Origin of the sequence: Pseudomonas sp. FP818, assembly GCF_030687335.1 — a bacterium.
GTDB classification, from domain to species: Bacteria; Pseudomonadota; Gammaproteobacteria; order Pseudomonadales; family Pseudomonadaceae; genus Aquipseudomonas; species Aquipseudomonas shahriarae.
This window is the reverse complement of record NZ_CP117427.1, coordinates 1367618-1480589: the sequence shown is the minus strand read 5'-3', so window position 1 is coordinate 1480589 and position 112972 is coordinate 1367618. Positions and strand designations below refer to the sequence as shown.

The 112972-nt window shown below is 61.1% G+C and carries 106 protein-coding genes, 2 tRNA genes and 8 pseudogenes (2 of these 116 cut by a window edge); 54 read left to right on the top strand and 62 right to left on the bottom strand.

The features are described 5' to 3' along the window. Window positions 1-431: the 5' portion of a YcgN family cysteine cluster protein gene (locus PSH80_RS06665; protein ID WP_029292333.1), read on the bottom strand. Its footprint begins 19 nt before the window's first position; the window shows 431 of its 450 coding nt (coding positions 1-431); it begins with the start codon at window positions 429-431; its stop codon lies beyond the left edge, outside the window. Window positions 432-584: 153 nt separating this feature from the next. On the opposite strand from PSH80_RS06665, the gene PSH80_RS06660 reads away from it, so the two are divergent. Continuing rightward, entirely contained in the window at window positions 585-1178 is a 594-nt protein-coding gene (locus PSH80_RS06660) for a nitroreductase family protein (protein ID WP_120732150.1), read from the top strand. A gap of 76 nt (window positions 1179-1254) precedes the next feature. Here the strand turns inward: PSH80_RS06660 and PSH80_RS06655 are convergent, their stop codons facing one another. The 7 genes from PSH80_RS06655 to cynR form a co-directional block, all read right to left on the bottom strand. After that, a complete protein-coding gene (locus tag PSH80_RS06655; protein ID WP_305419608.1) occupies window positions 1255-4698 on the bottom strand; it encodes a hypothetical protein in 3444 nt (1147 codons plus the stop codon). Window positions 4699-4787: 89 nt separating this feature from the next. Beyond that, complete coding sequence (locus tag PSH80_RS06650; RefSeq protein ID WP_057441285.1) at window positions 4788-5720, bottom strand: D-2-hydroxyacid dehydrogenase; 933 nt, start codon at window positions 5718-5720, stop codon at window positions 4788-4790. Window positions 5721-5833: 113 nt separating this feature from the next. Next, a complete protein-coding gene (locus PSH80_RS06645; protein WP_057441287.1) occupies window positions 5834-6127 on the bottom strand; it encodes a YcgL domain-containing protein in 294 nt (97 codons plus the stop codon). Further along, the gene (rnd, locus tag PSH80_RS06640; RefSeq protein WP_057958805.1) at window positions 6124-7257 is read right to left on the bottom strand and encodes a ribonuclease D; all 1134 of its coding nucleotides are present in this window, start codon (window positions 7255-7257) and stop codon (window positions 6124-6126) included. Before rnd ends, PSH80_RS06645 begins: the two co-directional genes overlap by 4 nt. Before the next feature lie 122 nt (window positions 7258-7379). Further along, entirely contained in the window at window positions 7380-8036 is a 657-nt protein-coding gene (locus tag PSH80_RS06635) for a class I SAM-dependent methyltransferase (RefSeq protein ID WP_057958804.1), read from the bottom strand. A gap of 98 nt (window positions 8037-8134) precedes the next feature. Next, a complete protein-coding gene (locus PSH80_RS06630; RefSeq protein ID WP_057958803.1) occupies window positions 8135-9508 on the bottom strand; it encodes a glutamine synthetase family protein in 1374 nt (457 codons plus the stop codon). Between the two features lie 286 nt (window positions 9509-9794). Then, the gene (gene cynR, locus PSH80_RS06625) at window positions 9795-10706 is read right to left on the bottom strand and encodes a transcriptional regulator CynR (RefSeq protein ID WP_057958802.1); all 912 of its coding nucleotides are present in this window, start codon (window positions 10704-10706) and stop codon (window positions 9795-9797) included. 112 nt (window positions 10707-10818) lie between these two features. On the opposite strand from cynR, the gene PSH80_RS06620 reads away from it, so the two are divergent. The 3 genes and pseudogenes from PSH80_RS06620 to PSH80_RS06610 all read left to right on the top strand — a co-directional run bounded on the left by PSH80_RS06620 (window position 10819) and on the right by PSH80_RS06610 (window position 12857). After that, window positions 10819-11460, top strand: coding sequence for a carbonic anhydrase (locus tag PSH80_RS06620; protein ID WP_057958801.1), 642 nt, complete (start codon window positions 10819-10821; stop codon window positions 11458-11460). 28 nt (window positions 11461-11488) lie between these two features. After that, a complete protein-coding gene (gene cynS, locus PSH80_RS06615) occupies window positions 11489-11959 on the top strand; it encodes a cyanase (RefSeq protein ID WP_057958800.1) in 471 nt (156 codons plus the stop codon). 54 nt (window positions 11960-12013) lie between these two features. Then, a pseudogene (locus tag PSH80_RS06610) lies at window positions 12014-12857 on the top strand (cache domain-containing protein). Window positions 12858-12912: 55 nt separating this feature from the next. On the opposite strand, the gene PSH80_RS06605 reads toward PSH80_RS06610, so the two are convergent. Further along, window positions 12913-14367, bottom strand: coding sequence for an MDR family MFS transporter (locus PSH80_RS06605; RefSeq protein ID WP_305420544.1), 1455 nt, complete (start codon window positions 14365-14367; stop codon window positions 12913-12915). A 117-nt stretch (window positions 14368-14484) separates the two neighbouring features. Then, window positions 14485-15669, bottom strand: a complete 1185-nt coding sequence (gene pobA / locus PSH80_RS06600) for a 4-hydroxybenzoate 3-monooxygenase (RefSeq protein ID WP_169989441.1) — start codon at window positions 15667-15669, stop codon at window positions 14485-14487. A 189-nt stretch (window positions 15670-15858) separates the two neighbouring features. Between pobA and PSH80_RS06595 the strand changes: the two genes are divergently transcribed. After that, a complete protein-coding gene (locus PSH80_RS06595) occupies window positions 15859-16734 on the top strand; it encodes a helix-turn-helix domain-containing protein (RefSeq protein ID WP_115127604.1) in 876 nt (291 codons plus the stop codon). Between the two features lie 206 nt (window positions 16735-16940). On the opposite strand, the gene PSH80_RS06590 is transcribed toward PSH80_RS06595, so the two are convergent. Both PSH80_RS06590 and PSH80_RS06585 read right to left on the bottom strand, forming a co-directional pair. After that, a complete protein-coding gene (locus PSH80_RS06590) occupies window positions 16941-17114 on the bottom strand; it encodes a hypothetical protein (protein ID WP_164844855.1) in 174 nt (57 codons plus the stop codon). Window positions 17115-17204: 90 nt separating this feature from the next. Next, window positions 17205-18119: a LysR family transcriptional regulator gene (locus PSH80_RS06585; RefSeq protein WP_057441299.1), complete on the bottom strand. Its 915-nt coding sequence runs from the start codon at window positions 18117-18119 to the stop codon at window positions 17205-17207. Window positions 18120-18232: 113 nt separating this feature from the next. On the opposite strand from PSH80_RS06585, the gene PSH80_RS06580 reads away from it, so the two are divergent. From PSH80_RS06580 to PSH80_RS06565, 4 genes are all read left to right on the top strand, one after another. Then, on the top strand, window positions 18233-19099 hold the full coding sequence (locus PSH80_RS06580) for an MBL fold metallo-hydrolase (protein WP_115127602.1): 867 nt from the start codon (window positions 18233-18235) through the stop codon (window positions 19097-19099). 33 nt (window positions 19100-19132) lie between these two features. Then, window positions 19133-19747: an NAD(P)-dependent oxidoreductase gene (locus PSH80_RS06575; RefSeq protein WP_128593600.1), complete on the top strand. Its 615-nt coding sequence runs from the start codon at window positions 19133-19135 to the stop codon at window positions 19745-19747. A 161-nt stretch (window positions 19748-19908) separates the two neighbouring features. Continuing rightward, window positions 19909-21096: a cyanate transporter gene (locus PSH80_RS06570; RefSeq protein ID WP_305419599.1), complete on the top strand. Its 1188-nt coding sequence runs from the start codon at window positions 19909-19911 to the stop codon at window positions 21094-21096. A 137-nt stretch (window positions 21097-21233) separates the two neighbouring features. Further along, entirely contained in the window at window positions 21234-22190 is a 957-nt protein-coding gene (locus tag PSH80_RS06565; RefSeq protein WP_057441306.1) for a LysR family transcriptional regulator, read from the top strand. A gap of 17 nt (window positions 22191-22207) precedes the next feature. Here the strand turns inward: PSH80_RS06565 and PSH80_RS06560 are convergent, their stop codons facing one another. Next, a complete protein-coding gene (locus tag PSH80_RS06560) occupies window positions 22208-23110 on the bottom strand; it encodes a LysR family transcriptional regulator (RefSeq protein WP_057958792.1) in 903 nt (300 codons plus the stop codon). A gap of 108 nt (window positions 23111-23218) precedes the next feature. Here PSH80_RS06560 and PSH80_RS06555 point away from each other — a divergent pair, with 108 nt between their 5' ends. Both PSH80_RS06555 and PSH80_RS06550 read left to right on the top strand, forming a co-directional pair. Then, a complete protein-coding gene (locus tag PSH80_RS06555) occupies window positions 23219-23416 on the top strand; it encodes a hypothetical protein (protein ID WP_057441308.1) in 198 nt (65 codons plus the stop codon). Window positions 23417-23483: 67 nt separating this feature from the next. Then, the gene (locus tag PSH80_RS06550; RefSeq protein WP_057441310.1) at window positions 23484-23876 is read left to right on the top strand and encodes a VOC family protein; all 393 of its coding nucleotides are present in this window, start codon (window positions 23484-23486) and stop codon (window positions 23874-23876) included. Window positions 23877-23906: 30 nt separating this feature from the next. Here PSH80_RS06550 and PSH80_RS06545 read toward each other — a convergent pair whose 3' ends face one another. The 7 genes from PSH80_RS06545 to dapA all read right to left on the bottom strand — a co-directional run bounded on the left by PSH80_RS06545 (window position 23907) and on the right by dapA (window position 28418). Then, window positions 23907-24053, bottom strand: coding sequence for a hypothetical protein (locus PSH80_RS06545; protein ID WP_162947713.1), 147 nt, complete (start codon window positions 24051-24053; stop codon window positions 23907-23909). A gap of 188 nt (window positions 24054-24241) precedes the next feature. Then, complete coding sequence (locus PSH80_RS06540) at window positions 24242-24496, bottom strand: hypothetical protein (protein WP_169989322.1); 255 nt, start codon at window positions 24494-24496, stop codon at window positions 24242-24244. Between the two features lie 232 nt (window positions 24497-24728). Then, window positions 24729-24818: transfer RNA gene (locus tag PSH80_RS06535), tRNA-Ser, on the bottom strand. 83 nt (window positions 24819-24901) lie between these two features. Further along, on the bottom strand, window positions 24902-25615 hold the full coding sequence (gene purC, locus PSH80_RS06530) for a phosphoribosylaminoimidazolesuccinocarboxamide synthase (RefSeq protein WP_003211975.1): 714 nt from the start codon (window positions 25613-25615) through the stop codon (window positions 24902-24904). A 28-nt stretch (window positions 25616-25643) separates the two neighbouring features. After that, a complete protein-coding gene (locus tag PSH80_RS06525) occupies window positions 25644-26402 on the bottom strand; it encodes an MBL fold metallo-hydrolase (protein WP_057958791.1) in 759 nt (252 codons plus the stop codon). A gap of 4 nt (window positions 26403-26406) precedes the next feature. Next, window positions 26407-27522 (bottom strand): outer membrane protein assembly factor BamC, encoded by a 1116-nt coding sequence (gene bamC / locus PSH80_RS06520; protein WP_057441316.1) that lies wholly within the window; start codon window positions 27520-27522, stop codon window positions 26407-26409. Window positions 27523-27539: 17 nt separating this feature from the next. Further along, a complete protein-coding gene (gene dapA, locus PSH80_RS06515) occupies window positions 27540-28418 on the bottom strand; it encodes a 4-hydroxy-tetrahydrodipicolinate synthase (RefSeq protein ID WP_057444335.1) in 879 nt (292 codons plus the stop codon). 260 nt (window positions 28419-28678) lie between these two features. Here dapA and PSH80_RS06510 point away from each other — a divergent pair, with 260 nt between their 5' ends. Together PSH80_RS06510 and PSH80_RS06505 are read left to right on the top strand one after the other, a co-directional pair. After that, the gene (locus PSH80_RS06510) at window positions 28679-29239 is read left to right on the top strand and encodes a glycine cleavage system protein R (RefSeq protein WP_029299075.1); all 561 of its coding nucleotides are present in this window, start codon (window positions 28679-28681) and stop codon (window positions 29237-29239) included. A gap of 11 nt (window positions 29240-29250) precedes the next feature. Further along, a complete protein-coding gene (locus PSH80_RS06505; RefSeq protein ID WP_057958790.1) occupies window positions 29251-29724 on the top strand; it encodes a peroxiredoxin in 474 nt (157 codons plus the stop codon). A gap of 117 nt (window positions 29725-29841) precedes the next feature. Here the strand turns inward: PSH80_RS06505 and PSH80_RS06500 are convergent, their stop codons facing one another. Next, window positions 29842-30081 carry a sulfurtransferase TusA family protein gene (locus PSH80_RS06500; protein WP_057958789.1) on the bottom strand — a complete coding sequence of 80 codons (240 nt, stop codon included), beginning with the start codon at window positions 30079-30081 and terminating at the stop codon, window positions 29842-29844. Between the two features lie 95 nt (window positions 30082-30176). On the opposite strand from PSH80_RS06500, the gene PSH80_RS06495 reads away from it, so the two are divergent. Beyond that, entirely contained in the window at window positions 30177-31610 is a 1434-nt protein-coding gene (locus PSH80_RS06495) for a M48 family metalloprotease (RefSeq protein ID WP_029299078.1), read from the top strand. A gap of 73 nt (window positions 31611-31683) precedes the next feature. On the opposite strand, the gene PSH80_RS06490 is transcribed toward PSH80_RS06495, so the two are convergent. The 4 genes from PSH80_RS06490 to rpoE all read right to left on the bottom strand — a co-directional run bounded on the left by PSH80_RS06490 (window position 31684) and on the right by rpoE (window position 35536). Beyond that, on the bottom strand, window positions 31684-33120 hold the full coding sequence (locus tag PSH80_RS06490; protein ID WP_057958788.1) for a DegQ family serine endoprotease: 1437 nt from the start codon (window positions 33118-33120) through the stop codon (window positions 31684-31686). Between the two features lie 241 nt (window positions 33121-33361). After that, entirely contained in the window at window positions 33362-34318 is a 957-nt protein-coding gene (locus tag PSH80_RS06485) for a MucB/RseB C-terminal domain-containing protein (protein ID WP_305419591.1), read from the bottom strand. A gap of 16 nt (window positions 34319-34334) precedes the next feature. After that, window positions 34335-34922 carry a sigma-E factor negative regulatory protein gene (locus PSH80_RS06480; RefSeq protein ID WP_057958786.1) on the bottom strand — a complete coding sequence of 196 codons (588 nt, stop codon included), beginning with the start codon at window positions 34920-34922 and terminating at the stop codon, window positions 34335-34337. 32 nt (window positions 34923-34954) lie between these two features. Beyond that, entirely contained in the window at window positions 34955-35536 is a 582-nt protein-coding gene (gene rpoE / locus PSH80_RS06475; protein ID WP_003172477.1) for an RNA polymerase sigma factor RpoE, read from the bottom strand. Window positions 35537-36004: 468 nt separating this feature from the next. Here rpoE and nadB point away from each other — a divergent pair. Both nadB and PSH80_RS27300 read left to right on the top strand, forming a co-directional pair. Further along, a pseudogene (gene nadB / locus PSH80_RS06470) lies at window positions 36005-37122 on the top strand (L-aspartate oxidase); the annotation flags it as partial. Then, window positions 37102-37623: an FAD-binding protein gene (locus tag PSH80_RS27300; protein ID WP_370693732.1), complete on the top strand. Its 522-nt coding sequence runs from the start codon at window positions 37102-37104 to the stop codon at window positions 37621-37623. The pseudogene nadB and the gene PSH80_RS27300, both read left to right, overlap by 21 nt. Here PSH80_RS27300 and PSH80_RS06465 read toward each other — a convergent pair. Beyond that, window positions 37592-38044 (bottom strand): hypothetical protein, encoded by a 453-nt coding sequence (locus PSH80_RS06465; RefSeq protein ID WP_057958784.1) that lies wholly within the window; start codon window positions 38042-38044, stop codon window positions 37592-37594. The genes PSH80_RS27300 and PSH80_RS06465 overlap by 32 nt on opposite strands. After that, a complete protein-coding gene (locus PSH80_RS06460; protein ID WP_017736358.1) occupies window positions 38028-38282 on the bottom strand; it encodes a succinate dehydrogenase assembly factor 2 in 255 nt (84 codons plus the stop codon). The genes PSH80_RS06465 and PSH80_RS06460 overlap by 17 nt, the downstream gene beginning before the upstream one ends. Window positions 38283-38419: 137 nt before the next feature. On the opposite strand from PSH80_RS06460, the gene PSH80_RS06455 reads away from it, so the two are divergent. Both PSH80_RS06455 and PSH80_RS06450 read left to right on the top strand, forming a co-directional pair. Further along, window positions 38420-39361 (top strand): folate-binding protein YgfZ, encoded by a 942-nt coding sequence (locus PSH80_RS06455; protein ID WP_057958783.1) that lies wholly within the window; start codon window positions 38420-38422, stop codon window positions 39359-39361. A 36-nt stretch (window positions 39362-39397) separates the two neighbouring features. Beyond that, window positions 39398-40219: an HDOD domain-containing protein gene (locus tag PSH80_RS06450; protein ID WP_057439740.1), complete on the top strand. Its 822-nt coding sequence runs from the start codon at window positions 39398-39400 to the stop codon at window positions 40217-40219. Between the two features lie 24 nt (window positions 40220-40243). Here the strand turns inward: PSH80_RS06450 and PSH80_RS06445 are convergent, their stop codons facing one another. Together PSH80_RS06445 and PSH80_RS06440 are read right to left on the bottom strand one after the other, a co-directional pair. Beyond that, window positions 40244-41629: a sensor histidine kinase gene (locus tag PSH80_RS06445; protein WP_057439741.1), complete on the bottom strand. Its 1386-nt coding sequence runs from the start codon at window positions 41627-41629 to the stop codon at window positions 40244-40246. After that, a complete protein-coding gene (locus tag PSH80_RS06440; protein WP_057958781.1) occupies window positions 41622-42293 on the bottom strand; it encodes a response regulator in 672 nt (223 codons plus the stop codon). Before PSH80_RS06440 ends, PSH80_RS06445 begins: the two co-directional genes overlap by 8 nt. A 247-nt stretch (window positions 42294-42540) precedes the next feature. Between PSH80_RS06440 and PSH80_RS06435 the strand changes: the two genes are divergently transcribed. The 5 genes from PSH80_RS06435 to PSH80_RS06415 are packed head-to-tail and all read left to right on the top strand — an operon-like array spanning window position 42541 to window position 47926. Further along, window positions 42541-43833: an OprD family porin gene (locus tag PSH80_RS06435; RefSeq protein WP_120732106.1), complete on the top strand. Its 1293-nt coding sequence runs from the start codon at window positions 42541-42543 to the stop codon at window positions 43831-43833. Between the two features lie 44 nt (window positions 43834-43877). After that, a complete protein-coding gene (locus tag PSH80_RS06430; protein ID WP_120732104.1) occupies window positions 43878-44861 on the top strand; it encodes a tripartite tricarboxylate transporter substrate binding protein in 984 nt (327 codons plus the stop codon). A 60-nt stretch (window positions 44862-44921) separates the two neighbouring features. Further along, complete coding sequence (locus PSH80_RS06425; RefSeq protein WP_057958778.1) at window positions 44922-45380, top strand: tripartite tricarboxylate transporter TctB family protein; 459 nt, start codon at window positions 44922-44924, stop codon at window positions 45378-45380. A 1-nt stretch (window position 45381) separates the two neighbouring features. Next, complete coding sequence (locus tag PSH80_RS06420; protein WP_169990281.1) at window positions 45382-46896, top strand: tripartite tricarboxylate transporter permease; 1515 nt, start codon at window positions 45382-45384, stop codon at window positions 46894-46896. Then, a complete protein-coding gene (locus PSH80_RS06415) occupies window positions 46889-47926 on the top strand; it encodes an AbrB family transcriptional regulator (RefSeq protein ID WP_057958777.1) in 1038 nt (345 codons plus the stop codon). Before PSH80_RS06420 ends, PSH80_RS06415 begins: the two co-directional genes overlap by 8 nt. A gap of 98 nt (window positions 47927-48024) precedes the next feature. On the opposite strand, the gene ung is transcribed toward PSH80_RS06415, so the two are convergent. Beyond that, window positions 48025-48717 carry a uracil-DNA glycosylase gene (gene ung, locus PSH80_RS06410; RefSeq protein ID WP_057958776.1) on the bottom strand — a complete coding sequence of 231 codons (693 nt, stop codon included), beginning with the start codon at window positions 48715-48717 and terminating at the stop codon, window positions 48025-48027. Between the two features lie 134 nt (window positions 48718-48851). Here ung and PSH80_RS06405 point away from each other — a divergent pair, with 134 nt between their 5' ends. Beyond that, on the top strand, window positions 48852-49964 hold the full coding sequence (locus tag PSH80_RS06405) for an enoyl-CoA hydratase/isomerase family protein (protein ID WP_169990279.1): 1113 nt from the start codon (window positions 48852-48854) through the stop codon (window positions 49962-49964). Window positions 49965-49986: 22 nt separating this feature from the next. On the opposite strand, the gene PSH80_RS06400 is transcribed toward PSH80_RS06405, so the two are convergent. Both PSH80_RS06400 and PSH80_RS06395 read right to left on the bottom strand, forming a co-directional pair. After that, a complete protein-coding gene (locus tag PSH80_RS06400; protein WP_169990278.1) occupies window positions 49987-50415 on the bottom strand; it encodes a DUF3757 domain-containing protein in 429 nt (142 codons plus the stop codon). A gap of 145 nt (window positions 50416-50560) precedes the next feature. Further along, on the bottom strand, window positions 50561-50920 hold the full coding sequence (locus PSH80_RS06395) for a hypothetical protein (protein ID WP_081044197.1): 360 nt from the start codon (window positions 50918-50920) through the stop codon (window positions 50561-50563). 217 nt (window positions 50921-51137) lie between these two features. Between PSH80_RS06395 and PSH80_RS06390 the strand changes: the two genes are divergently transcribed. The 7 genes from PSH80_RS06390 to PSH80_RS06360 all read left to right on the top strand — a co-directional run bounded on the left by PSH80_RS06390 (window position 51138) and on the right by PSH80_RS06360 (window position 54890). Further along, on the top strand, window positions 51138-51350 hold the full coding sequence (locus PSH80_RS06390; protein WP_057439751.1) for a cysteine-rich CWC family protein: 213 nt from the start codon (window positions 51138-51140) through the stop codon (window positions 51348-51350). Beyond that, the gene (locus tag PSH80_RS06385) at window positions 51350-52042 is read left to right on the top strand and encodes a 16S rRNA pseudouridine(516) synthase (protein WP_057439752.1); all 693 of its coding nucleotides are present in this window, start codon (window positions 51350-51352) and stop codon (window positions 52040-52042) included. Before PSH80_RS06390 ends, PSH80_RS06385 begins: the two co-directional genes overlap by 1 nt. Before the next feature lie 295 nt (window positions 52043-52337). Continuing rightward, window positions 52338-53222 (top strand): alpha/beta fold hydrolase, encoded by an 885-nt coding sequence (locus PSH80_RS06380; protein WP_120732097.1) that lies wholly within the window; start codon window positions 52338-52340, stop codon window positions 53220-53222. A gap of 141 nt (window positions 53223-53363) precedes the next feature. Beyond that, window positions 53364-53437 (top strand) — tRNA-Gly (locus tag PSH80_RS06375). A gap of 240 nt (window positions 53438-53677) precedes the next feature. Continuing rightward, complete coding sequence (locus PSH80_RS06370; RefSeq protein WP_115127579.1) at window positions 53678-53860, top strand: type II toxin-antitoxin system HicA family toxin; 183 nt, start codon at window positions 53678-53680, stop codon at window positions 53858-53860. Window positions 53861-53882: 22 nt separating this feature from the next. Further along, entirely contained in the window at window positions 53883-54293 is a 411-nt protein-coding gene (locus PSH80_RS06365; RefSeq protein WP_057439755.1) for a type II toxin-antitoxin system HicB family antitoxin, read from the top strand. Window positions 54294-54389: 96 nt separating this feature from the next. Further along, a complete protein-coding gene (locus PSH80_RS06360; RefSeq protein WP_057958770.1) occupies window positions 54390-54890 on the top strand; it encodes a methylated-DNA--[protein]-cysteine S-methyltransferase in 501 nt (166 codons plus the stop codon). 13 nt (window positions 54891-54903) lie between these two features. Here the strand turns inward: PSH80_RS06360 and PSH80_RS06355 are convergent, their stop codons facing one another. From PSH80_RS06355 to PSH80_RS06340, 4 genes are all read right to left on the bottom strand, one after another. Next, on the bottom strand, window positions 54904-55050 hold the full coding sequence (locus PSH80_RS06355) for a hypothetical protein (protein WP_164844853.1): 147 nt from the start codon (window positions 55048-55050) through the stop codon (window positions 54904-54906). A gap of 385 nt (window positions 55051-55435) precedes the next feature. Next, window positions 55436-55963 carry a DUF4142 domain-containing protein gene (locus PSH80_RS06350; protein ID WP_057439756.1) on the bottom strand — a complete coding sequence of 176 codons (528 nt, stop codon included), beginning with the start codon at window positions 55961-55963 and terminating at the stop codon, window positions 55436-55438. Window positions 55964-56081: 118 nt separating this feature from the next. Then, a complete protein-coding gene (locus tag PSH80_RS06345; RefSeq protein ID WP_057439757.1) occupies window positions 56082-56723 on the bottom strand; it encodes a LysE family translocator in 642 nt (213 codons plus the stop codon). Window positions 56724-56786: 63 nt separating this feature from the next. Continuing rightward, window positions 56787-57713 (bottom strand): LysR family transcriptional regulator, encoded by a 927-nt coding sequence (locus PSH80_RS06340; RefSeq protein ID WP_186625232.1) that lies wholly within the window; start codon window positions 57711-57713, stop codon window positions 56787-56789. A gap of 68 nt (window positions 57714-57781) precedes the next feature. Here PSH80_RS06340 and PSH80_RS06335 point away from each other — a divergent pair, with 68 nt between their 5' ends. Further along, window positions 57782-58270, top strand: coding sequence for a DMT family transporter (locus tag PSH80_RS06335; protein WP_186625230.1), 489 nt, complete (start codon window positions 57782-57784; stop codon window positions 58268-58270). A gap of 4 nt (window positions 58271-58274) precedes the next feature. Here the strand turns inward: PSH80_RS06335 and PSH80_RS27295 are convergent, their stop codons facing one another. The 3 genes and pseudogenes from PSH80_RS27295 to PSH80_RS06325 form a co-directional block, all read right to left on the bottom strand. Then, entirely contained in the window at window positions 58275-58475 is a 201-nt protein-coding gene (locus tag PSH80_RS27295; RefSeq protein ID WP_233096830.1) for a hypothetical protein, read from the bottom strand. After that, window positions 58454-58750, bottom strand: a pseudogene (locus PSH80_RS27290) (MFS transporter); the annotation flags it as partial. The gene PSH80_RS27295 and the pseudogene PSH80_RS27290, both read right to left, overlap by 22 nt. A gap of 22 nt (window positions 58751-58772) precedes the next feature. Next, window positions 58773-59447, bottom strand: a complete 675-nt coding sequence (locus tag PSH80_RS06325; protein WP_057958766.1) for an NAD(P)H-binding protein — start codon at window positions 59445-59447, stop codon at window positions 58773-58775. A 99-nt stretch (window positions 59448-59546) separates the two neighbouring features. On the opposite strand from PSH80_RS06325, the gene PSH80_RS06320 reads away from it, so the two are divergent. Continuing rightward, complete coding sequence (locus PSH80_RS06320; RefSeq protein WP_057439761.1) at window positions 59547-60704, top strand: MFS transporter; 1158 nt, start codon at window positions 59547-59549, stop codon at window positions 60702-60704. Here PSH80_RS06320 and yiaY read toward each other — a convergent pair. Continuing rightward, window positions 60701-61849, bottom strand: coding sequence for an L-threonine dehydrogenase (gene yiaY, locus PSH80_RS06315; RefSeq protein WP_057439762.1), 1149 nt, complete (start codon window positions 61847-61849; stop codon window positions 60701-60703). The genes PSH80_RS06320 and yiaY overlap by 4 nt on opposite strands. A 126-nt stretch (window positions 61850-61975) precedes the next feature. Between yiaY and PSH80_RS06310 the strand changes: the two genes are divergently transcribed. Continuing rightward, the gene (locus PSH80_RS06310; protein WP_057958765.1) at window positions 61976-62992 is read left to right on the top strand and encodes a DUF4917 family protein; all 1017 of its coding nucleotides are present in this window, start codon (window positions 61976-61978) and stop codon (window positions 62990-62992) included. A 122-nt stretch (window positions 62993-63114) separates the two neighbouring features. Here the strand turns inward: PSH80_RS06310 and PSH80_RS06305 are convergent, their stop codons facing one another. Beyond that, a complete protein-coding gene (locus PSH80_RS06305) occupies window positions 63115-63642 on the bottom strand; it encodes a helix-turn-helix domain-containing protein (protein ID WP_057439764.1) in 528 nt (175 codons plus the stop codon). Window positions 63643-63799: 157 nt separating this feature from the next. On the opposite strand from PSH80_RS06305, the gene PSH80_RS06300 reads away from it, so the two are divergent. From PSH80_RS06300 to PSH80_RS06275, 6 genes and pseudogenes are all read left to right on the top strand, one after another. Then, window positions 63800-64582: an aldolase gene (locus PSH80_RS06300; RefSeq protein WP_057439765.1), complete on the top strand. Its 783-nt coding sequence runs from the start codon at window positions 63800-63802 to the stop codon at window positions 64580-64582. Between the two features lie 25 nt (window positions 64583-64607). Next, entirely contained in the window at window positions 64608-65495 is an 888-nt protein-coding gene (locus PSH80_RS06295; RefSeq protein WP_186625228.1) for a dihydrodipicolinate synthase family protein, read from the top strand. A 180-nt stretch (window positions 65496-65675) separates the two neighbouring features. Then, window positions 65676-66214: pseudogene (locus PSH80_RS06290) on the top strand (RNA polymerase sigma factor). Next, window positions 66211-67179, top strand: a complete 969-nt coding sequence (locus PSH80_RS06285; RefSeq protein ID WP_305419572.1) for a FecR domain-containing protein — start codon at window positions 66211-66213, stop codon at window positions 67177-67179. The pseudogene PSH80_RS06290 and the gene PSH80_RS06285 overlap by 4 nt, the downstream one beginning before the upstream one ends. Window positions 67180-67297: 118 nt before the next feature. After that, window positions 67298-69865, top strand: a complete 2568-nt coding sequence (locus tag PSH80_RS06280; protein WP_057958762.1) for a TonB-dependent receptor — start codon at window positions 67298-67300, stop codon at window positions 69863-69865. A 118-nt stretch (window positions 69866-69983) separates the two neighbouring features. Further along, window positions 69984-70883 carry a DMT family transporter gene (locus PSH80_RS06275; protein WP_057958761.1) on the top strand — a complete coding sequence of 300 codons (900 nt, stop codon included), beginning with the start codon at window positions 69984-69986 and terminating at the stop codon, window positions 70881-70883. 108 nt (window positions 70884-70991) lie between these two features. Here the strand turns inward: PSH80_RS06275 and PSH80_RS06270 are convergent, their stop codons facing one another. From PSH80_RS06270 to PSH80_RS06255, 4 genes are all read right to left on the bottom strand, one after another. Then, complete coding sequence (locus PSH80_RS06270; protein ID WP_305419569.1) at window positions 70992-72209, bottom strand: SAM-dependent methyltransferase; 1218 nt, start codon at window positions 72207-72209, stop codon at window positions 70992-70994. Between the two features lie 144 nt (window positions 72210-72353). Continuing rightward, complete coding sequence (locus tag PSH80_RS06265; RefSeq protein WP_198818355.1) at window positions 72354-72971, bottom strand: TPM domain-containing protein; 618 nt, start codon at window positions 72969-72971, stop codon at window positions 72354-72356. A gap of 28 nt (window positions 72972-72999) precedes the next feature. Beyond that, window positions 73000-73722, bottom strand: coding sequence for a YgcG family protein (locus tag PSH80_RS06260; RefSeq protein WP_169990275.1), 723 nt, complete (start codon window positions 73720-73722; stop codon window positions 73000-73002). Next, window positions 73722-74330 (bottom strand): LemA family protein, encoded by a 609-nt coding sequence (locus PSH80_RS06255; RefSeq protein ID WP_029297013.1) that lies wholly within the window; start codon window positions 74328-74330, stop codon window positions 73722-73724. The genes PSH80_RS06260 and PSH80_RS06255 overlap by 1 nt, the downstream gene beginning before the upstream one ends. Window positions 74331-74585: 255 nt before the next feature. Here PSH80_RS06255 and bglX point away from each other — a divergent pair, with 255 nt between their 5' ends. After that, the gene (gene bglX / locus PSH80_RS06250) at window positions 74586-76877 is read left to right on the top strand and encodes a beta-glucosidase BglX (RefSeq protein WP_057958758.1); all 2292 of its coding nucleotides are present in this window, start codon (window positions 74586-74588) and stop codon (window positions 76875-76877) included. A gap of 129 nt (window positions 76878-77006) precedes the next feature. On the opposite strand, the gene PSH80_RS06245 is transcribed toward bglX, so the two are convergent. From PSH80_RS06245 to PSH80_RS06210, 8 genes are all read right to left on the bottom strand, one after another. Next, a complete protein-coding gene (locus tag PSH80_RS06245; protein WP_057958757.1) occupies window positions 77007-78164 on the bottom strand; it encodes a phosphatidylserine/phosphatidylglycerophosphate/cardiolipin synthase family protein in 1158 nt (385 codons plus the stop codon). A 1-nt stretch (window position 78165) separates the two neighbouring features. Continuing rightward, window positions 78166-78756 carry a YceI family protein gene (locus PSH80_RS06240; RefSeq protein WP_120732003.1) on the bottom strand — a complete coding sequence of 197 codons (591 nt, stop codon included), beginning with the start codon at window positions 78754-78756 and terminating at the stop codon, window positions 78166-78168. 89 nt (window positions 78757-78845) lie between these two features. Next, the gene (locus PSH80_RS06235; RefSeq protein WP_057439776.1) at window positions 78846-79616 is read right to left on the bottom strand and encodes an IclR family transcriptional regulator; all 771 of its coding nucleotides are present in this window, start codon (window positions 79614-79616) and stop codon (window positions 78846-78848) included. A 63-nt stretch (window positions 79617-79679) separates the two neighbouring features. After that, window positions 79680-81122, bottom strand: a complete 1443-nt coding sequence (locus PSH80_RS06230; RefSeq protein WP_120732001.1) for an amidase — start codon at window positions 81120-81122, stop codon at window positions 79680-79682. Beyond that, entirely contained in the window at window positions 81119-82429 is a 1311-nt protein-coding gene (locus PSH80_RS06225) for a citrate-proton symporter (protein ID WP_128593592.1), read from the bottom strand. The genes PSH80_RS06230 and PSH80_RS06225 overlap by 4 nt, the downstream gene beginning before the upstream one ends. 58 nt (window positions 82430-82487) lie before the next feature. Beyond that, window positions 82488-83663 carry a M20 aminoacylase family protein gene (locus PSH80_RS06220; protein WP_057958754.1) on the bottom strand — a complete coding sequence of 392 codons (1176 nt, stop codon included), beginning with the start codon at window positions 83661-83663 and terminating at the stop codon, window positions 82488-82490. A gap of 108 nt (window positions 83664-83771) precedes the next feature. Continuing rightward, a complete protein-coding gene (locus PSH80_RS06215) occupies window positions 83772-84086 on the bottom strand; it encodes a hypothetical protein (protein WP_057439782.1) in 315 nt (104 codons plus the stop codon). Continuing rightward, on the bottom strand, window positions 84083-85165 hold the full coding sequence (locus tag PSH80_RS06210) for a serine hydrolase (protein ID WP_305419562.1): 1083 nt from the start codon (window positions 85163-85165) through the stop codon (window positions 84083-84085). Before PSH80_RS06210 ends, PSH80_RS06215 begins: the two co-directional genes overlap by 4 nt. 342 nt (window positions 85166-85507) lie before the next feature. Between PSH80_RS06210 and PSH80_RS27285 the strand changes: the two are divergent. Next, window positions 85508-86681: pseudogene (locus PSH80_RS27285) on the top strand (integrase core domain-containing protein). A gap of 668 nt (window positions 86682-87349) precedes the next feature. On the opposite strand, the pseudogene PSH80_RS06195 reads toward PSH80_RS27285, so the two are convergent. From PSH80_RS06195 to PSH80_RS06185, 3 genes and pseudogenes are all read right to left on the bottom strand, one after another. Next, a pseudogene (locus PSH80_RS06195) lies at window positions 87350-88877 on the bottom strand (IS3 family transposase). Between the two features lie 127 nt (window positions 88878-89004). Then, window positions 89005-90368, bottom strand: a pseudogene (locus PSH80_RS06190) (IS3 family transposase). Between the two features lie 222 nt (window positions 90369-90590). Further along, window positions 90591-91469: an acyl-CoA dehydrogenase family protein gene (locus PSH80_RS06185; protein ID WP_186626211.1), complete on the bottom strand. Its 879-nt coding sequence runs from the start codon at window positions 91467-91469 to the stop codon at window positions 90591-90593. Window positions 91470-91599: 130 nt separating this feature from the next. Between PSH80_RS06185 and olsB the strand changes: the two genes are divergently transcribed. Together olsB and PSH80_RS06175 are read left to right on the top strand one after the other, a co-directional pair. Beyond that, entirely contained in the window at window positions 91600-92355 is a 756-nt protein-coding gene (gene olsB, locus PSH80_RS06180; RefSeq protein ID WP_057439788.1) for an L-ornithine N(alpha)-acyltransferase, read from the top strand. Further along, window positions 92355-93146 carry a lysophospholipid acyltransferase family protein gene (locus tag PSH80_RS06175; protein ID WP_057958751.1) on the top strand — a complete coding sequence of 264 codons (792 nt, stop codon included), beginning with the start codon at window positions 92355-92357 and terminating at the stop codon, window positions 93144-93146. The genes olsB and PSH80_RS06175 overlap by 1 nt, the downstream gene beginning before the upstream one ends. Before the next feature lie 39 nt (window positions 93147-93185). Here PSH80_RS06175 and PSH80_RS06170 read toward each other — a convergent pair whose 3' ends face one another. Next, on the bottom strand, window positions 93186-93770 hold the full coding sequence (locus PSH80_RS06170; RefSeq protein WP_057958750.1) for an ACP phosphodiesterase: 585 nt from the start codon (window positions 93768-93770) through the stop codon (window positions 93186-93188). 154 nt (window positions 93771-93924) lie between these two features. On the opposite strand from PSH80_RS06170, the gene PSH80_RS06165 reads away from it, so the two are divergent. The 3 genes from PSH80_RS06165 to PSH80_RS06155 are packed head-to-tail and all read left to right on the top strand — an operon-like array spanning window position 93925 to window position 96498. Next, window positions 93925-94239, top strand: coding sequence for a helix-turn-helix transcriptional regulator (locus tag PSH80_RS06165; RefSeq protein ID WP_029297039.1), 315 nt, complete (start codon window positions 93925-93927; stop codon window positions 94237-94239). 10 nt (window positions 94240-94249) lie between these two features. Continuing rightward, window positions 94250-95416, top strand: a complete 1167-nt coding sequence (locus tag PSH80_RS06160) for an MFS transporter (RefSeq protein WP_057958749.1) — start codon at window positions 94250-94252, stop codon at window positions 95414-95416. A gap of 26 nt (window positions 95417-95442) precedes the next feature. Beyond that, window positions 95443-96498 carry an alkene reductase gene (locus PSH80_RS06155; RefSeq protein ID WP_198800264.1) on the top strand — a complete coding sequence of 352 codons (1056 nt, stop codon included), beginning with the start codon at window positions 95443-95445 and terminating at the stop codon, window positions 96496-96498. Between the two features lie 257 nt (window positions 96499-96755). Here PSH80_RS06155 and PSH80_RS06150 read toward each other — a convergent pair whose 3' ends face one another. Further along, entirely contained in the window at window positions 96756-97388 is a 633-nt protein-coding gene (locus PSH80_RS06150) for a TetR family transcriptional regulator (RefSeq protein ID WP_057439796.1), read from the bottom strand. A gap of 265 nt (window positions 97389-97653) precedes the next feature. Here PSH80_RS06150 and PSH80_RS06145 point away from each other — a divergent pair, with 265 nt between their 5' ends. From PSH80_RS06145 to PSH80_RS06115, 7 genes and pseudogenes are all read left to right on the top strand, one after another. Continuing rightward, window positions 97654-98796, top strand: coding sequence for an efflux RND transporter periplasmic adaptor subunit (locus tag PSH80_RS06145; protein WP_057439798.1), 1143 nt, complete (start codon window positions 97654-97656; stop codon window positions 98794-98796). A 3-nt stretch (window positions 98797-98799) separates the two neighbouring features. Further along, window positions 98800-101971 (top strand): annotated as a pseudogene (locus tag PSH80_RS06140) (efflux RND transporter permease subunit). Beyond that, a complete protein-coding gene (adeC, locus tag PSH80_RS06135; protein WP_057958747.1) occupies window positions 101971-103428 on the top strand; it encodes an AdeC/AdeK/OprM family multidrug efflux complex outer membrane factor in 1458 nt (485 codons plus the stop codon). Before PSH80_RS06140 ends, adeC begins: the two are co-directional and overlap by 1 nt. 166 nt (window positions 103429-103594) lie before the next feature. After that, complete coding sequence (locus tag PSH80_RS06130) at window positions 103595-104845, top strand: OprD family porin (RefSeq protein ID WP_305419550.1); 1251 nt, start codon at window positions 103595-103597, stop codon at window positions 104843-104845. Between the two features lie 332 nt (window positions 104846-105177). Continuing rightward, window positions 105178-106077: a polysaccharide deacetylase family protein gene (locus PSH80_RS06125; RefSeq protein ID WP_057958745.1), complete on the top strand. Its 900-nt coding sequence runs from the start codon at window positions 105178-105180 to the stop codon at window positions 106075-106077. Window positions 106078-106260: 183 nt separating this feature from the next. Beyond that, the gene (locus tag PSH80_RS06120) at window positions 106261-107802 is read left to right on the top strand and encodes a M91 family zinc metallopeptidase (protein ID WP_305419547.1); all 1542 of its coding nucleotides are present in this window, start codon (window positions 106261-106263) and stop codon (window positions 107800-107802) included. 37 nt (window positions 107803-107839) lie between these two features. Next, a complete protein-coding gene (locus tag PSH80_RS06115; RefSeq protein WP_305419545.1) occupies window positions 107840-109522 on the top strand; it encodes a M91 family zinc metallopeptidase in 1683 nt (560 codons plus the stop codon). 27 nt (window positions 109523-109549) lie between these two features. Here the strand turns inward: PSH80_RS06115 and pcaC are convergent, their stop codons facing one another. The 4 genes from pcaC to PSH80_RS06095 all read right to left on the bottom strand — a co-directional run. Beyond that, window positions 109550-109942, bottom strand: coding sequence for a 4-carboxymuconolactone decarboxylase (pcaC, locus tag PSH80_RS06110; protein ID WP_057958742.1), 393 nt, complete (start codon window positions 109940-109942; stop codon window positions 109550-109552). Window positions 109943-110003: 61 nt separating this feature from the next. Then, on the bottom strand, window positions 110004-110795 hold the full coding sequence (gene pcaD, locus PSH80_RS06105; RefSeq protein ID WP_057958741.1) for a 3-oxoadipate enol-lactonase: 792 nt from the start codon (window positions 110793-110795) through the stop codon (window positions 110004-110006). 10 nt (window positions 110796-110805) lie between these two features. Beyond that, window positions 110806-112170 (bottom strand): 3-carboxy-cis,cis-muconate cycloisomerase, encoded by a 1365-nt coding sequence (locus PSH80_RS06100; RefSeq protein WP_057958740.1) that lies wholly within the window; start codon window positions 112168-112170, stop codon window positions 110806-110808. 10 nt (window positions 112171-112180) lie between these two features. Next, window positions 112181-112972 carry the 3' portion of an MFS family transporter gene (locus PSH80_RS06095; protein WP_057444387.1) on the bottom strand. The gene runs 504 nt beyond the window's last position, so 792 of the gene's 1296 nt are visible here — the last part of the coding sequence; its start codon lies off the right edge, out of view; it ends in the stop codon at window positions 112181-112183.

Below are 112972 nucleotides of genomic sequence, written 5' to 3'. Positions count from 1 at the left end.
AGGTAATCCTCCCAATCGTCCTCGGGCACGCTGCCTTCGCTGAGCATGCGGCCGGACTGGGAAATGCGTTCGTGGTGCACCGCATCGCGGTCACCGCAGACCAGGTGGTGCCAGAGCGGCAAATCCTTGCGCTCACTGACCAGGCGATAACCACAGGTCGGCGGCAGCCACTTGAACTGGTCGGCCTGGCCCGGGGTGAGCTGGATGCAATCGGGCACCGAGTCCCGGCGGTTAGGGTAGTCGGTGCACTGGCAGGTTTTCAGGTCCAGCAGTTTGCAGGCGATACGCGTGTAATAGACGCTGTTGTCGTCTTCGTCTTCAAGCTTTTGCAGGCAGCACAGGCCACAGCCGTCGCACAGCGACTCCCACTCCTCCTGGTCGAGGTGCTCAAGGGTTTTGCGTATCCAGAAAGGTTCGACTTTAGCGGCCATGGCTCTACATCAGTATCGGTAGGTGAAAAGGTCGCCAGTCTAGTGCCCAAGCCCCCTGGGGCCAAGCGCTTACGACTGCCGGTAAGGCGAGACTTGTCAGACGTGCAGCGGCGACGTAGTTTTGAAGGCCGTTTTTTTCATCAGGATGCGCTTATGAGCTCTGAGCCACGCGTTGCCGATTATCCGATTCATCCGCAGTTCACCGACCGTTGGTCGCCGCGTGCGTTTACCGGCGAGAGCATTGCGGTGGAAACCCTGCTGAGCTTCTTCGAAGCCGCACGCTGGGCACCTTCGGCTTATAACTCGCAGCCCTGGCGCTTTTTGTACGCGCGGCGCGATACGCCGGATTGGCAACGGTATCTGGGCCTGCTGAACGAGTTCAACCGTGGCTGGGCACAACATGCGTCGGCATTGGTGATCGTGATCTCGAAAACCGACTTTGCGGTACCCGGCGCCAGTGAAGAAACCCCGGCACTGTGGCACACCTTTGACACCGGCTCGGCCTGGGGCCACCTGGCGCTGCAGGCCAGCCTCAGCGGCTGGCACACCCACGGCATGGCCGGTTTCGATCAGGAGCTGACCCGCAAGGAACTGAAGATCCCCGAGGGCTATGCGCTGCACGCGGCCGTCGCCGTGGGCAAGCTCGGTGACAAATCGACTCTGGCGGACTACCTGCAGGCCCGGGAGGCTCCCAGCCCGCGCCGGCCTTTGACCGAGTTGGTGGCTGAAGGGGATTTCAACCTTTAAGCACGGGATCCGCCTGTGGCCAGGGCAGTCGTCGCCCCCCTGCCGTTAAACACCGGCAGGGGGCATCGCAAGTTGCTCAAGGGGCTTTAGCGACAAGGTTGGCAAACGCCCTGCGCAGTTCCTCCTTCTGTCGCTTATAAGCCGCCATCACCACCGGCACCATAAACTCCGCGCCCTGCGAATCCATATCCACCGGATAAATCTTCTGGTCTTTGGCCGAATACATAAAGTTCTTTAATTGCAGATCATTGTGATAGATATCCTTGGCCTCCATCTGCGCCAATACATCATCCATTAATGATCGCGCTTCTGGCGGCAAACTGTTTCTCTCAAACTTACTGAGATCCACGCCATCGACTTTGCCCATCTTTATATATTTACGACCGTCCTCGATGATCACACTTGCAAACCCCTCACCATAATATTTATTCAGCGATATCGCCTCCATGCTGACGTATTCAGCGGGAGGTTTGATTGCGGTAGGGCCAAGATCCTTGTAGACACTTTTCCCGTCGCGACTTGCGTAGATAACCCCCTCGCCGCCAAGTCCAATCACCTCCCCCAGATCGTCTGCCACCGATTGCGGAGCGGCGCCGGGCAAACGCAGGCGCTGCCACTGATCGCCCTGTACATGCTGGACCAGCAGCGGCGTCTGCCGACCGTTGTGATAGATCCGAGCCTGCACCACCCCATCCTCGGTACGGGTGACTTGGCGGACTTCATAGACCGCAGTCTTACCAGCGCTGTCGGTGTGGCGGATATGGGACAGGTGGCCATCAGCCGCGACGTAGACCCCCTGACTATTGCGCGAAAGCCCGGCAATGCTTGCGGGTGCAACGCTGTACTCGAGCAGCATCCGATTGCTCAGCTCACTGCCCGGCGCAATACGCGCCACGGCAAGCGTGCCGCCCATCGCCTTGGTTTCTGCGGTGAACCCTTCAAGGGGCCCGCCATAAGGCCGCATCTTGTCGGCGTCGAAGGCATACCATTTGCCGCCCTGGAGCACCGCACCGCCCTCGACACGCTGCCCTGCGACCCTGAACGTGCCCGTGGCCGCGGTGCCATAGTCCTTACTGACCGCCTTCAACAAGTCATAGCTGCCGGAAGCCCCCCTGAGCCGGTTAACCGCCTCAATCCCTTTGGAAACGCCTTTGCCGACCAACCTCGCACCGCCGACCGCCAACTCGCCCCACCCGCCAAGGGGGTTCAATGCACTGATCGTGGCAGCCCCAATGATCTTTGCGCCCTGTAAAACCTTCGCCGCTGCGGATAACGCAGTCCCACCCAATCGGCCCAATTTCCCGGCGCTTGCAGCGCCAGCGCTGAGCAAGCCAAAGATATCCAGCGCAAGGTCAGTAGCCCCTTCGCCATAATTACCCTGCTGGAAATTGCCAATCGCCGAATAAAACGGAACAAGGCTCAACAGATACGCTTCAGCCACTGCTGCCCTGCCCCGCTGTTTGTCCAACGTGGTCTGCCCCCGTGCGTGTTCCTTTATGTCGGGATCATCGAGATCAAGGTGTTCAACAAATGCATCGGCGATGTACCGAGTGCGATCCGAAGCAAAGCTATCCAGTAACGCGTTGTTTACCGGAACGCTTTGTTTGTTCTGCTGCACTGCGTCATTGCGCGGTATGAACTCTCGGGTCTCGCGGACAAGATTGGCCTTTCTTGAGCTGCGTACATCCGCTCGCCAGAGGTCAGTCGATCGAATAACACCTTGGGCAAAGTTGATTTCGTATGCTGCAGGCTCACCCTCCCCTCCAATTTTCAACAGCAGTTCCTGCCCCTTGGGATGATCGGTTTTATCCGTAAATCCAAGGCCTAGCGTGTGGGACAGGTTTTGATAGAAGGTGATTTTTCCATATTCGAATTTCTTCCGATCCGCCAATGGAAGCTGTGCGATCAGGTGTTTGATGGCGACAGCGATCGCAGCCTTTTTACTCCGGATCGTGTCATTGAACTGCTGGTTGAATGCCTCGGTTATGCCAAATCGGTGATTGGCATTCAATTCGGCCAGGGGAATGCGACTGTCCGCCGAATAGAACACCGCCGGCGACGGCAGGTCCATCATGGCGATATCCAACAGCGAATGATGGCCGACCAATGTGGTTGCCGGTGTTCCGGGACCGCCACGGGGATGACGGGTGGTGTTGATCAACGGCTCTTCAAAAAGCCCGCCCAGCTCGCCAAACCGTTGCTTGAGCGCCTCCAGGGCCATCGCTTTGCGACTGGGAATGTCCTTATCCAATGACTGGCTGGCAGTGATCATTTGCCGCTGGCGGGTGTTGAAGGTGGTTTGCAGCAGGTTCAGCTCTGCGTCGGTGTAGCGCTCATCCTCCTTGCGTTCGAGCAGGCCATTGACCACGCCCCAGTCCACCAGGGCCGCCCGCTGCACATCGCGGGTAAGACCAGGATCGGCCGCGCCCGCACTTTCTGCCTGCTGCATGACCTGGGCGAAGGTCATGTTCGGCACTTTCCCCGGCGACTGGGCCTCGATGGTCGCCGCAGCAATTGCCAGGCTGACCCAGGCCGGGCTGCCATAGGTCACCCGGTCCGGGATGTCCTTGACCAGAAATTCAGGCGCCTTGCGGGCCAGCAACCCATAGGCGCCTACCCCGGCCATCTGCGGGCTGGTCTTGCCACTGCTGCTCAGGTGCCTGCTCAACCTGTCCACCACGAAGGAGGCAGGTTTGCCCCAGTGCGCATCGCTGGCCAGGTCGAAACCCGCCACCTTGTTGCGATGAGGCGCGGCGATGGACTGCGGATCCAACTGCACCGCGATGGCGGCCAGCAGATAGTCGTTGACGCTGCGGTCGGTGGCTATCCCGCCCATTTGCTCTTGCAGGTGCTTTCCCAGCCGCTGCCCTTCAGCGGAGCTCACCAGGGATTCCAGGGCCTTGACGGGGTTGCTCGGTACCGGTGTGGCAACGGGCTGGCGCTGGTTCAGAAAATCCAGCAGCCCCTGGCCTTGTGCGACCTGCGGCTGCTCTGCGAGGTGGCTCTGGGCGAGCGCAGCCAGCCTGCGTTGCTCATCCGGGCTCATGGGCACCGGCCACGACAACCCTCCGCCAAAATCCCCAAGCGGATGCTCCAGGGCTCTTGCAGTGACTGCATCGGCGAGGCTGGTGAGATGAAAGTGGCTGAGGGGCAGGAATAGGCTGAGGTGCCTGATGACGCTCGCCAAAGTGGCGCTCTTGCCGTCTGCCAGGGGATAGGAGGAGCCGGCGTCTATGTCCAGGGGGGTATGCGCCAACGCGGCCTGCACTGCCTGGGGTGTGGCGTTTACCCCCAGCCGGGTGGCGACTTCGTAGAGCTTTTGCCCCAGTACCTTGAGGTTCTGCCTGTCGCCCAGTGCAGCCTCAAGGCCTGGCTTCTCCTCGACCTGGCTGATCCGGACCTCTTCGCCGCCAGCTGCCAGGTTGGATTCCGTCGGTGGGGGGCTGACGGGATCAGCCAACGATACGGGCAGCATGGCCCCCAGAGACGGTTGCGAAGCAACAGCGCGCGATTCAAGCATGGAGAGGCCTCCCTTCTTAAGGTCAGTGAGCCTCCCACGTTGCCGCCAGCGATAAAATCAGATGCGCGCTACTCGCGATGTGGGGTGTTTCAGTATCCCCGCTCGAAACTCACCTCGCCACGCAGCGAATCCTTGGCCTGGTACGCCCGCAGATTTTCGACAAACAGTGCCACCATGCGCCGCGGGCAGGTCGGCGCCGAGCTGTGGCCGGTCAGCAACAAGCCCCAGGCGGTCCAGAACGGATGGCGCTGTGGCAGTGGTTCCTGGCGACAAACGTCGATGACCGCACCGGCCAGGTGCCCTTCTTTCAGAGCCTCGACCAGATCGGCATCCACCACCGCCACACCCCGGCCGACGTTGATAAACAGGCCGGTGGGCTTGAACTGCTTAAACAGCGCCGCATCGTACAGATCGTGGGTATTGGGGGTGTTGGGCAGCAGGTTGACCACATAGTCCACCTCGCCCACCAGACGGCCCAGTTGATCCGGCCCGGCTACCTCGATAAACGGGGCCTGCTCCCGGGCTTGGCTGGCAATGCCGTACAACTCCACACCAAAGGGCAGCAGGAATTGCGCCACGCTCTGGCCGATATCACCGGTGCCGACAATCAGCACCTTGCGCCCCGCCAGGCTCTGGCCCATGCGGTTGTCCCACTTGCGCTCGACCTGGCTGACCAGGCGCGCCAGCACCTCACGCTCGTGACCGAGCATGTAGGTGAGCACGTACTCGGCCATCACCTGGCCAAAAATGCCGACCGCGCGGGTCAGGCGATAATCCCGAGGCAAGCCATCGGCCAGCAGCGGCGTGATGCCAGCCCAGGTCGATTGCAGCCATTGCGGGTGATGGCCCTGGCGCAGCAGGGTTGCCAGCAGGTCCGGCTGGCCCAGCCATACCGGGCAATCGGCGGCATGGCGCGACAATTGGGCCGAGTCGCCACTGGTCAGGACTTCAAGATCCGGCGCCGCTTCGCGCAGCAGTCGGGCGTACAGCGGGTGGTCCTGTTCTGCTATCAGAACGCGCATGGTTCAAACCTTTCAAAAACAGTGCAGGCGGCCACCGACAGCAAACTGACTGCAGGGCTCGGGGCTCGCCAGGTCATTCGATTCAAACGTGTCCCGAGCGGGACACGGGTCGATCACATCGGGTCGTTACGGCGCAGCAGTTCTTCGGGCAAGTGCTCGATGTATTCGTCATCCGGCGGTGGCATTTGCAGGTGGTAGCCCTGCTTTTGCAGGTTGTCCAGGACCGCGACGATATCTTCCTGCTGCAGTTTGCGTTCCGGCGTCAGCACCAGGTTGAACGCGTGTACCGGCTTGCCGAACACGGTCAGCAGGCCCTCGGGCACGCGTTCCAGGGCATCGCTTTTGAGCACATAGAGGTACATGCCAGCGCGTTTCGGGCTGCGGTAGATGGAACAAATATGTTTCAAGGCTGTTCTCCGGCAGTGGCCAGGCTGTCGAGCAGCGCCTGGCCCATCAACTCGCGGCGCCAGCCACGCAGCGAGTCAGGCAATTGGTAAGGCCCATCGGGGTAGCCACTCTTGACCAGTGCCTCGAGGGTTTTCTTGCGCAGCATCAGCTCCGGGGCCATGTCCAGGCGTTCGGCGAAGGTCTGGCCGAGGGCGCGCAGTTGCTTGATCAGCACAGCGGCATCCACCGGCAACGGCTCAGGCACGGCCGGCGGCCATTGGTCCATCGGCACACTGGCGGCACGCTTGATCAGGCCCAGCAGGAATTCGCCGTCCTGGCGCACGGTACGCGGGTGCATGTCTTCGATTTTGCCCAAGGCCGCGAGGTTATCCGGCTGCGACTTGGCCAGGGGCCATAGCGAGTGTTCGCGGACGATGCGGTTGCGTGGCAGGTCGCGGGCACGGGCTTGCTGCTCGCGCCAGGCGCACAGTTCGCGCAGGACGGCGAGCTGGGCACGGGACAGTTTCCAGGCCAGCTTGGCGTCGCGGTACACCTCGTAAGGGTCGATTTCCCGGCGCAGGTTGGCCACCAGCTCGGCGCCGTCTTCCAGAACCCAGGCGTATTTTTCGTCCGACAGTCGCGGACGCAGCCGTGTATAGACTTCCGCCAGGTGCACCGCGTCTTCGGCGGCGTAACTGACCTGGGTCTCGGACAATGGCCGCTGCAGCCAGTCCGAACGGGTCTCGCCCTTGGGCAACTCGATGTCCAGCACCGCTTGCACCAGGCGCGAGTAGCCCATGGAGAAACCGAGGTTCAAGTAGGCGGCTGCCAGTTGGGTGTCGAACAATGGCACCGGCAGGCTGCCGGTCAGGCGCAGCAGCACTTCCAGGTCTTCACTGCAGGCATGCACCACCTTGATCACCGCCGGGTTTTCCAGCAAGGCGGCCAGGGGTTGCCAGTTATCAATGGTCAGGGGATCGATCAGATAAGCGCGTACACCATCCCCGATCTGGATCAACCCGGCGATGGGATAGAAGGTGTCGACCCGCATGAATTCGGTGTCGAGGGCGACGAATGGCAACTGCTGCCATTCGGCGCAATGCTGGCCGAGGCTATCGTTGTCGCAGATCCAGTGAATATCGATGGCCACACGGCTCTCCCTTGAAGAATGGCGCGCAGTATATATCGCCAGCGGGACTTTCGAGCACCCGCAGTGTGCCAGCCATCATGAAAACTCTGACAGGAGACGAAGAATAGCCCGACAGTTGAGGGTTATCCTCTTTTGCGCAGCACATAAACCCGCCACAGGGCCGAGCCGGGCATGAACTCTTGCTGGTTCAGCACCGTAAAGCCCGCCTGGCGAAACTCCGCTTCCACCTCCACACGATGGGACAACAAGGGTTGCCCTGTGCCCGGCGGGTGGAGCTGACGATGGCGGCTGTCGCTGTCCACCGCGACAATCACCGTGTCGCGGCTGACCCGGTGAAACTCGCGCAACAGCGTCAGTCGCGCCTCGACACTGGAGACGTGGCGAAACAGTTCCAGGCAAAAAATACAGTCCACCGCGTTGGCCGACAGGCCGATGGAAAATGCCGAACCCTGGAACGTCTTGATCCGCCGCAGAAAGGCCGCGCCATAGTGGCTCTGGGCATGATCAAGCATGGTCTGGGAAAAGTCCGAGGCCAGGATCACGCGATTGCTGTGCTCGGCCAGCACCGGCCAGAAGCGTCCCGCCCCACAGGCCAGGTCCAGCAACAGGCCGGGCTCCCCCGCGACTTTCAGAGCCTGGCGCACCAGGCGCTCGTCGCGCCATAACCACAGGCGCCGCAACAAGCCTGGCGGCCGTGGGTCAGCACAGACGCGAGCGTGGTCACGGTCACAGCGCGCGGCGAATTCAGCCTCGATGGACGATGGGGGTTGCGACGACATCACGGTACTCATGTAGATGAACCGGTCTCTACGGACACTGGACTTTCAGCTTAATCACCCCCGCGTGAAAAAAAGGTCGAAAGACTCAGGGTTCATCATCACGCCTGGTGCAGGTACCAGCGCCAGTCCTGCTCGCCCACCTCGCCCATGAACTGCCGGTACTCGGCCCGCTTGACCGCCAGGTACACGCCGAGAAATTCCTGGCCGAACGCTTCACGCGCCCAGGCCGAACCTTCCAAGGCACGCAAAGTGGTGAGCCAGTCGGTGGGCAGCAGCTCCTTGGCCTGGGCATAACCGTTGCCCGTCACCGGCGCGCCGGGATCGCGCTGCTCGCGAATGCCACGGTGGATCCCCGCAAGGATGGCCGCCGCCGCCAGGTACGGGTTGGCATCGGCGCCACAGATGCGGTGTTCGATATGCCGCGAAAACGCCGGCCCACCCGGCACCCGCAGGCTGACGGTGCGGTTGTCGACACCCCAGGTGGCCGCCAGCGGCGCATAACTGTTGCTCTGGAAACGCCGGTAAGAGTTGGCGTTGGGACAGAACAGCAGCAAGGAATCGAGCAAGGTGCTGAGCATCCCGCCGACCGCCTGGCGCAGCAGCGGCGTACCGTCGGCTGCCTCGCTGGCAAACAGATTGTTGCCATCGGCGTCCGCCAGGCTGACGTGCATGTGCATGCCGGTGCCGGCCAGGTCGTCGAACGGCTTGGCCATGAAACAGGCGGTCATCCCGTGTTTGTGGGCCACGCCCTTGACCAGGCGCTTGTAACGCACCGCCTCGTCCATCGCCTGCAACGCATCGCTGCGATGCTCGAGGGTGATCTCCACCTGGCCGGGGGCGTATTCGGAAATCGCCGTGCGCGCGGGAATGCCTTGCAGCTTGCAGGCGCTGTACAGGTCGGCCAGAAACGGCTCGATCTGCTCCAGCTCGCGCAGGCCGTAGACCTGGGTCGAGCGCGGGCGACCGCCGTCCATATCCCGCGCCGGTTGTGGGCGGCCGTTACTGTCGGGCTTCTGGTCCAGCAGGTAGAACTCCAGTTCCGCCGCCATCACCGGGTAATAACCATCGGCCTTGAGCCCGTCGATGACCTTGGCCAGCAGGTGCCGGGGGTCGGCCACGGTCGCCGGCAAGCCTTCCTCCGGGTGCATGCTGACCTGCACCGCCGCCGTGGGAATCAACCGCCACGGCATGCGCTGCAAACTACCGCTGATCGGGTAGGCGCGGCAGTCGATATCCCCCACCTCCCACACCAGGCCGGAGTTTTCCACGTCATCGCCATTGAGCGTCAGGCCCAGGATGGTACTGGGCAGCGGCCGGCCGGTGGCGTAGACCGCCAGCAGTTCATCACGGTGCAGCAACTTGCCGCGGGGCACGCCGTTGCTGTCGAGGATGAACAGCTCGAACATCTCGATATCGGGGTTTTGGTCAAGAAAGGATTGGGCTTCGTGCAGGCTGGCAAAGACGGTACTCATGGCAACTCTCTTACGTTTGCGTCAGGCAGGCGCGCGCGACGGCGCACCCGTGATGGGGGCAATCAGCGTAAGGGAGCGGTATCCGGCGGGCGGGCATGGCGGCAGTGCCACAGTGCCCAAAAGGCCAGTTCAGAAGGCAGTGCATCAACGCCCAGCCGACACACCGGGCGGCTGGGCGCGGTGGCGCCAGGCGAGGCCTCGGGGTGAGTGTCGGGGGAACCGTCCATGCAGGGATCACAGTGAAGAGATGAGCGCCAGCCTCACACGCTGGGTTACGCCCTTAAATTCAGTCTTGGTGGAGTTCACTTTCAGGATGACTAAACATTCGCCACCCACTCACCACGTCGACAAACGCCCGGCATGCCGCGCTGCGATAAGCGCCCTTGCGACTGAGCAGGGCCACCGTGCGCTGCGGCAACGGCGGGCGCAGTTGCACCGCGTGCAAGCCCTGCTGGGCCATGGCCACCTCGCGGGGCAGGATCGTCGCCAGTTGGGTATGGCGAATAATTTCAATCACCGCACTGATCGAATTGGCCTGCATGGCAATCTGCGGCGTTATCTCCAGCGTCCGGCAATAGTCATCAATGTAACGTCGCGTCGCAAATCCGCTGTTCAACAGCACCAGGGGTTGCTGCTTGAAGTCAGCCAGCTTGAGCCACTGTTTGCGCTTCAAGGTTGGATGACTGGCGCTGGCCACTACGCTCAACTCCTCGACAAACACGCCTTGGCATTCGATGTCTGGCATGTGCTCGCCGCTGAAGCCAATGCCGATATCCAGCAGATCCTCGGTCAGCGCGCGCTCAAGACGGTCCTGGGGCATTTCCTCGACGCTGACGGTGATCCCCGGATACTGCCGATAAAACCGGGCCAGCAGCGGCCCGATCAGGTACGCGGTGAACGTCGGGGTCATGGCCAGGCGTAAATTGCCGCGGCTCAGGTCCTGCACGTCATGCATGGCCCGGGTGCCCGCCTGCAGATCCTGCAGCGCCAGGCGGGCAAACCGCACATAGGCCTGGCCCGCGTCGGTCAGGTTGACACTGCGCCCGGAACGATCCAGCAGCGGTGCCCCCAGGCTCTCTTCAAGTTGCTTGATCTGTTGCGACAATGTCGGCTGCGACACATGCAACGCTTCGGCAGCCCGCGTGAAGTTACGGTGTTCGGCGACGGCCAGCAGGTAGCGGATATGACGTAGCAGCATGCAAAACACTCCAGCTATAGGCATGACTTATAGAAACCATAATAAGCCGGTCTTGGACCCTATAACCAAAAACTTCCATCCTTGCCCCATCAGCGACGCAAGGAGAAACACCATGCAGCATCTCATCGACGGCTTGCGCAAGTTCCAGAGCGAAGCCTTCAGCCAGCGCAGTGACCTGTTCAAGCAACTGGCAACCACGCAACACCCCAGCACGCTGTTTATTTCCTGCTCCGACAGCCGTGTAGTCCCGGAGTTGTTGACCCAGCAGGAACCAGGCGATCTGTTTGTGATCCGCAATGCCGGCAATATCGTGCCGTCCTACGGCCCGGAGCCGGGCGGGGTCTCGGCCACGGTCGAATATGCGGTGGCCGTGCTGGGGGTCAGCGATATCGTGATTTGCGGCCATTCCGACTGCGGCGCCATGACGGCCATTTCCACCTGCAAATGCCTGGATCACTTGCCCGCCGTGGCCAACTGGCTACGCCATGCCGAGTCGGCCAAGGTGATCAACGCCGCACGTACCCATGCCTCGGATGCAGAGCGACTGAGCGCTCTGGTACGGGAAAACGTGGTCGCACAATTGGCCAACCTCAAGACTCATCCCAGCGTCGCCCTGGCGCTGGAACAGGGCCGGCTGAGCCTGCATGGCTGGGTCTACGATATCGAAAGCGGCTGCATCAACGCCCTGGATGGCCGCACCGCTCGCTTTGTATCCCTGCTGGACAATCCACAGACCCGCGCACACGCCGCCTGAACCTTATTTAACCGAAGAGGACGTCATCATGCTGCAATCCCAATTGTCCCAAACCCCACGCCTGGCCCTGGCCGACACCGTGATTGATATCAAGGCCCGCAAAAACCTGTCCTGGCAGGACCTCAGCGACGGCACCGGCCTGAGCCTGGCGTTCGTCACCGCGGCCCTGCTCGGGCAACACCCGCTGCCCAAGGACGCAGCCGATGTGGTGTGCGCCAAACTGGGCCTGGACGCGGACGCCAGCCGTCTGCTGCAAAGCGTGCCTCTGCGCGGCAGCATCCCCGGTGGCATTCCGACGGACCCGACCGTGTACCGTTTCTATGAAATGCTGCAGGTCTATGGTTCAACCCTCAAAGCCCTGGTCCACGAGCAGTTTGGCGATGGCATCATCAGCGCCATCAACTTCAAGCTGGACATCAAAAAGGTCGAAGACCCGGACGGCGGCTCCCGCGCGGTCATTACCCTGGACGGAAAATACCTGCCGACCCAGCCGTTCTAATCCCCGGGCAACCGTCTACGCTCTTGGGACATTCACAAGAACGAGGGACGGGTAATGAAGGGAATGCTCCACGCCACCTGGCTGCTACTGTTGCTGTGTTTCAGCCAGGCCCAGGCCGCAACCCCCAATGAACAGGACGCCCAGGCCGCCAAGGCGCTGCTGGAGAAGGCCCTGGCTTATTACCACGACAACGGTGACAAGGCCTTCGCCGCCTTCAGCCGCCAGGGCGAGTTTGTCGACAAGGACCGCTATGTGTTCGTGGTCGATACCAAGGGCGTGCTGCTGGCCAGTGGCGGTCCGTCATCGGCGCTGATCGGGCGCGACGTGTCCGAAGTGCTCGGGCCGGACCTGCGCCAGTCGTTCAAGGCGGCGCTGAAGATCCCGGAAGGCAATGGCATCCAGCAGGCCGAGTACCGCTGGCAGAACTGGAACGACGGCAAGGTGGAGCGCAAACATGTGTTCTACCAGCGCATCGGCCAGCGCATCCTCGCCGTCGGCTATTACCTGCCCCGGGCCACACCCGAACAGGCCAAGGCCCTGCGGGACAAGGCGGTCAGGGAACTGGAGAAAAACGAAGCCGGCGCGTTGAAAGCCATCAATGCGCTGCAAGGCGGCTTTTTGCAGGACGACCTGTATGTGTTTGTGGTCGACCTGGATACCGGGCGCTATGTGGCCCACGGCACAAACCTGCGCCTGATCAACACCGACTTCGCCAAGGTCAAGGACCCGGACGGCAAGCCCGTGGGCGAGCCGATCCTGCAACTGATGAAGGAAGCAGGATCAGGGGGAATATGAATACCGCTGGAAAAACCCGGTGACCGGCAAGGTGGAAAACAAGCATGCCTATCTGCGTAAGAGCGGGCATTTTCTGGTGGCGGTGGGTTACTACAGCCCGTAAGCGGGCGACGCGCACAGCTGCATTGCATGTAGGAGCCGGCTTGCCGGCGCCTACGCTATCGCGCCTTGTCTTCGCGCCCCCGCAACAGGTGGTTTGGCATCGCAATCGCCGCCGCCAACCCCAGCAACGACACCGCCGCACTGACCATCAGTAAATGCCGGAAGGTGCTCAGCAACTCTCCACGCAACGCATCCTGCGCCGGGCCAGGCGCCGCGTTGAGGCCATCGAGCAGCACATTGCCGGAGCTGCCTTCGGCCATCATCGAACCACTGGCCAGATGGGCAAAACTCGAATCCTGCAACAACGCCAACAGCAAGGCCGACATGCACGCCACCCCAACCGCGCCACCCAGTGAGCGGAACAGGTTGGTGGTGCTGGTGGCGACGCCAATGTCGTGTTGCGCCACCGAGTTTTGCGTGCCCACCAGGGAAGTCGGGAACTGCATGCCCGAGGCAATGCCGCTGAGCACCATGAACAGGCTGCTGAGCATCAGCGACTGGGGTGCGCTGAAGGCCATGCCGAGGATCGCAATCGGCGTGAGCAGCGCCCCGCCAAGGATCATCGGTTTATAGCGACCGGTCACCGAGGTCATGCGCCCGGCCAAGAACGCGCCCATCGGCAAGCCTATGGCCAGCGGCAGCAGATGCAAGGCGGCGCTGTCGGCACCGGCACCGGTGACGCTCTGGTAACGCAGGGGCATCAGCACGATCAGCGAGATGGCCTGGAAGCTGGTGAAGAAAATCGTGCACCAGCACAACACCGCGCTGCGGTTGGCGAACAGGTGCATGGGCAACAGGGGCTCCCGCGCCCGGCGCTCATGCCAGACAAATACGCTCAGCGCCACCAAGGCACACGCCAGCAGGCCCAGCACCTGATCATCACGCCAATGATGGCCCTGGCCGATTTCGGTGATGCCCAGCAACAACGCCGTCAAGCCAATGATCATCAGCAGCGTGCCGAGGTAATCAATGACCGGCTTGCGCTGCGGCACCGGCAGCCCTACCAGGGTGCGATGGGCCACCCACCAGGCGCCCGCGCCCAATGGCAGGTTGATCAAAAACACCCAGCGCCACGACAGGTACTCGGTCATATAGCCGCCCAACACCGGCCCGGCCACGCTGGCGACCGCGTACATGCTGCTGAAGTAACCCTGGTAACGCCCACGCTCACGGGGCGGGATAATGTCGCCGATGATCGCCTGGCTCACGGAAATCATCCCGCCTGCGCCAATGCCCTGGAGGATGCGCGCCAGCACCAGCTGTTCCATGCTTTGCGCCATGCCACAAAACAGCGAGGCGACGGTAAACAGGCCCATGCCGATCAGCATCATCGGCCGCCGCCCATACAGGTCGCCGAGCTTGCCGTAGATCGGCACGGCCACAGTCATCGCCACCATATAGCCGGAGATGACCCAGGCCAGCAGGTTGACGTCGTTGAACTGCGCAGAAATGGCCGGCATCGACACGGCGACGATGGTCTGGTCCAGCGCGCCGAGGAAAATCGCCAGCATCAGGGCGGCGAGGATACTGCGTACAGAAGGAGTGGGCGGGGTCACGACAGAACCTGTAGGCAAGGCCCACGGGAAAAGAGCCCCGTGGCAATGCCCGATAGCTTACTCGATAGCCGGCTACTCGATAGCCTCGTAAGGAAGTCCGACGTAATTTTCTGCAATGGTTTTGCGCCCCGCCTGCGACTCGACAAAGTACTCCAGCTCGCTCTGGGCAATACGTTGGCTGAAGCCATCCGCCTCGGGAAACTGGTGCAGCATCGAGGTCATCCACCAGGAAAACCGTTCAGCCTTCCAGATGCGCCGCAGGCAGATCTGTGAATATTTCTCCAGCAACTCCACGCGCCCTTCCCGGTACACCTTGCGCAAGATGCTGAACAAGGTGCTGACATCGCTGGCCGCCAGGTTCAGGCCCTTGGCGCCGGTGGGTGGCACGATATGGGCGGCGTCCCCCAGCAGGAACAGGCGCCCGTACTGCATCGGCTCCACCACGAAACTGCGCAGCGGGGCGATGCTCTTTTCGATCGACGGCCCGGTCACCAATTGCGCGGCCAACTCATCGGGCAGGCGCGCCTTGAGTTCATCCCAGAAGCGCTGGTCGGACCATGCCTCAAGCGACTCCTCGGCCGGCACCTGCAGGTAATAACGGCTGCGGCTGGGCGAACGCATGCTGCACAGGGCAAAGCCGCGTGGGTGCTTGGCGTAGACCAGTTCGGCGTGGACCGGCGGGGTGTCGGCAAGGATACCCAGCCAGCCGAACGGGTAGACCCGCTCGAAGGTCTGGAGCACATCGGCGGGGATCGACTGGCGTGCCACGCCGTGGAAGCCATCGCAGCCAGCGATGTAGTCGCAGTCCAGGCGCACGTGTTGGCCCTGGTGCTCGAAGGTCAGCCAGGGCCGTTCGCCCTTGAGGTCGTGGGGCTGAACATTGCGCGCTTCATACAGGGTGATCGCACCGGCTTGCTCGCGGGCCGCCATCAGGTCGCGGGTGACTTCGGTCTGGCCGTAGATCATCACGGTCTTGCCGCCGGTCAGGGATTTCAGGTCGATATGTTGCAAGCGCCCGTTCAGCGCCAGCTCGAAGCCTGCATGTACCAGGCCCTCGGCGTCCATTCGCTGGCTGACCCCGGCCTGGCGCAACAGGTCGACCATGCCCTGCTCCAGCACACCGGCGCGAATACGTCCGAGGACATAGTCGGGGGCCTGGCGCTCAAGAATCAGGGTTTCAATCCCCGCATTGTGCAGCAACTGGCCGAGCAGCAGCCCCGAAGGGCCGGCGCCGATAATGGCGACTTGGGTTTTCAGGGTTTTCATTATTTTTATGGCCCGCCTGCTTCCCCCGAACGTATTCAGTGAAAGCGTTGTCATTGGTTTTGGTGCTGGCATTTTTCCCTTGAGTGAGCCCCATAAGAAGGTGAAAACTGAGCCAAAGCCTGCGCTTTTCGCCAATTGGGGCGATTACCGAACCACTGTCCTGAGTATCGGATTGAAACCATGACCAAAAATGCCAGTCCCGCCGTTCCAGTGTTCAAACTCTATGGGGAAAGCCAACAGTGGCCGACCCCGGATTTGTTGCACTGTGAAACCATCTCCCGGCGCAGCCGTGAGTACCAGTGGGAGATCCAGCCCCACCGACATGCGGACCTGTGCCAGTTGCTCTACGTGTACAAAGGCCAGGCGCAGTTGGAGATCGAGGGCCAGCGCACGACGCTGACGGAATCGACCCTGCAAGTGCTGCCGCCGTTATGCGTGCATGGGTTTCGGTTTGCCGAGGATGTGCAAGGGTTTGTGGTGACGCTGGCTGCGCCGCTGGTGGCGCATCTGCAAGGCCAACTGGGCTCGGCGGTAGATGGCTTGAGCGCCCTGGGCAGTTATCCGGCGGGCCAGGACAGTGACTACCTCAATAGCCTGTTTGCCCGGTTGCAGGATGAATACAACGACAACTTCCCGGCCCGGGACATGATGATGCACGCCCTGGTCAGCGTGCTGCTGGTGTGGATCAGCCGCCAGGCCATCCAGCGCTGCCATACCCGGGTGCCACGCAGCCTTGAGTATTTTCGGCGCTTCACCCAGTTGGTGGAGCAGCACTACCGCGAACACCCGAAGATCGAAGACCTGGCGCACAAGCTGGGGATCTCGGTGTCGCACCTCAACGGCACCTGCCGCGAACTGGGCGGGCAGCCGGCCTTGCAGATCATGCACGACCGCCAATTGCTGGAGGCCAAGCGCCTGCTGACCTACACCAGCATGACCATCAATGAAATGTCCGACGTACTGGGGTTCTCTGATCCGACGAACTTTTCTCGACTGTTTCGCCGGCGCGTCGGGTTTTCACCCAAGGTGTTTCGCGAACAGTTGAATGCAGAGTGATCGTCCGCCCACATTCTGTAGGCCGATTTACTGTGGTGAGAAGGTTTATTGTGCTGAGGGGGCTTGTTGTGGCGAGGGGGCTTGCCCCCGTTGGGGCGCGAAGCGGCCCTGAAATGGGACTGCTGCGCAGTCCAACGGGAGCAAGCTCCCTCGCCACAAGAGCCATAGAAGCCCCTGGAGCTCCATTGCCTCCACAGCCCTCCGGCTTAGCGCAACGCGCTCAGGGTCGCCGAGTAGGTACATTGTCCGTGGTTGCAGGTTGCGGCCATGCCGGGTTGCATGCGGGCCTGTTCGGCGCGGTAGACGGCGGTGCCATAGAGGGCCGTGGCCAGGGCGCAGAGGGTAAAAATCATCAGGTACTTTCTGGTTTTGATCGTCATGGCGGTGACCTCCGGACAAATCAAGAAGGTGCTGTGGTAAGCATAGGTCAGCCAGGGCGAGTTGCCAGTATTGAGGGGTATTCAGGCGCCTTATCGCACGTCCAGCCCTGCATCCCATTGCGGCTGCGGCGGGAACCTCAACACCAGGAAATCCAGAAGGCTGCGCAACGCCTGGGGCATGTGCTTGCGCGAGGCATACACCGCGTACATGTTCATCTGCCGTGGCTCGGCATGGGGCAGCAGGCGGATCAACTGGCCGCTGCGGATGTAGTCGCCGGCCTGGTAGGTCGGCAGCATCGCCACCCCCGCCCCGGCCAGGGTCACGCGTAGCAAGGTGCTGGCTTCATTGGCGCTGATGTTGCCGTGCACCGGCACCGACACCGGCTCGCCATCTTCCTCGAAATGCCACAGGCTTTTGCCGAAGTAGGAATGGGTCAGGCAATTGTGCCCCGCCAGCTCTTCTACCCGCTGCGGTTGCGGATGTTCCAGCAGATAGGCCGGCGACGCGCAGATCACCGAGCGGCATACCGTCAGGTGCCGCGCAATCAGGTTGGGGTCCAGGTCGTTGCTGGTGCGAATCGCCAGGTCGATGCGCTCATCCACCAGGTTCACCGTGCGGTCGAGCATTTGCAGATCAATGGTCACCTGCGGGTAGCGCTTGACGTACTCGGCCATCGCCTCCGCCAGTTGCGCCTGGCCAAACGAGGTGCTGACACTCAGGCGCACCAGGCCACGAGGGGTGTCGTCCGGTTCGCTGACGGCGGCCTGCATGTCGCAGGACAATTCCAGCATCTGCCGGCAACGCGGCAGGGTTTCGCTGCCGGCGGCGGTCAGGCTGAGCTTGCGCGTGGTGCGGTGCATCAGGCGCGCGCCCACCCAGTCCTCCAGCTCTGCCAGGTAGCGCGACACGACTGGGCGCGACAGGTCCAGATGATCGGCGGCCGCAGACTGGCTGCCCAAGTCGACCACCGTGACAAACACGCGCATTGCTTGAAGACGATCCATGATTTGCCCGGTTTTAGAAACAAACTATGTTCCAGCATCGCATTTTTTGCTGCGTTAAGTGCAACTAAGCTCTGTCCATCGCCTGCCAAGGCACCTCTGACCTGGACCTGAACATGCTCACCACCCTCAAGCGCTTTGTATTGGCCACCACCGTACTCGGCTTTGCCGCTCACGCAGCTGCCGCCGACCTTACTCTCGACGTGTATAACCCCGGTGAATCGGCGATCTTCCCCGTCAGCTCGGTGCTGGTCAGCGGCGAGAAAGACGCGATCCTGGTAGACGCGCAGTTCGGCAAGGGCCAGGCCGAGCAACTGGTGCAGAAGATCCGCGCCAGTGGCAAACAGCTGACCACCATCTATATCAGCCATGGCGACCCGGATTACTACTTCGGCCTCGACACCCTGGCCAGCGCTTTCCCACAGGCCAAGATCCTTGCACCGCAGCCGGTGGTCGACCATATCAAGGCCACCGTTGCCGGAAAAGTCGCCTACTGGGGCCCGAAAATGGGTGCCGACAAACCCGCCAAGACCATCATTCCTCAGGTCCTCGAAGGCCATAGCCTGACGCTCGAAGGGCAACCGCTGGAAGTCATCGGCCTGGACGGCCCGCAGCCGGATCGCAGTTTCGTCTGGATCCCATCAATCAAGGCCGTGATCGGCGGCGTGGTGGTCTCGGACAATATCCACTTGTGGATGGCCGACACCCAGGGTGCGCAATCCCATGCCGATTGGCTGGGCACCCTGCAACGTATCGAAAAACTCAAGCCGGTCACCGTGGTGCCGGGCCACTACCTGGGCACGCCTTCGGTCAAATCCGTCGCCTTCACGGCCGACTACATCAAGGCTTTCGATGTAGAAACCGCCAAGGCCAAGGATTCCGCCGCCCTGATCGCAGCCATGAAAAAACGCTACCCGAAGCTGGCCGATGAAAGCTCCCTGGAGCTGAGTGCCAAAGTCGCCAAGGGCGAAATGCAGTGGTGAATTGACCCAACCCTTACCGCACTGGAGAACGTCATGAGCAAGATCGCAATCATTGGTGCCACCGGCCGTGCCGGTAGCCAACTGCTGGAAGAAGCCCTGCGTCGCGGCCATACGGTCACGGCCATCGCACGCAACACTGGAGCTATCGCTGCGCGCCCGGGCTTGACCGTCAAACAGGCCGACGCCCTGGACGCTGCAGCCCTGCAACAGGCCATCAGCGGCAGCGACGTGGTGATCAGCGCTGCGCACTTCGCCACCCTGCCTGCGCCTGCGGTGATCGGGCCGGTAAAACAGGCGGGCGTGAAGCGTCTGCTGGTGGTGGGTGGCGCGGGCTCGCTGCTGTTGCCGGACGGCGGGCGGGTCATCGACAGCCAAGGTTTCCCTGCCGAATACAAGGCCGAGGCCAGTGCTGGCGTGGCATTCCTCGACACCTTGCGTCAGGAAAAGGGCCTGGACTGGACCTTCCTTTCGCCCTCGGCAGAGTTTGTCGAGACCGAGCGCACCGGCACCTTCCGCCTGGGCCAGGACGACCTGTTGGTGAGCAGCGCAGGCCGTAGTTGGATCAGCTTTGCCGACTTCGCCATTGCCCTGATTGACGAAGTGGAAACACCGAAGCATTCGCGCCAACGCTTTACCGTGGGTTACTGACACACCCTGCCGACGAAATCGCCCTGGCTTGTGTGGGAACTGTCTTACCCGGTTCCCACACAAGCCGGTGCCGGTTTTTTCAATAGTCCCTGCGACTTTCTGATTTGCCCACTGCCCTGCGCAGCCGCCTAATAGCAGCCTTGTCCATTCAAGGCCCGCCCATGGAAAACGTCCACGCCAAACCCACCACCGCTCTCTGGCTGATGATCAGTGTTGTGCTGGTGGCCCTCAACCTGCGCCCGTCCATGGCAGCAGTCGGTCCTTTGTTATCGTCGATCCGTGGCGATATGCCGCTGAATTTCAGCACCGCGTCGTTGTTGACCATGCTGCCGGTGATGGCGATGGGCTTGGCGATGTTCTTCGGCATGGGCCTGGGCAAACGCTTTGGCGAACATCGCAGCATCGTGCTGTCGCTGGTAGTGATTGGCCTCGCCACGCTGTCACGGCTATTTCTCGACTCCGCCGCCGAATTGATCCTCAGCGCCATCGCCGCCGGCGTGGGCATTGCGCTGATCCAGGCGTTGATGCCGGCGCTGATCAAGTCGCGCTTTCGTGACAATGTTTCACTGTTCATGGGCCTGTACGTCACCGCGATCATGGGCGGCGCGGCATTGGCGGCGTCATTCTCGCCGTTTATCCAGGTGCAGACCGGCAGTTGGCGGATCGGCCTGGCCATCTGGGCGGTGCTCGCCGTGCTGGCGCTGCTGTTCTGGTATGCCCAGCACGCGGCATTGCCTCCCCTGCCCCACGCCGCTACCGGTGCGCAGGCGTCGTTTTGGGGTAATCGCCGCGCGTGGGTGCTGGCGATATTCTTCGGCCTCGGGACCGCTTCCTACACCTGCGTGCTGGCATGGCTGGCGCCGTACTACGTCGAGCAGGGCTGGAGCGAACAGAGTGCCGGTTTGCTGCTGGGTTTCCTGACCGCCATGGAGGTAGTCTCCGGGCTGATCACCCCGGCCATCGCCAACCGGCGCCAGGACAAGCGCGCTGTGGTGGCCGTGTTGCTGGTGCTGATCATCGCCGGCTTCTGTGGCCTGATCCTCTCCCCACAGCACCTCACCCTCCTGTGGCCATGCCTGCTGGGCCTGGGCATTGGCGGGCTGTTCCCAATGAGCCTGATCCTGTCCCTGGACCACCTGGACAACCCGCGCCGTGCGGGTGGCCTGACAGCCTTCGTGCAGGGTATCGGCTACCTGATTGCTGGCGTGTCGCCACTGATCGCTGGGGTGATTCGCGACCAACTGGGCAGTTTCGAATGGGCCTGGTGGTCGCTCACGGCGGTGGTGGGGGTGATGCTGCTGATGGTCCTGCGCTTCGACCCGCGCCACTACGCACGGCATATTCGCTAGGGCGTCGTGTTCCAAACAGTATCTGTCCCACAACAGACATAGAAAGGTCCGACAGACCTTTCTATTGGCACGAGCGTTCCGTTAACATTTTGCCTTGTTTGCGCTGCGGTCGCGCAACAGGCTCACGGACGGAACGAATGCTAAACAGCAACTTGCTTAGAAAGCTCGATATGCAGGACCTGATGGTGTTTGTCGCTGTGTATGAGCAAAGCAGCGTCACCGATGTGTCCGAAACCCTGTTTGTCAGCCAGTCCACGGTCAGTTACAGCCTGAAGAAACTGCGCACCAGCTTCGAAGACGATCTGTTTATCAACACCCGTGCGGGCATGCGCCCGACCTACAAAGCCAGCAGCATGTACGGGCATGTGCAGAAAATCCTCGAAAGCATCAACCTCTGCCACGCGGGCGCCCAGACGTTCGACCCCACGCAAAAAGCCGTCACCTTCAACCTTTGCGCGCCCGAATACTTCGAGCAACTGATCCTGCCCAGGTTGCTGAAACACTTCGATCACGCCGACCTGCCAGTGATCGTCAATGTGCAGAAGCTGGAAACCGAGATTCCCGTCGAGGCCCTGCGCGACGGGCGCCTGGACCTGGTGATTTGCTTCGGCCCGCACTTTCACCGTGAGCACAAGGATCTCAGGACGCAGATGCTGCTGGAGGACGACCTGGTCTGCGTCTTCGATAAACGCGCCGCCCCGCGCGAGCCGGCGTTCAGCCTGCAGTCGTTTGTGGCCCGCCGCCATGTATTCCCGACACCCTGGACCTCGGACACCAACATGATCGACGGCTGGCTCGCCCGCCAGGCCCACAAGCGCCAGGTTATCGCCCGGGCCAACAGCTACAGCGCGGCGTTGAAGATGATTGCCGGCACCGACTTTATCGTCACCCTGCCCCGGCGTGTGCAACAGCTACTGGCCCTGGAGCCGCAGTTCGGCCACTGCGAAGCCCCCAACGGCCTGCCAGGGTTCACTCTGGATATGCAGTGGAACGACGTCAGCGAGCAGGAAACTGCCAACGCGTGGTTTCGCGAGCAGGTGGTCAAGGCAGTGGCAAGCGTCAAGCAGGATGCGGCAAGAGAAGCGCAGAGATGACGTGCCGCTTAGCGCTCTCAGCCCCCCATAAATGCTTCCAGCCGCGAGCGCATCCAGCGTTCGGCGGGGTCACTGTCAACGTGGCTGAGCCAGACCATGGACAAGTCCAGGGTCGGCGTATCGAACGGGAACGGCTCACAAAACAGATTGCCCGCTGCGGCCATGGCCTGGGCCGTGTAATCCGGCAGGCTGGCGATCATATCGGTGCCGGCCAGCAGTGCCGGCAAGGAACTGTATTGCGGCACAGATAACACCACATGCCGCTTGCGACCGATCTCCGCCAGCCACTCATCGGCAAACCCTGCGACGTTGGCGGTGTGGGACACCAGCACATGGGGTCGTGAGCAATATTCATCGAGGGTCAACGGCTGATCCGAGGCATCTGCGCGTAGCACGCTGGGGCGGATATGGCGCAACAACTTGCGCTTGGCATTGGCCGGCAGGCCACGGGTCTGGGTGATGCCGACGGTGATATCGCCAGAGGCCAGCAAGTCCGGGATCCGCCAGTAATCGACATGCTGCACCACAAACACCACCTGCGGCGCTTCGGTGCGCAGGGCCCGCAACAGCGGCGGCAACAGGCCGAACTCGACGTCATCGGACAGGCCGATGCGAAAGGTCATGGTACTGACAGACGGATCGAAATCATGGGTAAGGCTCAACGCCGCCGACAGCGAGTCCAGGGCCGGCGACAGATGCAAGATAAGCTCCTCGGCCCGCGCCGTGGGCTCCATACGATGGCCGACACGGATAAACAGCGGGTCGTTGAACAACGTGCGCAAGCGGTTGAGGGCCGAACTGACCGTGGGTTGGCCGAGAAACAGCTTCTCTGCCACACGCGTTACGTTGCGCTCGAGCATCAGCGTTTCAAAGACCACCATCAGGTTGATGTCGGCCTTGCGTAATTCATTGCGATTCATGGCAAACGCCCTACAGCCCAAGACTGCCGGCAGTTTAGGAACACTGCAGGGCCTGCGTCTATGCGTCGACTATCCAACCCACGTGTTTGAGACTATAAATCAGCTTCCATGACAACCGAGAACATCCCCGTGCTGGTCATTCTTGCCCTGGCCATCCTTATGGCCGGGCTGTGTATCTGGAGTATCAGACTCATCGCCCACCCAACCGCCAGGACGCTGCTGCGGGTGTTTGTCGGGCTGTGCCTGGCCGCCATCGTTGCGTATCTGGTCCTGGCGTCGGGGTTTCCCACGGCGCTGCTGGTATAGGCAGATTGACGAGCCCGGCGCCTCGCCCTCTAATTAGCCACTTTCTTCAAGCAAGGAGCGCTTAGCCATGAAATTCGCCTACACCATCGTCTACGTCCCGGACGTGGCCGCGTCACTGCAGTTTTTCGAAAAGGCCTTTGGCTTCAGCCGACGCTTCCTGCATGAATCAGGGACCTATGGCGAGTTGGAAACCGGGGGCACTACGTTGTCCTTCGCCGCCCATGAGCTGGGGGAGATGAACTTCAAGGGTGGGCACGTCGCCGCCCATACCTCGAAGCAACCGCTGGGCATGGAGCTGGGGTTTGTAACCGAAGACGTACCGGCGGCCCACGCCAAAGCGCTGGCCGCAGGTGCCAGCGAACTCTCGGCACCGAGCAGCAAGCCCTGGGGCCAGGTAGTGTCTTACGTGCGCTGCCCGGATGGCACGCTGGTAGAGCTGTGTACGCCGATAGCCGGATGAAAGCGCTGGGGGCGCTCTCATCGTCGGACGTCAGGGCTTAAGCGGGCGCTCCTGGTCGCGCTCGGACAATTCCGTCCCATCATCCGGGTGCTTCCAGGTCTGCGGTTTCTCTTCTTCGTGAAGCCGCCGAGCCCGCTCCTGCGCCGAGTCGTCGCGTGGCTTGGGTTCGTTATTCATACCCACCTCCCATCCATAAGAATTGGTCTTATGACCCAGCATAGAACTGGAGATAGCCATGGACAGCTTTTCTGATGGATGGTGGCAAGCCAAGCCTTTTCGTGAGAAATGGACAGCCTCAGGTAAGACAGCGCATTCCCCCATAACCTATGGAAACAACCACCGGCCTTATTCAGAAGGGTCGCCTCTCAGCTTCCTCGCTCTTTATTGGATTGGGAGAGCACAGAGGCGGCAAGCGCTCTCGTCTGCTCGCTGTACTGATCGCTCTGAAGCGTCTTTCCAGCTTTCTCCTCCATCTGCGCACTGGTCTGCTTATCCGTACCACTCTGAGCCAACGCCGAGGCAGCCAAGCTTCTGGCGATAGCTGAGGCGTTTGGATTATTCAGGGTTTCGGCTGCTAACGTGGCCATCTTGTCGGAGGTCTTTTTCGTGTTTTTACTCATCAGGCATTCCTTTGCAGTGTTGGGATGGGAGAACTATCTCGCACACGGCAAACGATATTGACTTACAGAGGGGCGCGCAACGCAGGCGCTGTGCGTAACGTTTTGGAAGCCTGCATGAAAGGTGGGAGTGTTGAGTAGTACGGGGAGTGAATCGTAGGAGGCGGTATTTTCAGCAAGTTTCGGAAACGAAAAAGCCCCGTAGTTTTTCAACTACGGGGCTTTTTCTGTGTAATGGCGGAGAGATAGGGATTCGAACCCTAGGTACCGGTGAAGGTACAACGGATTTCGAATCCGTCCCATTCGGCCACTCTGGCATCTCTCCAACGGCGCGCATCATAACAGTCTGTTTCGTGGAAGCAAAGCACCGAAGCAATTTTTTTCCGTGCTATCAGATGCTTGCGTCGATTACAGCGGTACGCCGAGACGGTTGGCGACTTCTTCGTAGGCTTCAATCACGTCACCGAGGCCCTGGCGGAAGCGGTCTTTGTCCATCTTCTTGCGGGTGTCTTTGTCCCACAGGCGGCAGCCGTCCGGGCTGAATTCGTCGCCCAGGACGATGGAGCCGTCGTGGAATACGCCGAATTCCAGTTTGAAGTCCACCAGCAGCAGGCCGGCGTCGTCGAACAGTTTGCTCAGGACGTCGTTGACCTTGAGGGACAACTCTTTCATGCGCGCCAGTTGCTCAGCGGTGCCCCAGCCGAATGCCACGACGTGGGATTCGTTGATGAACGGGTCGCCCTTGGCGTCGTCCTTGAGGAACAGTTCGAACGTGTAAGGGTTGAGCTTGAGGCCCTCTTCCACGCCCAGGCGCTTGACCAGGCTACCGGCAGCGTAGTTACGCACGACGCACTCGACCGGGATCATGTCGAGCTTTTTCACCAGGCATTCGTTGTCGCCCAGCAGTTTGTCGAATTGGGTCGGAATGCCGGCCGCTTCGAGCTTCTGCATGATGAAGGCGTTGAACTTGTTGTTCACCATGCCCTTGCGGTCGAGCTGTTCGATGCGCTTGCCGTCGAACGCCGAGGTGTCGTTGCGAAACAGCAGGATCAAGCGGTTGGCGTCGTCGGTCTTGTAAACCGACTTGGCTTTGCCGCGGTAGAGTTCTTCACGTTTTTCCATGATGGGCTCCGCTTGGTAAGTAGGTGGGCTAGGCGATATGTCGCCAGTCGAGCCCTGAATCTTGATCGGCCAGTTGCAGCCAGTCCGGGTCGCACCCGAGGGTGTCGACAAAACATTGCCGGGCAAGCTGCGGCAGGTTGTTCTTGCTGCTCAGGTGGGCCAGGACCAGGTGTTGCAGGTCTTGCCAGCCCAGCTCATACACCAGGTACGCCGCCTGGTGGTTGTTCAAATGTCCCAACTCGCCACCAACCCGTTGCTTGAGAAAGTACGGGTAGTGACCGCGCGCCAGCAGGTCCCGGCAATGGTTGGACTCGATCATCAATGCATCGAGGTCCCGATAGCCTTCCAGCACCTTGGCACAGTAGGAACCCAGGTCGGTAAGCAGGCCGAAGCGGCGCTCGCCGTCACTGAATACATATTGCGTAGGCTCATGGGCATCGTGGGCCACGGCAATCACGTCGATGCTCAAGGCACCCACCTGCAGTTGCTCGCCACCAGCCAGGAAACCTGCGGGTTCAACGGGTTTGCGCATCCCGCGCAAGGTGCCGCGACTCAGGTACACCGGAAGATTGTAGCGCCGAGACAGCAAACCCACGCCATGCACGTGGTCGGCATGTTCGTGGGTCACTAGAATCGCGCTCAACTGCGCCGGGTGAACCCCCAGGCGCAGCAGGCGTCGCTCGGTTTCCCGCAGGGAGAAACCACAATCCACCAGGACGTACGTGTCGTCGTGGGCTACAAGCGTGCCGTTCCCTTGGCTACCGCTGCCGAGAACAGCAAAACGCATCAGATCAGCCCAGGTTGTCCTGAATCACGCCCAACACTTTGCGCGCCGTTTCTGCTGGCGCCACGGTGTTGATGTTCTTCTCGACGGTGACTTGCACGTTGTCGCCAACCTTGCTCAAGCGCACTTGATAACGCTCGGCGCGGGTCTCGATCTCTTCCTTGGTCGGCTCGCTGCCGAACAACTTGCTGAAGAAACCACGCTCTTCGTCTTTCTTCTCGGCCTTTTCAGCCACGTTGATGTAGTACAGGCCCAGGCTGCGGTTGATGTCTTCGACGCGCCATGGGCCTTGCTCCAGGGCACGGCCGACGCTGGCCCAGGCACGATCCAGGTCTTCACCCAGGTTGAGCACGACGTTGCCGCTGCCATCTTCGGTGAGGCTGACACGGCTAGGTGTGTCGTAATCACGGGCAGCGAGCAGGGATACGGAACCACCCTTCTCGGAGATGCGGCTCATGCTGGCAAGCATCTCGTCGACCAGCGCAGCATCAACACCGCTGTTGACCGAACGGTTGGTGAACTCGACGTTGGCGGTGCTGCCGGCAGGACGCGCGGCGCTGACCACGTAGACTTCACTGGTATTGCGCTGCACGCCTGGCTCGATGCGCACGCGGATCCGGCTTTCGCCATCAGCGGCAACACCACCGGCCTGCAGGCGCTTGGCCATATTGGCCGACAGTTCGTTCGACTGCTGCCACGCGGTGGTGAACTCACCGGTTTGCGGGCGTTGTTCGTCGATACGGAAGCCATTGTCCTGGAAGAACTGCACCGCCACCGGCCAGACTTCGGCAGGTGGGCGCTGAGCCATGATCCAGCGCGAGTCGCCGCTTTTCTGCAGGCTGTAGTCGCTGGCATCGGCCATGGCCGAAATCGGCTGTGGACGCGGCACTTCGTACTCGCCCTTGACGGTGTCGTCGGCCACGTTGCGCGGGATCGGCAACAGCGGGTCAAGGCGCTTGGCGACATTGACGTCCGGCGGCAATTGCATCGGTGCGGTTTGTTGTGCTTCCAGGTAATCGCTGCCGCGGTCACGGAAGTAGCCTTCCGGGCCCCAGATCCAACCGCAGCCACTGGTGCTGGAGATAATCAAGGCAAGTGCGGAAAGTCCGGCCAATCGCTTCATGCGTAGTGCTTCCTCAATTAAACCAGGACGCCGGACTGGCGCAGGGCCTGTCGCAGCGGTTCGTGACAGGCGGGGCTGAGGGGGGTGAGCGGCAGACGGATACCGTCCGGCATCAGGCCCATCTCATGCAGCGCCCATTTCACGGGGATTGGATTGGATTCGATAAACAGGGTTTTGTTGAGCGGCATCAGTTGCTCATGAATCGCCCGGGCCTTGACGGCATCACCGGCGATTGCAGCGGCACACAGTTCGCTCATGGCACGCGGGGCCACATTGGCGGTCACCGAGATGTTGCCCTTGCCACCCAGCAGCATCAGTTCAACAGCCGTGGCGTCGTCACCGGAGTACAGCAGGAAGTCGCTGCTCACACCGGCCAGGATGTCCTTGGCGCGTTGCAGGTCGCCGGTGGCTTCCTTGATACCGATGATGTTCGGCACGGTGGACAGGCGGATCACGGTCGCGGCCTGCATGTCGCACGCTGTGCGACCTGGCACGTTGTACAGGATCTGCGGAATGTCGACGGCTTCGGCGATGGTCTTGAAGTGCTGGTACAAGCCTTCCTGGGTCGGCTTGTTGTAGTACGGCGTCACCAGCAGGCAGGCATCCGCACCGGCTTTCTTGGCGTTCTTGGTCAGTTCGATCGCTTCGCGCGTCGAGTTGGCGCCCGTACCGGCTATCACCGTAATACGCCCTGCCACGCGCTTGACCACAAACTCGATCACCTTGATGTGTTCTTCCACATCAAGCGTGGCCGATTCACCTGTGGTGCCGACGGCCACAATGGCGTTGGTGCCTTCTTGCAGGTGAAAGTCCACCAGTTTGCCCAGGCTGTCCCAGTCGAGATTACCTTGTGCATCCATGGGTGTGACCAGTGCCACCATACTGCCCGCAATCATGCAACCGCTCCTGCCGGAAAAAGAGAGCCGTAATGGTACTGGCGCCAAGATGCTTGCACAAGCGAAGTACCCTCTGAGGACGCGTTCTGGATCAACTTAGTTGCCAGCAACGCCATCATTGGGCCAAAGCACGGCCAGATGCCGCTGAATATGCAATGAAAACGCCACGTCCTAGCCCTTGGCGGCGCTTTTCGCTACCCTTGATCCTTTGATCGGTACCGCACGTTCGTATCGACCGCTCATCGCTTTAGGAATGCTGCATGTCCACCCCCACAGTCCGCGAACAATTCCTTGTTATCAGTGCCCTTGGCGCCAACCCCATGGAGCTGACTAACGTCCTGTGCCGCGCCAGCCATGAAAATCGCTGCGCCGTTGTGACTTCACGCCTGACTCGCCATGGCGAGTGCAGCGCGCTGGTCCTGCAGATTTCCGGGAGCTGGGACGCCCTGGCGCGCCTGGAAGCCGGCTTGCCGACCCTGGCCAAGAAGCACGACTTCACCGTCAATGTAGTACGCAGTGCAGCCTTGGAGAACCGTCCCCAGGCGCTGCCGTATGTGGCCTACGTCAGTTCGGCCTACCGTTCGGACATCGTCAATGAGCTGTGCCAGTTCTTTATCGACCATAACGTCGAACTGGAAAACCTGACCTTCGACACCTATCAGGCCCCCCAGACCGGCGGCACCATGCTCAACGCCACCTTTACCGTGACCCTGCCGGCAGGCGTGCAGATCAGTTGGCTGCGCGACCAGTTCCTGGATTTCGCCGATGCGCTGAACCTGGATGCACTGATCGAACCGTGGCGCCCACAGAATCCAATGTAAGGAAGTTTTTCATGGCGGTAGTCATCGACACACCAGTCGCCGATTTCGAGGCCCAGGCGACCAGCGGGCAGACGTTCAGCCTCGCCGGGCTCAAGGGCAAGCAAGTGGTCCTGTATTTCTACCCGAAGGACAGCACCCCGGGCTGCACCACTGAAGGCCAGGGGTTCCGCGACCAGCATGCTGCCTTCCAGGCTGCCAACACCGAGGTGTTCGGGGTGTCCCGGGACAGCCTGAAGTCCCATGAAAACTTCAAGGCCAAGCAAGCCTTCCCCTTCGAGCTGATCAGCGACAAGGATGAGGCGGTTTGCCAGCTGTTTGATGTGATCAAGCTGAAGAAGCTATACGGCAAGGAATACCTGGGCGTTGATCGCAGCACCTTCCTGATCGACAAGGAAGGCGTGCTGCGCCAGGAATGGCGCGGCGTGAAAGTGCCGGGGCATGTGGAGGCGGTATTGGCCGCGGCACAGGCACTGCACAAGGCTTGATGGGGCGAGTGGCAGTTAGATAGCTATCGCAGGCAAGCCAGCTCCCACATTGGATCGGTGCCAGGCAAGACAGCCCGGCCAGTGTGGGCGCCGAATCCGCCCCCCCTCCCCGCAGGCTCAGGCCTTGCGCAACCAGTAGCGATAGACGCCATTGTCGGCCTCTTCGTGCACCAGCACATGCCCCGCCAGCTTGGCAAACGTGCGGAAGTCCCGCTGCGACCCGGCATCCGTGGCAATCACCTTGAGCACCGCACCACTGGCCAGCCGATTGAGCTCCATCTTGGCCTTGAGCAGTGGCAACGGGCAATTGAGGCCACTGGCATCGAGCTCAGCGTCGTGGTTTACAGCAGCGGTCATGGTTTTGCTCCGGATGGCATCAGGGGATGCTTAGAATATCTGGTCCCAGGCTCAGTGTCCGGCTACAGTAAGGTCTTTGTCGAAAGGCTTTGTGCATGACTTTTTTGCGCCCTACCCTGCTGACGCTGGCTTGCCTGCTTGCCTCTCCAGGCTTCGCCGACGACCTGCCGTCACTTGGCGACGCCAGTTCTGCCATTGTCTCGCCACAACAGGAACACCAACTGGGCCGGGCATGGCTGGCGTTCCTGCGCGGCCAGGTCTCGGTCCTCAATGACCCGCAGCTCAAGGATTACGTCGAGACCAGCGTCTACAAGCTGGTAGAGACCAGCCAGGTCAATGACCGGCGCCTGGAGTTCATCCTGATCAACAGCCCGCAACTCAACGCGTTTGCCGCGCCGGGTGGGATTGTCGGGGTCAACGGCGGCCTGTTTCTCAATGCCCAGACCGAAGGCGAATACGCCTCGGTGATGGCCCACGAATTGGCGCACTTGTCCCAGCGCCACTTCGCCCGAGGCGTGGAAGCCCAACAACGGATGCAGATCCCGATGATGGCCGCGCTGCTCGGCGGGATTATCGCGGCCGCCGCCGGTGCCGGTGACGCCGGGATTGCCGCGATTGCCGGCAGCCAGGCTGCAGCGATTCAGGAGCAGCGGCGCTTCTCGCGGCAGAATGAACAAGAGGCCGACCGCATCGGCATCCTCAACATGGTCAAGGCCGGTTACGACCCGCGCTCGATGCCGACCATGTTCGAACGCTTGATGCGCCAGTACCGCTTCGATGCCAAACCTCCGGAATTCCTGCTGACGCACCCGGTCACCGAATCGCGGATCGCCGATACGCGCAACCGCGCCGAACAGGCCAAGACCGGCGGCACCGAAGACAGCCTGCGCTATCAACTGATTCGCGCCCGAGTTCAGCTGTATTACGAAGACACGCCCGGGCTGGCCGCCAAGCGCTTCCGTGCGCAACTGGATGAGAACCCGAAAAGCGATGTAGCACGTTATGGATTGGCCATAGCCCAGATCAAGGGCACCCAGCTCAACGAGGCGCGCGAGACCCTCAAGCCTTTGCTGGCCAAGGCACCCAACGACATCACCTACAACCTGGCGCAGATTGAGCTGGATATCACCAACAATCGCATGCCCGATGCGCAGCAACGTACCGACCGCATGCTGGCCCAGTACCCCAGCAACTACCCGCTGAACCAGGTGCGCGTGGACCTGCTGCTCAAGCAGAACCGCACCGCCGACGCGGAAAAAGCCCTGGAAGGCCTGCTCAAGTCGCGCTCCGACGATCCGGACGTGTGGTACCAGGTGGCCGAGACCCGCGGCCTGTCCGGCAATATCATTGGCCTGCATCAAGCCCGCGCCGAGTACTTCGCGCTGGTCGGCGACTTCCAGCAGGCCATCCAGCAACTGGACTTTGCCAAGCGCCGGGCCGGCAGCAACTTCCCGCTGTCGTCACGCATTGATGCGCGCCAGCGTGAGTTGATCGAACAGGAACGCATCGTCAAAGGCATGATGAGCTAAATCCAGCGCCCACAAAAAAGCCCCGCTCTCGACTATCGAGAGCGGGGCTTTTTATTGACCTACGGCTAGCGGCTTACTCGGCCAGCTTGAAGGTGATGAAGCTGGCACGCCCTTGACGCAGGACGCGCATCGACACCGAGCGATTCTTCGGCAGCGCCTTGGCGATGTCGGTGAATTCCTTGGTGGAGTTGATCGCCTGGTTGTTCAAGTGGGTGATCACATCACCCGGTTGCAGGCCGATCAGGGCGGCCGGGCCGTCCTGGACCTCCTTGATCACCACACCACTCTTGAGGTCGAAGCTCTTCTTCTGCTCGTCAGTCAACTCGACCACGGCGATGCCCAGGCGATTGCTGCTGCGCTCGGCACCTGATTTACCGCCCAGCGCGCCAAGCTCCTGACCTTCTTCAGGGATCGCGCCCACGGTCAGCTCGACGTTCTGGCGCTTGCCTTCGCGGATCACTTCCAGCTTGGCCTTGCTGCCCGCCTTGAGTGCGCCGACCAGGTGCGGCAGGTCGGCCGACATGACAATCGGCTGGCCGTTCATGGTCAGGATCACATCGCCAACCTGCAAGCCGCCTTTGGCCGCCGGGCCGTCGTCCTGAATCTGCGCGACCAGGGCGCCAGCAGGCTTGTCCAGGCCAAAGGACTCGGCCAGGTCTTTGTTCACTTCCTGGATCACTACGCCCAACCAGCCACGGCTGACCTTGCCACCGGCTTTGAGCTGGTTGGAAACATCCATGGCCACATCAATCGGGATGGCGAAGGAGACGCCCATGAAACCGCCGGAACGGGTGTAGATCTGCGAGTTGATCCCCACCACTTCGCCCGCCAGGTTGAACAGCGGGCCACCGGAGTTACCCGGGTTGATCGGCACGTCGGTCTGGATGAACGGCACGTAGTTCTCGTTCGGCAGGCTACGACCAATGGCACTGACGATGCCCTGGGTCACGGTGTGGTCAAAGCCAAACGGCGAACCGATGGCCACCACCCATTGCCCGGCTTTCAGATCCTGGGACTTACCCAGTTTCAGCACGGGCAGGTCCTTGCCTTCGATCTTCAGCAAGGCCACGTCGGAGCGTGGATCGGTGCCGACCAGCTTGGCCTTGAGTTCACTGCGATCTGCCAGGCGCACGAGGATTTCGTCGGCGTCGGCGATCACATGGTTATTGGTGAGGATGTAGCCATCAGGCGAAATGATAAAACCCGACCCCAGGGACTGGGCTTCACGCTGACCGCCACCGCCGCCACGGGGTGAACGCGGCTGAGGCATACCGCGCTCGAAGAACTCCCGCAGCATCGGCGGCAGGCCTTCAAGGTCAGGCATCTGCTGGTTCGAGACTTTACGCTCCGGCAGCTTCTGCGTGGTACTGATGTTCACCACGGCAGGCGAGGCTTGCTCTACCAGCTGGGTGAAGTCAGGCAGTTCCGCCGCTTGCGCGGTAACGGCCTGACCCAGCACCAGCACCGTGGCGACTATGGAAAGGTAAGACTTCAAACGTGGTATCGACAATACAGCTCCCGTTACGACGAGCAGGGTTGGGCGACAAGGTTCTTTAAACGCCGGAGACTACTACTACCGACGTCAACATTGCGTGAACAACACAAGGCCAGAACCGAGAAGTTCTGACCTATAAAAAACATAAGGAAATTTTGCAAGTGAAAATACTCTCCAGACATTTCATGTTCTGTGCAGCAGGGCAGGCACTTCCCGCATTACTGTGAACAATCTGGATGAGCATAGGATTAACAGCTCACGGTTTTTCGGGCGCCGTGCCACTGCGCACCGACAGCGCGATCCGTTCGGCGGTGCCGAGGGGGATCTCCCCGACCACCGTCACCATGATCTCGCCTTGAGGGGTATTCATGCGGCGCGATACGGCAACCGTTGGCCCCAGTTGCACCCGGCTCTCCGTCGCAGCCTCGCCACTGACGGGCTCCAGGAACACCGAAAAACGCGCCAACCCATCCTCGTACATCAAGCTGTTTACCACCACCTGGGTCCGGGAGTCCTTACGCGACGCACTACGGGCCAACTGGAAGCCAGGCGGCAGCCAGCTCGGATGCCAAGCCTGGGGGGCGACCACGTCCTCGGCCTTGCTGCTGGCGACCGACAATGGCTTGCAGTCCCTGCCGGGTTGCAAAGCGCTCTCATCCGGGGCTTTGGTGCTCAATTGAGTGAACTGGAAACGCTCCAGCAACTGCCCCTTGTCATTGATCAACAATGATTTGAGCGGCAGCGCGGTTTCACGATCCAGATGCATCTCAAAGCCATAGCGGTGCTGGTCGCGCGGGGTCAACGAGACGATCACCGCTTTACGACCAGCCACACGGGATGCGCCGATGGTGGCAAGCGTGTAGAAAGAATTGAGTTTTTGCGGATCAAGCACATGGGCGGAACCGCCCGGGGAGTTACCAAGACCCGCTACCAGGCTGCCGCTGACACATTGAGTGTGCCCATCGACACGTACGACTTCCTGAGCTGATCCATCGAGCTGCAATATCCGTTCGCGGACCTGACCATTCTGGACTAGATGCCAGATGTCATGGGTAGAGAAACTACCGTTACGCTCGTAGATAAATGTACCTTGGTAGCTTTGCTGCTGCTCTGCCCGCCCAAGACGCTTCAGCCAGTCTTGGGCTTCATCGGCATGGGCGGGAACTGCAAACCAGCCACTGAGCAAAAGCGCAAGGAGCGGTATGGCACGCATAAGGCTCCTTAACGGTTTAGCGGTTTTCCAGGCTTGCAGCGCGAGCGTATGGCAGCGCGCTTTCAGTGCCTTTTACAGCCGATTCCTGAGCGTGCTGGCGCAGATAGCCTGGCAGACGCTGATCCTGCCAGCCGGATTGCCCTTGAAGCACGCCATTGGCCATCGGACCCGTTGCGTCGGAGCTTTCCTTGTAGCCAGCCAGAACAGCTGGACCCTTGACCTGCGGACCGGCCATGACCGGCTGCTGGGTTTGCTGGGCCAGTTCGGCACCGGCGATCTCGTCCTGGTTGTACAGGCGCACACCAGCCAGTACGGCCACCGTCACGGAGGCAGCGACTGCCAGGCGACCCAGGCTACGCCAAGGACCACGAGCAGCTTTTGCCGGAACGGCTTCATCAGCCAGCGCAGCAGAAACGGCCGCAGCAATATCCAGACGAGGGATTAACAGATCTTTGTGCATCACCGCCCGAGCGACTTGGTAACGAGACCAGGTATCACGGGTTTCGGCATCATCAAATGCATTGAGCACTCGACGAAGTTCCAGTTCATCCGCTTCGTTATCCATCACTGCGGACAGCGATTCCTGCAGGGCATCACGACTCATGGCGGTTCCTCTCTTGGCTGTCGCCGCTGTCTTTAGTTTTCCTGCAACAACGGTTGCAAGGCTTTATCAATGGCTTCCCGAGCCCGGAAAATCCGGGAGCGTACGGTCCCCACCGGACATTGCATGACGCTCGCAATGTCCTCGTAACTCAGACCATCGAATTCACGTAAAGTTAATGCCGTACGCAAATCTTCTGGCAGTTGCTGAATAGTGCGATGGACAGTGCCTTCGATCTCGTCGCGCAGCAATGCACGCTCCGGCGACTCGAGATCCTTGAGGCCGTGATCACCATCGTAAAATTCTGCATCTTCCGAACTCACATCACTATCGGGTGGGCGGCGTCCGCGAGACACCAGATAGTTCTTCGCCGTGTTGATGGCGATGCGGTACAGCCACGTGTAGAACGCACTGTCACCGCGAAAATTACCGAGTGCACGGTAGGCCTTGATAAAGGCTTCCTGTGCAACGTCCTGCGCTTCATGGGTGTCGTGCACAAACCGCACGATCAACCCGAGAATTTTGTGCTGGTATTTCAGCACTAGCAGATCAAATGCACGCTTGTCACCGCGCTGAACGCGCTCGACCAGCTGCTGATCCTCTTCCTGGGTTAGCATGAACACTCCTCGTTGTACTTGAAGGAGGCTTGCATAACTAAACGATCAGGCTTGCAAACATAGACTAGGACTTTTCGCAAAAGTTCTCCCCCTTCAAGCAAGTTTCCGGTGGGCTCTGTTTTGGCACACACGAAAAACGCAGCGCGGGCATAGCCGGCTGCGTGAATAATCTTGTCGCCGGTTTTCTGACGCTCCCATGCTCCAGGCCAATCAGTAAAACCAACGTTTTCCCAGCTTTCGGGCATCCTGTTATGGAGTCGGAGTGGATACAAAAGTTCCCACCTCGACGCCGGACCGCCTCATCAAACCGTGCAGTTCGTTCACCGTAGTCTCACAATGCCACGAATGCCCGGCTATTGTGCCGATCCCCCCCTCTATATACTAGTGGGCCGTGTGACCCTTTGATTCGCCGATCCAGGCGTCCTGTTTGCGCCACCCCTACGGATCGCTTTTTGCGGAATCCCATAAATGAGCCAACAGTTTCAACACGATGTCCTGGTGATTGGTAGCGGCGCCGCAGGCCTGAGCCTTGCTCTGACTCTACCGAGCCATCTGCGCATAGCCGTCCTGAGCAAGGGCGACCTGGCTAACGGTTCGACATTCTGGGCCCAGGGCGGGGTTGCCGCCGTGCTGGATGACACCGACACGGTGCAATCCCACGTTGAAGACACCCTCAACGCCGGCGGCGGCCTGTGCAATGAAGACGCGGTGCGCTTCACCGTCGAGCACAGTCGCGAAGCCATTCAGTGGCTGATCGACCAGGGCGTACCCTTTACCCGCGATGAACATGCCGGCAGTGACGACGGCGGTTTCGAGTTTCACCTGACCCGTGAAGGCGGCCACAGCCACCGGCGCATCATCCATGCCGCCGACGCCACTGGCGCCGCAATCTTCAAGACCCTGCTCGCCCAGGCCCGGCAGCGGCCGAATATCGAACTGCTCGAGCAACGAGTCGCCGTCGACCTGATCACCGAGAAACGCCTGGGCCTGGCGGGTGAACGCTGCCTCGGCGCCTACGTGCTCAACCGCGCCAGCGGCGAAGTGGATACCTACGGCGCGCGCTTCACCATCCTGGCCTCAGGGGGGCGCCGCCAAAGTCTACCTCTACACCAGCAACCCCGATGGCGCCTGCGGGGACGGCATCGCCATGGCCTGGCGCTCGGGCTGCCGGGTGGCGAACCTGGAATTCAACCAGTTCCACCCCACCTGCCTATATCACCCCCAGGCCAAGAGCTTCCTCATCACCGAAGCCCTCAGGGGGGAAGGTGCGCACCTCAAACTGCCCAATGGCGAACGTTTCATGCAGCGCTTTGACCCACGGGCCGAACTGGCGCCACGGGACATCGTGGCTCGCGCCATCGACCACGAGATGAAGCGCCTGGGCATCGACTGCGTCTACCTGGACATCAGCCACAAGCCCGCCGACTTCATCAAGACCCATTTCCCGACGGTCTACGAGCGCTGCCTGGCCTTCAATATTGATATCACCCAAGGGCCGATCCCGGTGGTGCCGGCGGCGCACTACACCTGCGGCGGCGTGATGGTCGACCAGCAAGGCCGCACCGATGTCCCCCGGCCTGTACGCGATTGGCGAGACCAGTTTCACCGGCCTGCACGGCGCCAACCGCATGGCCAGCAACTCGTTGCTCGAATGCTTCGTCTACGCCCGTTCCGCCGCCGCCGATATCCTCGAACAACTGCCACGCATCCCGGTGCCGGCCGCCCTGCCCCGCTGGGATGCGAGCCAGGTCACCGACTCGGACGAAGACGTGATCATCGCCCACAACTGGGACGAGCTGCGGCGCTTTATGTGGGACTACGTGGGTATCGTGCGCACCAACAAGCGCTTGGCGCGGGCGCAGCATAGGGTGCGGTTGTTGCTGGATGAAATCGACGAGTTCTACAGCAACTACAAGGTCAGCCGCGACCTGATCGAGTTGCGCAACCTGGCCCAGGTCGCCGAACTGATGATCCGCTCGGCCATGGCGCGCAAGGAAAGCCGGGGGCTGCACTACACGCTGGATTATCCCGAGATGCTGCCAGAGGCCCTCGACACTATCCTGGTGCCAACCACCTACGGCGACTGAACTTCAAGCGCACGCGCAGGCGCCGATGCACATCGGCGGCCTGCGAACCGCGCGGTACGCACACCGAGCGTACTCGCCAGTCTCCCGGCAGTCGGTAGCGCAGCACCACGATCAGCGGCAACGCCAGGCTGTCGGGACGCAACTGCACCGCATGCCAACCCCGCGCTACGCTCCACAGTTGCCAGCCGTCAGCATTGCGCCGCAGGCCACGAACCGACGAACGGTGGGTCAAGCGAATATGGCGTGGCAGCGTCCACAGGGCGTGGCCCAGGCACGCGAGCACACCCAGTGCCGCGATCGAAAAAGGTATAGCCAGCAGACACAGCGCACCCAGTGCAAGCACCTGTGCGAGGAGATACGCCGCCAGCAACAGCCCGCAGGCCTGCCAGCGGCATTCGAAGCTATTACTTGGGCTGGACACGATCCAGGATCATCCGGACCATGCGCTGCAGCTCCGGATCTTCTGATTCGGCACGTTCCATGAACCAGCCGAACATGTCCTGGTCTTCGCAGGTCAGCAACCTGACGTAGAGGTCGCGGTCTACCTTATCGAGGGTCGCGTACACCTCTTTGGTGAACGGTACCAACAACACATCCAACTCCAGCATGCCGCGACGGCTGTGCCAGTACAGGCGATTGATTTCTACATCTTCGACCATGGAGCGCTCCTCAAATAGGGCGCAAGTATACAGGCCCACGCCCCTCGGAACAGTCGGCTTTGGTCGGGCTTATGAAACTACCCATTTGCCGGGCGCCCCTCTATGATGCACCCATGACTTTCCAACTGCGATGACCCATGGCTGACTCTGCTTTCTTCTGCTCCCTGTCCCACGAAGGTGTCCTGGCCGTTCGCGGCGCTGACGCGGCCAAGTTCCTCCAGGGGCAACTGACCTGCAACCTCAATTACCTCGACGACACCCACGCCAGCCTCGGCGCGCGCTGCACCCAAAAGGGGCGCATGCAGTCGAGCTTCCGGATCGTGCTGCAAGGTGACGGTGTACTGCTGGCCATGGCCAGCGAACTGCTGGAACCGCAACTGGCAGACCTGAAGAAATACGCTGTGTTTTCCAAGTCCAAGCTGACGGACGAAAGTGCTACCTGGGCCCGCTTCGGTCTGGTGAATGCCGATCAGGCTCTCGCCAGCCTGGGCCTGGATTTGCCGGCCGAGACCGACAGTGTGGCGCGCCATGAAGAACTGCTGGCCATTCGCGTCTCCCCGGGCCGGGCCGAACTCTGGGCGCCCGCCGCGCAAGCCGAGTCCCTGCGCAGCCAACTGGCCGCCACACTTGCCGAAGGCGATCTCAATGCCTGGCTGCTGGGGCAGGTTCGTGCCGGCATCGGCCAGGTCATGGCCCAGACCCGCGAGCTGTTCATCCCGCAGATGCTCAACCTGCAAGCGGTCGGCGGCGTAAGCTTCAAGAAAGGCTGCTACACCGGCCAGGAAATCGTCGCCCGCATGCAATACCTGGGCAAACTCAAGCGCCGCCTGTATCGCCTGAGCCTCGACAGCCATGCGCTGCCCGAGCCCGGCACGCCACTGTTTGCCCCCAGCCATAACAGCGCCATCGGTGAGGTAGTCATCGCTGCCCGGGCCGACGAAGGGATTGAACTTCTGGCAGTGCTGCAAGCCGAAGCAGCCGACAGTGGCAACGTGCATTTAGGCACGCTGGAAGGCCCAGGCCTCAAGTTACTTGACCTGCCTTACCAACTGGACCGTGATCGCGAGATCCAGCGCTAATCGCCGTACCCTTTTGCAGCACCCTAGAGAGCATGAATGAATAAACTGGCGGAAAAAGTCCAACAGGCGTTGGTGATGGCCATCGATAACGATGACCTGGTTCTGCCCACGTTACCGGAAGTGGCCCTGAAAATTCGTCAGGCCGCCGAAGACCCCGAAGTCAGCATCAGTCATTTGAGCAAAGTCATCAGCCGCGATACCGCCCTGACGGCGCGGCTGATCAAGGTCGTCAACAGCCCACTGTTGCGCGCCACCCAGGAGGTCACCGACCTGCACACCGCCATCACGCGCCTGGGCACCAACTACAGCAGCAACCTGTCGATTGGTCTGGTGATGGAGCAAATCTTCCATGCCCGCTCAGAAGTCGTCGAACAGAAGATGCGTGACGTATGGCGCCGCAGCCTGGAAGTCGCAGGCGTCTGCTACGCCCTGTGCCGCAACCACAGCCAACTCAAGCCGGACCAGGCAGCACTTGGCGGGCTGGTGCACCAGATCGGTGTGCTGCCGATCCTAACCTACGCCGAAGATCACTATGAACTGCTCTCCGACCCGGTCAGCCTCAACCATGTGATTGACAGCATCCACCCGCTGCTGGGGGACAAGCTGCTGAGGGGCTGGGACTTCCCGGAAATGCTGGTAAATGTGCCCGCACACTACCAGGACCTCGAGCGCGATTCGGCCAGCCTGGACTACGTCGACCTGGTGCAAGTGGCGGTGCTGTACTGCCACAAGAATACCGATCACCCGCTGGCCAACGCTGCGCTGTCGAGCTTGCCGGCATTCAGGAAGCTGCGCATCGACCCGCTCAACGAAGCGGTGCGCACCGAGCTGGACGAAGCGCGCTCGATGTTCTATTGACCGGTCGGTGTGGCAAGCACGGCCCTACCCAGCGATAAAACTCACCCGCACCTTAAGCCCTTTCAGCTCGCCATCATGCAGGCTGATCTGGGCCAGGTGTGCGCGGCAGATCTCCCCGACAATCGCCAACCCCAGGCCCGAACCCGCGCCCTGCTGGTTACGTCGATAGAATCGCTCGAACACCCGGTCCCGTTCGTCCTGCGGAATCCCAGGGCCATCGTCCTCCACTTCCAGCACTGCCGGCGCCGTCACCCGCAAGATCACATTGCCACCTGACGGCGTGTGGGCCAGGGCGTTATCCACCAGGTTGCTCAGCAGCTCGTTCAACAAGGTCGGCTCGCCCCGCAGCCACACCGGCTCATCCGCCTCCAACGCCAGCGCCACCCCACGGGCATGTGCCAGGGGCGCCATGGCCATACCCAACTCACGGGCCAATTGGCTGAGGTCGAGCAATTGCGCACCGCCTTCGGCAATCGCCCGCGCCCCGTTTTCGATGCGTGCCAGGGACAGCAACTGGTTGGCCAGGTGGGTCAAGCGATCCGTGCCTTGCGCCGCCGTTTCCAGGGTGCTGCGCCAGATCGCCGGCTCCTCGGCGCGCAGCCCCAGCTCCAGGCGGGCTTTGAGCGCGGCCAGCGGGGTGCGTAATTCGTGGGATGCGTCGGCAATAAACTGCGCCTGGCGCTCGAACTGCCCGCGCAGGCGTTCGGTGAAGTGGTTCAACGCCCGCACCAGCGGCCCGAGTTCGTGCTGCACTTCAACCAGCGGCAACGGCCGCAGATCATCCGGCTGGCGCTCCTCTACCGCCGTGCGCAAACGCTCCAGCGGGCGCAGCGCCGCACTCACGGTAAACCACACCAGCAGCAGGGCCCCGACGCCCAGCATGCCCAGGCGCAGCAGGGTATCGGCCATCAGGCTGCGGGCCATGCTGACCCGGGCTTCGTCGGTTTCTGCGACGCGGATTTCTGCCATGCCATTCATGTTCGGCTCCGACACCGCCTTGAGCAGGCTCACCACCCGCACATTCTGCCCCTGGTACTTGGCGTTATAGAACCGCGCCAGGGCCGGGTAATCGTCGGTGCGTGGCGTCCCGGGCGGCGGGCCTGGCAGGTGTTCGTAACCGGAAATCAGCTTCTGGTGAATATCATTGACCTGGTAGTAAATCCGCCCGGCACTGTCATAGGCGAAAGTGTCCAGCGCCACGTAGGGCACATCGGCACTCAGGGTGCCGTCACGCTGGGACAGCCCGGCGGCGATGGTCCGCGCCGAGGCCAGCAGGGTGCGGTCGTAGGCAGTGTCTGCGGCCTCGCGACCGTTCCAGTAGGCGCTCAGGCCGCTGGCCAGCATCAGCACCACCAACAGCAGCGCCAGGTTCCACAGCAGGCGCCAACGCAGGCTGCTGTGCTTACGCATCGCGAGCTTCCAGCAGGTAGCCAAGGCCACGGAAGGTGACGATGGCGACCGGCTGGCCATCGAGTTTCTTGCGCAAGCGGTGCACATAGATTTCGATGGCGTCGGGGCTGGCCTCCTCATCCAGGCCAAACACCTGGGACGCCAATTGCTCCTTGCTCATGACCCGGCCGGGACGGGCGATCAGCGCCTCGAGCACCGCCTGCTCGCGAGAGGTCAGGGTCAGCAGGTCACCGCCGAGGGTGAAGCGCCGGGTTTCCACGTCATACACCAGCACGCCACAGGTCTGCTGCCGCTCGCCACCCAGCACGCTGCGGCGCAACAGCGCCTTGACCCTGGCCTCCAGCTCGGTCAGCTCAAAGGGCTTGGCCAGGTAGTCATCGGCGCCCAGGTTAAGGCCATGCACCCGATCCTTTACATCACTGCGGGCGGTGAGCATCAGCACCGGAAGATTTTTCCCACGGGCCCGCAGGCGTGCCAACACCTCGAAACCATCCATGCGCGGCAGGCCCACGTCGAGAATCACTGCCGCGTATTCCTCGCTGCTCAAGGCCAGGTCCGCAGCCACGCCATCGTGCAGCACATCCACCGTCAAGCCCGTGCTCTTGAGCGCCTGGGCGACACTTTCGGCGAGCTGCAAATGGTCTTCGACGAGCAGGACACGCATGGATTTGTACCTCGTTAAGGGGCAGACGATGCCGCCCTCTGTTTACCGACTCGCGGCGCAGTTTACAGCCGCCGCCTGTGCTGTGAAGCCCGAAAACATTGAAAGACCGTTGAAAGGTTAGTGAAAGGTTCGCCCATTAGCATCCAGAAACGGACGGTTACACCTTCCGAGCTATTTCACCCATAGCGCCCGAAAAACGCCTCGAAGCGTTTTCGCCCTATAAGAACAATAAACGGAGTGCTCTACGATGCTGTCGACACAGCCCCAGGCTTGCCCGCCTGTTCGTTTTTCCCGCCTGACCCAGACCGCCCTCGCCAGTGCCGCTGCCCTTGCCGGCTTTTCGCCGCTTAGCCAGGCTGCCTTCTTCGAAGACAGTAGCGCGACCCTGGAAACCCGCAACATGTACTTCAACCGCGACTTTCGCGACGGTACCAGCGCCCAGCAATCCAAACGCGACGAATGGGCCCAGGGCTTCATGCTCAACCTGCAATCGGGCTACACCGACGGTACCGTCGGTTTTGGCGTGGATGCGCTGGGCATGCTCGGGGTCAAGCTCGACTCCAGCCCGGACCGCGCCGGCAGCGGCCTGCTGCCTACCCACGATGATGGCCGCGCCGCTGACGAGTACTCGAAACTGGGGCTGACCGGCAAAGTGAAAATCTCGGCTACCGAGCTGAAAATCGGCTCGCTGATTCCTGAGTTGCCAATCCTCAAGGCCAACGACGGACGCATCCTGCCGCAGACGTTCAACGGCGGCCTGCTGACCTCCAAGGAGTTCAAGCACCTGACGTTCACCGGCGGCCGCCTGGACAAGGCCAAGGACCGCGACGACAGCAACTACGAGGACATCGCCCTCAACAACAAGAACGGCCGCTTCGTCGGCGGAGCCACCGGCAAGCACTTCAACTTTGGTGGCGTGGACTACAAGTTTGCCGAGAAGGTCACCGGCAGCTATCACTTCGCCCAACTGGACGACGTGTACCGCCAGCACTTCCTCGGTGTGGTCGCCTCCACTCCGATGGGTCCCGGCACTTTCGGTACCGACCTGCGCCTGGCCATCAGTGATGACACCGGCAGCGCGCGGGGCGGCAGCATTGATAACAAATCCCTCAACGGCCTTTTCAGCTACGCCCTCAACGGCCATAAACTGAGCGCCGGCTACCAGCACATGTCCGGCGATAGCGCGTTCCCGTATGTGGATGGCAGCGACCCGTACCTGGTCAACTTTGTGCAGATCAACGACTTTGCCGGCGCCAAAGAACGCTCCTGGCAGGCTCGCTACGACTACGACTTCGCCAAGTTGGGGATTCCCGGCCTGAGCTTCATGAGCCGCTACCTGTCCGGTGACAATATCCAACTCAAGAACGGCGACACCGGCAAAGAGTGGGAACGCAACACCGAGATCAAATACGTGGTGCAAAGCGGCACCCTCAAGGATGTGGCCGTACGCCTGCGTAACGCCACTTACCGCTCCAACTATTCGGCACGGGACGCAGACGAAGTGCGCGTGCTGGTCAGTTACAGCGTCGCGCTGTGGTAACCCTGCAAGTCATATCCCCAATAACAACAATGACGGAGTTCCCCATGTCCTCATCCCTGCGTAAATTTGCCCTGGCCGCCGGCTGCATGCTGTTTGCCGGCCAACTGCTGGCAGCCGAAGAACCCAAGCGCCCGGAATGCATCGCACCGGCCTCCCCCGGCGGTGGTTTTGACCTGACCTGCAAGCTGGTGCAAAGCGCACTGGTCAACGAAAAGCTACTGAGCAAGCCGATGCGCGTGACCTACATGCCCGGCGGCGTGGGCGCGGTGGCCTACAACGCCGTCGTCGCCCAGCGCCCCGCCGATGCCGGCACGCTGGTGGCCTGGTCCAGCGGTTCGCTGCTGAACCTGGCCCAGGGCAAATTCGGTCGATTTGATGAAAGCGCAGTGAAATGGCTGGCCGCCGTCGGCACCAGCTATGGCGCGATTGCGGTGAAAGCCGATTCGCCCTACAAGAGCCTCGATGATCTGGTACAGGCCCTGAAGAAAGATCCGAGCAAAGTGGTAATTGGTTCCGGCGGCACAGTCGGCAGCCAGGACTGGATGCAGACCGCACTGATCGCCAAGGCTGCCGGGATCAACCCGCGTGACCTGCGTTACGTGGCCCTCGAAGGCGGCGGTGAAATCGCCACTGCCCTGCTCGGTGGTCACATCCAGGTAGGCAGTACCGATATCTCCGACTCCATGCCACACATCCTCAGCGGCGATATGCGCCTGCTGGCGGTGTTCTCCGAAGAGCGCCTGGACGAGCCGGAAATGAAGAATATTCCGACTGCCAAAGAGCAAGGCTACGACATCGTCTGGCCAGTGGTACGGGGCTTCTACCTCGGGCCAAAAGTCAGCGATGAAGACTACGCCTGGTGGAAGGCTGCGTTCGACAAGCTGCTGGCCTCCGAAGAGTTCTCCAAGCTGCGTGACCAGCGCGAGCTGTTCCCGTTCGCCCTGACCGGACCGGAACTGGACACCTACGTGAAGAAACAGGTGGCTGACTACAAAGTGCTGGCCAAAGAGTTCGGCCTGATCCAGTAATCGCCCCCCTGTCGCGCGGCCACGCCCCTTTGAATCGGGGGCGTGGCCCAGGAGTTCTACATGCTCTTACAACGCATTTTCGCCGCAGTGCTGTTACTGGTGTGTATCGGCCTGGCGCTTATGGCCTGGCCCTATCAGGCGGCCTTTTCCTACGAGCCAGTAGGGCCTCGGGCCTTCCCACTGCTGTTGCTCGGGCTGATGGGCCTGGCTCTGACCTACATGCTGATTCGTCCGCAACCGACCCAACACACTGACGATGAACCGCCGCTGGACCGCCCGACCCTGATTAAGATCGGGATCTGCGTGAGCTTGCTGCTGGTGTTTGCCGGCACTTTCGAATCTCTGGGTTTCATTCTCAGCAGCATGCTGATTGGTATTCCGATGGCACGGCTGTATGGAGGGCGCTGGTTGCCCGGCGTGGTGATCATCACCTTGATGAGCGTCGGTCTTTATCTGCTGTTCGATAAAGCCATGGACGTACCGCTGCCCCTCGGTCTGCTCGACGTTCTGGAGAACTGATATGGATACTTTTGGCTATTTGGGCCAGGGTTTCGGCGTCGCGCTGAGCCCCTATAACCTGGTGACCGCGCTGTGTGGCACCCTGATCGGCACCGTCGTCGGCCTGTTGCCGGGCCTGGGCCCGATCAACGGCGTGGCGTTGTTGATCCCCATCGCATTTGCCTTGGGCCTGCCGCCCGAATCGGCACTGATCCTGTTGGCAGCCGTGTACCTGGGCTGCGAATACGGCGGCCGGATCAGCTCGATCCTGCTGAACATCCCGGGCGAAGCCTCCACCGTGATGACCACCCTCGACGGCTACCCAATGGCCCGCAAAGGCATGGCTGGGGTGGCGCTGTCGCTCTCAGCCTGGAGCTCGTTCATCGGTGCGTTTATCGCCACCTGCGGCATGGTGCTGTTCGCCCCGCTGCTGGCCAAATGGGCGATTGCCTTCGGACCTGCGGAATACTTCGTACTGATGGTGTTTGCGATTGTCTGCCTGGGCGGCATGGCCGGTGACAAGCCACTGAAGACCTTTGTCTCGGCGTTGATCGGCCTGTTCCTTGCCTGCGTCGGCATTGATGCCAATAGCGGTGTCTACCGATTTACCGGTGACAACATCCATCTGACCGATGGTATCCAGTTCGTGGTCCTGGTCCTGGGTCTGTTCTCCATCAGTGAGATCCTCCTGCTCCTGGAAAAAACCCACCGTGGCCAGGAAGCGGTGAAGGCCACCGGGCGCATGATGTTCAACGTCAAGGAAGCCTTGTCGGTGTTGACCGTGAACCTGCGCTGCGGTGTATCGGGCTTCATCATCGGCGTATTGCCAGGTGCTGGCGCGACCATGGCCTCGGCCGTGGCCTACATGACCGAAAAACGTATCGCGGGCGCCAGCGGCAAGTTCGGCCAAGGCGACATGCGCGGCCTGGCCGCCCCGGAAACCGCCATCGGCGCTTCAGTCTGCGGTGCCATGGTGCCAATGCTGACCCTCGGCGTTCCGGGCTCGGGCACCACGGCGGTGATGATCGGCGCCCTGTCGCTGTACAACATCACGCCAGGCCCGCTGCTGTTCCAACAGCAACCGGACATTGTCTGGGGCCTGATCGCTTCGTTGTTTGTCGCCAACATCATGCTGGTGGTCCTCAACATCCCGATGATCCGCATCTTCACCCGCATCCTTGCCGTGCCGAACTGGGCACTGGTGCCGGTGATCGCAATCATCACCGCGATTGGCGTCTATGCCGTACACGCCACCACCTTCGATCTGTTCCTGATGATCGCCATCGGCATCTTCGGCTACATCCTGCGCAAGCTGGACTTCCCACTGTCGCCACTGCTGCTGGGCTTTATCCTCGGCGGCCTGATGGAGCAGAACCTGCGGCGTGCATTGTCGATTTCCAATGGCACCCTGGAAATTCTGTGGTCGAGCCCGATCACTTTGGGCGTCTGGGTACTGACCGCCATCATGCTGCTCGTGCCATTGCTGCGTATCTGGCGCAAGCGCGCGTTGCAGCGTCGTGCCGTAGCCGATGTCTGAGGTCACCCTTAGACAATGGTGGGGAACACCGCTGGTCGGCCTGGCCGGCGGTTACCTGGCCAGCCTGGTCGGCTGGCCTTTGCCGTATATGGTCGGCTCGTTGCTGGCGATCATCCTGGTGCGCTGCCTGACGCCCTGGCAGTTGGGCGAGATTCCCGGCGGGCGCAAATGCGGGCAGTGGGTGGTGGGCATTGGTATCGGCCTGCACTTCACCCCGGTGGTGATCGAACAGGTGATGAGCCACTTTGGCCTGATCTTCTTCGGCGCGCTGGTCACCAGCCTGTCGAGCATTGTCGGCGTGTGGTTGATGCGCCGCAGCGGTGAAGATCGCGCCACTGCGTTTTTCTCAAGCATGCCGGGCGGTTCCGGGGAGATGGTCAACCTGGGCGCACGCAATGGCGCGGTGCTCAGTCGCGTGGCAGCTGGCCAGAGTCTACGGGTGTTGCTGGTGGTGCTGTGTGTGCCGGCAATCTTCAAGTATTTACTGGGCGGCGGCGCACCACAGTTTCACCCGGCGCCTGTGGATTGGGCCTGGCTGGCCCTGCTGTTTCCCATTGGCGCGCTGGTGGCCTGGGGCTGGCAACGCTTGCGCCAACCCAACCCCTGGTTGTTCGGGCCGTTACTGGTCAGTGCCGTCGCCAGTATCACCTGGGATTTGCACATCGGCCTGCCAGAGGGTGGCAGCCAGATCGGCCAATGGTTGATCGGCAGTGGCCTGGGTTGCCACTTCAACCGGCAGTTCTTCCGACGGGCACCGTCGTTCATGGGCCGCACGGTGGTTGGCACACTGCTGAGCATGCTGATCGCGACCTTTGCGGCGGTGGGTTTGAGTGCATTGACGCAGTTGGATCTGCGCTCGCTGACGCTGGGGATGATGCCCGGTGGGATTGCCGAGATGAGTTTGACGGCTGAGACCCTGCAATTGTCGGTGCCGTTGGTAACGGCGATGCAGGTGATGCGGCTGTTGTTTGTGCTGTTCCTGGCGGAGCCGTTATTCCGCCATTGGAACCGCCAGCCGGACACCATTTAAATATAGGCGTTGGCTTGCCTGCGATTGCGGTGTGTCTGCCAACAGAGATATCGGCAGACTGTCAGTCATCGCAGGCAGCTTCTACCTTGTGTTGACCTTCAGAGCGGCGGCAACCGCCACTCGATCGGCGTCTCGCCATTCTGCTCAAGAAACTTATTCGTCCGGCTGAAATGCCCGCAGCCCAAAAACCCGCGATACGCCGACAACGGCGACGGATGCACCGAGGTCAGCACCAGATGCTTGGTCGCGTCGATCAGCTTTTGCTTGCCCTGGGCATGGGCGCCCCACAGCAGGAACACCAGGTGCGGCTGATGCTCGCTGACAATCTCGATCACCCGGTCGGTGAAGAACTGCCAGCCCTTGCCCGCATGGGCGTTGGCATTGGCGCGCTCCACGGTCATGGTGGTATTGAGCATCAACACACCCTGGTCGGCCCAGCTTTGCAGGCAGCCGTGGCTGGGGATGTCGATATTGAGGTCGCGCTTGAGCTCTTTGTAGATATTGACCAGGGACGGCGGCGCCGGCACGCCCGGTTGCACCGAGAAGCACAGGCCGTGGGCCTGGCCCGGGCCGTGATACGGGTCCTGGCCGAGGATCACCACCTTGACCTTGTCCAGCGGCGTGGAGTTGAGCGCGTTGAAGATCAACGGGCCCGGCGGGTAGATTTCCTTGCCCGCCGCATGCTCCTGGCGCAGGAACTCGCGCAATTGGCTCATGTACGGCTGCTCGAATTCCTCACGCAGGGCGTGTTTCCAGCTCGGTTCAAGTTTGATACGGTCGTCGACAGTCATCAGAAAAGCATCATGTAAAAAGAATGGGCGAACCCTAGGAAAGCCCACCCCACTTGTCAATTGATCTGACGCGCAACCGGCACTTTCCCACGAAGGGATCATACTCAACGTTCAATTTACCGATTGAGGTCATGATGAATCTGCACTTCGAAGAGCTCACTGGCACAGACGGCGCCCGTATCGGCATCGCCAGCCTGGACGCAGAAAAGTCCCTCAATGCCCTCTCCCTGCCGATGATCCTGGCCCTGAGCGAGCGCCTGGACAGTTGGGCCAAAGACCCGCAAATCGTCTGCGTGCTGCTGCGCGGCAACGGCGCCAAGGCGTTTTGCGCCGGCGGTGAAGTGCGCAGCCTGGCCCAGGCCTGCCGCGAGCACCCGGGCGAAGTCCCCGCCCTGGCCGCGCAGTTTTTTGCTGCCGAATATCGTCTGGACTACCACCTGCACACCTACCCCAAGCCGCTGATTTGCTGGGGCCATGGCTATGTTCTGGGCGGTGGCATGGGCTTGCTGCAAAGCGCCGCCATCCGCATCGTCACCCCGAGCAGCCGGCTGGCCATGCCGGAAATCAGCATCGGCCTGTACCCGGACGTCGGCGCCAGTTGGTTCCTCTCGCGCCTGCCCGGCAAGCTCGGCCTGTTCCTGGGCCTCACCGGCGCCCATATGAACGGGCGCGACGCCCTGGACCTGGGCCTGGCCGACCGCTTCCTGCTGGATGAGCAACAGGACGAAATGCTTGAGGGCCTGTTACAGCTGAACTGGCAGGAACAGACGGCGATGCAGCTCAACAGCCTGTTCAAGGCCCTGGCCCAGGAGGCCGCCAGCCAGCAGCCCGAACCACAGTGGCTGCCGCGCCGCCAGCAGATCGACGCATGGTTGGATGTGGGTGATGTGCACTGCGCCTGGCGCGCCTTGAGCCAACTGCGCGAGCATGCCGACCCGCTGTTCAGCCGGGCCGGCAAGACCTTGAGCGAGGGCTGCCCGCTGACCGCACACCTGGTCTGGGAGCAGATCCGCCGGGCGCGGCACCTTTCTCTGTCGCAGGTGTTCCAGATGGAATACACCTTGAGCCTCAACTGTTGTCGGCATCCGGAGTTCAGCGAAGGGGTACGCGCTCGCCTGATCGACAAGGATCAGCAGCCACACTGGCACTGGCCAGATATCAAGCGCATTCCCGAGGCGGTGGTCGAGGCGCACTTTCACAAGGCCTGGGAAGGCCGCCATCCCCTGGCAGACCTGTCTGATTTATGACAGACGCAAGTCAAGCGACGGGCTAGTATTTTGGGCGATCGAGGGTGAACGAACAGTTGTCGGGCTGGCTGTCCGTGCACACAAAAATTTCCTGGTCAAACGGCCCGCGGGCCGGCATCCAATGGGTGGAGTCGGTCAGCGACATGCCGGACAGGGGCTCGGGCGCCTGGAACCTGAGGTTGACCCACTGGTTGTTGGCCGCCTTGTAGGTGCAATACTCCAAGTAGCCTTGTTTGCGCTCCTGGTCATTGGCCGGAATAAAAACCGCCCCGACAAATCTTTCCAAAAAACTGTCGGCCCCGCCTACCGGGCTCCTCCAGTGGCCATTGTCACTTTGGAAATGGCCCGCCTTGCGCTTGATCGACGAGGGATAGGGGCAGCTGAATTCTGCGCTGGCGTGAGCGAAGGAAAAAAAACCGAGTAAAAAAAGAATAAGTGCCCGGCTGATCATGTGTCATTCCGTTGAGCTACTGAGGTCTTGCCACCCAGTAAAGTCCTAGAAGAGCACTTAAGATAGCTGTTAAATATGACAGCCCAGACAGATGGTCGCCCACAAAAAAACGGCGCATTTCGCGCCGTTTCAAAGAAAAGTCTGACTACCGATGCCCGCCACGTCCCCGGCCATGATCACCGCCACGTCCATCGCCGCGACCATGGCGGTTGTAGCCGCGATGATCCCCCCATCCCTGACTGGGATGGGGACGGTAGCCCGCCCTTGGCCCGGCCTGATAGTAACGGGGCGCCGGCTGGTAATAACGCGGCGCCGGGTAATAGCGTGGTGGCGGTGCGTAATAGCCGCGCCGGTACTGGTATGACGGACCGCCGCCGTAGTAATAGACCGGCGCGGGTGCGGTATAGACTTCGGATCGATAGTAGCTGGAGCCTCCATCGTAATAGGGCACGCAAGCAGAAAGGGTCAAACCGAGCACAGCTGTGATGAGCAATCGACGATACATGGCGGCCTCCTGGACCGCGGAAGAGCACACACCAGCGACGCTGGGGGGCGACAGACAGCTTTCACTGAATGACAGGAGATCAGACCGCAAAAAGCAAATCTGGTGCGACTTGGACATAGATTGATACATCTATGGCGCAATAAACCGCCCAGGTCTGTATCGTGCCAAATACACCGGTTTCGCCGGAACCTCGACGCCATGACACCTGAACCGACCGATGAACACTCCTACACTTTGCCCGGCCTGCGGCGCTCGCAACGATTGCACCCTGGCCGACCCGCGCACCGCTGACCGTGCCTGCTGGTGCTACAGCGTCACCATCGATCCCAAGGTGCTCGAAGCCCTGCCGATGGAGCTGCGCAACAAGGCCTGCCTGTGCCCGCGCTGTGCCCAGGTCGACGCACAACTGCGCGCAGCCGAGCCCCGCTAATGCGTATCGACCGATTCCTCAGTAACCTGCCCCGCTTCAATCGCCAGCAAGTGCGCTTACTGCTGGCGGAGCGACGGGTCCAAGTCGATGGGCTGCCGGTTGCCGACCCCCACCATGAAGTGCGCGAGTTCAGCCGCGTGGAATGTGATGGCGAGATCCTGCAGGTGGGGAAACCCGCGCGCTACTTCATGCTGCACAAGCCGCCAGGCTGCGTCAGTGCCACCGTCGACCCCCAACACCCCACCGTCCTCGACCTGCTGGATGAGCCGGACAAGGGCGACCTGCATATCGCCGGCCGCCTGGACTTCAACACCACCGGCCTGCTGCTGATCACCAATGATGGCCAGTGGTCCCGGCGCCTGACCCAGCCCAGGACCAAGCTGCCCAAGGTCTACTACGTGGAGACCGAACAGGCGATTGGCCCGCAGTACGCCGCAACGTTCAGTGCCGGCCTGTACTTCGCCTTCGAAGACCTGACCACCCAACCGGCCGACCTGCAAGTGTTGAGCCCCAAAAGCGCGCGCCTGAGCATCATTGAAGGGCGTTATCACCAGGTCAAGCGCATGTTCGGGCACTTCGACAACAAGGTGACGCGCCTGCATCGCGAACGCATGGGCCCGCTGGTGCTGGATGAACAACTCGCCCCCGGCCAATATCGGCCGCTGACAGAAGCTGAAATCCGCCAGATATGACCGTTCAGCCGGTGATCGGCAAAAGCCCAGGGTCAAACGTGCGACCTGGCCCGCCTCCTGCTTAAATCAAACCGCCAGCCGCAATCTGACTGGCGAGTCACCCGACCTCCAAGAAACACATTGCCGGCCCGTACCGCTTGACGTAGGGGCCCAGGCAAGTTGCCCGCCATAACAACACCCGTCGGCCAGCCTCATCGGACCGACATGGGCCTCCCTTCCAGGCGTATGCCTACCTGTCACAAAGCTCGTGCAGAGTGATCTGCGCGCATCACCCGCTTGCCAGGAGTCTTACGACATGAGGCCAGAAATCGCTGTGCTGGATATACAGGGTCAGTATCGGGTTTACACGGAGTTCTATCGCGCGGAGGCTGCTCAAAAGACCATCATCCTGGTCAACGGCTCCATGGCCACCACCGCGTCGTTCGCCCAGACCGTGAAAAGCCTGCATCCGCAATTCAATGTGGTTTTGTACGATCAGCCCTACGCCGGTCGTTCCAAAGCCCACAACCGCCATGAGCAAATGCTGACGAAGGACATTGAGGGCCAGATCCTTCTGGAACTCATCGAACACTTCGCCGCCGAGCATGTGCTGTCGTTTTCCTGGGGCGGTGTCGCCACGCTCGTCGCCCTGTCCCAGCGTCCCCGGCGCGTGGAGAAAGCCGTGATCAGCTCCTTCTCCCCAGTGATCAACGCACCGATGCGCGACTATCTGGAACGTGGCGTCGACTACCTCGGCACCCTCGACCGCCACAGCGTCGGCAACCTGGTCAACAGCACCATCGGCAAACACCTGCCGCCACTGTTCAAGCGCTTCAACTATCGACACGTCAGCACCCTGGCCGAGCACGAGTACGGGCAGATGCACTACCACATCAGCCAGGTGCTCAATAGCGACCGCCAGTGTTACCTCAAGGCCGCACGGCAGATCGACATTCCGGTTCTGTTCTTGAATGGCGAGTGGGACGAATACACCAGTGCCGAGGATGCCCGGCTGTTTGGGCAACATGTAGCGAACAGCAGCTTCGGCACCATCCAGGCCACCGGGCACTTTCTGGACATGGAGCACAAGGCCGCGTGCAATGACAGTCGGCAGGCATTGATGGGCTTTTTGAAACCGGAACAGTCGGTGAGTCGACTGCGGCATCACCAGGGCCAGGCCCTGCATGCGTTTGCGATTTGAAAGCAAGGCCCTGGGCAGGGACGGTGCAGCGTTTCTGCCTGGGGTGGGCTCAAAGCATCCGCTGACGCTCGCAACTTGCACATTTTTCAAAGAAAAACTTCAAATCGCCGCGCACTTCTGGTACAAAGTCAGCCGCTCTGAGCGGGTATAGTTTAGTGGCAAAACGAAAGCTTCCCAAGCTTTAGTTGAGGGTTCGATTCCCTCTACCCGCTCCACTCAGATTGTCCTCCCCCATCAGCTTGTCCTTGATGGAGGATGAATAAAAAACCGGCTCCTGAAGCCGGTTTTTTTGTGCCTGGGATTTATCAGTAAAACCCCGCAATACCTTCGTCCAGCAGCCTCGCCCCGCCCCCATAAACTTCTTGCACCGCCTGCCCTCTTTTGTTGGTGGGTAGAGTGTTGAAAATTTTTATTTAGTAGTTATAGTCACCACCAACACACCACAAGGAGGTGATGTGGATAGCCGATATTTGATAGGCCATATCGTGGCTGATGGCTGGTACCTGGTGCGCGTCAGGGGCAGTCATCATCATTTTAAACACCCTGCCAAGCCTGGGCTGGTGACCATTCCCCACCCCAAGAAGCATCTGTTGGACAAGACCGCCAAGAGCATCTTGAAACAAGCTCTGCTCGCTTGAAGCGTACCTGGAGGACAAGAACATGCTGTATCCGATTGCAATTTCAACCGGCGACGATGACCACGCCTGGGGCGTAGAAGTCCCCGACATCCCTGGCTGCTTCTCTGCCGGTGATGACCTGGACGACGCCATGGCCATGGCACGGGAAGCCATAGAAGGCCATTTTGAGCTGCTGGCCGAAGAGGGCGCGCCCATTCCCAGCGCACAAAAGGTCACGCTGCACGCAGCCAACCCCCTGTACGCCGGCTGTACCTGGGCGGTGGTGGATATTGATGTGACCAAGTACCTGGGCAAGGCGCAAAAACTCAACATCACGCTGCCTGGCTACTTGCTCAACCGCATTGATGAGTACGTGCTGCACCACCCGGAAGAAAAAAGTCGTTCGGGGTTCCTGGCATCGGCAGCGCTGAAGGTGCTGCAACAGGAGCGATAACATCGCCGAATTTGAGCGCAAGAAACGTAGTTCAGCCACCCGCGACGAGCGCTAAAGTGCAGGCGATAAACGATCCACTCAACAAGGAGCCCGCTCATGCCGCGTGAATACAAACTCATGCCCTCCCCCGTCGGCCAACTGACCCTGGTTGCCCGCAACGGCAAGCTCGCCGCCATCTTGTGGGAGGCCGAGCGCGCCAACCGTGTGCGCCTGGGCGAGCTGGTGGAAGTCAACCACAGCGCGGTGCTGCTGGAGGCCGAGCGGCAGTTGAACGAGTATTTTGCCGGCACCCGCGAGTGCTTCGAGCTGGAACTGGACTTTGACGGCACCGAGTTCCAGAAAAAAGTCTGGGGTGCGCTGCTGACTATTCCCTTCGGTGAAACCCGCAGCTACAGCCAGATCGCCCAACAGATCGGCAACCCCAAGGCTGTACGCGCGGTGGGGGCGGCGAACGGGCGCAATCCTATTTCGATCGTCGCGCCCTGCCATCGAGTGATTGGTGCTGCGGGCGGCCTCACCGGGTTTGCCGGCGGGCTTGAAGCCAAGCAGTACTTGCTGACCCTCGAGGATGGCGGGGTCACAAGGTCATTGTTCTGACAGCCACGTAGCGCTAGGGCTGATCAGCCTTGGAATCCTTCATTTGCACCGAGGATTTGCTGCCGCCGGTGTTGTCCTGGGTTTCATTGTCAGAGCTGTCGAAACAGCCTTGCAACAGCACCAGGCAGCAGGCCAGGCAGAGAGTACGAGAGAGGCTCATGATCGCGCTTCCATTCAACGGGGTGATGAAACAGTGACCAGCCTGCACAAGCAGGGTTCGATGCCTGCACCCCGCACCTGCCCAACGGTTGCACGGCCCGACCGAATTCATGCAGGTCAACAATTGTAAAAAGAAATTTCAGCGTGCCGCCACGGTCAGTACTTTCATCAGCACTTATCTGGAGCATCGCCATGAAGCCTCGATGGCCTGGACTTCAAAGCCCTGGAAAAACTGCGCAGCGAATACCGTACCTTGGGCGAGCGCCATACCGTCAACCTCGGCGGCGACGGCACGGCGGCGGACCCAGGCAAGACCGACCTGAACCAGGCGTAAAAAAACGGCGGTTGGATCAGCTCCAACCGCCGTTTCCTGGCAAAGCCCGCGATCAACCGTCGCTGTTGCGGCTCTTGCTGTAGGACGAAGCCAGCGCCCGGGCTTTTTCCAGGCGGGTTTCCAGCTTGGGCAGGGTTTCGTCGACCAATGCCTTTATCTCAGGGATATCCGAAGCAGCGCCTTCCTGCTTGAACAACGCGATTGCATCTTCGTTGGCCTTGACCTGCTGAGCCGTGTAGGCGGCGTCAAAGGAGTCGCCATCGGTCAGCTCAGGCATCAGGGTTTCAGCCTTGTCGACGATCTGGTCGCGAGGCGCCACCGGCAAGTCGAGTTTTTTCGCAATGGCCGCCAAATGTTGATTGGCCAGGGTGCGTTCGTTGATGACCTCGATGGTGTAGTCCTTGATTTCCTGAGACGAGGTCTTGGCGTGGGCCATGCGGCTGGTTTCGATATCGGCCATGCCCTTGGCCGAGGCTTGCTCGATAAATTCGGCGGGGCCTTGGGCAAAAGCATTGCTGGCGCCGAGGCCCAGCAGCATCGCGAAAGTGGCGGTGCGTAACCGGATAGCCATGCGGCTCATGATGGGTTCCTCCAGGTAATAAATACATGCCGGGGAACGAGCCCCGCCCTGAATCTGAATTTTCAGGGCGGCAAAGGTTTAGAAAAAACTTGCTGGTGCGACGAACGGTCGTCGGTACTCAGGACGTTTTACTGCCCAGCAAGCCCGGCAACGCATGGGCCAGGGCATTGATCGCGAAGCCGATAAACATCACCCCGCACAGCTTGGTGATCAACACTTCATGACGCTGATACACCGTACGCACCTGCCGCGCGCCCACGACGCCGATGAGGATCCCGTAAGCCAGCAGGCCGCCTACAAAGCTCAGGACAATCAACCACGGCAGCATGCTCCAGGTCAGCAGCTCGGCCCGGCTCGACAGGAGTGCGGTGAACGTGGCCACGGCCACCGGATAGGCCTTGGGGTTGGTCAGGCCAAACAGAATGCCGTGCCAGAACGGTTGGCGCGCCGCCCCCTGAGGCGCGTCCCCGCTGCGGTTGCGGGTGCGAATGGCACGGATGCCGAGCCAGAACAGGTAAAGGGCACTGAGCACACCCAGCACATCAAACGCGCTGCTACCGATCTCCCGGGCGCCGACAATCGCCACCAACGCGGTGCTGCACCACAGCACATCGCCCAGCAAATGCCCGCACAGAAAACCCGCGCCGGCCCGACGGCCGCGTGCCGCACCAATGCCAAATACCGCCAGCACCCCGGGGCCCGGCGTGATGCCATAGATAAAGCCCGAGGCGATGACGGCAAACAGCAATGATGAAGTCATGGGTAACACGCTCAGAAAAGAGGGGGCGCGTCGATTGTGCACAATCCACCGGGCACTGCAATGCTAGGCCGCACGTTTGGCCAACACGTCTTGCACTTGGGTGATCAACCACTGCAAGGCGCCATCCCCCGCGCGGCGTTTATGCCAGGCCAGTACAAAACCGAAGGATGGGATATGAAACGGCGGCGGTACCACCAGCAAGTGCCGCGAGTCGATGTTCAGCAGTCCTTGGGAGGACACGGTAAGGATCAGGTCAGTGCCCTGGATCAACTGCGGCGCGATGCCCCAATGCGGCAGGCTGATCGCCACGTGCCGTCGCTCGCGGATCGCGGTCAGCGCCCGCTCGATTTCCGGGGTGCCGCTGCCGCGCATTTCCAGTAGCACATGGGGCCGTGCCAGGTAGGTCGGCAGGTCGAGCCCGCCGCCGGCGGGCAAGCTGTCGCGGTCCACCAGGCAGGCGTAGTGCTCTTCGAATAACGGCGTGCTGCGCAACTCGGCCGGCAGGTCGGGAAACACGCCGGCGGCCAGGTCGATCTCCCCACTGAGCACCCCTTCCTGCATGCCTTCGCGACTGGCGTGGATGATGGCCAAGTCAATCCCCGGCGCCTGCTCGCGCAGCGCCCGCACCAGCCCGGGCAACAAGAGAGCCGCGCCGTAATCGGACATGGCCAGGCGAAAGGTGCGCCTGGCCGACGCCGGATCAAAACGGTTCGGCGCCAGCAACGACTGGACCTGGGCCAAGGCATCAGCCAGCGGCGCCGCCAGTTCCAGCGCGCGAGCGGTGGCGACCAGGCCGCCGCCTTGGCGTACCAGCAACGGGTCGCCCAACAAATCACGCAAGCGCCCCAGCGCATGGCTGACCGCCGGCTGGCTCAGGTGCAGGCGCTCGGCAGCGCGGGTGACGTGCTGCTCGCTGAGCAACGCGTCGAGGATCACCAGTAGGTTAAGGTCAACACGGCGCAGATCATTCATAGCATGCATGTTCGGCATAAGAACTTGGAATTTAAATCTGCGCGACGAATACCGTAGAGTCCAGTAAAACCTTTTGGAGATTGATCATGACCACGTTGCATTGGTTGGGCTTGTTACTGCTGGCGGTGATTGCCGGGGCGGTGGTGCCGTTTCAAAGCGCAATCAACGCCAACCTCGGGCGCGGCCTCGGGCATCCGTTGTGGGCGACCCTGGCCTCGCTGCTGGTGAGTATTCTGGTGTTATTGCCGGTGATCCTGGCGTTACGGCTGCCGCTGCCAAGCCTCGGTTTTATCAGCAAGGCGCCGCTATGGATGTGGACCGGCGGCGCATTCGGCGTGTGCTTTATCTCCCTGGCCCTGGTCTTGCTGCCCAAGCTCGGGGCCTCGGGGTTTATCGCCCTGGCCATGGCCGGGCAAATCCTCGCGTCATTGTTGCTCGACCACTTCGGCCTGTTTGGTCTGGTGGAGCGGCAACTGACCGCCCCCCGCTTGCTTGGGGTGCTGATGTTGATTGGCGGGGTGGTGTTGATTCAGTTCAGTAGCGCGCCAGCCAAGGCATTGGCTGGCGTGAGCTGAGTCGTCAGCGCTTGTCGGAGGTGCGCAACTTATGCGGCAAGCCCCATAGCAGCAGCGCCGCCGCAATCAATGCACACACGCCAATCACATACAGCGCCGGGGTCGTGCTGCCCGTGATGTCCTTGATGCGCCCGACCATTACCGGGCTGACGATGCCACCGAGTTGGCCCAACGTATTGATCAGCGCAATGCATAGAACTGCCACTCGGCCGTCACAAACACCATCGCGGCCGTCGCCAGCCCCCAGGACACCATGATCCGGGCAATCCAACGCCGGGCGCCGACCTTGTACAACATCATGTTGCTCGGGACTTCGAAGATCACATACCCGATCACAAACAGCCCCGCACCCAAACCGTAGGCGGTGTTGCTCAAACCCAGGTCAGCCTGCAACTGGAACTTGGCGAAGCTGATATTGATGCGATCAAAAAAGGCAAACAGATAACACACCATGATCAACGGCATCAGGCGCCAGGCGACGGATCAGGCTTTTCGAGAGCATTTACAAACGCTCGGCAGCCAGGCGATGGATCTGCGCAGGCTCAATCACCGCTTGCGGAGCGCCATGCCGGACCACCGCGAGCATCGCCCGGCCCACGGTCTCGGTACTCACCACCCAGGCTGGTCGCATGCGCCGGACCAGGGACAGCAGCGGCCCGATCAGGTTGTAGATCGTCTGGTAGAGCGCGGTTTTCGAACGCACGCCATGCAGCGGCTGAATGATCCCCGGCCGGAATAGATACACCGCCTTGAATGGCAGGCGCAGCAAGGCGTTCTCGGTCTTGCCCTTGACCCGCGCCCACATCACCTTGCCCTGCTCGGAACTGTCGGTGCCGGCACCGGACACGTACACAAACGTCATCTGCGGATTGAGCCGCGCCAGGGTACTGGCGGCGACCAGGGTCAGGTCGTAGGTCTGCCGGGTGTAGGTGGCTTCATCCACGCCCACCGACGACACCCCCAGGCAAAACAGACAGGCATCAAAGCCCTGCAGCAAATGCTCCAGGGGCTGGAAGTCGAACATATCGGCATGCAACACCTGGTGCAGCTTGCCATGCGCCTGGGTCAACGCCGTGCGCCCCACCGCCACCACTTCCTGCACATCAGCGGCCAGCAGACACTCACGCAACACGCCCTGGCCGACCATGCCGGTGGCGCCGAATAGCAGAACTCTCATCAGGGAGGCCTCAGTGGCAAGTTTCAAGCTAAAGACAAATACACTAACAGCTTGTAGCTTTGCGCCTGAAATTTAGCGTTCAGAAAGGAACTCGCCCCCTTGAAGAGCACCACAACCCTCGCCATTGCCTGCTGCACCGCCTTCCTGTCCCAGGTTGGCATCAGCATTTACCTTCCCGCAGTCCCGGCCATTTCCCAAGCGCTGCAGGCCCTGGAGGCTCAAGCTTCGCTCGCCTTGGCGGTGTATCTGGTAGGCATGGCGTTGCCCATGCTGCTATGGGGCAGCCTGGGTGAGCGCCTGGGCAGGAAGCCGGTATTGCTGGCGGCATTGGCCCTGTATGCAGTGGCCAGTGCGGCCATCCCCTTGGCTCACAACATCGAGACGTTTCTGTCGCTACGGTTTGCCCAGGGCCTGGGCGCCGGTGGCGTTTCGGTGATGGCTCGGGTGTTGGTGCGCGACAGTTTCAGCGGTGCATTGTTGGCCAAGGGGCTGTCGTGGCTGGGCATGACCTTCGTGATCGCCCTGGGCATCGGCCAGTTCATTGGCTCGGTATTGCAGGTGGCGTTTGGTTGGGAGGCGATCTTCTATGGCCTGGCGTTGGCGGCAATCGGGCTGATTGGCGTACTGCAAGGGGTGGCGTTCCCGGCGCGGATGAAAGCCGATGGACAGGTTTCTGCGTGGCGTATCTACCGCATGATTTTGCAACACCCGGCGTTTCTCCGAGCGGCGTTGGCGGGCGGATTGGGGTATGGCGTGATCATCGCGTTCAACACCTGCGCTCCGCTGATTCTGCAGGGTCGCTTCGAGTGGACTGCCGCGCAGTACGGGCTGCTGGGTTGGCCGATCAGCGCGGCCTATCTGGCGGGCGCACTGATGGTCAATCGCTGGGTTGCCCGCAGCGGGCGCCTGCCGATGATGACATGGGGTGTGACATTGGTGATGGGCGGCAGCTCGGTGATGTTGCTCGCAGGCTGGTTCGCCAGCGATTGGGCCTGGCTGCTGTGGCTGCCGTATTGCGTGGCGGTGTTCGGGCAGTCGATGAGTTACCCCATCAGTCTGTCCTTGGCCAACGATCACTCTCCGATAAGCGGCTCGTACGCCATGGCCCTAAGTGGCTTTTTGCACCAGTTGCTGGCGGCGCTGATAGGGGGTGTGGCCAGCTTGCTGGTCAGTCAGCAAGTGTGGCCATTGGCCGCGCTATGTGTAGCTCTGGCGGGCGGCGCACTGTGGTGCGTCGCCCGTTCCAGGGCGGATTAAAACGCGCTACGGAAAATCTCCTCAATCTGGCGCTGGTCCGCCCGCCGAGGGTTGGTCAGGCCGCACGCATCCTTGAGGGCGTTGGTGGCCAGCAGCGGGATATCCTGCAGCTTGGCGCCGAGCTCACGCAGGCCGGCCGGGATATCGACGTCCTGGGACAGGCAGCGGATCGCCGCGATGGCCGCCTGGGCGCCCTCTTCCGGGCTGGCGTGTTTGTTATCCACCCCAAGGGCGCGGCCGACGTCGCTCAGGCGCGCTGCGCTGACACTGGCGTTGAAGCTTTGCACGTGGGGCAACAGCACCGCGTTGCATACGCCGTGGGGCAAGTCGTAGAGGCCGCCCAACTGGTGGGCCATGGCGTGGACAAACCCCAGGGAGGCGTTGTTGAAGGCCATGCCGGCGAGAAACTGCGCGTAGGCCATGTTTTCCCGGGCCGCCATATCGCTGCCGTCGCGCACGGCCAGGCGCAGGTTGGCGCTGATCAGCTCGATAGCCTTGATCGCGCACGCGTCGGTGATCGGGTTGGCGGCCGTGGACACATAGGCTTCGATGGCGTGGGTCAGCGCGTCCATGCCGGTGGCGGCGGTCAGGCCCTTGGGCATGGCGACCATCAGTGCAGGATCGTTGACCGACAGCAACGGTGTGACGTTGCGGTCGACGATGGCCATTTTCACGTGGCGGGTTTCGTCGGTGATGATGCAGAAACGGGTCATTTCGCTGGCGGTGCCGGCGGTGGTGTTGATCGCCACCAGGGGCAGCTGTGGCTTGCTCGATTGGTCGACACCTTCGTAGTCGCCGATATGCCCGCCATTGGTGGCACACAGGGCAATGCCCTTGGCGCAGTCATGGGGCGAACCGCCGCCCAGCGACACCACGAAATCGCAGGCACTTTGCTGCAACAACGCCAGGCCGTTCTCGACGTTCTCCACATTGGGGTTGGGCTTGGCGCCGTCGTAAATCACTGAGTCGATGTCCTGCATTGCCAGTTTCTCGGCAATCATCCTGGCCACGCCCGCCTTGGCCAGGCCGGCGTCGGTGACAATCAGGGCCTTGCGAAAACCGTAGTTGCGGATCGCGTTCATGGCTTCGTCGAGGCAGTCGATGCCCATGATGTTGACGGCGGGAATGAAGAACGTGCTGCTCATGATGAATCCTCGGGGATGCGTTGATTCCTACAGCATCAACCTCACCCGCCTGCGGCATCTTGACCAAGATCAACGCCCGCCCGTGATAAAGTCACCGCCCAGCCGTTTTTGAGTAGACCCGCCGCAATGAAGGATTTCCAGGATATCGACGCCACCCTTGAAGACTGGAACGCACTGCGCAACAGCATCGCCTTCGACGCCATCCTGATCGGCAACGGCGCCAGTCGCACAGTATGGGAAGACTTTGCCTACGACTCGCTGTTTGAAAACGCACGCACCGTGGAAGAAAAGCCCTTGAGCGCTTCCGAACTGAGCGTGTTTGACGCGATGCAGACCCGCAGCTTCGAGCAGGTGCTGGGCGCCCTGAAAACCACCAGCCGCGTCAACAAGGCCCTGGCCGTCAGCTCCGCCGCGCCGCGAAATCGCTACTACGCGATCAAGGAAGCGCTGATCAATACCATCCACGCCGTGCATATCCCGTGGCGCCTGGTACAGCCGTCGACCCTGGTGACCATCAATCAGGAACTGGCGAGCTACAAGACGGTGTTCACCAGCAATTACGACCTGCTCAATTACTGGTCGATCCTGCATACGCCGGGTATCGACGACCTGTTTCGCGGCGCCGAATCACGCTTTGACTTGCGCGATACCGCAACCACCGCGACGCGCATTCTGTACCTGCACGGCGGCCTGCACCTGGTACGCAACCTGGATGGTTCGGCGCGCAAACTGGCCTCCACCGACAGCACGTTGCTGAGCAGCTTTGCGATCAACAACACGATCAAGACCCTCGATGATGTGCCGCTGTTTATCAACGAAGGCACCAGCAGCGAAAAGCTCAAGAGCATTCGCAGCTCGGATTACCTGTCGTTCTGCTATGAGCAATTGCTGGGACAGGAAGGTGCGTTGTGCCTGTTCGGCCATCACCTGAGCGAACAGGATGGGCACTTGGTGGAGGCAATTCGCCGGTCGAAGATCAAGACCCTGGCGATCTCGGTGTTTGGCCGCAGCGACGGGTTTATCCAACAGCAGAAACGCCGGTTTGCCGCACTGTTTGAGGAGATGGAAGTGGAGCTCAGGTTCTTTGCGGCACGCAGCCATGCACTCGGCAACCCGGCCCTGGCGGTGCCTGTCGAACACTGATCGGGTTAACGTAGGCGATCAAATGTAGGAGCTGGCTTGCCTGCGATGGCGGTGTATCAACCACACCGCTATCGCAGGCAAGCCAGCTCCTACATTGAGCGAGTTCCAACACAGCGTTGGCGTCATTCCTCGGCGCTGTGCACCACCACCAGCAACTGCGCCTGCACCTCGCCCACCGAGCGAATCCGATGGGGCTTTTGCGCGTTGAAGTGCAATGCATCGCCACGCTCCAACAGCACCCGTTCGGTCATGAAGTCCACTTCCACCCGGCCTTCATGCACAAACAGAAACTCTTCCCCCAAATGCTCCTTGAAGGTCTTGTCGCTGAATTCTGCCGGCGGATAAATGATGAACGGCAGCAGGCTGCGCTCGCTGACCTGATGGGCCAGTACTGCATAACCCGGCGCGGTCTCGGGCCGCTCGTGGCTGCGCACCAGGCTGTAGCTGTCGAGGCTGACGCTGTCTTCGCTGAACAGTTCCTCGACCTTGACGTTCAACGCCTTGGCCAGTTTCAGCGCGGCGGCAATCGACGGGGTGTTCAAGCCGCGCTCGACCTTGGACAGGTAACTCTTGGTCATCCCGGATTTTTCGGCCAATGCCTCCAGGGTGACGCCGAGTTTTTTTCTCAATAGTTTCAAACGGATAGACATGCGCAGCGATTAATCCAAGCAGAATGCGATGATTATTGCTTGCCAATGACACAAAGTGTCATATAGCCTCTTTAGTGTCATTTGCAGAACCCAACGACCTTGCGAGCAGCGGGAACCAGCAAATCGACGTCCATTGAACCACCCAAAGGACACCGATATGGCCAAGACATTAGCACTCCCGAAAGAACAACTGGTCAAGCAAGCGCTGACCCAGATGCAAAGTACCCTGGCGGATAATACGTGGACCGACCGGCAAAAGCTGGCCCTGACCTGCCGTATTCTGTTCGAGAACGGCCACGACTCGGGCCTGGCCGGGCAGATTACTGCACGTGGCCCACAGCCTGGCACCTACTACACCCAGCAACTGGGCCTGGGTTTCGATGAAATCACCGCCAGCAACCTGCTGCTGGTCAACGAAGACCTGGAAGTGTTGGAAGGCCACGGCATGCCCAACCCGGCCAACCGTTTTCACAGCTGGGTGTACCGTGGCCGGCCGGATGTGAACTGCATCATCCACACCCACCCCACCCACATCGCCGCGCTGTCGATGCTCGAAGTACCGCTGCAGGTGTCGCACATGGACCTGTGCCCGCTGTATGAAGACTGCGCGTTCCTCGAAGCCTGGCCGGGTGTGCCGGTGGGTAACGAAGAAGGCGAAATCATCACCCAAGCCCTGGGCGACAAGCGCGCCATCCTGCTGTCGCACCACGGGCAGCTGTCCACCGGAAGCACCATCGAAGAGGCCTGCGTAATCGCGCAATTGATCGAACGGGCGGCCAAATTGCAATTGCTGGCCATGGCCGCCGGGACCATCAAGCCGATCCTGCCGCAGTTGGGACGCGAGGCCCATGACTGGATCTCCAAGCCCAAGCGCCACGGCGCCGCGTTCAACTACTACGCTCGGCAGAACCTGCGTCAACACGCCGATTGCCTGAACTGAAGCCTTTTTCGACCGGAGATATTCCATGTCCAGCCCTACTATTCACGGCATCATCGGCTACACCATCACCCCGTTCAGCGCCGACGGCAGCACCGTTGACCTCGACGCCCTGGGCCAATCCATCGACCGCTTGATCGACAGCGGCGTCCACGCCATTGCCCCGTTGGGCAGCACCGGTGAAGGCGCTTACCTGAGCGACGCCGAGTGGGACGACGTCAGCGCCTACAGCATTCAAAAGGTCGCCAAGCGCGTGCCGACCATCGTCAGCGTATCCGACCTGACCACCGCCAAGGCCGTGCGTCGCGCGCGCTTTGCCGAAGCCGAAGGCGCCGATGTGGTGATGGTGCTGCCGACGTCGTACTGGAAGCTCAGTGAAGCGCAGATCCTCGCGCACTACGCGGCCATCGGCGACAGCGTCGGCGTGCCGATCATGCTCTACAACAACCCGGCCACCAGCGGCACGGATATGTCGGTGGAGCTGATCCTGCGTATCGTCCACAGCGTCGACAACGTGACGATGGTCAAGGAGAGCACCGGCGATATCCAGCGCATGCACCAGCTGTACCGCCAGAGCGAAGGCCAGGTGCCGTTCTACAACGGCTGCAACCCACTGGCCCTGGAAGCGTTCGCCGCCGGTGCCAAGGGTTGGTGCACGGCTGCACCGAACCTGATCCCGCAACTCAACCTGGACCTGTACCAGGCGATACTGGCCAATGACCTGAACCAGGCACGGGAGCTGTTCTATCGGCAGTTGCCGGTGCTGGACTTCATCCTCAAGGGCGGCTTGCCAGCGACGATCAAGGCCGGTTTACGCCTGACCGGGCTGGAGGTGGGTGATCCACGGTTACCGGTGTTCCCACTGGACATGGCAGGTCAGGCGCAGTTGCAGAAGCTGCTGACCACATTGAGCTAAAACATCCCCCTGTAGGAGCGGGCTTGCCCGCGATAGCGGTGGACCAGACACACCGCCATCGCGGGCAAGCCCGCTCCCACAGGGGAATGTATGCATCGCTAAATTTACGGAGACAAATAGCAATAATTCTCGATATCATTCGCGACTTTTCTGCAGCGTGCTGCGTCAAGAAGGATATCCATGCCTCGTTTCAAGCCCGACCCGCTGTCGGCCGATGCCTTTCGCGGGTTTTATGCAGATATCCTGCATTACCTGCGTAAACGCACGGACAACGCCAGCGACGCGGCGGACATGACCCAGGATGTCTTTACCCAATGGCTGGACTACCGCGACCGAGCCAAGGTCGAGCAGCCACGGGCCTTTCTGTTTCAGATGGCGCGCAACCTGTTGCGCGACCATTGGCGCAAACAGAAGGTGCGCCACGGCGTCCATCACGAGCAGGCCGAACGGGATGCCGAACCTGTCAGCGACGAGCAAAACGATCCCCTGGCCGCCGCCCAACGCCTCCAACGCCTGGAACAGTTGAAAGAAGTCCTCGCCGAACTCTCGCCCCGCAGGCGAGAAGCCCTTATGCTGCACCGCTTCGAAGGCCTGAGCCAGGCGCAGATCGCCGAACGCATGGGTATTTCGATCAGCATGGTGGAAAAGCACATCGCCTTTGCCCTGCTGCACTGCAAGCAGCGACTTCAAAAAGACCGGGCAAGGAGCAGCCAGAATGACCCGCTTGAGTAACCGCGACAGCCACAACATTGATGAGCACGACTGCATCGATGCCCAGGCTGCCAGTTGGTTTGCGCGCAATCGCAACGAAGGCAGCACGCAGGAGCGCAAGGCCTTCGCCGCCTGGCATGCCGTGCCGGCCCATGCGCGCGCCTACGCCGAATTCGAACAGCTGTGGGCCGACCTCGGTGAGTTGCAGCAACTGAACAAACCCGTGCCCTTGCCCGCCCGCAAACCCGCGCCCTGGCGCCCCGCCCTGGCGGTGGCAGCCGCGCTGGTCTGCGCCTTGCTCGCCAGCAACCTCGGGGCCCCCCGCGGGCTGTATCACACCGACATCGCGGCGCAGGACAAAGGCATGCGCACCTTGGACCTGCCGGACGGCAGCACCTTGTACGTCAATGCCAGCACGCAGTTGCGGGTGGACTTCGATGCCCATCGCCGTGTGATCCATCTGGACCGGGGCCAGTTGTACCTGGAGGTGGCACCCGACAAGGAGCGGCCGCTGTTCGTGCGCGCAGGCGAGGCCGATGTGCGGGTGGTGGGCACCGCTTTTGATGTGCGCCGCGGCCAGCAGCAACTGGTGGTCAGCGTGGCCCACGGGATGGTCGCCTTCGCCCCCGACCAGAAAGCCAGCGCCGTTATGCTCGGCGCCCAGCAGCGGGCGACCTACAGCTACACCAAGGGCTCCGTGCAGCAGCAAACCGTGGCCGCTGGCGAAGTCGCCGACTGGCGCAGCGGGCACCTGTCCTTTCGCAACCGCGAACTGGCCAGCCTGCTGGATGAGTTGAGTCTGTACCGGCCCAAGGCCGTGGTGTTGGCCGATGGCGCGGTGGCGCGGTTGAAGGTTTCTGGCAATCTCGACGTGAATGACCCGGACGCGCTGATCAGTGCCCTGCCGGCCCTGTTGCCGGTGAAAACCGTGGCCCTGGGCGATGGCAAGATCCGTATCGAAGCGCGCAAGTAACACCACTTGAGAATATTTTGCATTCGCATGTGAGGATTTTTTTTCCTGCCGCGTCTTCCTCCGGTCTGCGTTTGATACGCATGCCTTTTTTGGCTATTTAGCCGCTTTGGGGGATTTCATGTTTCGCGCGCCTTGCCTTGCCCAGCACCTGTTTGTTCGACCGACACTGATCGCCGCCTGCCTGGCCGTCAGCCTCACGGCCCAGGCCGAGTCGTTCACCCTGCAACTGCCGGCCCAACCCTTGGCCACGTCCCTGAGCCAGGTGGCGCAACAAGCAAAAATCCAGCTGCTGTTCGATGAAGACCTGCTGAAAAATATCCAGGCGCCCGCGCTCAACGGCGATTTCACCCCCGAAGTGGCAATCCGCACCCTGCTCAATACCGGCGCGTTCACCCTGATCAAAGTGGGCAACACCTATGTCGTGCGCCCCGAAGAAAGCCGCACCACCAACAGCGCCAGCTTACAACTGGACGCCTTGAGCGTGATCGGCACCGGTAACCAGGTCGACGCCAGCACCGTCGGCCGCTCCACCCTGTCCCAGGCCGATATCGACCGCCTGCAGCCTAACAACATCGCCAGCCTGGTGCAGACGCTGCCGGGGGTGACCATGGGCGGCTCGATGAAACCGGGCGGGCAGATCATCAACATTCGCGGCATGGGCGAGGCCGAAGACGTGCCGATGACCGTCGATGGCGCCACCAAAAGCGGATTCGAGCGCTATCAGCAAGGCACCATCTTTATCGAGCCCGAGATGATCAAGAACGTCGAGGTGGAAAAAGGCCCGCACTCGGCCTTCACCGGTAACGGCGGGTTTGGCGGCACGGTCAATATGGTCACCAAAGATGCACCGGACCTGCTCAAGGACGGGCGCAACAGCGGTGCGATGCTCAAATACGGGTATGCCAGCAACGACCACGAACAGGTCTACACCGGCGCAGTGTATGGCCGCACCGAGGACGGGCGCATCGACGCCCTGGCCTACCTGACCCAGCGCGACGGCGGCGATTTGAAGCTGGCCGCTGCGCGCGACTACGACAGCAAGCGCTACCCGATCAACCCGCAGCGCCTGCCCAACAGCGCCCAGGATGTGGACGGTCAACTGTTCAAACTGAACATGTACCTCACCGATGAGCACAGCCTCGGTTTCTCCTACTCCCGGGCCAACAGCGAACGCTGGACGCCCTTCTCGGCCAGAAGCTACCCATCGCCACCGCAGCAGAAAGATATCGATCTCTATGGCTACGATGCTGCCGTAAGACGGTACCTGGCCAACCGCCACACCGTCGATACCACGTGGTCGGGCAAGTACGAATACCACCCCCTGGACAACCCGCTGATCGACATGAAGCTCAGCTACTCGGAGTCCAACACCGACCAGACCGACGAGCGCGATGCCACGGCCGTTGTCGGCTTGTCCACCGGCGGGCGCAAGATGGACACCGCCTACACCGACAAGATTCTGGAGCTGCGCAACATCAGCCGCTTCAACACCGGCCCGCTGGACCATGCCTTGACCACCGGGGTGCAGATCCGCAAGCACATCCGCGATACCGACAGCTGGATGCCCGGCGCCAAGTACGACACGCCTGAGTACAACTACGGGCATTTCCAGCCGGCGTTCATGCCCCACGGCAAGGTCGACACCAACGCGTTCTACATCCAGGACGCGGTCACCCTGGGCGACGTGACCATCACCCCATCCCTGCGTTATGACCACGTGCTCAACCGTGGCAAAGCCAACGATGCGCCGTACTACAGCAACCCCGATCCGGCCTACGGCCATGACTACGGCGACCGCACCTATGCCGGCTGGTCTCCGCGCCTGGCGGTGTTCTGGAAAGTCACCCCGGACGTGGTGATGTTCGCCAACTGGAGCCGCACCTGGCGCGCACCGGTGATCGACGAGCAATACGAAGTCCAGGGACTGGGCAGCCGCACCTCCACCAGCCGCAACCTCGACCCGGAACGCATCACCGCCATTACCGTGGGTAACGTCACCAGCTTCGCCAACGTGATCGCCAGCGGTGACAGCCTGCAACTGCGCAGCACGTTGTTCCACAACAAGATCGAGGACGAGATCTTCAAGGCCACCGGCCTGGGCTGCGCGCAACAGAACTCCATCAAAGGTTCCATCGCCGAGGTCTGCACCGATATGGCGTCGAAGACCAACTACCGCAACGTCGGCAGCATGACCATCAAGGGCTTCGAGCTTGAGGGCTACTACGACTCGACTTATCTGTTCGGCTCCCTGAGTTACTCGTGGGCCACCGGCAAACGCGAAAACCCCTACACCAACCCATGGGCGACCGACATCCACGTCTGGGCCCGGGATATTCCACCGGCCAAGTGGGTTGCCGTGCTGGGCACCAAGATTCCGGCCTGGGACGCTCAGGTGGGTTGGCAAGGTCAGTTCGTGCGCAAGACCGATCGCCTGCCCAGCGACAAATACTCAGGCGGCCTGAACAGCGGCTTCGGCGACAGCTTCTACGACCAGTACCCCAACGCCAGCTACGACACCCAGGGCCTGTTCGCCAAATGGACGCCGCAACAGGCGTACCTCAAGGGCACCGAAGTCAACTTCACCGTCGACAACCTGTTCAACCGCAGCTACATGCCAGCCTTGAGCGGCGACAGCGCCACCAGCGTCGGGCGCAACGCCAAGATCAGCGTGACGCGGTTCTTCTAACCCCAGCGCCTGCAGGAACTGTACGGTTCAATCTGCAGCCAGCTGTAAGCCCGCGTCCTGCGGGCTTTGTGGCTAGATGGGCATCAACCTCTAGCCCATTTGAATCCGGTCGCGCCCCATGAACTCCCGCGAAAACACCGGCATGGCCCTCGGCCTGCTCGGCGTCGTTATCTTCAGCCTGACCCTGCCCTTCACCCGCATCGTGGTGCAGGAAATCCATCCGCTGCTCAACGGCCTGGGCCGCGCGCTGTTCGCGGCGGTGCCGGCGGCCTTGCTGTTGCTGTGGCGCCGCGAAGCCTGGCCGACCTGGCGCCAGGTGCGCGGCCTGACGCTGGTGATTGCCGGGGTGATCCTTGGTTTCCCAGTGCTGTCGGCCTGGGCCATGCAAACCCTGCCGGCCTCCCATGGCGCCCTGGTCAACGGCCTGCAACCGCTGTGCGTGGCGCTGTATGCGGCGTGGTTGTCCCATGAGCGTCCGTCCAAGGCCTTCTGGGCCTGCGCGGCGCTGGGCAGTGCGTTGGTGCTCGGGTATGCATTGATCAGCGGTGCCGGCAGCATCCAGGCCGGCGACTTGTTGATGCTCGGGGCGATTGCCGTGGGTGGCCTGGGTTATGCCGAAGGCGGCCGACTGGCCAAGGAAATGGGCGGCTGGCAGGTGATCTGCTGGGCGCTGGTACTGTCGACGCCGCTATTGATCGGGCCGGTGACGTACCTGGCGCTGCAACACGACGGCGCAATCTCGGCGCGCACCTGGTGGGCATTTGGCTACGTCTCGTTGTTCTCGCAGTTCCTGGGGTTCTTTGCCTGGTACGCCGGGCTGGCCATGGGCGGCATTGCGCGGGTCAGCCAGATCCAACTGCTGCAGATCTTTTTCACCATCGCCTTTTCCGCGCTGTTTTTTGGCGAGCACATCGAACCGATTACCTGGCTGTTTGCCTGCGGGGTAATCGTGACAGTGATGCTGGGGCGCAAGACCGCCGTGCAGCCGGCACCCTCTCCCAAGGTAAATGCAATCTAATGTGGGAGGAGGCTTGCCCGCGATAGCGGTGTATCAGGCGCCAGATAGGTTGACTGACACTTCGTCATCGCGGGCAAGCCCGCTCCCACATTTTGATCCGCGCACTCTTCAGGATAGGTAGCCGTCAGCGCGCAGCAAGGTTTCCAGGCAGTGCTCACTGATCTGATAAAACGCCTTCAATTCCCGGATCTTCTCCAGCAACTGCGTGTTATCCGCAGGCTCCGCACGCTTGACCGCCAAAATCATCTTGTTCTTGTTGGTGTGGTCCAGGGAGATGAACTCAAAGACCTTGGTCTCATACCCACAGGCTTCCAGGAACAAGGCGCGCAAGCTGTCGGTGACCATTTCTGCCTGCTGGCCCAGGTGCAGGCCATATTGCAGCATCGGTTTGAGCAGCGCCGGGCTCTGGATCTGCAAGCGGATCTGTTTGTGGCAGCACGGCGAGCACATGATGATCGACGCCCCGGAGCGGATGCCGGTGTGGATTGCGTAGTCGGTGGCGATGTCGCAGGCATGCAGGGCGATCATCACGTCCAGTTCGCTGGGCGCCACGCTACGCACGTCACCGCACTTGAACACCAGCCCCGGGTGGTCCAGGCGGGCGGCGGCGTTGTTGCACAGGGTCACCATGTCTTCGCGCAACTCCACACCCGTCACCTGGCCTTCGGCCTTGAGGGTGTTGCGCAGGTAGTCGTGGATGGCGAAGGTCAGGTAACCCTTGCCCGAACCAAAGTCCGCGACGCGTACCGGCCGGTCCAGTTGCAAGGGGGATGAGGTCAGCGCATGGCTGAACACTTCGATGAACTTGTTGATCTGCTTCCACTTGCGCGACATCGCCGGGATCAGCTCGTGCTTGGCGTTGGTCACGCCCAGGTCGGCGAGAAATGGCCGGCTGAGGTCAAGGAAGCGGTTTTTCTCGCGGTTGTGCTCGGCCGACGGCGCCTCACGCAGCTGCTGGGGCTTGCTTTTGAACAGCGAGCTTTTGTTCTTCTTGCTGTATTCCAGCTGTGCCTCATCGGTCAACGCCAGCAGGTGCACGTTCTTGAACGAGGCCGGCAGCAGCTCGGCAATCATCGCGACCCCATCGGCCAGGGCGAAGTTCTTGGTGATGTCACGGGTCTTGTAGCGATAGACAAAGGACAGGCAGGCCTGCTCCTTGACCGTCACTGGCTTGATGATCAGGCGCTGCAGGTCCGCCTCGTCGCCCACGTACTTGGCCAGCACCAGCTTGATAAAGGCGTTCTGCTCAAGGCTTGCGCGCAGCAGTTCGATGAACTGGGCGTGATGATCCGGCGCGGGGCTGGCAGGTTTAGCGGTGACAGACATGAACAAAAACGCCTCGGGCTGGGAATGCCGGGCATTTTAGGGGGGATGGGGGCTCAGGGCACGGAGTTATTTGCCCAACGGTCAGCGCAATTCAAAATGTCGCTTGTGTAGGAGCCAGCTCCCACACAAGCCAACTCCCACAGGTTATTTCAGGACGACCAAGCGGTTGGGCAGTTCATTGCGCGTGTGCGTCTGCGGCACATGCACCTTGAGCAGTTCGCCACAGGCCTCAATGCACGTGATAAACCCGCTCAACGTCTGCCCCTGTTTCACCTGCTGGGTGAACGTCTTGACGATGGCATCCCAACTGCTGTCATCCAGCCGTGTGGAAATGCCGTCATCCACCAGGATCTCCACGTAACGCTCGGCCTCGCTGACAAAAATCAACACCCCGGTGCTACCCAGGGTGTGGTGCAGGTTCTGCTCCAGGAACTGCCGGCGTGCCAGGTTTGACGCGCGCCAATGCCGTACCGAACGCGGGATCAGGCGGGTGGTGATGGCCGGCAGGCGGAACACCAGGCACAGCACAATGAAGGTCGCCCATTGCGCCAGCAACAAGGTGTGCATGGTCAGCCAGCCCGACAGGTAATGCACGATCCCCGGCACCACCAACGCCACCACACTGGCCCACAACAGCGGGATATAGGCGTAGTCGTCGGCGCGGGCGGCGAGTACGGTCACCAATTCTGCGTCGGTCTGTTGCTCGACCCTGGCAATCGCTTCGGCCACCTGGCGCTGCTCGTGTTCTGTCAGTAAAGCCATGGTTGTAGATGCTCTTTAGTTATTGTCATTACCAGCCACCCGAAGCCCCACCGCCGCCGAAACCACCGCCGCCGCCCCGGAAACCGCCGCCACCACCGCCACCGCCACGCCCGCTGCTGCTGAGAATCGCCAGCAGGATGGCGCCCACCGGCAGCCCCATGCGGTTGCACAGCCACAGTACCACCAGCAACAGGATGAACAGACCGATGGAAAATACCGGGTTGTCCTTGGCGAAATTGGGATCCGCCACATGGGCCGGCACGGCCAACGGCTCACCGCCAACCACCTGGATCATGGCGGCCACGCCGTCGCTGATGCCCTGGGTGAAATTGCCCGCCTTGAACTTGGGCGCGATCACCTGGTTGATGATCACCCACGACTGCGCATCGGTGAGCACGCCTTCCAGGCCGTAGCCCACTTCGATGCGCAACTGACGCTCGTCCCGGGCCACGATCAACAGCGCGCCGTTGTCCTTGCCCTTCTGGCCGATGCCCCAGTGCCGGCCCAGTTGATAACCGAAGTCTTCAATGGGCAGGCCTTGCAGGTCGGGCACCGTGACGACCACTATCTGGTCGCCACGGGTTTGCTCCAGCGCCTGCAATTGCTGGTTCAGTTGCGTGCGCACCGCCGGGTCAATCATCTGCGCGTTGTCGACCACCCGCCCGGTCAGCGCCGGAAAGTCCGGGGCCGCCTGGGCAGTCAGGCTAAAGGCCAGCAGCAGCGCCGCCAGCCACCAAGCACGCCGGGTCATCAGAATTTCACTTGCGGCGCTTTATCGGCATCGGCACTGGTGGCCTCGAAGTTGGCGCGTACTGGCAAGTCGCTGTACATCACGCTGTGCCACAGGCGGCCAGGGAAGGTACGGATCTCGGTGTTGAAGGCCTGCACCGCGGCGATAAAGTCACGACGGGCCACGCTGATGCGGTTTTCGGTGCCTTCAAGCTGGGATTGCAGGGCCAGGAAGTTCTGGTTGGCCTTGAGGTCCGGATAGCGCTCGGACACCACCATCAGGCGGCTGAGGGCTCCGCTCAGGCCTTCCTGGGCCTGCTGGAACTGCTTGAGTTTTTCCGGGTTGTCGAGGGTGCTGGCATCGACCTGGATCGAGGTGGCCTTGGCCCGCGCTTCGATCACGGCGGTGAGGGTGTCCTGCTCATGGGCCGCATAGCCCTTGACCACTTCCACCAGGTTGGGGATCAGGTCGGCACGCCGCTGATACTGGTTCTGCACCTGGGCCCAGGCCGCCTTGACCTGTTCGTCCAGGGTCGGGATCTTGTTGATGCCGCAACCGCTCAGCACGCTGCTGATCAGTAGCAGGGCGGCGGCTTTCCAGCCCCATCGAATAGTCTGTGCTGCTTGCATGGTGTGTCTCCTGACCAACCTTATGGAATTTGACGACTGACCCTATACATCACGCGCTTGGGGCATAATCCGCCACTACTGGATTACAGCGAGCCAATCAGCTAAAAGATGCCCTTCTTTATGGATAGTTCATAAAGAGCTGAGAAGTGTGCGGTATTTATCCACACAACACCCGAACAACAATAGTCGCTCCCCACATTTTGGCCGAGCAGTGTTTTACCTGAACGCTGCGCAGTACGCCGAAAAAGGATATTCATGAAAAAGCTGTGTTTGCTGGGCCTTGTTGCCACTCTGGCCAGTCACTCCGTCGTTGCCGAGACCAAGCCCGCTGCGCTTAAAGACAAGGACGCGTTCGTCAGCGACCTGCTCCGGCAGATGACCCTGGATGAAAAGATCGGCCAGTTGCGCCTGATCAGCATCGGCCCGGAAATGCCCCGCGAGATGATCCGCAAGGAAATCGCCGCCGGGCGTATTGGTGGCACGTTCAACTCCATCACCCGCCCGGAAAACCGTCCGATGCAGGACGCGGCCATGCGCAGCCGCTTGAAGATCCCGATGTTCTTCGCCTATGACGTGATCCACGGCCACCGCACCATTTTCCCGATCAGCCTGGCCCTGGCCTCGAGCTGGGACATGGACGCCATCGGCCGCTCCGGGCGCATTGCCGCCAAGGAAGCCGCCGCCGACAGCCTCGACATCACCTTCGCGCCGATGGTCGATATTTCCCGCGACGCGCGCTGGGGTCGGACCTCCGAAGGTTTTGGCGAAGACACCTACCTGGTGTCGCGCATCAGCGAAGTGATGGTCAAGGCCTTCCAGGGCCCGAGCCCGGCCCAGGCCGACAGCATCATGGCCAGCGTCAAGCACTTCGCCCTGTACGGCGCAGTGGAAGGCGGTCGCGACTACAACGTGGTCGACATGAGCCCGGTCAAGATGTACCAGGACTACCTGCCGCCCTACCACGCCGCCATCAAGGCCGGCGCTGGCGGCGTGATGGTGGCGCTGAACTCGATCAACGGCGTGCCTGCTACCGCCAACACCTGGCTGATGAACGACCTGCTGCGCAAGGAGTGGGGCTTCAAGGGCCTGACGGTGAGCGACCACGGCGCGATCTTCGAGCTGATCAAGCACGGCGTGGCCAAGGACGGTCGCGAAGCGGCCAAGCTGGCGATCAAGGCCGGCATCGACATGAGCATGAACGACCAGCTCTACGGCAAGGAATTGCCAGGGCTGCTCAAGTCCGGCGAGATCGAGCAGAGCGACATCGACAACGCCGTACGTGAAGTGCTTGGTGCCAAGTACGACATGGGCCTGTTTGCCGACCCGTACCTGCGTATCGGCAAGGCCGAGGATGATCCGGCCGACACCTATGCCGAAAGCCGCCTGCACCGCAGCGAAGCGCGCGATATTGCGCGGCGCAGCCTGGTGTTGCTGAAAAACCAGAACGACACCCTGCCGCTGAAGAAATCCGCAACCATCGCCCTGGTCGGCCCGCTGGCCAAGGCCCCCATCGACATGATGGGCAGTTGGGCCGCCGCCGGTAAGCCCGCGCAATCGGTAACCCTGCTGGACGGCATGAACGCGGTGATCGGCGAAAAGGGCAAGCTGATCTACGCCCGTGGCGCCAACATCACCAGCGACAAGGCGGTGGTGGACTACCTGAACTTCCTCAACTTCGATGCCCCGGAAGTGGTGGATGACCCGCGCTCGGCCCAGGTGCTGATTGACGAAGCGGTCAAGGCCGCGAAAAACGCCGATGTGGTGGTAGCCGCCGTGGGTGAATCCCGTGGCATGTCCCACGAATCATCGAGCCGTACCGACCTGAACATCCCGCAAAGCCAGCGCGACCTGATCAAGGCCCTGAAAGCCACGGGCAAGCCGCTGGTGCTGGTGTTGATGAACGGCCGACCACTGTCGATCCTCGAAGAGCACCAGCAAGCCGACGCGATCCTGGAAACCTGGTTCGCCGGCACCGAAGGCGGCAACGCGATTGCCGACGTACTGTTTGGTGACTACAACCCGTCGGGCAAGCTGCCGATCACCTTCCCACGCTCCGTGGGGCAGATTCCGACCTACTACAACCACCTGACCATTGGCCGGCCGTTCACCCCGGGCAAACCGGGCAACTACACCTCACAGTACTTCGACGACACCACAGGCCCCCTGTACCCGTTCGGTTATGGCCTGAGCTACACCAGTTTCAGCCTGTCGGACATGGCGCTGTCGTCCACCACCCTGAACAAGACCGGCAAGCTCGACGCCAGCGTCACCCTGAAAAACACTGGCAAGGTTGACGGTGAAACCGTGGTGCAGTTGTACATTCAGGACGTGGCTGGCTCGATGATCCGCCCGATCAAGGAGCTGAAGAACTTCCAGAAGATCCTGCTCAAGGCCGGCGAATCGAAGGTGGTGCACTTCAGCATTACCGAGGATGACTTGAAGTTCTACAACACCCAGCTCAAGTTCGCCGCCGAACCTGGCCAGTTCAATGTGCAGATCGGCCTGGACTCCCAGGATGTGCAGCAGCAGAGCTTTGAACTGCTCTGACTTGAAGCTGTAAACACGGTCAATGTAGGAGCTGGCTTGCCTGCGATGGCAGCACCTCGGTGTAACTGATAGACCGAGGTGCCTGCATCGCAGGCAAGCCAGCTCCTACAGTTGATTGCGGTGTGTTCCCTACCCTCTTCGATCCAGCAGATTGACCACCAACCGGTCGATCCACCCCCACACCCGCTGCTTCACCCGCCGCCACAATGGCCGGGCCTTCCACGCCTCAAGGCTGACCGCCTGGCTCTGGGCAAAATCGCGCTCGAAACTGCCCGCCACCGCCAGCGTCAACGCTGGGTCCAATGCTTCCAGATTGGCTTCCAGGTTGAAACGCAGGTTCCAGTGATCGAAATTGCACGAGCCAATGCTCACCCAGTCGTCCACCAGGACCATCTTCAGGTGCAGGAAACACGGCTGGTACTCAAAGATTTTCACCCCCGACTTGAGCAGGCGCGGGTAGTAGCGGTGCCCGGCGTAACGCACCGAGGGGTGGTCGGTGCGCGGCCCGGTCAGCAGCAGGCGCACGTCCACACCACGCCCTGCCGCACGGCGCAGGGCCCGACGCACGCCCCAAGTGGGCAAGAAGTACGGCGTGGCCAGCCAGATACGGTGCTGGCCGTTGTTCAAGGCGCGGATCAGCGATTGCAAAATGTCCCGGTGTTGCCCGGCGTCGGCATACGCCACTCGTCCCAGGCCCGGCCCGGTCGCGGGCACCTTGGGCAGGCGCGGCAAACCAAAATGCGTGGCCGGCTTCCAGGCCCGGCGGTGGTCGTTGACCCGCCATTGCCTGTCGAACAGGGCCTGCCAGTCCTGCACCAGCGGGCCGCTGATCTGCACCATCACTTCGTGCCAGTCGCAGGTGTCCTGGCCAGGGGTCCAGAACTCGTCGGTGACCCCGGTACCGCCCACCACAGCAATGGTCTGGTCGACCAACAGCAGCTTGCGATGGTCGCGGTAGAGGTTACGCATCCCGCGGCGCCAGCGTAGCGGATTGTAGAATCGCAGTTGCACCCCGGCCTCGATCAGGCGGCGCCGCAGGCTGAGGGTAAACGCCAGGCTGCCGTAGTCATCGAACAGGCAACGCACCTGCACCCCACGCTCGGCCGCCTGCACCAGGGCCTGGACCATCGCCTCGGCGCAGGCGCCCGCCTCCACCAGATACAGCTCAAGCTCCACCTGGTGCTCGGCACGGGCAATCGCCACGAGCATCTGCGGGAAAAAATTCGGGCCGTCGATCAGCAATTCATAGCGGTTGGCGCTGCGCCAGGGGAACACCGCGCCGCTCATGTCAGCGCGCCGTGAAAATCAGCACCGCACCTACCGGCACCGACAGGCTGATCGCGTCCAGGCCCGCAGCCTTGCGCAGGGTCTCGACACCGGTGAGCAAATCAAAATCCTTGGCGTGCAGCACCAGCGGCTCCAGGGTCACCACCTGGAAACGCCGGTCATCCAGGCGCGTGGCCAGCAGTTCGGCGTTGTAGGTCTGGGTCTTGCCGTGCAGGGTGACCGACAGCGGCAGGCGCAACTCCAGTTGCGCGCCGGTGGCCAGATCGTTGATCGGCTGCAGATTGATTTGCGCGTTGATCTGCGCATCAGGGTGGGTCTTGATCTGGAACAGGTCGTTGCGCATGCGCTCGTCACGCAGCGGGATGCCACTGTTGATCGACTCCAACTCGACTTCCAACTGCGCGGCACCTTTCTCGTCGACCTTGCCATGCAGCACCAGGAAGCGCTGGACTTCGGAAACATCGGTGTTTTTGGTGGTGACGAACGACAGCCGTGAGGATTCGTTATCCAGATACCAGGCGGCCTGTGCGGGCAGGGAGGCAGTGGCCAGCAGCAAGAGAGCCAGGGGTTTGAGGAGGGATGTGTTGAACATTAAACACTCGCGCGGAGAAAAACCTGCCTGAACATTAACTGGCCGGCTTGCTGCACGCAATGTAAGGGAGACAGCAATGTATATCCCCCTCAGCCCAACGCATGCTGCACCCCGCGCACAGTCGCCTCCAGGCTGGCCAGATGCAAACTCAACACCCGCTCCACCGGCGCCTGGTGCATCGGCCAGTGCAACGCCATGCTCCCCACCAACCGGCCATTGGCCCGCACCGGCAGGGCCACCGCGCGGATCAGGAACGGCAAGCGCACCGGGTACTCCCAGTACCCCTCGGTACGCTGGCCAAACCCCTGGTGCTGGGATTGCTCACAGGCGCGGTACTGGTCGTCGGCCGGCACATGTTCGCGGCTGGCCAGGCGCTCTACTTCATCAGAAGCCAACTCGGCCAGGCACGCCTTGCCCATGGCCGAGTGGAACAAACTGGCATGCTGGCCGACGATCTGGCAGTTGTTCGGGTACAGCTTGCGCAGCACCGTGGGGATCGCGCTCTCCATGACTTCCAGGCGTTCGCCGTCAAAGTTCGACAAATCCGCCACCAGCCCGGTGCGTTCGCTGAGTTCCAGCAGCCAGGGCGCCGCGCACTCCACCAGGCGGCGCTTGAACCGTTGCTGGGTATCGCCAAACAAACGCTGGGCACTGATGCGATAACGCCGGTCGCTCAGGCCGCGATAGATCCAGCCCTGCTCCTGCAAGGTCAGCAGCATGCGCGACACCGTGGCCTTGGGCAGGCGCGTCAGGTAATGCAGCTCCTCAAGCCCCAGGGCCTGGTGCTCACCGAGCAACTCGATGATGGCCAGTGCCCGCTCCACTGAGCGCACAGTACCTGTGTCGGCGTTGCTGCCCATGGCTGATCTCCCGGTTGCTGATGGATGATCGAATTTCACAGCAAGATACAGGCCGCTGCCAGCTCAGGCGTTCGCCCGCAAGCATTGCGGAGGGCGACGCTGCACCCAGCGTGTCAGTTGTTCATGGGCATACGCCAGTTGCAGCACGGCGCGATCCGCCTGGGCCGGGCCAATGATCTGCAAGCCCATGGGCAAGCCACGGTGGTTGAAGCCCACCGGCACACTCATGCTCGGCAGGCCGGCCAATGTGGGGCCGATCACCACCTCCATCCAGCGATGATAAGTGTCCATGGTTTGCCCCCCGACGACGCGTGGCCAGGGCTGTTGTGCATCGAAAGGGAACACTTGTGCGCTGGGCAGCAGCAGAAAATCGTAACGTTCGAACAACCTGGCCAAGGCGCGATACCAGTCGCTGCGCGCCAGCGACGCCTGATACACATCCGCCGCGTTCAGGCCCAGGCCGCCCTCGACTTCCCACTGCGCTTCAGGCTTGAGCAGCGCACGTTTATGGGGGGCGGCATAGGCCGCCCCCAGCGTGCCCTGCACCAGCCAATGGCGATGGACCAGCCAGGTTTGCCACAGGCGCGCCATGGAAAAGTCCGGCTGGCAGCTTTCTACCTCGCACCCCAGCGCGCCGAAATCGCCGAGGGCTGACTCACACAGGCCCAGCACGCCGTCGTCCATCGGCAGATAGCCGTTGTAGTCCCCCAGCCAACCCAGGCGTGCGCCGTTGAAATCACGGGCCAACGATGTGCCGAACACGCCGGGATCGTCTTTGAGCGACAACGGCACCCGCGGGTCATAACCGGCCTGGACGCTCAACAGCCGCGCCACGTCAGCCACACTGCGCCCCATCGGGCCTTCGGTGGCCAGTTGCTGGACAAACACCTCCGGCGCCGGGCCATGGGGTACGCGGCCCTGGGAAGGACGCAGGCCGAACACGTTGTTGAACGCCGCCGGGTTGCGCAGCGAACCCATCATGTCGCTGCCATCGGCCACCGGTAGCATGCGCAGCGCCAGGGCCACCGCCGCCCCGCCGCTGCTGCCGCCCGCGACCAAGGTCGGGTCATAGGCATTGCCGGTGGTGCCGAATACGCTGTTGTAGGTCTGCGAACCCAGGCCGAACTCCGGCACGTTGCTCTTGCCGATGATAATCGCGCCACTGGCACGCACCCGCGCCACGACGATCGCGTCTTCACTGGGAATCTGCTCGGCGAACAGGGGCGAGCCCAGGGTGGTGCGCAGGCCCTGGGTCGCCGCCAGATCCTTGATGGCCTGGGGCATGCCGTGCATCCAGCCACGGGAGCGGCCCTGGTCCAGCTCAAGGTCACAGGCACGGGCTTCGGCCAGCACATCGGCTTCGTCGCGCAACGACACCAGGGCATTGACCGAGGGGTTGAAGCGCGCGATCTGCGCCAGATAGGCCTGCATCACTTCGTGGCAGGACACCTGCCGTGCATGGATCGCCCGGGACAGCTCGAGCGCATCCAGTTCAACGATGTTCAAGGTTTCACCCCCTTGGCAAAGCGCGCCGGCGCTGCAGCCCTCGGCGCTTCATGCATGCAGTAAGTGCCCAGCAGCGTCAGGACGCAAGCGAACAGCACATAAAACGCCGGGGCCACCGGTGTGCCCAACTCTTTGCTCAACCAGGTGACGATCAGCGGGGCAAAACCGCCGAACACCATCACCGCCACGTTATAGGCCACCGACACACCGGTGGAACGCACCTCGATGGGAAACTGCTCGGCCAGGGCGGTCGGCGCCGGGCCGAAGAAGCCGCCGATGGCAGTGCACAGCATCACTTGCATCACCAATAAACGCTCGATGGACGGCGCCGCCGCGACCCACACATACAGCGGGTAGACCATCACAAAGAACGCCAGGGTAAAGCCCATCAACACCGGGCGCCGGCCCAGGCGATCCGACAGCATGCCGGACAAGGGGATGACCACGGTCATCAGCGCCACGGCAAACATCTGCACCATCAATACCTGGTCCAGGGGCAGGCCGAGGTTCTTGTGGGCGAAGGTCGGCATATTCACCAGCACCACGTAGAACGACACCGTCGCACCGCAGGCCAGGCCCATGCTCACCAGGATGCTGCGCCGATGCTCACGCAGCACTGTCATCAGGCTCGGGGCCGGGCCAGTGGCCTGTTTGCGCGCTTCGATAAACTCCTCGGGGTCTTCCATGTGCCGACGAATCCACAAGCCCACCGGGCCAATCAGCAAGCCGAATACAAACGGCAGGCGCCAGCCCCACAGGTCGAGGGTCTGCGGGGAAAAGAAGTGAGTGACCAATGCCACCATCGCCGCGCCGCCAAACACCGCCAGGCACTGCCCGACCAATTGCCAGGAGCCGTAAAGGCCTTTGCGATGAGCCGGTGCGCTTTCCACCAGGAACGCCGTGGCGCTGGCATATTCGCCGCCGGTAGCAAAGCCCTGGAGCATCCGCGCCACTACGATCAGCAGCGGTGCGCCCATGCCGATGGCGGCGTAGTTGGGCGCAAACACGATCAGTGCGATGGACACGGTCATCAAGCGGATAATCAACTGCATGGCGGCCTTGCGGCCTTTGCGGTCGGCGTACATGCCGAGCAGGATGCCGCCCACCGGGCGCATAAAGAAGCCCACGCCGAAGGTGGCCAGGGCCATCAGCAGCGATGCGTACTCATCGTCCGAGGGGAAGAACTGCCGGGCGATGATGCTGGCCAGAAAGCCATAGACGATGAAGTCGTACCACTCCAGCGCGTTGCCGACCACCGCCGCTACCACTTGCCGGGTGCGGGACACACCTTTTATTGAAGTCTGCATGAGAACACTCCATTCAACCTGTTGAGGAAAGGTCCAGCGGCAGGAAAAAGGCAGGTGGTCAGGCCGGCTTGAGCCAGCTCTCGGCCAGGGCGCCCCAATAGGCGGCGCCGGTCAGCAGGATCTCGTCGTTGAAGTCATAGGCCGGGTTGTGGACCATCGGCCGCGACACGCCGTTGCCGATAAACAGGTAGCTGCCGGGGCAGCGTTGGAGCATCCAGGCGAAGTCTTCACTGCCCATCAACTTGGGCGTATTGGCGTCGACCGCCGCTTCACCGAGCAAGGCAATGCCGACCTGGCGGGCGAACTCGGTTTCGTCGACATGGTTGACCAGCACCGGGTAGGCCGGGCGGTGTTCGATCTGTGCGGTACAGCCAAAGCTGGCGGCCTGGGTCTGGATGATTGCCTTGACCCGCTCCAGCATCTGCTCGCGTACCGGCGCATTGAGGGCACGCAGGCTCAGGCGCAGGATGGCCTGCTGAGGAATCACGTTGGCGGCCTGCCCCGCTTGCAGGGCGCCGACCGTGACTACCGCAGCTTCCTGGGCATTGATATTGCGCGCGACCACCGTCTGCAAAGCCATCACCGTACTGGCGGCGGCCACCAGCGGGTCCACGGTCAGGTGCGGCATGGAACCGTGGCCGCCGACGCCTTCGAGGGTCACGGTGAGCAGGTCCTGGGAAGCCATCATCGGCCCGGTCCGCAAGCCCAGGTGGCCGGCGGGCAGGCCGGGCATATTGTGCATGCCGAACAGCGCGTCGCAGGGGAAGCGCTCCAGCAAGCCATCGGCGAGCATCGCTTCGGCGCCGCCCTGGCCTTCTTCGGCCGGCTGGAAAATCAGGTTGAGGGTACCGTCGAACTGACGCGTCGCCGCCAGGTAGCGCGCGGCGCCCAGCAGCATGGCGGTGTGACCGTCGTGACCGCAGGCATGCATGCAGCCGGCGTGCTGGCTGCTGTAGGCGACGCCGGTGTTTTCGATAATCGGCAAGGCATCCATATCGGCCCGGATCCCCAGGGTGCGTGGGCTGCTGCCATTGCGCAGCACGCCGACCACGCCGGTGTGGCCGATGCCGGTATGGACCTCGAAGCCCCAGTCCTTCAGGGATTGGGCGACCAGGGCCGAGGTGCGGTTTTCTTCAAACCCCAGTTCAGGGTGGGCGTGGATGTCCTGGCGCACGGCGTGCAGGTCGCTGGCGACATCGCTCAGCCAATCCAGGATGTGCTGGTGTGGGCGCATGGTGACTCTCCTCGCAGGCGGGTGTTCCCGTTCTTTTTTGTGGCACCGCCACAGATAACCGCGATGGGCGTGCGAGGACAATCAAAGGTGGTTCCACCCTGTGGAACCTCAGGGCAGCAGGCGGCAACCCTGGCGTTCACCCAGCCATTGGGCGCTGTGGCTGCGGCCCAGGCCGCTGGCGGTGACCAGGCGCGTTTGCGGATGATCGGCAAAGGCGCTGGTGGGAACGTATTGCTTCACATACCCCAGGCAATAGTCAGCAGGATTGCCCGCCACATACCGACACGAGCAATACTCCTTGGCCGTATACGCCGCGATGATGTCGGGGAAGGCTTGCAGGTTGACGCGCTCGTGCCAGATCCACCCCAGCAAGGCGAGCAACAGCAGGAGAAACAGGCTGATAAACGGGCGACGACGGATCATGGTTGCACCGCCGCGAGCACGCGTTTGAGCAGTTCGTTGTGGCGATAGCTGCCGTCGCGGTCATCGCCGTAGCGCACGATCACCAACTGTGCCTCGGGCAACACATACAACGCCTGGCCCCAGTGCCCCAGGGCGGCGAAGGTATCGCCGGGCGCATCCGGCCAGGGCCGGGCAGCGCCCTGCACGTGGCGGTTGAGCCACCAGTGGCCGCCGGGTACCGCCTCGTCCTGGCCCGCGATGTACTGCGCCAGGGGCTGGCGATTGAAATCGACCCAGGCCTTGGGCAGCAATTGCCGCTCACCCCAACGCCCGTCCCGCGCCATCAACAAGCCAATCCGTGCCAGATCGCGGGCAGTCATATAGGCATAGGATGAGGCGACAAAGGTTTCATTGGCGTCGCTTTCCCAGCTGGCACTGCGAATGCCCAAGGGCGTGAACAGCGCGGTCCACGGGTAATCGACATAAGCCTTATGGCCAAGCATGCCCTTGAGGGCAGCAGACAATAGATTGCTGTCACCGCTGGAGTAGCGGAATGCCTGGCCAGGTTCGGCGAAGGGGCTGGTATCAGCGGCAAACTCCGCCATATCAGCGCGGCCACGGGTGTAGAGCATGGCCACCACCGAGGATTTCAGCGGCGCGTATTCGTAATCTTCCTGCCAGTCCAGGCCCGAGGCCCAATTGAGCAGGTGCCCCAGGGTAATGGTCGGGTGCTGCTTCATCGGCGGATAAAAGCGTGCGGCCGGGTCGCTCAGTTTGAAGCGGTTTTCGCCGTACGCCACGCCCAGCACGGTGGCCATCAGGCTTTTGCTGATGGACCAGGTCAGGTGCGGGGTGGTGGCGGTGGTCGGTGCTGCATAGCGCTCATAAATGACTGCGCCATCGCGGATCACCAGCAGCGCGTCGGTGCGGATGCCTTCGCGGGTGATGTCATTGCGCGCCGGGAACGCATAGTCCTCCAGCGCCTTGACGGCGGGACCGGCCAACTGCGGGCCCTGGGACCAATCCTTCGTCGGCCAGGTCTGGGCATGTGCGGTAGCGGTGAACAGCAGCAAGGCGACGGACAGCAGGCCTTTGACCATGGACAAGCACTCGGGGGCATTCAAGCCCGCGAGCCTAATGCAGATAAATGACGGTTTGGCGACAGGCCTGGGAACCACCACATAGCGCCTGTGGGAACGGGCTTGCCCGCGATGACCGTAGGTATCTACACAACTCTTTCGTGGTTCTTGGGGTGGTGTACATATCCGTTTTTGCGGTTACGGCGGCTATTGGTTCCGCTCTTACAGCGGCTCACTTTGGAGAAGCGCCAAAGTAAGCAAAACGCTCTTGCCGGTATGACTCACCCACATGGGTTACAAATCAGTTCACGCACATAGGTAACAGTTATTAACTGGCAGGGTCGATTTTGTGAGGATCTGACCATGCCCTGGGAAGAGCTGAAACCTATGGACCTCAAAGTGATGTTCATCGCCGCCTATTTGGCTGAAAGAGATACCTTTAGCCAGCTGTGCCGCGACTACCAGGTCAGTCGAAAGACTGGCTACAAATGGGTCGAACGGTACGAGGCTGAAGGACCCAGAGGGCTCGAAGAACGTAGCCGGTGCCGGCACAATCAAACCTATGTTGTGCCTCTTGCTATCAGGCAAGCAATTATCGAGCTTCGTTCTATCGGGGAGACTATTCCCGGGCCGAAGAAGATTCAGAACGACTTGCGCCAGCGTTTTCCCGGGCAGGATCCACCCTCGAAAACAACCATTTACAACATCCTCAAGGCCGCTGATCTGATTGCACCTCGCGTTGCGTCAGCGCGTGGCTGTCTATCCAAAGCCCCTGTGCAAGGCAGAGACCCCAAATCAGCTCTTTAGCGCTGACTACAAGGGGCAGTTTCTGACAGGGGCCGGAGTGTGGTGTTATCCGCTGACGATCATGGACCATGCCAGCCGCTTTCTACTGGCCTGCCAGGGCATGCGCAATACCAACTTCAAAGAAACCCAACAAACCTTCGAGCGTGTTTTTCGCGAGTATGGCTTGCCTGAACGTATTCGGACCGACAACGGCATACCGTTTGCCAGCACGGGCCGTGCAGGGTTATCACAGCTGTCGATCTGGTGGCTGCGGTTGGGGATTATCCCTGAGCGAATTGAGCCCGGCCGCCCAGATCAGAATGGGCGCCATGAAAGGATGCACCGAACCCTGAAAAGCACTTTGCCCCAACCAGCGGCGATTGCTTGGGAAGCTCAGCAGAAACACTTTGATCGCTTTATGCAGCACTATAATCATGAGCGAGGGCACGAGGCGCTTGGCCAGAAAACACCAGCCTCATGTTATTTGCCCTCACCCCGCGCTTACCCGGAAAAGCTGCCTGAAATGGGGTATGCGAGCCACGTGGAGTGTTACCTGGCTGATAGTAATGGAATCATCAATCGAGCAGGTCTTAGGATCTACATAGGCAATCTGCTCAAGCATCAGACCATTGGAATGGAGCTAATTCGAGATGATGTCTGGGAGGTGATCTTCGGGCCTGTGATCCTAGGCCGTGTCGATGCTAGAGACGCAAAGAACGGGTATGTTTCAATCAAAGTGTCACCTATGTGAATGCACTTTTTTGTAACCTATGTGGTTGTCCCGTACATGCCCACCACTCGGTGCCTCGCCTAGGCTCGGCATGCCCGCAGTCAGGCATTGCTCCGTGGGCCCGCCGCGATCGGCCATCCATGGCCGTGTCGCGGCTACCCCGGCATCCATGCCGGGGTGCCCACTGCGCAATACCTGCCTGCGGCCAGCGTGGTTTAACGGGGCGCCTGAGATCAAAAGCCAGATCAAAAGCAGAGCAACAGCAATGCCAGAGCGCGAAGCTGCCTTCCCCCCTGTGGGAGCTGGCTTGCCTGCGATGACGGTGTCTCAGCCAATACATTTATCGACTGATACACCGCCATCGCAGGCAAGCCAGCTCCCACAGGAATCCGCGTACGCCTCGACGATCAGGTCGGCTGTCAGGCCGCCTCGCTTTGCTTTTGATCTGAGGCGCCCCGTTAAACCACGCTGGCCGTCATCCGATATTGATTTGGGGGGTAAACCGGCAGGACGCCGGTTTAGCCGCGCTGGGCCATGGATGGCCCATCGCGGCGGCCCCCCAAATCAATGTCGGATGACGGGCACACCGAGCCTAGGCGAGGTGCCGAGTGGTGGGGCAGGAGCCCTTTTGGTTACTTTTGGGGCTCTCGGTACGTGTCAAGGTACCTGTCGCCTTAGTACTGCTGCGGCTAACCCATTGCGCCCTTAACTTCAGGGCGTTCTGGGTTCAAATACACCGCATCTGCCAACTTCCAGTTGCGTGTCCTGGTACTCCAGCGGCTCGGATTAGCTTCTCTGGCATCTTCATATAGCGCCACTCGGGCTTGTAATAGAGCTGTCGCCTTGCCTTCGTGGCGCTCGTTCGGCGTCACGTATTTCAAGGCGCTGTGACGATGATCTTCGTTGTACCACTCGATAAATTTTTGTACCCAAAGTCTTGCTTCTGTGAGGGTATCAAACGGCTGGTCCGGCCAGAGTGGGCAGTACTTTGCGGTACGAAAAAGTTCTTCGGCGTATGCATTGTCGTTGCTCACGCGCGGTCGGCTAAATGACGGCTCTACGCCTAGCGAAACCATGCTTTCACGCAGCAAAGAGCCTCTCATAACGTGACCATTATCCGAGTGCAGCACCAATGGACGACGGCCGTGTGTTCGCGTAAGCAGCCCTTTTCGAGCAGTTCGCACGCATGCTCAGCGCACTCCACCTCATGCACCTCATTGGCGACCAATTTACGGCTGTAGATGTCCTTGACCATGTACCAGTAGAAAAAACGGCCCTTGACGGTGCTGGGTAACCAGGTGATATCCCAGCACCACACTTGATTGGGGCCGTCAGCACAATGCGTTGTCAGCGCCCTGCGTTTCGGAGCTTTGGCACGACCACGGCGCACGTTTTGATTAGCCGCTTTTAACACGCGATAAAACGTCGACTCCGAAGCCAGATAGATACCCTCATCCGCCAGCTTAGGAACGATTTGGTGCGGTGTGAGGCTGGCGTAGCCAGCCTGACTGGCCGCATCAAGCACCGCTTGGCGCTCCGCTTCGCTGAGTTTGTTTGACGGCGCTGCCCGCTGAGCCAGCAGGCGCTTGTCGCAGGCGGCGTATCGCCAACGTTGAACCGTGCGCAGGCTCAGTCCCAGCTCGTTGCACGCCCGATATCGACGAGCCCCACCGAGCACCGCCTCGGCAATCAACTGCATGGCTTGCGTACGATCAGAGGCGCTGATCAGTCTTCCTTGTCCTTGCCCCAGATCGCATTGGCTTTTTTTCTGAGTTCCAGCAAAGCCTCCGCCTCAGCACGTCCAGCATCGGATTGGATCAACTGACGTTCCAGCTCTTTGATTCGTCGTTGTTCGGCAGTTTTCTCTGCGCTGGGCTTCAGGTCAGCCAGGGTATTGGCGTTTTGACAGGCTTCGCGCCACTGCTGGATTTGCTCCGGATAAACGCCCTTGATTCGGCAGTATTGGGAGATTTCCACCTCGCTCAACGGAGCGGTTTCCATGACAGCATTGAATTTATCGGCGCTGGACCATTGATCACTGGTTTTGCCGTTTCCCGGCACGATCAAACCTTTATCTCTAGCCATTTGTCTCCAGTTACGCAGTGACTGTGGCGTGAGGTTGAGCGCAACGGCAAGGTCTGCCACTGAGCGATTGAGGGGCGGCATCATTTGCAGAACGGCCCAGTCTTTGAATTCGTCGTCATAACGCTTGGACATTGCTACACACCTTCGCCCTCTTGAATAATTGAGTCAATCAACAAGCGCGACAGGTAGCCTGACACGGAGGGCTCTTTTCCAAAAGTGACCCGCTGTTGAACTGCCCCCCGAATGTTGGACAGGGACGCTATTGATTCAGCGTCTGGATACGAAATTGTACCGGACTCAAGCCATTCAGTCTGAGGCTTATGCGGTCTTGGTTGTAGTAGGCAATGTAATCCTCTATGCCTGATGCCAGCTGCTCCACACTCTCAAATGATTCCAGATAGAAAAACTCGCTCTTGAGTGTGCCGAAAAAGCTTTCCATGGCGGCATTGTCCAAGCAATTACCCTTGCGCGACATGCTCTGCTCGATGCTCTTTTCGGCCAGCATATGTCGGTAGGTAGGCTGCCTGTACTGCCAACCCTGGTCAGAGTGCAGTATTGGTTTTTCATCTCGACTCAGTCGCCCGAAGGCTTTTTCCAGCATCATCGAGACCATCCTGAATTCGGGACGTCGGTTGATCTGGTAGGCCAGGATCTCGCCGTTGTACAAATCCATGAGAGGCGAGAGAAACAGCTTTTGCCCCTTCACCTTGAACTCCGTCACGTCGGTTACCCATTTCTGGTTAGGGGCTTCTGCCTTAAATTCGCGCTTTAGTAGATCAGGCGCAACAAGCCCTTCAGCACCTCGGTAAGAGCGATATTTCTTCACTTTGACCAGCGACTTGAGGCCCATTATCTGCATCAGCCGATGCACCTTTTTGTGATTGATCAACTCACCACTGTTTCCAAGGGTCGCAGTGATACGGCGGTAGCCGTAACGCCCCTTATTCCCGTGAAAGACGCTGCGGATGCGATCTTTAAGGTCGGCATGCTTGTCGGTTAGCAGTGTTTTGCTTTAGTAATAGAAGGTGCTGCGTGCAAGTCCCGCTGCACGTAGCAACAGAGCAAGTGGATGCTCATGCCTCAATCCTTGGACGGCCTGCGTTTTTTTGGCTGCGCAGTACGGGGATCCGCTTGGATTAAGGCATCGAGCTTTTTTAAATAGGCATTCTCCGCGCGCAGATAGGCCAGTTCTGCGAGCATTTGTTCAGGGGTCAGCTCTGCGTCCGCAGGAAGAGCAGGACTTGCTTTGGGTTGTCTGGAAGGTTTGCGGGGCATGCTGGACTCTTGAAGACGATGCGGTTGTAGCGCTTCTACGCCGCCCTCATCGTACAGCTTTTGCCACTGCCTGATACTGCTTGGGCCACGGATATCAAACTGTATACAGGCCTGTTGGGCCGACAGTCCGTCTTGTTCGATGCACTGCAAAACCTTCAATTTAAACTGGGCATCGTAATGGCTGTACTTAGCAATCAAGCCAGAGGAACCGTGCTTTTCAAAACCCTTGATCCAGCGCCGCAGTAGCGATGGACTCAAGCCATGCCTGAGGGCCACCTCATGAACGCTACTGGCAGACAGACACTCTTCAATCAGTGATTGCTTGAGCGCTAGGTTGTATTTCGTCATGGAACACCCTCCCGAGGGGTCAGGTGTCCAACATTCGGGGGGCAGTTCATGTAAGAGCGGAACCAATAGCCGCCGTTACCGCAAAAACGGATATGTACACATACCCAGAAGAGAGTGTGTAGATACCTATGCCCCGATGGCGGTATATCAGTCACCGCCTGTATTGCCTGCCCCCCCCTGCTATCGCGGGCAAGCCCGCTCCCACACAAGCTCATCCCACAGTCAGCGAGGGGCTGGGTTCAGGGCTTTTTCCAGACGTTTGGCCCGGGCGCTGGCGGCGAGGTCCAGCACGGCTTGGTCGCGCTGCCACATCGCGGCCCACGGTCCCGCCCCCATCGCCTGATTGACCTGCGCCTTCAGCCCCTCGAACTGCACAAACAATCCCCCCAACAACACATGCCCCGCCGCCGACGCGCTGGGTTGGCGAACAACCTCGGCACAGCCGGCCAGCAATGCCAACAACTGCAAACGCAGGGCCTGGGGCCAGTCGCATTCCTGGCCGATGCCATGCAGCCAGGCGGTCATCGCGCTGAGTACATAGGTGTCCTCCAGGGTGCGGAAGGGTTTGACGTAATCGTCCCAGCCATCCCCCGGCAAGCGCTCGCAGGCGGCGTGGTCGAGGTGGACGCGACCATGGCTGATATCGGGCATCAAGGGGATCGCCGGCAAGGGCTCCACACGCACGCCGGGCTCGCCGGCCAGCACCACGGCCAGGGTCAGGCGCGGCTTTTCGCCGGGGGCCTCGCAGCGGGCGGCGATCAACAGCCAGTCGGCGGCATCGCCGGCGGTGACGAAATCCTTGCGTCCGCTCAGGCGCAGGTCGTCCAGGCGCGTTTGCATGTCCAGCGGGCGCAGGCTGCGCTGTTCGGTCGCACACAGGGCGCCCAGGCTGTGGGGCGCGCTGGGCCATAACGCGCGCAATGCTGCTTGATAACCCACCAGGAACGCCAGGCCGGGCGTGGCCATCAGGCGGGCGCCCTGGGTTGCCAACTCAAAGGGTGTGAGCGGCCCCAGGCGTTGCAATAAAACGCTGTAGCCCTCGGCCAGGTTGGCGTGGACGGGCAGTCGGGCAGGTCGGTCGAGCAACGCGTGCCAGGGCATGAAAGGCTCCTTGGGGGCTGTCATCTAAGCGTCACCGTAGATTCATGGAGATGACACCGGGGGTACATAGCCTGACTTTGCACAACAAAGTCGACTGGCCGCAACCCTGGCCGGCACCTGGAGACTCGCCATGACTCAGATCGCCCGCATCAGTGACACCGGCAATGAACGCCGCCTGCAAGCCGAACGCCTGATCGGCGCCCAGGCGTTGCAGGAAGCCCAGGCCCTGCGTTTCAGCGTTTTCAGCGGCGAGTTCAATGCCAAGCTGAAAGGCGCGGAGCTGGGCCTGGACATGGATGACTATGATGTTCACTGCAGCCACATTGGCGTACGGGACTTGAACACCGGGCGCCTGGTGGCCACCACCCGCCTGCTGGATCACCAGGCGGCCAGCACCCTGGGCCGGTTCTACAGCGAAGAAGAGTTCAGCCTCCACGGCCTCCTGCACTTGCAGGGGCCGATCCTGGAGATCGGCCGTACCTGTGTCGACCCGGCCTACCGTAACGGCGGCACCATCGCGGTGCTGTGGGGCGAGTTGGCCGAGGTGCTCAACCAGGGCGGCTACAGCTACCTGATGGGCTGCGCGAGCATCCCGATGCACGACGGCGGCATCCAGGCCCACGCGATCATGCAGCGCCTGCGCGAACGCTATCTGTGCAACGAACACCTGCGCGCCGAACCGAAAAAGCCTCTGCCGAGCCTGGACTTGCCGTCCAACGTCATCGCCGAAATGCCGCCGCTGCTCAAGGCCTACATGCGCCTGGGCGCGAAGATCTGCGGCGAGCCGTGCTGGGACGAGGACTTCCAGGTGGCCGACGTGTTCATCCTGCTCAAACGCGACGAGTTGTGCCCGCGGTATGCCCGCCACTTCAAGGCGGCCATGTGATGGGCCGCCTGCGGGTCTACGGGCGGATCGCCCGCGTGCTGCTGGTGGTGGCCCTGGGCTTGAGCATGGCCGGCGTGTTTGGTGTGTTCGAGCGCCTGGGAATCGCCAACTCCATGGTGCGGCGCCAGCGCTGGTCGCGGTTTTTCATGGCGCGCCTGAGCAATGCCCTGCCCTTTCGCGTGACGGTGCACGGTGAGCTGCCGCAACAGCCGATGCTGTGGGTCAGCAACCATGTGTCCTGGACCGACATCCCGCTGCTGGGGATGGTGGCGCCGCTGTCATTCCTGTCCAAGGCCGAAGTGCGCACCTGGCCAGTGGCCGGTTGGCTGGCCGCGAAGGCCGGCAGCCTGTTTATCCGCCGTGGCTCGGGGGACAGTCAGTTGATTCGCAAACAGATGACTCGTCATCTCGAGCAAAAACACCCGCTGCTGATGTTCCCCGAAGGCACCACCACCGATGGCCGCAGCCTGCGCACCTTCCATGGCCGGCTACTGGCCAGCGCGATTGATGCCGAGGTGGCGCTGCAACCGGTGGCGATCCGTTATTTGCGCGATGGACAGATTGATCCGCTCGCACCGTTTATTGGTGACGATGATTTGCTCTCGCACCTGATGCGTTTGTTTGCCAATGATCAGGGCGACGTTGAGATTCATCTGCTCAAGCCCATTGTCTGCGCCGGCCAGGAACGTGCGGCGCTGGCGTATCAGGCGCAGCAGGCGGTGCAGAAGGCCTTGTTCGGGCCGGTGCCACAAAACCAGCCAGTGCCGGTTCGGCCGGCGTATGCGGCCTGAAGCAAACGCAGTACCCAATGTGGGGGCTTGCTCCCACATTCAGGTTTGTATTACCAAGTGGCTATTCGAGAACGCCTGCAATTGGGGATAGAACACCCGGAAATCCTCGCTCAACGGCTCATACAGCACCCGCAACTCCTGCATCGCCTGGTCCAGTTCCCGGGGTTGGCTCAGACGCCGGGAAATCCCCCGCAGCACATGCTCCATCACCGCAAACTCGCGGTAGGAGCCCAGCCAGTCATCCGTCGCCATAGACGGTGCAATCTGCGCCAGGCGCCCCGGCAATTGCGGTTCGGCCGCCAGCACCTGGTACACCTGGGAGGTAAAGCGATCCAGTGGCTGATCGGCATACAACGCCCAATCCCGCGCCAGGCAATGGTCGAAGAACACGTCGAGGACGATCCCCGCATAACGACGCCGAGTCAGGGTAAACCGTGACAACGCCTGCCCGACCAATGGGTGGCTGTCGGTGAAACGGTCGATGGAGCGATGCAGCTGGATCGCCGCCTCGATTTGCGGGCTGTACTGGCCCTGCAGGCGGCCTTTGACGAAATCGCCATAGAGGCTGCCCAGCAGTTGTGCAGGAAGTTGGCCGCCGAGGTGCAGATGTGCGAGATAATTCATGGCGCGCAGTTTAGCACTGCTGCCAACGTATCGTTATAACCCGATATACCGATTTATTAAGTAACAAGATCAAAATCGTATTGGTATATCGGGATATAGCGATTTAAAGTTCGCCTCATCGCGATATAACGTTTTACCCACACCGAGCCCTGCCATGTCCATTGACCTCGACGAAATAATAAAAGCCCTGGCACACCCAGTACGGCGAGACATTCTCAACTGGCTGAAAGACCCGAAAGTGCAGTTCCCCGAACAAGTCCACAACCACGAGTACGGCATCTGCGCCGGGCAGATCGACCAACGCTGCGGCCTGTCGCAGTCCACCGTGTCGGCGCACCTGGCAACCCTGCAACGGGCAGGCCTGATCAGTAGCCAGAAAGCCGGGCAGTGGCACTTTTTCCGCCGCAATGAAGACGTCATCCAAGCGTTTATCCAAGCCATCACCGAAGAACTCAGCCCACCGCTGTAAAGGATCCCGCATGCCTCTCTCGCTCCTCATACTGGCCTTAAGCGCCTTCGCCATCGGCACCACCGAATTCGTCATCATGGGCCTGCTGCCCGATGTGGCGGCCGACCTTGGTGTGTCGATTCCTGGCGCCGGCTGGCTGGTGACTGGCTACGCCCTGGGCGTGGCCATTGGTGCACCCTTCATGGCACTGGCCACCGCCAAACTGCCGCGCAAGGCTGCCCTGGTAGCGTTGATGGGCATTTTCATCGTCGGCAATCTGCTCTGCGCCCTGGCCAGTGACTACAACGTGTTGATGTTTGCCCGGGTAGTCACCGCGTTGTGCCACGGTGCCTTCTTTGGGATCGGCTCGGTGGTGGCCGCCAACCTGGTGCCAGCCAACAAACGCGCATCAGCCGTGGCCCTGATGTTCACCGGCCTGACCCTGGCCAACGTGCTCGGCGTGCCCCTGGGCACCGCGCTGGGCCAGGAAGCCGGCTGGCGCTCGACCTTCTGGGCGGTGACGGTGATTGGTGTGATCGCGCTGATCGGCCTGATCCGCTTCCTGCCGGCCAAGCGTGATGAAGAGAAACTCGATATGCGCGCCGAACTGGCGGCCCTCAAGGGTGCCGGGATCTGGTTGTCGCTGAGCATGACCGCGCTGTTTGCCGCGTCGATGTTCACCCTCTTCACCTACGTCGCGCCGCTGCTCGGTGATGTCACCGGCGTCTCGCCCAAAGGCGTGACCTGGACCCTGCTGCTGATCGGCCTGGGCCTGACCGTGGGCAATATCATCGGCGGCAAACTGGCGGACAAACGCCTGGCGGCGACCCTGATCGGCGTGTTTATCAGCATGGCCGTGGTATCCACCGCATTGACCTGGACCAGCGTCGCCATCATCCCCACCGAAATCACCCTGTTCCTCTGGGCCACCGCGTCGTTTGCCGCCGTACCGGCACTGCAGATCAACGTGGTGACCTTCGGCAAGGCCGCGCCCAACCTGGTGTCGACCCTCAATATCGGCGCTTTCAATATCGGCAACGCCCTGGGCGCCTGGGTCGGCGGCAGTGTGATTGCCCACGGTTTCGGCCTGACCAGCGTGCCGCTGGCGGCTGCGGCCCTGGCGATCCTGGCGCTGGTGGTCACGCTGATCACCTTCCGCCAGAGCGCCGATGCTGACCTGGCCCCTGCTACCCATTAATCACTTAGAACAGACGAGTATTTGCGATGACGACTATTTTCGATCCGATCAAACTGGGTGATGTGCAGCTGTCGAACCGCATCATCATGGCACCGCTGACCCGCTGCCGTGCCGACGCCGGTCGCGTGCCCAATGCGCTGATGGCTGAATACTACGTGCAGCGGGCGTCTGCCGGCCTGATCCTCAGCGAAGCCACTTCGGTGACGCCGATGGGCGTGGGCTACCCGAACACCCCAGGCATCTGGTCCAACGACCAGGTGCGCGGCTGGACCAACATCACCAAGGCCGTGCACGGCGCCGGCGGCAAGATCTTCCTGCAACTGTGGCACGTGGGGCGGATCTCCCACCCGTCGTACCTGAACGGCGAGAGCCCAGTAGCCCCGAGCGCCATCCAGCCCGCCGGCCACGTCAGCCTGGTGCGCCCGCTGGCCGACTACCCAACCCCACGAGCCCTGGAAACCGCAGAAATCGCCGATATCGTCGATGCCTATCGCGTGGGTGCCGAGAACGCCAAGGCTGCCGGTTTTGACGGGGTGGAAGTGCACGGCGCCAATGGCTACCTGCTCGACCAGTTCCTGCAAAGCAGCACCAACCAGCGCACCGACGAATACGGCGGTTCCCTGGAAAACCGCGCGCGACTGTTGCTGGAAGTGACTGACGCGGTGATCGAAGTCTGGGGCGCCGGCCGCGTGGGGATGCATCTGTCGCCACGGGCCGACCTGCATGACATGGGCGATGCCAACCTGGCAGAAACCTTCACCTACGTCGCCCGTGAACTGGGCAAGCGTGGCATCGCCTTTATCTGCGCCCGCGAGAAAGAAGCCGGCGACAGCCTGGGCTCGCAATTGAAAGCCGCGTTCGGCGGTCCGTACATTGCCAACGAACGCTTCACCAAGGACAGCGCCAATGCCTGGCTGGCCTCGGGCAAGGCCGATGCGGTGGCGTTTGGCGTGCCGTTTATCGCCAACCCGGACCTGCCGGCCCGTCTCAAGGCCGATGCATCATTAAACGAAGCGAACCCGCAAACCTTCTACAGCCCAGGCCCGGTCGGCTATATCGACTACCCGACCCTGGCGCTCTGACCCGCAACAATGCAAAAGCCCCGGCTCGCAAGAGCCGGGGCTTTTTATTGGATCTTGAAAACACCGCGCCCGCTCCCACAGGTTCGGTAACAATCCTTCACAGCAATGAAACAATATCGCTACAAAATACTTAGCCGGCTACCTTTCAACCTGGGGCCAGCGCGTATATAACGTCACCCCACAAATAAGTCGGAAGGACGATTGATCATCCTTAGGCTTTACTGTTGACACCAACGAACGCAATTACGCATTTTGTATCAATTGTGCAGGCTGGGACTCAAGCGCAGCATGTCCAGCCCGATATCCACCAGACGCTCGGCCTGCTGATACAGCTCAAAGCTGTCTGGCACCAGTAGCCACTGGCCAATAAGCCCGTTGATGTAGGCATGAATGCACACTGCCCCGCGAGCGGTGTCGAGGTTTTCCGGAAGTTGCCCGCGGTGGACTGCATTGCGCAGTGTCAGGCCAATGCGCAGGTTGCACTCAAGGCTGTGGGTCTGGCGCTGACGGCGCATGTCACACATTTCATCGGTAAATTCGCACTTATGGAACAAGATCTCATTAATGCGCCGGGTTTTCGGGTCCAGGGCCACCTGATGAAAAAGATGGATCAGCAGCTTGCGCATGCAGCCCAGCGGATCTACCTCATCCTCGCTTTCACTGGCCCTGGCCAATTCGTCCAGGGGCTCGTGCAGCGTGTCCAGCAGCGCCTGCAGCAGGTCCGACTTGTTGCTGAAGTGCCAATAGATCGCGCCTCGCGTCACGCCCGCCCGCGCCGCGATATCCGCCAGCGTAGTACGGGCAACGCCACGCTCATAAAAGGCTTGCTCGGCAGCTTCAAGAATCTGGCTGCGCGTTTCCTGAGCTTCCTCTTTGGTACGACGAACCATGGCAGTAACACCTCAATCAGGACACGAGCGGTGGTTGATAACCACCTTCTGAATAATTATGGGACGACACCGTCAAGGGCGCCGAACGTAATAGAATCGAGGCTTTCAGCGCTGCCTTGCAAGGAATCCGCGAAGCCTGTCAAGAGTTTACAAACAACCATGAACGTAAGTATATTGCCTAGCAAGCTACTTATCTACTCACTGCCTGTTTTTTACCCTTCCACACTTCTTGTGCGCATCGAGCGCGCCTGACCCGAGGATCTTCATGCAACTTAAGCCAGCTGTTACCGCTCTGGTCACTGCCGTCGCCCTGGCATCGCTGCTCAGCGGATGTAAAAAGGAAGAAGCGGCTCCGCCCGCTCAAACCCCTCAGGTCGGCGTGGTCACTATTCAACCTCAAGCCTATACCCTGACCTCCGAATTGCCGGGCCGCACCACTGCATTCCGCATCGCGGAAGTCCGCCCGCAGGTCAACGGCATCATTCTCAAGCGTCTGTTCAAGGAAGGCGGCGACGTCAAGGAAGGCCAGCAGCTCTATCAGATCGACCCGTCGGTGTATGAGGCGACCCTGAAAAGCGCCCAGGCCAACCTGCAACAGACCAAGTCGATTGCCGACCGCTACAAACAACTGGTCAACGAGCAGGCCGTCAGCCGCCAGGAATACGACACCGCCGTATCCAACCGCATGACTTCCGAAGCCAACCTGCAGACCGCTCAGATCAACGTGCGCTACACCAAGGTGTTCGCCCCGATCTCCGGGCGTATCGGGCGTTCCTCGGTCACCGAAGGCGCTCTGGTCAGCAATGGCCAGGCCGACGCCATGGCCGTGATCCAGCAACTGGACCCGATCTATGTCGACGTCACGCAATCCTCCGCCGAGATGTTGAAGCTGCGTCGCGACCTGGAAAGCGGCCAACTGCAGAAATCCGGTGAAAACGCGGCCATGGTCAAGCTGACCCTGGAAGACGGCAGCGAGTACGCGCAACAGGGCAAGCTGGAATTCTCTGAAGTGTCGGTCGACCAGACCACCGGTTCGGTAACCCTGCGCGCCGTGTTCCCCAACCCTGATCACACCCTGTTGCCGGGCATGTTTGTCCACGCCCAATTGCAGGCAGGCGTGAACAGCAAGGCGATCCTCGCCCCACAACAAGGCGTGACCCGCGACATCCGGGGCATCCCGACTGCGCTGGTCGTGACCGCCGACAACAAGGTCGAACAGCGCGTGCTGGTGGCCAACCGTACCGCTGGCGCCTACTGGCTGGTGGAAAAGGGCCTGAATGCCGGTGACCGTGTGATCACCGAAGGCTTGCAGTTCATCAAGCCGGGCATCACGGTTGACGCGAAGGAAGCCACCAACGCCAAGCCTGCCGGTACTGCTCCTGCCGCCGCCGCTGGCAAAGGGGAGTAATACATGTCGAAATTTTTTATCGACCGTCCCATTTTCGCCTGGGTAATTGCCCTGGTGATCATGCTGGTCGGGGCACTGTCGATCCTGAAGTTGCCCATCAACCAATACCCGGCCATCGCGCCAACCGCCATTGATATCCAGGTGACCTACCCAGGCGCGTCCGCACAAACCGTGCAGGACACCGTGGTACAGGTGATCGAGCAGCAGCTCAACGGTATCGACAACCTGCGTTATGTGGCCTCGGACAGTAACTCCGACGGCAGCATGACCATCACCGCGACGTTCAACCAGGGTACCAACCCGGACATCGCCCAGGTTCAGGTGCAGAACAAGCTGAACCTGGCGACCCCATTGCTGCCGCAAGAAGTGCAGCAACAAGGGATCCGCGTAACCAAGTCGGTGAAGAACTTCCTGATGGTGATCGGCCTGGTGTCCGAAGACGGCACCATGAGCAAGGATGACCTGTCCAAACTACATCGTTTCCAACATCCAGGATCCGATTTCGCGGACGTCTGGCGTGGGTGACTTCCAGGTCTTCGGTTCCCAGTACGCCATGCGTATCTGGCTGGATCCGGCCAAGTTGAACAACTTCCAGATGACCCCGGTGGATGTCAGCAGTGCCATTGCGGCGCAGAACGTCCAGGTGGCCACCGGCCAGTTGGGCGGCCTGCCAGCCCTGCCCGGCACCCAGTTGAACGCCACCATCATCGGCAAGACCCGTCTGCAAAGCGCCGAGCAGTTTGAAAAGATCCTGCTGCGCGTGAACAGCGATGGCTCCCAGGTGCGCCTGGGCGATGTCGCCCGTGTCGAGTTGGGGTGGCCAGAACTACAGCATCAGTGCCCAGTTCAACGGCAAGCCGGCTTCCGGCATGGCAATCAAACTGGCCTCGGGCGCCAACGCCCTGGACACCGCCAAGGCCATCCGTGCCACGGTCGCGTCCCTGGAGCCGTTCTTCCCGCCAGGCATGAAAGCCGTGGTTCCGTATGACACCACCCCAGTGGTGACCGAGTCGATTTCCGGGGTAGTCGATACCCTGGTCGAGGCGATCATCCTGGTGTTCCTGGTGATGTACCTGTTCCTGCAAAACTTCCGCGCCACCATCATCACCACCATGACAGTACCGGTGGTATTGCTGGGTACGTTCGGCATCCTCGCGGCCTTCGGCTTCACTATCAACACCTTGACCATGTTCGGCATGATCCTGGCCATCGGCTTGCTGGTGGACGATGCGATCGTGGTAGTGGAAAACGTCGAGCGGGGTGATGGCCGAGGAGCATCTGTCGCCTAAAGAGGCAACGGTCAAAGTCCATGGACCAGATCCAGGGCGCCCTGGTAGGTATTGCCCTGGTACTCTCGGCGGTACTGCTGCCGATGGCGTTCTTTGGCGGCTCGACGGGGGTCATCTATAAACAGTTCTCCATCACCATTGTGTCGGCGATGGCACTTTCGGTACTGGTTGCACTGATCTTCACCCCGGCCCTGTGCGCCACCATGCTCAAGCCGGTCGACCCCGAGAAACACGGCCAACCCAAGCGTGGTTTCTTCGGCTGGTTCAACCGTACCTTCGACCGTGGCGTACTGAGCTACGAGCGCGGCGTGGGCAACATGATCAAGCACAAGGCGCCTTCGTTCCTGGTGTACCTGATCATCTTCGCCGGCATGATCTGGCTGTTCACCCGTATCCCAAGCGCGTTCCTGCCCGAGGAAGACCAGGGCGTGATCTTCGCCCAGGTACAGACGCCGGTTGGTTCTTCGGCCGAACGCACCCAGACCGTTATCGACGACATGCGTGCTTTCCTGTTGAACGACAAGGAAGGCGAGCCCGGTGAAGGCAAGGCCGTGCAATCGGTATTTACCGTAAACGGCTTCAACTTTGCCGGTCGTGGCCAAAGCTCGGGCCTGGCATTCGTCATGCTCAAGCCATGGGACCAGCGCGACGCATCCATGTCGGTGTTCGAAGTGGCCAAGCGTGCCCAGGGCTACTTCTTCCAGACCTTCAAGGACGCCATGGTGTTTGCCATCGTGCCCCCATCGGTACTGGAGTTGGGTAACGCCACCGGTTTCGACGTGTTCCTGCAGGACCAGGGCGGTGTGGGTCACGAAGCGTTGATGAACGCACGTAACCAGTTCCTCGGCATGGCCGCGCAGAGCAAGATCCTGGCCGGCGTACGTCCCAACGGAGTCAACGATGAGCCGCAGTACGAGCTGACCATCGACGACGAGAAAGCCAGTGCCCAGGGCATCAGTCTGTCGAGCATCAACCAGACCCTGGCGATTGCCTTGGGTGGCAGCTACGTCAATGACTTCATCGACCGCGGTCGAGTGAAGAAGGTCTACATCCAGGGTGAGGCCGCTGGCCGGATGACCCCTGAAGACCTGAACAAATGGTTCGTGCGCGCCAACGACGGAAAAATGGTGCCACTATCAGCAATTGCCTCTGGCAACTGGATCTTCGGTTCCCCGAAACTGTCGCGGTACAACGGTGTAGCGGCGATGGAAGTCCTCGGTACCCCGGCGCCTGGCTACAGCACCGGTGATGCGATGGCGGAAGTCGAACGCATCGCCAAGCAATTGCCGGCAGGTGTGGGCTATGCCTGGACCGGCCTGTCCTATGAAGAACGCTTGTCCGGCTCCCAGGCACCTGCGCTGTATGCCCTGTCGTTGCTGGTGGTGTTCCTTTGCCTGGCAGCGTTGTACGAAAGCTGGTCGATCCCGATTGCGGTAGTGCTGGTAGTACCGCTGGGCGTGATCGGCGCACTGATGGCCACCAGCCTGCGAGGACTGTCCAACGACGTGTTCTTCCAGGTGGGGTTGTTGGTCACCGTGGGCCTGGCCTCGAAGAACGCCATCCTGATCGTCGAGTTCGCCAAGGAACTGCATGAACAGGGCAAGGGCATCGTCGAGGCGGCCATCGAGGCGTCCCGCATGCGTTTGCGTCCGATCATCATGACGTCCATGGCGTTCATCCTCGGCGTACTGCCGCTGGCGATCTCCTCGGGTGCAGGTTCGGGCAGCCAACACGCAATCGGTACCGGCGTAATTGGCGGTATGATCACCGCCACTGTTCTGGCTATCTTCTGGGTGCCACTGTTCTTCGTGACCGTGTCCGCCATTGGCAGCCGGAAAAAAACTGACAAGTCCGATACACCGAATACTCCTAAAGAGGCTGGCTAATGCGCAAGTCGCTACTCTCCCTGGCAGTCACGGCATTTGTGCTCAGTGGCTGCTCGCTGATCCCTGATTATCAGCAGCCTGAAGCGCCGGTGGCCGCCCAGTTCCCGCAGGGGCCGGCGTACTCGTCGGCCCAGGCACCAAGCCAGGCCGCGGCCGAGCAAGGCTGGAAGCAGTTTTTCCACGACCCTGCCCTGCAGCAACTGATTCAGGTCGCGTTGGTCAACAACCGTGACCTGCGCGTCGCCGCGCTGAACATCGACGCCTTTGCCGCGCAGTACCGCATCCAGCGTGCCGACCTGTTCCCGGCCGTCGGCGCCAATGGCAGCGGCAGCCGCCAGCGCGTTCCGGCACGGGCCTCGCAAACCGGCGAATCGAACATCACCAGCTCCTACTCGGCGACCCTCGGGATCAACGCCTACGAACTGGACCTGTTCGGCCGGGTGCGCAGCCTGAGCGAAGAAGCGTTGCAGAAGTACTTCGCCACTGAAGAAGCACGCCGCAGCACGCAGATCAGCCTGGTGGCCAGCGTGGCCAATGCCTACCTGACCTGGCAGGCCGACAAGGAACTGCTGAAGCTGACCCAGGACACCCTGGCCGCCTACGAGCAGAGCTTCAAGCTCACCTCGCGCAGCAACGAAGTCGGCGTGGCCTCGGCCCTGGACTTGAGCCAGGCGCGGACCTCGGTTGAAAGCGCCCGCGTGCAACTGGCCCGCTACACCCGCCAGGTGGCCCAGGATGAAAACAACCTGACCCTGCTGCTGGGCACCGGTCTGCCGGCGAATCTCGTCACTCAGCCGCTGTCCGACGACCTGTTGAGCGAAGTACCGGCCGGCCTGCCTTCAGACCTGCTGCAACGTCGCCCCGACATCCTCCAGGCCGAGCACAACCTCAAGGCTGCCAACGCCAATATCGGCGCGGCACGGGCTGCGTTCTTCCCGAGCATCAGCCTGACGGCCAATGCCGGGACCTTGAGCCCGGACCTCGGCGGCCTGTTCAAGGGCGGCTCGGGTACCTGGTCGTTCGCACCGCAGATCAACATCCCGATCTTCAACGCCGGTAGCCTGCGCGCAAGCCTGGACTACTCGAAGATCCAGAAAGAGATCAACGTCGCGACCTACGAGAAGTCGATTCAGACCGCGTTCCAGGAAGTCTCCGACGGCCTGGCGGCACGTGCGACCTACAACCAACAGTTGCAGGCCCAGCGTGACTTCGTCTCGGCCAACCAGGACTACTACCGTCTGGCCGAGCGTCGCTACCGCATCGGGGTTGATAGCAACCTGACCTTCCTCGACGCCCAGCGCCAGCTGTTCGCTGCCCAGCAAACGCTGATCACCGACCGCCTGGCCCAACTGACCAGCGAAGTGACCTTGTACAAGGCCCTCGGTGGCGGTTGGAACGAACAGACGGCGCAGAATGAGCCGGTGAAAGAAGAAGCGCCGAAGCTCAAGTTGTTCTGATCGGCGTAGCAACACAGGAAGCCCACCTTTTGGTGGGCTTTTTCATGGGCGTACAGTTCCGTTCGATCACCGCCCAGAACCCGCCCTCCCCCAATTGAACCGCCCCGGCAACGCCCCGCACCATGGCCCGCACCTGAAAACCACCAATAACAACAGGTCCCACGCCATGAGCACCTTGCACCCTCGCCGGCTATTGCTGGCTACCGCTGTCGCCAGCCTTGCCCTCCCAGTTGTCGCCGAGGAACACGGCTTTCTGGAAGATGCCAGCGCCAACCTCAACCTGCGCAATTTCTTCCTCAACCGCAATTTCACCAACCCGACCAAGGCCCAGGGCGGCGCGCAGGAGTGGACGCAGAGTTTCATCCTCGACGCCAAGTCCGGTTTCACCCAGGGCACCGTGGGGTTCGGGGTGGATGTGCTGGGCATGTACGCGCAAAAACTCGACGGCGGCGGCGGCGCCGGTGGCACCCAATTGCTGCCCCTGGATCACGATGGCAAACCGGCCGACAACTTCGGCCGCCTGGGGGTGGCGTTCAAGGCACGGATTTCCCAGACCGAATTGAAAGTCGGCGAGTGGATGCCAGTGCTACCGATCCTGCGTTCGGACGATGGCCGCTCCCTGCCGCAAACCCTGCGCGGCGGGCAGATCACGTCCAAAGAGATCGCCGGCCTGACCCTGTATGGCGGCCAGTTCCGCGCCAACAGCCCACGGGACGACAGCAGCATGACGGACATGTCGATGTTCGGTAAAACCGCGTTCACCTCCGATCGCTTCAACTTCCAGGGCGCCGAATATGCGTTCAACGACAAGCGCACCCAGGTCGGCGTGTGGAATGCCCAGCTCAAGGACATCTACCGCCAGCAATACCTCAACCTGACCCACAGCCAGCCTGTGGGCGACTGGACCCTGGGCGCCAACCTCGGCTTCTTCTATGGCCAGGATGACGGCAGCGCCCGTGCCGGCAACCTGGACAACCGGACCTGGTCCGGCCTGTTCTCGGCCAGGTACGGCGGCCATACCTTCTATGTCGGCCTGCAAAAACTCAATGGCAATAGCGCGTGGATGCGGGTCAATGGCACCAGCGGCGGCACCCTGGCCAACGACAGCTTCAATGCCAGCTATGACAACGCCGAAGAACGCTCCTGGCAGCTGCGCCACGACTACAACTTCGCCGCACTCGGCGTACCGGGCCTGACCCTGATGAACCGCTACATCAGCGGCAGCAACGTGCACACCACCACCGTCAGCGATGGCAAGGAATGGGGGCGGGAAAGCGAAGTGGGCTACACCGTGCAAAGCGGCAGCCTGAAAAGCCTGACCCTGCGCTGGCGCAATTCCAGCATCCGTCGCGACTTCAGCAACAATGAGTTTGATGAGAATCGGTTGATTGTCAGTTATCCCCTTAGCCTGCTGTAGGCTGCCTCGCACTGACTAGGGGTACCAGCACTGGATATCTGCGGTGCCCCCCCCCTGGAGCAGGCCGGCGACAAACCTGCGCGAGATGCGCCCAACGGCGAACTTCGGGCCGTCGGCCTGCCGACCGCTGCCGCCCCCCCTTCAGTGTCAGTGCTGAAGGGGCCACTTGCCGCGAGTAGCGCACCGGCCCACCAGCGTTTAGCCTCAATGAAGAGATGGCCGGCCGTTGTAGTTCGTCAGCCAGATGATCACCCCGGTTATTCTTGCTGTATGGTGCCCGCCTGTTGCGGCCTCTCCTTAGGCGCAATCTGTGTCAGAGCCCGGCCCATACCATGAAATCCTTCGCCATCACCGCCGCCGTGTTCGCTTTGGCACTGAGCCTCAGCGCCTGCATCGGCGCGCCCGTGGCATTGACACCCCAGACCGAACAGCGCCTGCACGCCCAGGCCCCGATCCGTTTCCTGCTGACGTTCGATGACGGCCCCAGCGCCTCGGGCTACGCCAACCCTAGCCGTTTGGTCATCGAGAGCCTGGCCAACAACCCGGTGCAACCGGGGATCAAGGCGATCTTCTTTTTGCAGACCGAGGCCTGGCGCTCTGGCGGCAGCCCGCGCGGGCGCAAGACCATGGAGCGCGAGCACGCCGCCGGCCATATCCTGGCGTTTCACACCGCCACGCGCTGGCATAGCAATCATCGGCTGTTGAACGACGAAGAGCTGACGCAGACCTTGAGCCTGGGCGCCGCGACTATCGCCTCGATCACCGGCGCTGCGCCGAACCTGATACGCCCGCCCTTCTGGAACTACGACAAACGCACCTTCGCCGCCTACCAGCGCCACGGCATGCAGATTCTGCTGACCGACCTGAGCGCCAATGACGGCAAGATCTGGGGCTTCAATGCCAGCCCACGGCGTCGGGCCAACCTGCTGCGGCAGCTGTCGCTGGTGCGCGAACGCATTGCCCTGGGCGAACTGCCGACTGTAGAAGGGGTGATCCCGGTGGTGGTGACCTTTCACGACATCAATCGCTACACCGCCCGGCATCTGCAGGAGTACCTGCAGATCCTGATGGACAGCGCCCAGGCCAATGGCCTGAAGACCGCCGCCGAACCGTTCTACACCGACCGCTCGGCACTGGAGCGCGGGGCCCTGGCGCGCACGGTGAAGGATGCCAGCCAAGCCGTGCACTTACCGGGGATGTGGGACTGGGTGTGGGACGCCGCCCCCCAATGATCCAACCCGACCACAGAGCCGTGTTTCGTTAACCGACACCCCAGACGATTTAGCGACGTGTGCAGCGGGCGCGAGCAAATTTCATTACGCCAGGACACAAAGCATCGGCCGGTATGGCGGAACCCTTTTATTCCAATCATCAACCTACAGAGAGCCCCCTATCTCGAATAGAAAGGTTCTCTGATGAACACTATTGCGCCACTGAACCACAGTCTGTCCCTCCCTTCCCTTGAGCCTTCCACACACTCGGCACCCGCCCCCGCCAACAGGGAGCGCCGTCAAGCGCCCTCCTTGGCGCAGGACACTGGAGAAAGCCCTGCTCCGCCTGCGAGACGCGTTCGCCCATCGCAAGAACAGGAAGCGATACTGGTCGATGACGGTAATCTGATTGCCCGGCATTCAATCCGCACCCGGCAATATGACCTGGATAAACCCACCCTGCTGGACGATAAGCTGACGCTTGAAACAGGTAATACCTCAGACACTGTTCATGTCAGTAACCGTACCGACGGACGACTCAATGTAGAGGTCAATGGCAAGTCATACATCTTTGACGCAAGAGACGCGAAAGATGAAGTCCCCACAAAACTCGTGATTAAAAGTAACGGCGGTGACGACAAGATAAAGGTCGATGCCGATGTCATGCTTTACGTAACGATTGAAGCAGGGGATGGCAATGATCACGTAAGGGCGGGAGGTGGTCCAAGCCGCCTGCTGGGAGGCAATGGCAACGACTTTCTCCAGTTGGGCAGCGGTGCAGGCTATGCCGAAGGCAATGAGGGTAGCGACATGATGATAGGCGGCTCCGGTAACGCCATCCTGTACGGCAATAACGGCAACGACTGGATGTATGCGGGGCCTGGGGCAGCCAGCAAAAAAAGCCACATGGACGGCGGCAGCGGCTCAGACACAATGTATGCCGGCAACGGCCACACGATTATGAATGGCGGCCGGGGTGACGATGTGATGCTGGGTCGCGATCGAACCACCTTTTACAGCGGCAAAGGTAACGACACGATCCGCTCCAACAATCGGGACGACCTTATCTACGCAAAACCCAGCGACAGGTTCCTGAACTCTGCGCACGCGAAGTTGATGGCGGTCACACCCAGTGAAGCCGGTAAAAGAGGGTTTAACGTCCAAGGCACAGCAGAGTTCAAACAACGCGTCGAAGATGACCTGGAGCTTTTACGCAGCTCGCCGGCAGGCCAGAAAATGCTTGCCGAGATGGACGCCGCCGCTGACAGAAATGGAGTACCGGTAACCCTTCAGGATGGCGGAAAAAGAGACAGGACAGATTACGCGTTCAACCAGCAAGAGCCGGATCAGTTGGATCCTGAGGCCCCCGTGAAAGGTTATGTTCACAACGGGGTACAGGGCGCGCCAATCACCGATGGCGTCGTGCGCTACTCCCCTTCCAGTACGTTTGACGCCCCTGTATCAGGCGGTTTTCCGATAACAAATCTCTACCATGAAATGGTGCATGCCTATAACGGCGCCACGGGTTCCTTCCTCCCCGGAACGACCGAGGAGCCGGTCGCGGGTGAACCTCCCGAAGACACACCCAATATTGAACGACAGGCTGTCGGTCTGCCGACGGGTGCCGAGCCGTTCGACTTTGACCATGATCCACTCACCCCGCCGACCGCCACCAATCCCGCCCCCTTCACGGAAAACTCTTTACGCAAAGAAATGGGACTTAATCTGCGCGATCGCTATACCTGACACTCCTTGTTTTAAAGCAGGCCAATGATACATAACCGTGCGCGACCGCGAAGTTCTACGCGCTCATGTGTGGTCCGAAAAAAACGGTATTGAAGTTCGGCGGAATCCTGTTCAGGCGGCCAACCACTCATCTCCAAACCCCCTATCGCGAGACGATGCAATGTCCATCTCAGCCCTTGCACAGTATCCAAACGTATTCTCCTCATCCGTACTCAGTCCAACACCGGCTGCTGACGCCCTGCCAAACCCCATTTCCATTGAAGTTCCCCTGCTACAAAACTCAAATGCGACTTTCACACCGAAATCAAAACTAACACCAGACCAACACTACGTAGAAAAATATCCAACCTATACAAACTCTGCTCCTTTATATAAGGACGACCTTATCAAAATCACCCATAAAACCACTTGGGAGACGGTCAGCGACAATGAACGCACAAACAGAAGCAACGTCATCAAAATCGAAACGGGTGAAAAGCCCGACGTTATAAAAGTCAATCAATCTTCGAACAATGAAGTCCAGCTGCAAGTCAACGACAGGCATTACACATTAAAAATCAACAATCACGAAAGTTACCCTGAAGAACTGCACATCAAGTCAAAAGGCGGCGATGATCACATTCGGGTTGATCCGCGCGTGACGATCCCCATTACGATCGAGGGCGGTAAAGGTCGAGACCGGATTGAAGCCCTTGGCAGTGGTGATACCCGTGTCTACGGAGGAGCGGGGAACGACAACATCACGCTGGGCAGCGGCAACGGCTACGCCGAAGGGAATGACGGCAATGACACAATGAAAGGCGGATCAGGAATAGCCGTCATGTATGGGAATAACGGCAACGACACTATGTCCTCCGGGACTGGCAGCGAAGGCACATTCAGCTATATGGATGGCGGCAACGGCAACGACACGATGGTCAGCGAAAGCCCGATGAATGTCATGCATGGCGGCCCCGGTGATGATTTGATGACAGGAAATGCACAGACCGTGTTCTATACAGGGCGTGGTCGGGATCGTGTCAACTCATACAATGCAAACGATACTATCTATGCCAAGAAATATGACCTCGTCACCAGTATTCCCGGCACCCGATATAAAAAAGTCAACATCAGCAATGCGGGTCATAAAGCGTTCAAGATCGAGGGCTCAAGCAAATTCAAACAACAAACCCAGGATGATCTTGAATTCTTCAGAAGCTCACCAACGGCACAAAAAATGCTGAGTGAACTGGACCGGGCCGCCGAGCGCAACGGTTCCTCCGTAACAATCCGAGAAACTACCGTCCGCCCCAATTATACATTCACCAACAACTTCACCAGAGAACACGACAAACAATTAAAAGAATATGACGAGCTCGCAGAATCACCCCAATTGGGATTCATACACGGCAACACCAAAGGCTCAGTCGCCACGGGGGCAAAGATACACAACAATCCCGGCCTCATCTTCCGCGAGCCTCCGGTCATCAGCCTCTACCATGAAATGGCCCACGCCTATAACGGCGCCAATGGCACCTTTTTACCCGGCAAAACCGCAGATGAACCGAATCCGGAGCGCCAAGCCGTCGGGGTAGAGACCAATGCCCCCGCCTTTGATTTTGACAACGACCCGTCGACACCCCCGACGACTACCAACCCCAACCCCTTTAATGAAAACGCACTGCGTGAAGAAACGGGTACTGCGCGGCGGGATGCTTACTTTCCGCCTGACGAGGGGTGAGCGGCTCCAGGCGGGGGTAAATCGTCGTCAATCCCGCGACTCAACCCCCAACTCATCCCACACCGACTCGGCCAGGTGAAACGTCGCATTGGCCGCCGGGATCCCGCAGTAGATCGCGCTCTGCATCAGTACTTCCTTGATCTCGGCACGGGTCACGCCATTGCTGGCGGCGGCGCGCAGGTGCAGTTTGAGCTCTTCGTTGCGGTTCATACCGATCAGCATGGCAATGGTGATCAGGCTGCGGGTGTGCCGGGGCAAGCCCGGGCGGGTCCAGATATCGCCCCAGGCATGGCGGGTGATCATTTCCTGGAACTCGCTGTTGAACTCGGTCAAGGCATTGAGGCTGCGATCGACATGGGCATCGCCCAGCACTTCACGCCGCACCTTGAGCCCATCGGCGTAACGTTGTTTCTCGTCCACAAAACCTCCTAAAACCAACCATTAATGACTGTGCCACAACAAGCGCTACTCGCCTGGACCATCAGCCCGCCAACAAGAACGCCAGTACCCGCTCGCTGAACGCAGCCCCGGCCTGTACGTTGGACAAGTGCGCCGCATAAAACTCGGCATACTCGGCGCCCGCGACACGCTCTTGAATAAAGTGCCCGCCAGCCGGCGGTGTGACGGCATCCTCAGTACCGGCAATCACCAGCGTCGGCACCTTGATAGACGCCAGTTGCTCACGCAGATCCGCATCGCGCACCGCGCCACAGTTGGCGGCATAGCCTTGGGGCGATGTGGCCGCGAGCATGTCGGTAATGCGCTTGGCCTGAGCGGGATGAGCCTGGGCAAAATCGGCAGTAAACCAACGCGCAACCGACGCATCACGCAAGCCGACCATTGCCGCCTGGCCCTCGCGCAGGACCATTTCGATCCGCGGGTTCCAGATGTCCGCAGTGCCGATCTTGGCTGCCGTGTTGCACAGCACCAGCTTGAGCAAGCGCTCACCGGCGTTGATGCCCAGCCACTGGCCAATCAACCCGCCCATGGACAAACCGCAGAAATGCGCACGCTGGATATCCAGCGCATCCAGCAACGCCAGCACGTCACGCCCCAGTTGCTCAATGCTGTAGGGGCCCTCGGTAACCAGGGATTTGCCGTGGCCACGGGTGTCCAGGCGCAGCACCCGAAAATGCTCGGTGAAGGCCGGCATCTGGGTATCCCACATATGCAGGTCGGTGCCCAGTGAATTGGACAGCACCAGTACCGGCGCGCCTTCAGGGCCTTCCAGTTGGTAATTCAGTTCGCCATCGGCGAGTCGTACAAATCCCACAGCAGCCTCCTCAGGCAGAAAAAGCAAAGTGCTCAGCCACGGCGCGGCTGACCCAGGTCTGTGCCTGGCCCAGGTAATGCGCCGGGTCCAGCAGGCGATCCAATTCCACCGCCGACAGCTCGGCGGTGACTTGCGGCTCATCGGCCAATACCGCGCGCAAATGGCGCTGCTCGGCGACCGCGCGTTTGCAACACTGTTCCAGCAGGTGATGGGCGGTTTCACGGCCCAGGCGCTGGGCCAATGTGCTACTGACGGCCTCGGCCAGCACCAGGCCCTGGGTCAGGTCGAGGTTGTGGCCCATGCGTTGTGCATCGACTTCCAGGCCTTCACTCACCAGCAATGCCTGATGCAAGGCACCGGACACCAGGCGGCAGATTTCGGGCAGGGTTTCCCATTCGGCATGCCACAGGCCCAGGCTGCGCTCGTGCTCCTGGGGCATGGCGCTGAACATCGTCGCCACCAGCCCCGGCACTCGCGTAGCAGCGCTGATCAACACCGCCGCGCCAACCGGGTTGCGCTTGTGCGGCATGGTCGAGGAGCCGCCCTTGCCTGGGGCTGACGGCTCGAACACTTCCGCCGCTTCGGTCTGCATCAGCAGGCTGATATCCCGCCCGAGCTTGCCCAGGCTGCCGGCGATCAGGCCCAGCACGCTGGCGAACTCCACCAGACGGTCACGCTGGGTGTGCCAGGGTTGTTCGGGCAGCGTCAGTTGCAACTCCGCCGCCAGGGCTTGCGCCACCGGCATGGCGTGTTCACCCAGTGCAGCCAAGGTGCCGGACGCGCCGCCGAACTGCAGGACCAGCAGGCGCGGCTGCAACTCCACCAACCGTTGGCGATTGCGCGTCACCGCCCCCAGCCAACCGGCGATTTTCATCCCCAGGGTGACCGGCGTTGCGTGCTGCAACCAGGTACGCCCGGCCAATGGCACGTCGGCATAGCGCTGCGCCTGGGCCGCGAGAACCGCGCCCAGCCGGGCCAGGTCCGTGTCGATCAGTTCCAGCGCCCGCCGCAGTTGCAGCACCAGGCCGGTGTCCATCACATCCTGGCTGGTGGCGCCCAGATGCACATAGCGCTCGGCGCCGGCGTCCTCGCTGGCAATCAGTTTGCCCAGGGCCTTGACCAGCGGGATCGCCGAATTGCCCGCCGTGGCAATCGCCGCGCCGAGGGCATCCACGTCGTACAACGAGGCCAGGCATGCCTGGGCAATCGGCGCGACGGCGGCCTGGGGAATCAACCCGATCCGCGCCTGCGCCCGGGCCAGTGCGGCTTCGACATCCAGCATGCCCTGCAAGCGTCCCTGGTCACAGAACACCTCGGCCATGCTGTCGGCGGTGAAGTAAGCGTCGAACAGTTGGTTGCTCGTGCGCAGTGTCATAAGTCATCCCTTACAGATCGTGGTGCAAGTACTCAGCCTGTTTCGGCAGGCGCAGGCTGAACAGGAACGCAATCGCCATCATGCCGGTCACGTACCAGTAGAAGGTGTTTTCCAGGCCAATGGATTTCAGGCCCAGGGCCACGTATTCCGCCGAACCACCGAAGATCGCGTTGGCCACCGCGTAGGCCAGGCCCACACCGAGGGCGCGCACTTGTGGCGGGAACATTTCGGCTTTTACCAGGCCACTGATGGAGGTGTAGAAACTCACAATCGCCAGCGCCAGGGTAATCAATACAAAGGCCAGGAACGGACTGGTCACGGTTTTCAGGGTCAGCAGGATCGGGACTGTGCACAAGGTCCCGAGCGCGCCGAACCAGAGCATCGAGTTACGGCGGCCGATCTTGTCCGAGAGCATGCCGAACAGCGGCTGCATGCACATATAGAGGAACAGCGCGCCGGTCATGATGTAGCTGGCGGTCTTGGCGTGCATGCCGGCGGTGTTCACCAGGTATTTCTGCATGTAAGTGGTAAAGGTGTAGAAGATCAGCGAGCCGCCGGCGGTGTAGCCGAGCACGGTGATAAACGCGGCCTTGTGATCGCGGAACAACGCGGCAATGCTGCCGGCGTCCTTGTTTTCCCGCATTTCCTTGCTGGTGGTTTCTTTCAGGGAGCGGCGCAGCAACAGCGAAATCACCGCCGCCACGGCCCCGATCACAAACGGAATGCGCCAGCCCCAGGCCCGCAGCTCGTCCTCGGTGAGCAGTTGTTGCAGGATCACCACCACCGACACCGCCAGCAGTTG

Coding starts and splice junctions, on each gene's coding strand:
- PSH80_RS06660 (WP_120732150.1), top strand. CDS start 585: ATGAGCTCTGAGCCACGCGTTGCCGATTATCCGATTCATCCGCAGTTC.
- PSH80_RS06655 (WP_305419608.1), bottom strand. CDS start 4,698: ATGCTTGAATCGCGCGCTGTTGCTTCGCAACCGTCTCTGGGGGCCATG.
- PSH80_RS06650 (WP_057441285.1), bottom strand. CDS start 5,720: ATGCGCGTTCTGATAGCAGAACAGGACCACCCGCTGTACGCCCGACTG.
- PSH80_RS06635 (WP_057958804.1), bottom strand. CDS start 8,036: ATGTCGTCGCAACCCCCATCGTCCATCGAGGCTGAATTCGCCGCGCGC.
- PSH80_RS06630 (WP_057958803.1), bottom strand. CDS start 9,508: ATGAGTACCGTCTTTGCCAGCCTGCACGAAGCCCAATCCTTTCTTGAC.
- cynR (WP_057958802.1), bottom strand. CDS start 10,706: ATGCTGCTACGTCATATCCGCTACCTGCTGGCCGTCGCCGAACACCGT.
- PSH80_RS06620 (WP_057958801.1), top strand. CDS start 10,819: ATGCAGCATCTCATCGACGGCTTGCGCAAGTTCCAGAGCGAAGCCTTC.
- cynS (WP_057958800.1), top strand. CDS start 11,489: ATGCTGCAATCCCAATTGTCCCAAACCCCACGCCTGGCCCTGGCCGAC.
- PSH80_RS06605 (WP_305420544.1), bottom strand. CDS start 14,367: ATGCTGGCGATTTTCCTCGGCGCGCTGGACCAGACCATCGTCGCCGTG.
- PSH80_RS06595 (WP_115127604.1), top strand. CDS start 15,859: ATGACCAAAAATGCCAGTCCCGCCGTTCCAGTGTTCAAACTCTATGGG.
- PSH80_RS06590 (WP_164844855.1), bottom strand. CDS start 17,114: ATGACGATCAAAACCAGAAAGTACCTGATGATTTTTACCCTCTGCGCC.
- PSH80_RS06585 (WP_057441299.1), bottom strand. CDS start 18,119: ATGGATCGTCTTCAAGCAATGCGCGTGTTTGTCACGGTGGTCGACTTG.
- PSH80_RS06580 (WP_115127602.1), top strand. CDS start 18,233: ATGCTCACCACCCTCAAGCGCTTTGTATTGGCCACCACCGTACTCGGC.
- PSH80_RS06575 (WP_128593600.1), top strand. CDS start 19,133: ATGAGCAAGATCGCAATCATTGGTGCCACCGGCCGTGCCGGTAGCCAA.
- PSH80_RS06570 (WP_305419599.1), top strand. CDS start 19,909: ATGGAAAACGTCCACGCCAAACCCACCACCGCTCTCTGGCTGATGATC.
- PSH80_RS06565 (WP_057441306.1), top strand. CDS start 21,234: ATGCTAAACAGCAACTTGCTTAGAAAGCTCGATATGCAGGACCTGATG.
- PSH80_RS06560 (WP_057958792.1), bottom strand. CDS start 23,110: ATGAATCGCAATGAATTACGCAAGGCCGACATCAACCTGATGGTGGTC.
- PSH80_RS06555 (WP_057441308.1), top strand. CDS start 23,219: ATGACAACCGAGAACATCCCCGTGCTGGTCATTCTTGCCCTGGCCATC.
- PSH80_RS06550 (WP_057441310.1), top strand. CDS start 23,484: ATGAAATTCGCCTACACCATCGTCTACGTCCCGGACGTGGCCGCGTCA.
- PSH80_RS06545 (WP_162947713.1), bottom strand. CDS start 24,053: ATGAATAACGAACCCAAGCCACGCGACGACTCGGCGCAGGAGCGGGCT.
- PSH80_RS06540 (WP_169989322.1), bottom strand. CDS start 24,496: ATGAGTAAAAACACGAAAAAGACCTCCGACAAGATGGCCACGTTAGCA.
- purC (WP_003211975.1), bottom strand. CDS start 25,615: ATGGAAAAACGTGAAGAACTCTACCGCGGCAAAGCCAAGTCGGTTTAC.
- PSH80_RS06525 (WP_057958791.1), bottom strand. CDS start 26,402: ATGCGTTTTGCTGTTCTCGGCAGCGGTAGCCAAGGGAACGGCACGCTT.
- bamC (WP_057441316.1), bottom strand. CDS start 27,522: ATGAAGCGATTGGCCGGACTTTCCGCACTTGCCTTGATTATCTCCAGC.
- dapA (WP_057444335.1), bottom strand. CDS start 28,418: ATGATTGCGGGCAGTATGGTGGCACTGGTCACACCCATGGATGCACAA.
- PSH80_RS06510 (WP_029299075.1), top strand. CDS start 28,679: ATGTCCACCCCCACAGTCCGCGAACAATTCCTTGTTATCAGTGCCCTT.
- PSH80_RS06505 (WP_057958790.1), top strand. CDS start 29,251: ATGGCGGTAGTCATCGACACACCAGTCGCCGATTTCGAGGCCCAGGCG.
- PSH80_RS06500 (WP_057958789.1), bottom strand. CDS start 30,081: ATGACCGCTGCTGTAAACCACGACGCTGAGCTCGATGCCAGTGGCCTC.
- PSH80_RS06495 (WP_029299078.1), top strand. CDS start 30,177: ATGACTTTTTTGCGCCCTACCCTGCTGACGCTGGCTTGCCTGCTTGCC.
- PSH80_RS06485 (WP_305419591.1), bottom strand. CDS start 34,318: ATGCGTGCCATACCGCTCCTTGCGCTTTTGCTCAGTGGCTGGTTTGCA.
- PSH80_RS06480 (WP_057958786.1), bottom strand. CDS start 34,922: ATGAGTCGTGATGCCCTGCAGGAATCGCTGTCCGCAGTGATGGATAAC.
- rpoE (WP_003172477.1), bottom strand. CDS start 35,536: ATGCTAACCCAGGAAGAGGATCAGCAGCTGGTCGAGCGCGTTCAGCGC.
- PSH80_RS27300 (WP_370693732.1), top strand. CDS start 37,102: ATGTCCCCCGGCCTGTACGCGATTGGCGAGACCAGTTTCACCGGCCTG.
- PSH80_RS06460 (WP_017736358.1), bottom strand. CDS start 38,282: ATGGTCGAAGATGTAGAAATCAATCGCCTGTACTGGCACAGCCGTCGC.
- PSH80_RS06455 (WP_057958783.1), top strand. CDS start 38,420: ATGGCTGACTCTGCTTTCTTCTGCTCCCTGTCCCACGAAGGTGTCCTG.
- PSH80_RS06450 (WP_057439740.1), top strand. CDS start 39,398: ATGAATAAACTGGCGGAAAAAGTCCAACAGGCGTTGGTGATGGCCATC.
- PSH80_RS06445 (WP_057439741.1), bottom strand. CDS start 41,629: ATGCGTAAGCACAGCAGCCTGCGTTGGCGCCTGCTGTGGAACCTGGCG.
- PSH80_RS06440 (WP_057958781.1), bottom strand. CDS start 42,293: ATGCGTGTCCTGCTCGTCGAAGACCATTTGCAGCTCGCCGAAAGTGTC.
- PSH80_RS06435 (WP_120732106.1), top strand. CDS start 42,541: ATGCTGTCGACACAGCCCCAGGCTTGCCCGCCTGTTCGTTTTTCCCGC.
- PSH80_RS06430 (WP_120732104.1), top strand. CDS start 43,878: ATGTCCTCATCCCTGCGTAAATTTGCCCTGGCCGCCGGCTGCATGCTG.
- PSH80_RS06425 (WP_057958778.1), top strand. CDS start 44,922: ATGCTCTTACAACGCATTTTCGCCGCAGTGCTGTTACTGGTGTGTATC.
- PSH80_RS06420 (WP_169990281.1), top strand. CDS start 45,382: ATGGATACTTTTGGCTATTTGGGCCAGGGTTTCGGCGTCGCGCTGAGC.
- PSH80_RS06415 (WP_057958777.1), top strand. CDS start 46,889: ATGTCTGAGGTCACCCTTAGACAATGGTGGGGAACACCGCTGGTCGGC.
- ung (WP_057958776.1), bottom strand. CDS start 48,717: ATGACTGTCGACGACCGTATCAAACTTGAACCGAGCTGGAAACACGCC.
- PSH80_RS06405 (WP_169990279.1), top strand. CDS start 48,852: ATGAATCTGCACTTCGAAGAGCTCACTGGCACAGACGGCGCCCGTATC.
- PSH80_RS06400 (WP_169990278.1), bottom strand. CDS start 50,415: ATGATCAGCCGGGCACTTATTCTTTTTTTACTCGGTTTTTTTTCCTTC.
- PSH80_RS06395 (WP_081044197.1), bottom strand. CDS start 50,920: ATGTATCGTCGATTGCTCATCACAGCTGTGCTCGGTTTGACCCTTTCT.
- PSH80_RS06390 (WP_057439751.1), top strand. CDS start 51,138: ATGAACACTCCTACACTTTGCCCGGCCTGCGGCGCTCGCAACGATTGC.
- PSH80_RS06385 (WP_057439752.1), top strand. CDS start 51,350: ATGCGTATCGACCGATTCCTCAGTAACCTGCCCCGCTTCAATCGCCAG.
- PSH80_RS06380 (WP_120732097.1), top strand. CDS start 52,338: ATGAGGCCAGAAATCGCTGTGCTGGATATACAGGGTCAGTATCGGGTT.
- PSH80_RS06365 (WP_057439755.1), top strand. CDS start 53,883: ATGCTGTATCCGATTGCAATTTCAACCGGCGACGATGACCACGCCTGG.
- PSH80_RS06360 (WP_057958770.1), top strand. CDS start 54,390: ATGCCGCGTGAATACAAACTCATGCCCTCCCCCGTCGGCCAACTGACC.
- PSH80_RS06355 (WP_164844853.1), bottom strand. CDS start 55,050: ATGAGCCTCTCTCGTACTCTCTGCCTGGCCTGCTGCCTGGTGCTGTTG.
- PSH80_RS06350 (WP_057439756.1), bottom strand. CDS start 55,963: ATGAGCCGCATGGCTATCCGGTTACGCACCGCCACTTTCGCGATGCTG.
- PSH80_RS06345 (WP_057439757.1), bottom strand. CDS start 56,723: ATGACTTCATCATTGCTGTTTGCCGTCATCGCCTCGGGCTTTATCTAT.
- PSH80_RS06340 (WP_186625232.1), bottom strand. CDS start 57,713: ATGCCGAACATGCATGCTATGAATGATCTGCGCCGTGTTGACCTTAAC.
- PSH80_RS06335 (WP_186625230.1), top strand. CDS start 57,782: ATGACCACGTTGCATTGGTTGGGCTTGTTACTGCTGGCGGTGATTGCC.
- PSH80_RS06325 (WP_057958766.1), bottom strand. CDS start 59,447: ATGAGAGTTCTGCTATTCGGCGCCACCGGCATGGTCGGCCAGGGCGTG.
- yiaY (WP_057439762.1), bottom strand. CDS start 61,849: ATGAGCAGCACGTTCTTCATTCCCGCCGTCAACATCATGGGCATCGAC.
- PSH80_RS06310 (WP_057958765.1), top strand. CDS start 61,976: ATGAAGGATTTCCAGGATATCGACGCCACCCTTGAAGACTGGAACGCA.
- PSH80_RS06305 (WP_057439764.1), bottom strand. CDS start 63,642: ATGTCTATCCGTTTGAAACTATTGAGAAAAAAACTCGGCGTCACCCTG.
- PSH80_RS06300 (WP_057439765.1), top strand. CDS start 63,800: ATGGCCAAGACATTAGCACTCCCGAAAGAACAACTGGTCAAGCAAGCG.
- PSH80_RS06295 (WP_186625228.1), top strand. CDS start 64,608: ATGTCCAGCCCTACTATTCACGGCATCATCGGCTACACCATCACCCCG.
- PSH80_RS06285 (WP_305419572.1), top strand. CDS start 66,211: ATGACCCGCTTGAGTAACCGCGACAGCCACAACATTGATGAGCACGAC.
- PSH80_RS06280 (WP_057958762.1), top strand. CDS start 67,298: ATGTTTCGCGCGCCTTGCCTTGCCCAGCACCTGTTTGTTCGACCGACA.
- PSH80_RS06275 (WP_057958761.1), top strand. CDS start 69,984: ATGAACTCCCGCGAAAACACCGGCATGGCCCTCGGCCTGCTCGGCGTC.
- PSH80_RS06270 (WP_305419569.1), bottom strand. CDS start 72,209: ATGTCTGTCACCGCTAAACCTGCCAGCCCCGCGCCGGATCATCACGCC.
- PSH80_RS06265 (WP_198818355.1), bottom strand. CDS start 72,971: ATGGCTTTACTGACAGAACACGAGCAGCGCCAGGTGGCCGAAGCGATT.
- PSH80_RS06260 (WP_169990275.1), bottom strand. CDS start 73,722: ATGACCCGGCGTGCTTGGTGGCTGGCGGCGCTGCTGCTGGCCTTTAGC.
- PSH80_RS06255 (WP_029297013.1), bottom strand. CDS start 74,330: ATGCAAGCAGCACAGACTATTCGATGGGGCTGGAAAGCCGCCGCCCTG.
- bglX (WP_057958758.1), top strand. CDS start 74,586: ATGAAAAAGCTGTGTTTGCTGGGCCTTGTTGCCACTCTGGCCAGTCAC.
- PSH80_RS06245 (WP_057958757.1), bottom strand. CDS start 78,164: ATGAGCGGCGCGGTGTTCCCCTGGCGCAGCGCCAACCGCTATGAATTG.
- PSH80_RS06240 (WP_120732003.1), bottom strand. CDS start 78,756: ATGTTCAACACATCCCTCCTCAAACCCCTGGCTCTCTTGCTGCTGGCC.
- PSH80_RS06235 (WP_057439776.1), bottom strand. CDS start 79,616: ATGGGCAGCAACGCCGACACAGGTACTGTGCGCTCAGTGGAGCGGGCA.
- PSH80_RS06225 (WP_128593592.1), bottom strand. CDS start 82,429: ATGCAGACTTCAATAAAAGGTGTGTCCCGCACCCGGCAAGTGGTAGCG.
- PSH80_RS06220 (WP_057958754.1), bottom strand. CDS start 83,663: ATGCGCCCACACCAGCACATCCTGGATTGGCTGAGCGATGTCGCCAGC.
- PSH80_RS06215 (WP_057439782.1), bottom strand. CDS start 84,086: ATGATCCGTCGTCGCCCGTTTATCAGCCTGTTTCTCCTGCTGTTGCTC.
- PSH80_RS06210 (WP_305419562.1), bottom strand. CDS start 85,165: ATGGTCAAAGGCCTGCTGTCCGTCGCCTTGCTGCTGTTCACCGCTACC.
- PSH80_RS06185 (WP_186626211.1), bottom strand. CDS start 91,469: ATGCCCTGGCACGCGTTGCTCGACCGACCTGCCCGACTGCCCGTCCAC.
- olsB (WP_057439788.1), top strand. CDS start 91,600: ATGACTCAGATCGCCCGCATCAGTGACACCGGCAATGAACGCCGCCTG.
- PSH80_RS06175 (WP_057958751.1), top strand. CDS start 92,355: ATGGGCCGCCTGCGGGTCTACGGGCGGATCGCCCGCGTGCTGCTGGTG.
- PSH80_RS06170 (WP_057958750.1), bottom strand. CDS start 93,770: ATGAATTATCTCGCACATCTGCACCTCGGCGGCCAACTTCCTGCACAA.
- PSH80_RS06165 (WP_029297039.1), top strand. CDS start 93,925: ATGTCCATTGACCTCGACGAAATAATAAAAGCCCTGGCACACCCAGTA.
- PSH80_RS06160 (WP_057958749.1), top strand. CDS start 94,250: ATGCCTCTCTCGCTCCTCATACTGGCCTTAAGCGCCTTCGCCATCGGC.
- PSH80_RS06155 (WP_198800264.1), top strand. CDS start 95,443: ATGACGACTATTTTCGATCCGATCAAACTGGGTGATGTGCAGCTGTCG.
- PSH80_RS06150 (WP_057439796.1), bottom strand. CDS start 97,388: ATGGTTCGTCGTACCAAAGAGGAAGCTCAGGAAACGCGCAGCCAGATT.
- PSH80_RS06145 (WP_057439798.1), top strand. CDS start 97,654: ATGCAACTTAAGCCAGCTGTTACCGCTCTGGTCACTGCCGTCGCCCTG.
- adeC (WP_057958747.1), top strand. CDS start 101,971: ATGCGCAAGTCGCTACTCTCCCTGGCAGTCACGGCATTTGTGCTCAGT.
- PSH80_RS06130 (WP_305419550.1), top strand. CDS start 103,595: ATGAGCACCTTGCACCCTCGCCGGCTATTGCTGGCTACCGCTGTCGCC.
- PSH80_RS06125 (WP_057958745.1), top strand. CDS start 105,178: ATGAAATCCTTCGCCATCACCGCCGCCGTGTTCGCTTTGGCACTGAGC.
- PSH80_RS06120 (WP_305419547.1), top strand. CDS start 106,261: ATGAACACTATTGCGCCACTGAACCACAGTCTGTCCCTCCCTTCCCTT.
- PSH80_RS06100 (WP_057958740.1), bottom strand. CDS start 112,170: ATGACACTGCGCACGAGCAACCAACTGTTCGACGCTTACTTCACCGCC.